The following is a 115,343-nucleotide window of genomic DNA, read 5'->3' as shown; positions in this document are numbered from 1 at the left end:
AATACCAAATCTCGTCAAAGCCTTAAAGCCTTGCTGGATGATGAGTCCACTTTCTGTTAGTCAATATATCAATCCAGATGTAATTCATTTTGATGTTCTCATCTTTGATGAAGCATCTCAGCTTCGGACTGAGGATGTTGTTCCTTCAATTATCCGTTCTAATCAAGTGATTGTAATTGGGGATAATAAACAGCTTCCTCCCACATCATTCTTTTCAACTGGAGACAGTCAAGAAGATATCGATGACGAGGATGATGCAAGCTATGAAAGCGTTTTGGATGAATGTTCAAAGTTTATGTTTGGACATATGCTGAAATGGCATTACCGCAGTCAAGATGAGCGTTTGATTGCTTTCTCCAACCGTCATTTTTACGAATCTAAATTAGTTACGTTTCCAAACCCAGTTCAAAATCCAGATTTGGGAGTGTCGTTCCGACACGTTCCTGATGGCGTTTACGATCGCGGTAAACGCAGAGATAATCGAATCGAGGCTCAAAAGGTTGCTCAGTTGACGTTGGAGCATTTTCAACGATTTCCCGAACAATCCCTTGGTATTATTGCCTTTAGCGAAGCCCAAGCCGATGCCATTCAGGAGCAAATTGAGATTTTAGGGAAAGATCACCCCACTCTGGAGACATTTTGCAGTGATAACTCACCTCAGTTTTTTCTCAAAGCATTAGAAAACGTTCAGGGTGATGAGCGAGATGCAATCTTACTCAGCGTTGGGTATGCTCGTGATGAGCAAGGTAAACTTTCTCTCAACTTTGGCCCCCTGAATCGGCAAGGTGGAGAACGACGGCTCAACGTCGCTGTGACGCGGGCAAAAAGTAAAATTACACTCGTTTCTTCCATTGTGGCTGGAGACATCGACAAAACACGCGCCCAAAGCAAAGGTGTAAAATTACTGCATGATTATCTGGAGTACGCAGCGAGTGGTGGAGAACGACTACAAAGTAACTCTTACACAGATAAGCTCCATTTTGACTCGCCATTTGAAGAAGATGTTTACCATGCTTTAGTCCAACAGGGATACACTATCCGCACCCAAGTTGGATGTTCAGGATACCGAATTGACCTTGGCGTAGTCAATAGCGATCGCCCTGGTGAGTTTTTACTGGGGATTGAGTGCGATGGTGCATCTTACCATAGTTCACCTACTGCCAGAGATCGCGATCGCCTCAGACAAGAAGTGCTTGAAAGGCTAGGTTGGAAAATTCACCGCATTTGGTCAACAGATTGGTTTCGTAACAAACCTGTTCAAGTTCGTCTGTTGATAGAAAAAATCAAACAACTACAACAAATAAATAGCTAAAAGGTCAGTCCGGAAAGCGATCGCTTTCCGATCGTTCTTGCTGTATTGTGCCATTAAACTAAAAATTGAAATTGACTATAAGAAAATAGATAAAAATTTTACATTTTTGGTGTAGTAATACTTGTAAAGGTCTATATTTACACTCACTTCCCATTAAAATATATAGATAAACTCTAATTATGCCGATTCAAATGCATGGAGTCACCGCGATGTCAATTGATGAAGTTAAAAACCAGCAAAATAATGATCTAGCTCAACCTGCTACAGACTTAATAGAAAAACTAGTAAAGGCAAAAGACAAGAAAAAATCTAAAAAATCCAAACGGATTTTTGATGGTAGCACTGAAGTTTTTGCTAAGAAAATTCCCAAAAAGACTTTTGAAACTGAACTACAGCAACTCCAGATTGAGCTAGTCAAAATGCAATACTGGATTAAGCACGTCGGCTATCGGGTGGTCGTCATATTTGAAGGGCGCGATGCAGCCGGCAAAGGAGGAGTAATTAAACGCATTGCCGACCCACTTAATCCTCGTGGCTGTCGTGTAGTTGCCCTGGGAACCCCCTCTGATCGTGAGAAAACTCAGTGGTATTTTCAGCGTTACGTGCAACATCTGCCGACAGCAGGGGAAATTGTCCTTTTTGATCGCAGTTGGTACAACCGAGCCGGAGTTGAACGGGTGATGGGTTTTTGTACCGAAGCAGAATATCAAGAATTCATGCAATCTTGCCCAGAATTTGAACGAATGCTGGTGCGATCGGGCATTGTTTTAATCAAGTACTGGTTCTCGGTCAGCGATGAAGAACAAGAGCAACGCTTTCTCTCTCGCAGTCACGATCCAGCAAGGCGCTGGAAACTCAGCCCAATGGATTTGGAATCACGCGATCGCTGGGTAGAATATTCCAAAGCAAAAGATACCATGTTTGCTTACACGAATATTCCAGAAGCTCCCTGGTTTACAATTGAAGCGGATGATAAAAAACGGGCGCGGCTCAACTGCATTCATCATTTGTTGAGCAAAGTTCCTTACGAAGATATGACACCTCCTCCCTTAGAGCTTCCGTCTAGACCTGTGGCTGATGAGAATTATGTTCGCGCCCCCCGCAATGAGCAGTTCTTTGTCCCTCAAGTGTATTAAGCAACATTACTGTTGTGTTGCAGCTTCTCGCTAATGATTGAATATAGCGATGTGCAAAGGTTAGGACAGTGCATAGCGCAAATGGTGGCGGCAGATTTATTCAATCGTTCATCTGGACAAGCAGAAATACCCGTGTATGGATGTGTGACAACAGGAGAAGTATGGCAGTTTCTTCAACTTTCGCAAAAAGTGGCTTTGATTGATAAGCAAAGATATTACTTGGATAACGTAGGAGCCATTTTAGCAATTGTACAGACAATTGTTCAACAATTCAGTAGTTAATTTGTCTAACACTTATAGCATGATGCTGTGTTACTGTTAGCTCTGTTAAAGCTGTCAAGTTTAAATTATTTAGGATACTAGACTTAATTGGGCGCTTTTCGTCCCAAAAAATTAGAGATGAATAAAAGTCTTTTGCTATTGAAGAAGTCAAAAGCTCAAAAGTTTTATATACAACTTTTTCATCATCAAAGCTAAGAAAGTAAACAGTATCGTCGAAAAGAACAGGCTTTTTTTCTATCTTACCTATTATTCCAATAACCTATGCGATAGGAATCAGAACTTTCAAGGCTGCTGAATACATCACAAAAATAGTTTTGTGATGTATTCAAACTTACAAAACAATAAACAAGCTTCAACACTAGCATTAAAATATTGTTTTGCTTTTAATTCTTCCAAATAATCAGGATTTATTTCAATTCCAAAAATCTTATTTGCTGATTGAAACGAATCTAAAGCCGCTTCAATAAAATTACCTATGCCGCAAGTTGGCTCAATTATAACATCCGGCATTACACCAAGTTCAACTAGCTTTTGACATACTCTCTTAGCTAGTTCTACTGGTGTCTGGAAATCTCCATACTCTATCTTTGCTTTATGTGTACTATGAGTCATGGGTTAATTTTGGAAACAGCAATTACGCCATCTTCTTGACCAGCACGTTCTATTACTCTTCCATACTGGAGTCGCCATTGCAAAGCATTAGAAATAGTCAGAAATCCCTTTACAGGTGGATTTATCAGTATTTCATCAGCAATATTGCTTGCTTCAATTTCATCGACAGGTAGATTGCGCTCAAGCATAAAGGCAATTAAATCATCTTTATTTCCTTCGTTGTTTAAACCTTGATCAAACCATAACTGCTTGGTCATCCATTGCCGAAAACGTTTTTGTTCCTCACACAGAAGAGGAATATGAACGCTTAGTTGAGATCCTCGATTGTTTAATCGATCAAGTTGGTGAAGACGAGATCCATCCACTTGCGTCTCTAATGGAAGTTATCGGTGTTTTAATTGAAAACTACGAAACTGAACACATTTCTGAGTTAGAGGCGATCGCTTAACTTCACCCAGTATAAATATGCAATAGCTGTTTGTCGATTTGGGGCGATCGCACCAACAGTCTACTTCTTATACACAATACCTGTCATGCGTAGGCGAAGCCCGTCGCAGACATCGCAACAACGGTCTACTCATAAGTGCATCTCACAGATAATCTTTAAAGGCGATCGCTCCAAGTCGCTACTTTTTGTGCATATTAGATCGGAAAGTTCTGTATAATATACAAATATTTAGATGAAAAAATTCCAGATAATTATCCCAAATCGGGTAATTAGACCGAAAGTTTCAGTCTAATAAATAATTAGACCTTCTGAGAAGCAAAGTAATTTTTAAAGCCTCTGTTGTTATGGCATTTAGCGATAAAATAAAACTGCTTGCAAAACATAAATCAGCATTTAGATGTTGTTTGTGTCATAAGCCTTTTGTGGAGATACATCACATAATCCCTCAAGCTGAAGGTGGATCAGACAAACTAGATAATGCTGCGCCTTTGTGTTCATCTTGTCATGATCTTTACGGAGGTAATCCAGAAAAGAGAAAGACAATTCGCCAGAGTAGAGATTATTGGTGGGAGAAGATGGAAAAAAGGCATAAAAATCTTACAGAATCACTCGACCTGGAAAAATTTTGTGAAATTCAATGTGATCAAAATTGGGAAGGTATACTCCGCTCAGAGGGAATTTTGCTCTATCATGCGGTGTTTGAAGAGGAAGATTTTGAAGACTGTGTTTATCATATCCACAGACTCGTCAAAAGTACTCAGGATAAATATCCCAACCAAAGAAGGTTTCTTTTTCTTGATATAGATGGTCATAAAAATGAGAATGGTGGGTTTGATGACGATATGTACGAGCTTCAAAGAAATTTTCTGTTGGCTTTTCTAGCACAATTTCTCACTGAAATTCATATACCTCTAGGAGTTATCAAAAATGAGAAAGCACAAAGAAATGATGTTCCAGAGGGAATAGAAATTATTGAAAGGCTAGATCAAGAGTCTATCAATGAAGCAATTGATAAAGGTATATCCAGTATTTGGGTTGCAGATAAAGACAAGTTGATGACGTTTGAGTAATTTAGTCAGAAGAGGTCTAACAATTCAAATGCGGATGATGTTGAAGTACGTTGGCGTTGGCGTAGCCTCTCGTAGAGAAGCCCACCGTACCCTTCGGGAAGCAAGCTACGCGTAGCGTCTCGTAGAGAAAGCATCGCTCCCTCATCTCACTTATAGAGTAACATTACAGTTTTCATATTAATTGTCAGAATTCGATAAAATGAGTATATGAAGTTTGAATGGGATCAGCAAAAGAACGAGGTTAACATTGTAAAACATGAACTGGATTTTGCAGATGCGTATCGGATTTTCAGATTACCACTTCGGATTTCTCTGGATGATCGTCAAGATTATGGAGAAGATCGATTAATTGGGCTAGGAATGCTTGATGGACGTATTGTAGTTGTAGTTTTTACAGAACTAGACGAAGAAACAATCCGAATTATCTCACTTCGTAAAGCTTTACCTTATGAACGAAAACGCTATGAACAATACCTCAAGAACGAACTGGGAGAAAGTTGATTCGCTGACAGAAGAAGAAATTGATACATCCGATATTCCTCCTTTAACTGAGGAGTTTTTTAGCAAGTCTCGATGGTGGAAGCCTGTTGCGTCGTTGAATGTTCTTGTTCAGATAGAACCTGAAACATTGGCTTGGTTCCAGTCTCAGGGTGAAGATTATGAAAAGAGAATGGCCGCAGCACTGCGAATCTATGCAGAAGCTCACCAAATGGGGCAAAAGTAAAAAGTTACTAGATGAACGTGATGTCTACAACGGGCTATGCCTATGCACCATTTAATCTAAAAAATCGTCAATTAAACAAAGCTAAATTTACTGATAAGTAAGTGGGTCAAATTAAATATCAAACCTCACCCTCAATCCCTTGAGGATGAGGTTTGATCTTATGTTTAAAATGGTTTTAAATTAGGTAATATTTCAGGTAATATTTCGCATTTTATTGTAAAACTTGCCATAGCCAGCAAAAGCTGAATATCCTCAATAGTGATAGTGAATCTGGGGTGAAAACCATTTGGCGTGGATTGCGGCGATTACACGATATCGCTGCTACCTGGAAACTTCTTCACTCACATTCCCTATCACCTATCACCTGTTTTCAAACTAAATATCAGATTTTTCCGGTTGAGCCAAAATATAAGTGAATAATTACTTTACATTGAATATGTATAGCTAAAACTCATGGAAATACCCCAACGCGTATCAGTCCGCTACAAAGACGCGTCCTTCAATAGTAATGAAATCCGCTTGAGAACCTTGCGGCTTGGGTTGCAAATATGGGATGAACAAACCAAACCTAGAAAAACAGAGCTTTATCAGTTTATATCGTCTTGCTTGAAACAAGTTGACCGCCAAGATCGTTTTATGTTTTCTCTGCTGTTCATAGAATTAACAGACCTCATACGCAATTCTTCGCTGGAAAGGGGAACGAAAGAGGTTCTGATAAAAACAGCTTTTAGGGAGTTTGCTTGTGCGATAACAGACTTTGAAGACGCTTCCAAATGAGGTTTATTATGGGGGTGCTGGTATTGCGTAGGCGTAGCCCAGCCCAGGTCTTACCCTGAGCCTGCGCCGTTCGCGTAGCGTCTCGTAGAGAAGGGCATCGCCCTGAAGTCAGCTAATCTAATCGAGTCAGATATCTATAGCAAGCAGCTTTCCAATCAGATTAGTTTTTTTGCTGAATGCGCGGATGGGTAGGTGTTGGGGAAGAGGTAAGAACAAAAATGGCTAAATTGCCTTATCTGCAAGAACTTGAGAGCTTTAGCATTTTTCAATCATCCGCGCACCTTATTTGGACTAGTTTTCAGCCATTTCCCTCTAGCCAAATCACAATTCCTCATGTTATGTATGATTTCCGCATTCGCGCAGCCGAACCTTGAAAACCAAATAAGATAAGGCTTTCAGAAGCCAGCGATTGCAATTACCTAAAATCCCTATTAGGGATTGAAACCTAGGTACTTTCTATCCAGGGGAAATTCAAATTATTGCAATTACCTAAAATCCCTATTAGGGATTGAAACCGAAGAAGACTCACGAAAGAGGATTATGGACTCGAATTGCAATTACCTAAAATCCCTATTAGGGATTGAAACTAGATTTTTCTATCAACTCAAATTCTATAGATTCATTGCAATTACCTAAAATCCCTATTAGGGATTGAAACATAATTTTTAAAAACTTAAACCAACACAGTAGAATTAATTGCAATTACCTAAAATCCCTATTAGGGATTGAAACATTAAGGCAAATCCCCCGATAGCGTGAAGCTTTGTAATTGCAATTACCTAAAATCCCTATTAGGGATTGAAACAATTGCTGAGGAAACCCGCCTGACAATTTCGGGAATTGCAATTACCTAAAATCCCTATTAGGGATTGAAACATGGTTCAACTAACTCCCAGTCCTCGGCAATTTCATTGCAATTACCTAAAATCCCTATTAGGGATTGAAACGGTGCTACAGGAGCTAAGGGAGATACAGGAAGCAATTGCAATTACCTAAAATCCCTATTAGGGATTGAAACAGTTTGATGATGTTGATTGGAGTGACCCTTTGGTATTGCAATTACCTAAAATCCCTATTAGGGATTGAAACGAGCGATCGCAGTCATTAAAGCAGAGATACTGCCGAGATTGCAATTACCTAAAATCCCTATTAGGGATTGAAACTCGGATATTCTTAATAGGATTATGACAAAAGTAGATTGCAATTACCTAAAATCCCTATTAGGGATTGAAACTCTATCCCACAACCGCTTGCCGATGGTTTTGAATAATCATCTCTAAATATAAGAATCCGACTTTAGTTTTATTAGGCTGCTCTGAGAGGTTGTTTGAAAAGTGGTTGGCTGTGATTTTAGGCACTTCTAGATCCCCCCTAGCCCCCCTTAAAAAGGGGGGAAAACTTCTTAAAGTCCCTCTTTTTAAGGGGGATTTAGGGGGATCTCAAAGTATTTGCTACCAAGATGAGGACTTTTCAAACATCCTCTGAGAGTATAACCCATCTCAGGTAAGGTTTCGACCATTATTCGATTTCAAAAATCAAATATAAATTTTAGTATTAGTGACAAAAGTAACCATTTAAACATGACTTTTGTCACAGGCGTGTACCTGATTATTCCGATTAGATAGAGAGTATACAAATCAAGTAATGCAAGGCAGATAGAGGATATATGAACCGCTTGAAATCTATTCTTCTTGGAGGCTTATTAGCAGCTGCTTCAATTGCTGCTTTTTCCCAAAATGCTAATGCTGCTGAATTTAAATCTGGGCATGATCATTTAAATCGCAATACTGTAGCTTTTAATAACGGTAGAGTCCAACACGAACGTCAAGTCCGGGAACAACGCGCTCGTGAATTCCGTGAACGTCAAGCTCGTGAACGACATATTCGTGAATTCCGTGAACGTCAAGCCCGTGAACGACATATTCGTGAATTGCGTGAACGTGAAGCTCGCTTTCGTCACTAAGAAAACGTGAATTTGACGGTTCATCTACTGTCCGCCTAATTAGCTAAATCAAAAGACCTCTAAGAGGTTTGACTACGCAAAAGCGTCCCTCTCCGACTCGGAGAGAGACAGACTTTAACTTTAGTTAAAGACAGGGAAAGGTTCGTTGACCTGCTGTTGAGAATGCAAATATTCTTTGCATTTAATTGATTTGAGAATTGGCTCTTAATCCAGTTCGCTACAATTACTATAGTTTTCGGTTTGAAATTTTTGAATAAGTCTAATATTTGAATATGGTAATGCGTCTTCCCATAGTTGCTGCCACCTTTATGGTTGCCAGCGTTAGTATAGGTACACTTTTGGGCATTGCAGCTCCCGCTTCAGCTCAGGAGATAATCACTTGTTCAAGTGAGAATAATCACAGGAATACTTGTTCAATACCTAGTAGAGGCAGAGTGAGGCTTGTTAGACAATTGTCTAGCGCCAGTTGTAGAGGAAATTGGGGCTATAGGAATAATCGTATTTGGGTGAAAAATGGTTGCCGAGCTGAGTTCTCAGTTGGCGATCGCAGAAACGGCAGGTATGACAGAGATGACAGGGACGGCAGATATGACAGATAGGAAATTGGGTATTTGGGGTCGCCCTGTCAAAACCGTCTAACGGGCGATGTGCGTTCGCGGCTGTTGCCCTTGGTGTCAGCCATGCCATATCTACCCCAAAACGCTACAAGATACTAATAGGGTTCAGGCTCGGTCTGCGCCCTTACCTGAACCCTTAGTATTGAAAGCCAAAGCCAGATTAATTATTGGTGATGGCGAATCTCCCAGCGTTCATGACGAATAGCTTGATGTTCACGATGACGCGCTTGAGCGATTTCTCGACGTTCGTGACCAATAGCTTCACGCTCGCGATGACGTGCTTGAGCAATTTCTCGATGGTCATGACGAATAGCTTCACGCTCACGATGACGTGCTTGAGCGATTTCTCGACGTTCGTGACGATTAGGTGGTGTCGCTGCATCAGCTTTTTGAGAAATAGCTAAAGCTGAGGCAGAAATCATCAATCCAGCAAAAACAATGGATGCAAAGCGCTTCATATGCCTACCTTTAAAAGGATACTAGCTTTTCTACAATCAGCAAAAAATAGATTCCAGAAATTAGAGAAAGATTTATGAAACTCAGGAATAATAGGCGCTATCTAAAAAGTAAGAAATACCATTAGTGTCAAAGCGAAAAGTACTTGGACAACTCATGCTCCATTCCGGTTTAGCGATTTGTAATGGTGCCGCGATCGCTGCTCTTCATCGACCCAATTTCCCCAGGTAAGTTCAACATACAGCAGAATTCAGAATTCAGGGGTCATAATTCAGAAGTAAAATAGCTTTTACACACGGGTTTGAGACTTTGCTTGTGTACCTCACCAACTTGAAATGCGCTGTAGGTTTGCATTGCCGCTTTCGTCACCTCATGAATGAAATCAAAGTCAGCTTCTGAGAGATGACGAAGACTAATATGCATTTACTGTCATTCTTGTTAGACTTGTCCGCAAGATAAATTGGTGAGAAAAACAGGTGGTAGCTAAAAATTGTCCAGACTACCACCATGCGAAATAGAATCTTAACCTGTCACTAGCGATCGCTAATAAAGCGATGCCAACACTTTATCTGCTGCTGCCCGGAATGCAGTTGCTGCACCAGCGCTCATATCCCGTGGCGCACAGATCCGATTTCTCACATAGGCGAGTGTGATGGCTCCAACCGCAGACACAGTCGGATCGGCATTGTCTTTGCCACCCACGCGCCCCCACGGTAATGCTGCGCCATTACCATTAATCAGATAGTCAGCCAGCAATCTGAGGTGAAAATCAACCGCTTCTTTAACGGCTGTTGTGTCGCCATTGACCGCCAATGCTTGCACCCCGGAGTTTTTTAGGATGTCTCCTAAAGCAACTTCTCGGTTATCAGTCAACCTCTCAGCCGCTTCTGCCCGAAATTGAATTTCTTGGCTAGCTGCTGGGTCTGGGGGCAAGGGATTGCCGATTGGTGTCACACCCCATCGGCGACGCAGGAGTAAATTGTTGGTCGTATCATCCGATTTGACACGGTGATAGGCGGGACGCTGTTTGAGTGCTTCAAACCAAGCGTTGATGCGAGGATATCGGGGATTTCCCTTGAGGTGATATCCCCGATAAACGGGTAAGTTAGCTGCCAATCGGTCTAAATGGGGGCTATAGGTAATGTCTACGATGCTAAATGTTGATAAAAAGTAGGGGCCAGGATACTTTCCAAGAAGTTGCTCCAGTTCGTCTAATTTCGCTTCAAAAGCTGCCTGTAAGCTTGCTAATTCATTAGGATCTTCAGGGGGTTGTCTCAGAAATTTGTAGGCAATATCTCTCACCCCATTGGTTTCAGCATCCTCAAGCCACTGCCTAGCAACGGCGTTTTCTTCTGGGTCTTCAGGGAGTAAGGTTGTCCCAAATCGTTCTTCTAATGCTAACAGAATGTCTTTGGATTCATAGACTAACTTTCCCTCAATTTTCGCAGCCGGGACAAGGGTTGTAGGAACTAAATCGGTATACCATTTAGGCTTGTTGGTCAAGTCGATAAACTCTGTCGCAAAGGGAATTTCCTTTTCTTCGAGAGCAAACCAAACCCGTTCGCAAAATGGACACCAAGAGTTGGTATCGCGGTAGAGCAGTACTGGCGGTTCTGTATCTGGTGGCAGTTTATGAAGACTGCTAGGGATGGGAGCGGTAGAAGGGGATTGCCCTGGTCTACGCACCCGTCTAGCAGGGGTATTTTTTTGAGCAATTTCTAACAGTTGTTCCCAATTAGTTACTGTGTCTTGAATTGACATATTTCACCTTAATTGAAGTTAACTTTTATCAAACAGAATTCAGGAGTCAGGAGTCAGGAGTCAGAATTCAGAATTCAGAATTCAGAATGAATTCTGTATGACTGGCGGATGAATAACCGGGTTTAATACCCCACCAAATCGTAGATTTGGTGGTGCAACAATTCAGTCGCGGGTCTCAATCCCCGACTGATTGATTCTGACTCCTGAATTCTTCTTCAAAACTTTTAAACAGATAAAAAGCTTAATTATTCAACTCGTTTTATAAACTACGGCAACCTTATTGATTTACCGTAGTTAATCATAATTATCACATGAAAATAGTTTGAAAGCAAGATTTAATATATCTATTTTTTGACTTGTTTAAGTCGGCAAAATCAGAAAAATCTCTAGAAATGCTAAAATCTACAAGATTTGCAATTTTATGGAGTGTAGCCCAAGAGTGAAGCACCCCATCCAATTAAAGCGCTACCAAAGACTAGCCATGCAGCATTGAGGCGGAAGCGAATGGCTAAAATGGCTGAGACGATCGCGATCGCCAAGCCGAGAAAATCTACAAATGGGGCTTGTGGTAATGTTAAAGTTGCTGCCCCCAGTTGCAGAGTAGTAATAACCATTAGGGCTACAGCACTAACATTCACAGCATCCAAAAAGGCTCTAGTCCAAGAAGAAGCCCGTAAGCGTGGGATTAGGGGATTCAAGGCAGCCACGAAAACAAAAGAAGGTAGAAAAATTCCGATTGTGGCAACAATTGCGCCAGGTATACCGGCAATGATATAACCAATAAATGTCGCAGTGGAAAGTACTGGGCCAGGAGTAAATTGACCAATTGCGATCGCATCTAATAACTGTTGTTGTGTCAGCCAGCCGTATTCTTCAACTAATCCTCCTTGGAGAAAAGCCACCAAAACATAGCCACCACCAAACAAGACACTACCGACTTTGAGAAAAAACCAGCCCAACTGCCATAAAGAAACGTTGGCTACAGTAGCTACCGATGCAGCAAATACAGGTGATGCTTTCAAAGTCGCACCTGTGCTGAGACTAGCAATCAAAAAGTTGGCTTTATCTCCTGGTTTGTCGTTTTTCTCACCAGAATGTAACCAAAGCATACCCAGCAATCCCCCAATTAATAGGGCAATTACTTCATTTAATTTGAATAATAATATCAGTAATACCACAGCCAAAGCAATCACTAGTAATTGGCGAGTTTTCACAGCCTTTTTTGCCAAGCCCCAGAGGGCATTGATGATGATTGCTAAAACAGCTGGTTTAATGCCATAAAGTAAGGGAGCGACTTGGGGTAGACTGCCGTAAGCAACATAAACCCAAGCAAAGCCGCCAGTAATTAGAACCGCAGGTAAGATAAAACAAACGCCTGACACAATTAGCCCCAGCCATCCTGCATAGATGTATCCTATATGGATAGCCATTTCTGTGGAATTTGGGCCAGGAATTAGGTTAGTTGCGCCCAGCAAATCTAAAAAATCTTCCCTTGTCAACCACTGACGCTGCTTAACCACTTCATCTTCAATCATGGCAATATGGGCAACCGGGCCACCAAAGCCGATGACACCCAGTTTAAAAAACAGGTTGGCGAGTTCCCCCAAACGACTTGGTGCTGAGTTAGTCACGTCGCTTTACTCCAAATTCAAAATTCAAAATTCACTGCGAACTTTGCTTTAAATATCAATTGCTGCGGCTGAAAAATACAGCAGCTATAACAATTAAAGCTAAAAGTGCTAGAGGAACCCAGAGATTAGGGATATCTGACAAACTCATATTTAATTACGAATTACGAACGCGAGTGCGTGCCGGAGGCTCTATTACGAATTACGAATTATTTTAAGCCGATGCCTTCTTTAGCGAATTCTTCAACAGTTTTTTGTGATAATTCATGAGTAGCGATCGCCTGCAACATTGCCAATGGTAAAGTCAAATGATCCGCCCCGGCTTGCAACGACGCGGCTGCTTCTTCGGGAGATTTGATACTAGCTGCCAAGATTTCCGTATCACTACCTTTGAGTACGCTAGCCATATCGCGCACCAAAGCAATACCGTCACCTAACAACCGCGTAGCACGATTTACATAAGCTATGGCAATTTTAGCACCTGCTTCTCGTGCTACTGCTGCTTGTGCTGCACTGTAAATTGCTGTCACCGAACAGGTGATTTCTGGTGATAGACTCGCCACCACTTCAAAACCTAACGGTGTTGCGGGAATCTTCAAAATTGTTTGTGAACCAATAATTTCAAAAGCTTTTCTACCTTCAGCTAGCATCCCAAGTTTATCAGATGCCACAAGTTGATAGTATAACGGGCCATTTGTCAAGGCAACCAATTTTTTGAGCGTGGTTTCTGGTGGGGTATCGCTTTGAGATAACAGCGTGGGATTTGTGGTAATGCCTTTCACCCATCCCCAAAGCTTAACAACTTCAGCTTCCGATGCGATCGCTGAGTCTAGATAAAGTGCCATAATTCGTCCCCTTAACTTGCTATAACTCTGCATTCATATCTCGTGCGCTGTGAAGCACACGAAGCACTACAACGGTTTCGTCTTGAATGGTAAAAAGAATGCGGTACACTCCCCTTCCCTTTCCATAAAGGAGTTGCCGTATTTCTTCTTCAAAGACATCATCAATAGCAGCCAAGGCACATCTAGCCGGAAACGTATCAAGGGATGCAACAGCGTCACTGATTTCATTTACCCACAGTTTTGCATTCTCTGGTGAGTCGTTCTGACGAATCCACTTTGCTGCTGCGTTGATATCAGCCTTTGCCACTGGAAGAATAATAACTCGGTACTTCATTCCTCATCCAGCGATTTCATTATCTCCTGAAATACCTCATGAGCAGGCTCCCCTTTTCCTGCTTTCATCTCTTCGAGTGCCATCTTAACCGCATCAATGGTTTCAACCCTTTCAACAAGCTCTAGGAGTTTCTGGTATGACTCTACATCCTGCACAACAAGTTCGGCTTTACCGTTAATGGTCAGCACTATCGGCTGTCCAGTCTCCCGTAGCTGCTCCATAAATTCTGTGGTGTTCCGCTTAAAGTTTGAGAGGGAATTAATCCCCTTACTGATATTTAACATGAAACCTCCTATGCACAAAATTTAGTAAACATCACTAAATTTGCATCAAATTTAGTTTACGCTTAATACGAGTGTAGTACAAAGGTTTTTAGCTTACAGCTATTTTCAGGTAAATAGACCACGCAGTAGGGGCACAGCAATGCTCATTGGTGTCAACTTAAGTTAAAATGCTTATCCCACAGGCCTTTTACCCCACACGCCAGATGCTCCACTTGGGGAGACCCCAAGACCGCACTGGCTCCCCTTAATCCCCTCCCCGTGAACGGGGAGGGGAGATTTTGTCGCTAGACAAAAGCGGGGTGGGGTTCCGAGGACTTAATTGGTAATTAAGTAGGCTTGATATAACCTCATTGCGAGGGTTTCACCTTAAGTTGACACGTATGAGCATTGCTGTGCCCCGACGACAGATGTGGTTCAAATAGATGATTTCTGCTGTAAGCAAGAATAAACATTGCACATTGTGTATTAATGCACAACAGCTGAACAGAGATATTTTGACATACCCTTTCAAGGGATAATTCTTGTTATACAGCAGCCTACACGGAGAAATTAATATGACATCTCCAGAAACGGTTATATGGCTACAAGAACGCACCACTTTAGGAATTCTCTCGCCTGAAGTGTTAAATGCGATCGCACAATTAATTGAAGAACAAGTAGTGAGTGCCGAAACTGACTTAGTTAGCGAAGGCACTCCTCCAGAAGCCCTTTATATTCTCGTAGAAGGTCAACTCGAAAGCAATAGCACCAATCAAAGCAACCCAGCCTTAGCTTGTGGATTCCTTCCCGGAGCAGTGATTGAACTCAAAGAATTGCTGTTGGATGAATTAAGTCCATTCACAATTACTACGGTAACAGAATGTCATTTGTGGGTTGTACCTGCTGCTAAATTTCGGGAATTCGCCAGTCAATACCCCGAAATTGCTCAGGCTTTTTCCCGCCAATTGGTTCAAGAATTAGCTCAGGTGACATCTGCACTTGGCTATGAACAAGAACGTTCCGTAGCTTTGCGACCATATTTAGTCACCAAGGCACAACGGGGAATTGTCGGTACAAGTCGCTATGCTGTGCGGCTGCGGGAGCAAATTCGAGAAGCTGCGGCTGACCGCAAATCAGTGGATATTTTTGGAGAACCAGGATTAGAAAAAGACAATATAGCAGCCCTCATCCACTTTGGTTCTCCAAAACGGCGAGAACCAATTATTAAAGTAAATTGTGGTATTCTCCAAACTAGCGGTGCAGATTTATTCGGTCGCGCTGGCGGTAAACCAGGACTTTTGGAATGGTTGGGAGAAGGTACTCTAGTTCTCAACAACATCCAAGAATTGCCCGAAGAATTATTACCACCCGTGACGCAGTTGCTCAAAACTGGCACATATACCCCCATAACTCGTTCTGGAGATGCAGCCGCTCAACCTCGTCCCAGTAAAGCACGCATTCTGATTGTTTCAGAAAAAACTCAGCCGACAATTGAACGCTGTATTGGTCACATTATTAAAGTACCACCGCTACGGGTGCGGAAAGCTGATATTCAGGCACAGGTTGAATATTATACTAGTCTCGACATTCGGGCTAGAGGCGTTCCGAAACCGCATATTACCCCAGAAGCTCTGCGTCGCCTCCAGTCCTATGATTTTCCTGGGAACCTCAAGGAATTGAAAAATCTGGTAGAAAGAGCGATCGTGCAAGCGGAGGGTGCCAATGAATTAACAGAAGAAATTTTCTGGCCAGCCGAAACAAAGAAAAAACGATTTCGGGTGAATCTGTTAAATGCCTATCCTCCTTTGCGGCGGTTTTTACGTAGTCCCTGGTGGCCCGATCGCATTAACTATGGTTTTACTGCAACGGCTTTTGCGATTATTGTTGCAGTGTTATTTATTGGGCCACAAACCCGCGATCGCAATTTCGTATTAAATCTATTTTGGGCTTGGTGGTGGCCTTTCTTCTTATTTCTCTTTCCCTTTTTGGGTCGTGTGTGGTGTTCTGTTTGTCCCTTCATGATTTACGGGGAAATTACCCAAAAGCTCTCTCTCTGGCTATGGCCTCGAAAACTCAAGCGCTGGCCCAGACAGCAAGCTGAGAAATGGGGCGGATGGTTCATGTTTGGTTTGTTCTCCCTAATTTTCTTATGGGAAGAACTCTGGCATTTAGAAAATACTGCCTACCTGAGCGCTTGTTTGCTGCTATTAATTACCGCCGGGGCAATGATTTTCTCGGCTCTTTTTGAGCGGCGGTTCTGGTGTCGCTATCTCTGTCCTATCGGCGGGATGAATGGTTTATTTGCCAAACTCTCAATGACGGAACTCCGGGCACAGCAAGGTATATGTTCTGCCAGTTGCACCACGTATCAGTGTTATAAAGGTGGGCCGCAAAAGGGCGAAGGAATGGAAACCAATGGATGTCCTTTATATTCGCACCCAGCCCAGTTAGAAGATAACAGAGATTGCGTACTTTGCATGACTTGCCTCAAAGCCTGTCCCCATCGTTCCGTTGAGTTTAACTTGCGTCCCCCTGGTATAGAACTGTGGACAACTCATGTACCCCGCACCTATGAAGTAGCATTATTGTTTTTGCTGTTGGGTGGTATATATCTGCATCGCTTGCCAGAGTTGCTATCTTGGTTGGGGTTACAACTGGATTTAACTCAGTTTTGGCAGCACTTGGGATTATCGCTGCTAGTGTTAATTATCCCAGCGATTTTTACCTTTGCGGCTTATGGCTTGATTCAAGTCTTCAACTTTAACCGTAAGTCTCGATCGTTTGTAGAACTTGCTTATGGCTACCTACCATTGGTGTTGGGGGGAAACTTGGCTCACTATTTGCGTTTGGGCTTAGGCGAAGGTGGGCGGATTTTACCCGTGACTTTTGCGACTCTTGGTCTGAGTGGTGAACAATTGCCAATATTGGTTGCTCACCCGGCTGTGATTGCCTTTTTGCAAGGTGCAACGATAATTTTCTCAGTGTTGCTGACTATATTATTAACGCAAAAGATTGCAAAGCAACCAGTAAAATTGCTCATGCCGCAACATTTAGCAGCGATCGCTTTGGGAGTTAGTATGTGGGCGATTATCGTCTTTTGAGCTGATATATTTAGGACTTACGCAAAGGTAACGTATTTTCGTCAGATGTGGGATTTTATATTCATCCAACCCTAATCAATACAGTTCATTAACGTGTTTATTGAGCGGAGATCCCCCCAACCCCCCTTAAAAAGGGGGGCTAATTAATATCTCTTTTACCCCCTTTTTAAGGGGGTCGCCACAGGCGGGGGGATCTTATCCGAACGGTATTGCAACCCTACCTAATAGATGACAGGCTTTGTTCTGCTAATGGAAATTTTGGTTTTATATATGGGCAATCTAGATTTAAGAAACTTAGTAGAGAGTCATTCTTATGTCTACAGCCCGAATTAGTGCAACACTGACACAAACAGAGAGAGATGCTGTGTTGGAAGCAATTAGCACGATTAAAGAAAAGCTATCATTTTTGGTTGATTTGAGTTCCGACGATCGCAAGACTTTACCCAAGATGGGAGATAAGAGTCGGGCGTTTGTAAGCAAAGCGTTAGAGGTAGCGACGCAGAACCCAGAGTTTTTACCGCGATCGTTTGACTTGGAACAGATGCGGAAAGACGTGCAATTATTTGAAGCGTTGTATCCGGTGTTGTTATCGCTGACTCAGTTACAAGAGTTGGTAGATGATACAACTTTGGCGGTGGGTAGTGAAGCTTATGCAGCCGCGTTACAGGTATATAACTACGCTAAAGCTAGTGGACAGGGGGCGGGTTTGGATGCAATGGTTGTGGAAATGGGGCAACGGTTTGCTCGTAAAGCTGCAAAGGCCAAGTCTGAAAAGGCAGCGTTGTAGAAAATAGCTCGGCGTTCCGAGTTCAAAGGCTCAACGTCCGAGCTAAAAGCTCGGCGTTCCGAGTTCAAAGGCTCAACGTCCGAGTTAAAAGCTCGGCGTTCCGAGTTTAAAGGCTCAACGTCCGAGTTAAAAGCTCGGAGTTCCGAGTTCAGAGGCTCAACGTCCGAGTTAAAAGCTCGGCGTTCCGAGTTCAGAGGCTCAACATCCGAGTTAAAAGCTCGGAGTTCCGAGTTCAGACAATAGGGTTTGGTTAAGGTGCATAATCTCTAAAGATCCCCCTTAGTCCCCCTTAAAAAGGGGGAAATAGAGCAAGCAATTCTTAGCCCCCCAATTTATCGGGGGGTTGGGGGGATCAAGTCTTATCCGAACTATATTGCAAGTTCAGAAGCTCAACGTTTGAGTAAAAGGTCGAAGTTTGAGGTTCAGCGTCTGAAATTTGAGCTAAAGTCGTAATATTTCAGCAGTCGAAGCTAAGGAATTTAGTAGACGCTTGATATTTCAAGGTTTATTTACAGCAGATTGTGTATAAATACTGTGAAAGGGGCATCCTGAGAATTAGCCTCTAATTATAGAGCTTCCAGTATGGCAAGCAAAGAAATACACTGATGAATCCCTTAGAAACCTACCTCCAAGAACTGCGTGATATTCGGTCTACAGGTGCTGCCGTTAAAGAAAGCCCATTTGATATACGCTGGATTTATTGGGAACCTGAAACAAAACTTCTAGATGAAAAAAGAACAACTTATTTTTCACAAACTTTTGATACTAATTTGTGGATTTTATCTCAGCAAAAACCTAGACGTGAATGGTCGAAACCGCAAATAATCTGTAGTCTCGGATGTACAGATTTGATGGATCGAGGTGCAAGCTGCATACCATTATTTCTCAAACCTGATCCAAAAAAACTTGATTTGTTTTTTAATGATGAACGCAGATTAGAGACTGGTGTTAATTTAAACATCTCTGATGCTGCACTTGAGTATTTGAAAAGCATTGGTTCTGTTGCGGATGCAGAGCATCTTTTTTATCAGGTTTTCTCAATTCTCCATGCACCGAACTATCAAATTGAAAATGATGGGGCATTGCGACAAGACTGGGCAAGGATTCCACTACCTGAGAATCGAGAAACCCTAATTGCTTCAGCAGAACTAGGTCGTCGAGTAGCTGCTTTGCTAGATCCCGAAAATTCAGTTACAGGTGTCACTTCGGGAAAGATTCGTCCTGAACTACAACCAATAGCGACTCATATTCTGGAGGGCTATGGTTTAAAGGTTATCAGGTTTACAAATAGCCAAGTTTTAAATCAGTTTGATGGTGTGTGTGAGCAGATACAGGGTTTGATCCCCCCTAACCCCCCTTAAAAAGGGGGGGAAATTAAATCAGAACTCGAACATTTGGCTTCAGAGGTTAAAAAGTTGAGTTACAAGAAATATAGATTACTGGCACAAGGGTTAGACAATGAGTGAAATTCAAACCCAGTTACCGACAGATATATGGATTTGTGCTTCTTGGCAGAAGTATGAGCATGCGATCGCTAATTTGCTCAACGAGAAGGCAAAGAGTTACTACTATAAGGCAATACGCTTGGGTTAGTGATATTTATTGTTTGGAGATCCCCCCAACCCCCCTTAAAAAGGAAGGCTAAGAATGGCTCTATTTCCCCCTTTTTAAGGGGGATTAAGGGGGATCTTTAAGGACTATGCACCTTAACCAAACTGTATTAGGTTAGATCCAGAGCATTACAAGCCTTTATATCTACAAATTTCTTTAAACCCTCAAGTTTTACACTCAGAACTCGACAGTTGCATTTCAAAACCCGAAACTTCGACCTCAGAACTCCAACATCCGAGCAAAAAGCTCGGCGTTCCGAGTTCAAAGGCTCAACCTTCGAGTAAAAAGCTCGGACTTCCGAGTTCAAAGGCTCAACGTCCGAGTAAAAAGCTCGGCGTTCCGAGTTCAAAGGCTCAACGAACCACATTGGGTTGGGAGTTAGTATGTGGGCGATTATCGTCTTTTAAGCTTCACGTCTTCCACCAGGCGGTTTCTAATCGCCTGGCCCAGGTGCAAAATGTGAGTTAAGAACATTCTTCCCTACGAACGTGATACAAAATACTCATATGATTTATGATTTTTGACTCATAGTGTAAGGATTACAGATAATGCACGTTCTAAAAAGATCCATCAAACCAGCAACCTATATATCGTTTCTCCACATCTACCAAACTACTTGGGGGACTGCTGGCGATATTTGTTTAATCCGTGAATCTGTAGCTAATGATAGTACAGCGAAGTTTGTCGGTCATAAAATCGAGCTAGCAATTCCAAAAGGGTTAGAGCGCGATCGCATCGCCAACTGTCCGATAATTAAAGTTGCAGGTAATGTCGGCGACGGACATCCTAAAGAGCATCCGTTGGAATGGGAGGCTTATGAAGGTGTAGATCCAGAAATAGCTCTAGCGGCTCTCAAACCTTGGGGCTTCCAGTTAATTGAACTTTAATATGGGGATTTGACAAGCTAGGGCTCGCCTTCGTTCTTCTGAAACTATTTTTCCCCTAGCGCCATCAGACATTGGCTCAAATGGAAAAATTCATCTAATAGACATAGGAGTGAAATTAATTATGCGTTGCCCAAAATCCTTGGTAGGCATAATTCATAAATTGTACTACGTCATTTTCACTCCTACGTCTAATCTACTAAACCAGGTTTCTAAATCCGCGATCGCCTGAAAATCCAACAATGCTTCACCGAGATTCTCTAATTGTTCTAAAGAGAGAGTTTCAATACGGTCTAGGACTTCTTGGGGTAATTCTCCCACCCGTCGAGTCAGTTGACGGAGAATCAGCAATTGCCCTTCTGCCTTTCGTCCTTCTTCCCGTCCTCGCTGTTCTCCTAGTTGTTCCCCTTCTCTTAGAATTTCTTGATAAATCACTGACTCGCGCATCATACCCTCCCGAAATAATTGTCGAATCAAATCTTGATTGTATTTTAACCCCGCTAAGATTTGGGTGTAAGCGGAAATTTCTGGTCGTTGTCTTGGCTCAAGTTGATTAACTTTTCCCACAATTCGTTGCAACAAGGCTTGAGGTTGCGTGGTTGCGGTCAGTGGTGCTAAGGGTAACAAAGCTGGATCATTGAGGAATAGTTCGGGATTTTCTTCCCATAAGCGAATCACGCGATATTCGTGATGAGTAGTTTCGACACAGAAAACAGTTTCAATTACTGTTTCTGCTGCGGGGGGAAGTAATAATACGACAACTTGCGTTATCGGTAGACGATACAAACTGAATAATATTGTTGTAATTCTGGATAGCATCTATTACGCAGGTCAATCAGAATTTGCACAGTGGCGATTTTTGACATATTTTCTGGGTGGCGGCACTAATGAAGTCAAAACACTGCTCACATGGCTGGGTTTTCCTGACACTAAAACAATTCCTATTTCATTAAGCCACGATCGCGGTGATAAAACTCTCAAAATATTTGCCCAAGTCTGGGAACCAAGTCAAGATTTTGCACGATTGCGGGAAGACTTAGCAAAGCAAATTGCTGTAGTTGCGAGAAAAGTCTCTTGGCAACCGCAAGATATTGGTATTCTAGAAACTCACTACAACAACCTCAAAAAAGCCGGCTACACCGAAGCTGATTCGCTGGAATCAGTAATAGTTAACCTCAAGGGTTGGCAATGGTTTTTCAACGCCAGAACTATTATTTTGATTCATGCTGCCTTTTGGCTTGCCCTCATCTTTGCTTATCCCAAATTTCCCCAAGTTCAAGCCATCTTCTTCTGGAATCCTTGGGTTAGGCGCATCTTAGGCGTGGGCTACGTCGCCTTTCTCCTCGCCTGGATTCCCTTTTTCCGCCGCAAGTTATTTGAACCCTTCAAGCCTTCCCTACTAGCAGATGCTGGGTTAGATAATTTTAACCCCCAAACATACTTTCCAGAATCTAAGGTGAAAGTTCCCAGTGCCGAAGAACCCCAAGCAATTACCCAGGTGCTACCCAGCATCGCAGGGCAAATTGTTCTAGAAGGTGATTCTGGTTTGGGTAAGTCGATGTTTCTCCGCCATTTGGTGAAAACCTCACCGCGCATTGTGGTTTATTTACCCGCCCACAAGTGTGACAAAGGGGTAATTGAAGCAATTCAAGCCAATTCTCCAGAGGCACGGGTACGGATATTCAAGGTGTTGGTTTCCACTTCTTTCGCTCCCACCACTGCCATCACGGGTATTTTTTCTTTCTCTGCATTCCGAATCTGTTTACCCAAGCGATCGCAGGTCTTTTAAAATTTAAGTTGAATTTCTAAGCAACAGCAAATCCCGTATATTTTCTCACGTTAGGTTCGTGAAATCCTAAAACAATATCTTCTTTAGGGATACCGGCTTGAACGAGTTCATTCGCAATCCCATTTTCGGTATTATCAGACTGAATCCAAACTTTACTGTCAATTATTTCCACATGAATTAAACAGCTATGCAGGTGTTGTTTATCGTCCCAGCCCTCAGAAATAATTAGATATTGATCGTTTTCTGAGTCAAATGCCGCTCGATTACGGATATTAGCATTTGCATAGTAAATATTGAGATATACTCCAAGTGTCTTACGGATTACATTCCGGTAAAGCTCTAGTTTATCCATTTGGTAATCACCTCTTCTTGTGAGTCGAATACAATCAATTTTAGAGTATTGTCTTCTAATAAAATTTTGCCAATTTCTTCTGTAAAAATTTTGATAAATACTGTGTCACTAATTGCTAAATAAAGAATTAGTTTTGATTCAATTCTTAGGAGAATTTTTTCGTACAATATGTACTGACCAAGGGCATTTTTGAGGTCTTCTACTTCCGATATGCCGATAAAACTTTTTACTTCTACAGCAATCTTCTTTCCCGCTTTTTCTGCGGCTAACAGTTTCTCGGCTGCTAAATCAATAAATATATCCTTCTTACCAATTTTGAGGCTAAGGGGGTCATCCGTAATCTTCCATCCATCTTTGATGAGTGCATTTTTCACACAATCATGATAAATGTCTTTAGCTGGCATTAATTCTGATTTTTCAGTTAATTTTTGAGGCTGGGCATTACCCAGCCTACTGTTTGCTATTTGAAGTTAATCTGCGCTGGTGACATCGATCTGAAGGTTATCGAAGTTAGCGATCGCATCCTTCATCTTATCCACCACCTCATCTACGGGTATAACTCCCAATTCTCCAGAGGCACGGGTACGGATATTCAAGGTGTTAGTTTCCACTTCCTTAGCTCCCACCACAGCCATCACGGGTATTTTTTCTTTCTCTGCATTGCGAATCTGTTTACCCAAGCGATCGCCACTGGTATCAACTTCTGCACGGATGCCCAACGTTCTCATCTTCGCCACCACATCTTTAGCAAAATCTAGCTGTGTGTCACCCACTGGCAGTAATCTAGCTTGTACTGGCGCTAACCACAAAGGAAAATCGCCCGCATATTCTTCAATTAAGATCCCAATTAGCCGTTCCAGTGAACCAAAAGGCGCACGGTGAATCATCACCGGGCGTTTGCGAACCCCATCTTCGGCGACGTACTCCAAATCAAAGCGTTCAGGCAAATTGTAATCTACCTGCACAGTTCCTAATTGCCACTCCCGATCTAGGGCATCACTAAAGATAAAGTCAAGTTTTGGCCCATAAAAAGCCGCTTCTCCAATACCTTCAAAGTGTTCCATCCCCAAGGTTTCAACTGCGCGGCGAATCGCACCTTCGGCTTTGTCCCAAACTTCATCAGAACCGATGTACTTATCACTAGCAGGATCGCGGAAACTCAGCCTAGCTTTAAAGTTTTTCAGTTGCAGACTATTGAACACCGACAAAATCAAATCCACCACACTGAGGAATTCACTATCTAGCTGTTCTGGGGTAACGAACAAGTGAGAATCATCCACAGTAAAACCACGCACCCGCGTTAAACCGCCCAATTCTCCTGATTGTTCGTAGCGGTAAACAGTACCAAATTCCGCCAATCGCATCGGTAGTTCCCGATAAGAGCGTAACTCACTCTTATATATTTGGATATGAAAGGGGCAATTCATCGGCTTCAGAACAAAGCCCTGTTCCTGTGCAGCAGCTTCCTGATCGTCCGCCATTAAGGGGAACATATCTTCTTTATATTTCTGCCAATGTCCAGAGGTTTTAAATAAATCTACTCTGGCAATATGAGGTGTGACTACAGATAAATAACCCCGTTTTAATTGTTCTTGCTTGAGGAAGTCTTCTAAAGTACTTCGCAACAGAGTACCCTTTGGTGTCCACAAAGGTAAACCCGGCCCGACTAAATCAGAAAATATAAATAATCCCAGTTCCTTACCCAGTTTCCGATGATCTCGCCGCAACGCTTCTTCTTTGCGTCGCTTATATTCAGTGAGTTGTTCTGGGCTTTCCCAGGCGGTGGCGTAAATGCGTTGTAATTGGGCTTTAGTTTCATCCCCACGCCAATAAGCACCAGCGACGCTTTCTAGTTCAATTGCTTTGGGATTTAATTCACTGGTATTTTCCACATGAGGCCCCCCGCACAAATCCCACCATTCATTCCCCAGGTGGTAAATCGTGATTGGTTCCTCTTTGATATCTGCCAGAATTTCTAGCTTGTAAGGTTCATTAATTTGCTGAATCCGACGTTCGGCTTCTTCGCGGCTGACTTCTTCCCGACTTACTACCAGCTTGCGATTGATAATCTTCACCATCTCTTTCTTGATGGCTTTGAGATCATTTTCGCTAAATGCTTCTGGGCTGTCGAAGTCATAATAAAAACCATTTTCAATCCAAGGTCCGATTGTAACTTGTGCCTTGGGAAACAGCTTTTGTACTGCCATTGCCATTACATGGGAAGCAGTGTGGCGAATCTTTTTTAAGTTCTCCGATTCGCTGGTACGCGGTAAATAGATTTTTTCAACTTGTTCTGGCTGTTCTGACTGATTGGATGATTTTAGCGACATTGGCTGCTGAACCATTGGCGAAGTGATTACAAAAGGTGATTTATCTGAATCTGTAGGCTTATTTAACTATAACGGAATGGCACGCTTGTAAAGCCCAAAGGCTTGTGTCGCCTCGTTAAGAGCCTCTAGGCTGGGAATGTATTCTCATAGGCTCTGCCTCTGGTCAAGCTCCTGGAGGCGGCAGCCCTCCCAGAATCGGTTAAGAGCCTGGAGGCTCTTAACCGATTCTGGGCAAGGGCTATATCTTTTCTTAGTGCCATTCAACTATAACGACTTTGATTTTTGCCAGTTCGGGTTTATGTTCCCATTACTGAGATTAATTTTTAATCGGGGATAAAGATAAATTTTTGATTGCTTACCTGAGTGTCAAATTTAGGATTCGGTGCAATCGCTAAATTATCTTATGAATTGCAACTCGCTGTCATTTATACCTATAGACACCTCTCCAAAGGAACTATACAAACCTGATATCAAGACTATATAATAAATTGTGTGTTCTTTGTTACATTTTTTTACAATCTTGGGAATTATGAGAAAAATAAGAAAAATGTTAAGAAACATAAATAACGTTAATATTAGTAAGCAAGTTGGAAATATGCTTCTCATTTATGTCAGACTCAAACTTACCAGGGACTGAATTGCTGAAAACGGTTTTAGAACCCCTGCTTGAAGATTTTCAGCATTGGTTTAGGCGATCGCGCCATTTACTCGAAACTGAGCAACTATCATTTATGAGTGACCAAGAGCAATCTGCCCTGCTCTTGCGAGTTAAGCAAGCTCAGGATGAACTAAGCGTGGTGAAGATGCTGTTTGCTGCTACTAATAAACAAGTCGGGATTGAGATGGCAACATTAATGCCTTGGCATGAATTAGTAACAGAATGTTGGAATGTTGCAATGCGCTTTCGTCAAGGGCGTGAAGTCTAAGCAGCTGGAGCATCTGCTAAATTTCGGTAGACTACTTAGCGGTGTCTAATCACAAGCCGAGGAAGCATCTACGCAAGACGCTATATCAGTCGTTAAAGAGATAGTAGAAAATTCTTAACAATTTCTTAACATTATTTGGATTAACAAAATAATGTATCCTATGCTACCGTAAGTGGGATAACGGTTGACAAATAGCTTCATATAAAGGTAAGCGCCTTCATAGTGCGTCAAATGCTCGTCTTAACTGTGAATCATAGTATCGGCGAAGCAAAGCGTTACAAAATAAAGTTTTAAAAATTGCTGCCCTGGAGGAAAATCCAATGTTACACCTGCTTTACATTCTTGCTTTTACAATCCTTGCATTTATAGCTGTTGGCAACTTAATTCGTAACCTGATCATGTTCAGTTTTGATCGGGAGCGAACTTACCCGGCGAATTCCTCGCCAATGAATAATCAAGGTAACTATGGTTATTATTCATCAAAGAAACAGTTTGTACCCCATCCAGAGTTATTAGATAGCGCGGGAAACTTAATTAAAGAGCCACTTTTGGTAATGCGTTCGATTAACGTTGAAGATGCGCGTCAACATCTCGATGCACTTTACGAAGCATCTCCAGGACATAAAAGAGACAATTCAGAGGAAGCATAATGTAGAGACGCGATTAATCGCGTCTGTTAGCAGTTTGGGTGTAAATTATTGTTATTTTTACATCCTTAACCTTTTTTAGCAGAAATTTATTACGATCCTGAAATTTGAGGCGATCGCGTCGGTAGGTTGGTAAGTTAACATTGTGTTGTCCAGTTGACACATATTTAAGTATTTAGAACCCATCATTAGATACATCGCTCAGGACAATCCTGAAGCAGCCAGGAAAATTGGTCAGGTGTTATTAGAGAAAACGAAAGAACTCAGCCAATTTCCATTTAAGGGGCAAAAGGTTTCTGAATTTGATGAAGCCTAAATTCGCCAGTTAATCCTAAAGCCGTATCGCATTATTTATCGGGTTGAGGAAGACAAAAACAGGTGAGCATTGCAAGGTTCTGGCACGCATCAAGATTCAGCCCGGAATTGTAATTGTAAACTTTTACAACAAAACGTATTGACAACGTAAATACATCTTGCCTAGACTATGAGGTATGGATGTGTTTTTCGTGCTTAATGGTGTCACCTTCGTTTGAAACGAGGAGAAAGCTGGGATTAATCCCAGCAATCATGACGGCGTAACATTTCAGCAAGCCGTAGAAGCTTTCTTCGATCCGTTTCTAGTGGTAGTTGATGCCAGGCGCAATGATCAGGAGCGGGATGCTGTGATTGGCTTGGACAGACGCTGGAATCTTTTGTACGTCGTCTAGATTGAGCGTGAAAACGACATGATTCGGATCATCTCGGCTCGGAAAGCGACGCGCAAGGAACGTGAATACTATGAAAGCTGAAGTCTTAAAAAAGCGACTCGATAAAAATCGTCCAATGACGACAATCACAATTCGCATTCCCGAAGATGTGATTGAGGATTTGAAGCGAGTAGCACCATTGTTAGGGTTTTCTGGTTATCAGCCATTAGTTCGTGCTTACATCGGCCAAGGACTGCGAGATGATCTTGAGCGACTTGAGGGTGATACTGTTTCGACATTGATTGCGAGTCTGAAACGGCATGGTGTGAGTGATGAGATAATTCGTGAAGCACTCAGCGAAACTACTGGGGGGTAGTTTTCAATCCTCTGGTCGCAGTTAGGAGTTCAACAAGGCAAGGTTCTGGCACGCATCAAGATTCAGCCTTGAATTGTAACTGTAGGTTTTTACTAAGTCGGTCATCAATAGGGCTATGACATCAGTGTTAGCGTATATTCATTAAATTTACTAGTCAGTGCAAGATGCTTATGCTACCTTTGGAATTTTGTTTTCAAGTAGAAAAGGTACTGAAGTCAGTGATTGATGACTGTTATCCCTATGAATGGGATGAAGACCATATAACGCGAGACATACTCAAAGGCTTAAGAAAATCATTCAGAGATGTAACATTATTTGGCTATAGATATCAATTAAATATTAATTGGGAGGTTTACAAGTACACAGGAACACCAGAGCATCTATATGGGGATGTAGCAGTTTTAGTTAAAATCAGATTCCGTAACGGAGATTTATCGGAGGGAGTAGGCTTTCTTGAGGCTAAAAAGCGTTCAATTGATTCAAATAGATTTGATTCTCTTAAAAATACTCAGTTAGAAGATATTCTGTCTATTGCCCCTCAAGCATTTTTGCTTCTCTATGATTATGAAAATATTACTACATTTATAAATTCCATATCTTACTTAAATGATTTTGATGATTATGGCGAGAAATATCTTCAAGGGCTTGACAAACATGGGCACTTTCCACGTTTTTTATCTGAGACTTACTGCGTTGTAGCACCAGCAAATTTAATAACTAGCACTTCCCCTAAAACGACCTCTTTGTATAACCGCTCACTTCCATTGTCTTATCAGCTTTGTTATCGTTACTTATTTGGTTTTGATCTTGAATATGACTCTACAGCTATTGACATAGCCAAAGGCTATCCTCCGCAGAGGCGTTATCCGAGATATGTAATGGTTATCCGTGTAGGTCAGAATGTACCACCACCTGAACTAGACGAGCCATTAAACTCAGAGGTTCTGCAAATTTTAGAGGAGTAGCTCTTAATAGTTAGCGGCATGACAACCCTAGTGTGCAGACGGCTAACTAAAGCTGCTGGCGTTGTTGTAAAGATTAGTGACAACCGCTCAACTTTCTTATTACAGGGTAGGACGATCGCACTAAGCATAAAATAGGGAGTGCTAAACTCCCTACTCCCTACTCCCTACTCCCTACTCCCTACTCCCTACTCCCTTCCTAAGCTTCAATAACTACCCGCAAATTACCCCGTTTTTTCGCAACGCGACAAGCAGTGGTACTACCAGAACGCTCGAATTCCAAATCGAGGATGGTGGGGCCGACTCGCAAATTATGAAAAGACAGGCGATTAATCGATTCTGGCAAAGCGGGGTCGATTATTCGCAAGCAGTTATTTTGAGCGTCAGGCACCAAGTTCACCATCATTTGCAGTAATTGGAAAATACTACCAGTAGCCCAAGCTTGGGGAGTGCAGGCAACTGGATACTGCACCGGGGCATTATCACCGTTCCGTTCGTAGCCGCAGAAAAGTTCTGGAGGACGTTGATAGGGTTGCTGGTCAGTCATGTCGAATAAACCTTGGAATATTTCCAGGGCTTGATCGATTAGCCCCAGCGATCGCAATCCCATTGCAATCAGAGCGTTATCATGGGGCCAAACCGAACCAGTGTGATAGCCCATTGGATTGTAAGCGGGTGACAAACTACTCAGAGTCCGAACGCCCCAACCATTAAACATATCTGGTGCCCGCAAGCGTTCTGCCACACTATAGGCTCTTTCGGGTGTGAATAGACCCAAATTCAGACAATGACCGGGATTTGAGGTAATACTGTCTACTGGCTTGCCATCTCCATCCAAAGCTAAAGCGCAGAAATCCTGGTCTTCTACCCAAAAATCTCGATTAAAACGAACCTTAAGACTTCTGGCCTCTTCTTGCCAACGATCTGCCAAATCAAGCCGCTTCTTCATCCTAGCTATTTCTGCTAGGCGCGTTTTTGCAGAATAGACGTAAGCTTGCACCTCACACAGGGCAATTGGGCCGTTGGCTAATTCTCCCTTGTGATCTACGATACAGTCGCCAGAATCTTTCCAACCTTGGTTAACCAGACCGCGTTTCGATTTACGGAAATAACTGAGGTAGCTGGTTTGTTGGCTATTGCGATCGATCCACTCCATTGCTGCTAAAGCATTCGGCCAAAGTTGCTCTAGGAGTTCTTGATCGTGAGTCCAAGCATAATGTTCGGCATAGAGCATCAGCCACAGGGGAGTCGCATCAACAGTACCGTAGTAAGGTGTATGGGGAATTTCTTGACAACGAGCCATTTCTCCCAAACGTAACTCGTGCAAAATCTTACCCGGTTCTTCTTCGCGCCATTCGTCGTCGATTTTACCTTGGTATGTCGCCAGTAATAGCAGGGTTTCTTTGGCGATTTGCGAATTTAACATCAGGGTTTGAGAAGCTGTAACCAGCGAATCTCGCCCAAATAGTGTCGAAAACCACGGCACTCCGGCGGAAACAGTCTTATACTTCCCAAAAGATTGGCGCAACAAATACATATCTTGTTCAGCCCGCTCAATCACTCGATTGAAGGTATTCTTATCTGAGCTAATGCGTGTAATTTGTTGTACCCAGTTTTGCTCCTCCATCAACTCAGCAGCTTTCGCCTGTCCTAAAGTGAAAGCGGCGCTCACAGTTGAACTGGATTGGTTGTTTCTCAACATATTCACTCGGTAGCCCAGCTTTTGAGTTTCGTGAGAAGCCAACTCTAGCTGCCAAACCGCAGTGTAACCCTTGAAAGAGTCTGGTTGCCGATGTTGAAATAGAATCCGGGATTCCATCACCGAGCCATCCAGACCTTGATAGGCGAGTGTTAAGGATTCTTCCCTAGATGCGGATGGCTCTTTAGGTACAGCCGTAACGCCATCGACGAGAGAAAATGTTCCTTCCTCAGCCGTCAGTTCTACTAGGCGTAAAAGCCGACCTCGCTTTTCTCTGTCATAGCCCCGGACTTCAAATAAATCAACAAAATCTGCATCAAAGCTGATGCTTAGTTCAAAACTGACGGTTGTTGTGCTGTAGTTAGATACTTCTATTTCTTCAAATAATGCCCCATTCAGCACGATTTCCCGGCGAATTCCGATAGTGTCGGCTTTCAGGCGTTCGTCAATTCTGGGGTTGGTACACAAAGCTGAGAGTGAAAACCCTTTTTGGGCAGTACTACTGAGGAGTACAGGCGATCGCCCTTCAATTTGCAACTCCAAGCGATTCAGAAATCTCGTATCACAACAAAACAGTCCCATGCTGGGATTGCCATCGTTGAGGGAACAGCCAGAAATGTTCCCGATAGTATCTGTCACGAAAAATAAATCATCATCTTTAACCGTCAGTGTCGGTTGTGGTCTTTCACTCACAACACAAGGCCACTCCGGGATCGGTAATTGTTCGGCAGGAATAAAAGTTTTTCCATCCAGGAAAATTTTTTCCGGGGTCATTAGCGTATCCGGTGTCATTAGCCAAAGTTCCGTGTACAGGTCTATATTTTTGTTGCTGACAAAATAGCAGCGCTCAAATCCATATAAGCAAATATTGATAAATATAAATTTATATTTTATAAGTCTAAAGTCAAGACTGAAAACTAAGTATTTTGAGATAATTTATTAGTCATAGAACTTTCAGAGAGACACAGTATACTCAGCAAAAATGCGAAATTCACAATTTTTGTTGGGCATAGAGAGCATTTGTTCTCTACTATTATACGGTTTTGTTTTAAATATCTTTGGTATTTGATTAGACAAATTTATGAGAATTAATTAATTAATTGATTAAATTTAATCACTAATTATGGATTAAATAATGTAATAATAATTATTTTTGGGTAATAAAATTTATTTAGTGAGCATAAATCAACGTCGGCAAAGTAGGCGATGTCTACGATGGTCACTGAGCGCGGCCGTTGTGCGGGCTACGCCAACGCGTGGACTATCAATTAACAATCAGTGTTGATTAGGGAAATAGAATTTAAAATTATACAAAAGTTCCTGTCTGAGTACTTATCTCGGAAAGATTTTATCAATGCAAGCAAAAGCATAAGTTGGTCGAGATGTATATTGGGCGTAGTTTGAAATGCACGTAGTAGACCCTCATGGCTAAAATAGTGCATTAGACGTAGACGTAGGTTGGGTGGAGCGGAGCGCAACCCAACATATTATTATATATATCCCAACATATATCACGATGTTGGGTTACGCAAAGGCTCCACCCAACAAAGCAATTTTTTTGCAACATTTTAGCGTAGACAGTCCACTACAACACTACCGAGATTTTTTCAGAAATCAAATATGATTCCTATAGTTGGTAACAAAGTGTTGCGCCTGTTTTGGCGAAAAGCGCTTTTTAGCATTCTTTACATATTGCAACTGTCTATTTAACTTGAGAGTCCCTTGGAATTTGTACAATGCAGCTGTGACGTGGATCTTTTCGAGGTTGAGCGTTTAACAATAATTCATGAGCATTTCGACTTTTGTGCTGAGTGATCTGCTAAAGTCCCTACCCTACTTGCGGCCCCAGCTATATTTTAAGGCTTCACTAACGGCGCTCTCCCACGCGATGGAAGATCAAGTTTTGGCTGCGACTTTAGCCCAACCCCTTGTAATTGCTAGTTTTCAGCGAGAGCGATTCTACCGCCAAGAAGCTCATCGCTACCAGCGACTTGCCTTGCGAAGTAATCAAGTATACGTATTATCTGCTCCAGAAACGGATTTCACTAACAGTTCGGAACACTACGAAAAGGTGGCTTTTGAGCCAAAGGATGGCTTGAGTCAAGAGTGGCATTTGGTAGTGATTGCTGATAATTATGCGACTTGTCTGGTTTGCCGGGAAAACCTTAGTTCTATTGCCAAAAACAAGCAACTACCGGAAATAAGCCATAATCTGGATATCGACACAGCACGAAGATTTGAGGGAATTTGGACATCGGAAAGGGGAGTTAGCCTGAAAGCCGCCGAATTGCTGTTAGACAGGATTTTGGTTTACAGACCAGAACTGGCAAGTAAAATTGAGGAGGCACGTCAGAGGTTTGGCATCGGGCAGCCGAGAAGCTCCTCTGGAGCCGAACAGGTTAACGAATATGCTTGTGACATCGATACAGATCCCTTTGTGCAGCGCTTAGTAACTTATTTGCAAGCTAGCCAGTACAAATTGCACAAAGCCTATCGTTCAATTGCTGCCCAAGCACGAAAAGAACGATTAGTCAACTCTATTAGCACTGCCATTCGGCGATCGCTCGATCCTCACGAAGTTCTCCAGGTGGCGGCGCAAGAATTAGGACAACACCTAGAAGCTTGTCGCTGTTTAATTTACCGCGCTCAAGCCTCAGATAGCCAAGCCATAATTGAACACGAGTTTTTGACTCCCGGTATTTTATCTGTTTGGGGGCAAACCTGGGAGTTAGAGAAAAATTCCCTATTTCGGGACATAGTGGAAGAAGGCGAAGGGGTTTGTGTAAGCGATACGCTCAGTGACCCTCGCGTTACCAATTCGCCAGGACTTTCCTTAATTGCCAAAAAGTTTGCCATTCGTTCTTGGCTGATGGAACCAGTGTTCTATCAGGGGCGATTATTGGGCATTGTCGAGTTGCACTATTGCCGGATGCCACCGCACGAGTGCCAAGTTGGGGAATTGGATTTGGTAAAAGCGATCGCAACCCAAGTGGGAGCAGCTCTCATCCAGGCGGAAGCTTACGCCAACCTAGAAGAACTTAACCAGCAACTAGAAGCCCTAGACCGCACCCGCAGCAACCTCATAGCCATTACCGGACATGAACTGCGTACCCCCCTATCTACAATTCAAGTGTGCCTAGAAAGTCTCGCTAGTGAGCCGGATATGCCCTTAGAGTTGCAGCAGATCATGCTCAACACTGCTCTTTCCGACTCAGAGCGGATGCGAAAATTAGTACAAGATTTCCTGACGCTTTCTAATTTGGAAAGCGGTCGGGTGCAATGGCATCCAGAATCCCTCACTTTCCAAGAGTGTGTGGATTTAGCACTCAGCCGAAATCGCCCGCGCTCCTCAACGGAAAAGCCGCCCCAAATCAAAACTCAAATTGCCCAAAACCTACCTCTGGTAAGAGCTGACGGTGATTGGCTAGTAGAGGTACTGGCAAAACTCATGGACAATGCTTATAAATTTACGCCACCCGAAGGAGAAATCACCATTAAAGCGATTCAGAACAGCCGTCAAATGGTCGAGGTGACTGTGGCTGACACTGGACGCGGCATTGAACCGAATCGTTTAGAAGTAGTTTTTGACCGATTCTATCAAGAAGAGGGAGCGCTACGCCGCACCACTGGCGGGACTGGACTTGGTTTAGCAATTTGCCGTCAAATTGTTAATGGCTGGGGTGGGGAAATTTGGGCAGAGTCAACTGGTAAAGACCAGGGTAGTCAGTTTCACTTCACCATCCCGATTGTTCAGAGTAGCTACGAGGAAAAGCGGACAAAAGTCAAGAGTAAATAGGCATTGGGCACTTGTACTGAGCGAAGCCGAAGTATTGAGCATTGGGCATGGGGCATGGGGTATTAGTTTTTAACAAATGACAAAGGATAAAGGACAAATGACTAAAAACTGTTACAGTCTATGACGCGATCGCAATATAATCCTGGTTGCGGTGTTAGGATTCCCTAAAAACGTTGAGAGAAAATCACTTATGGCAGAAACACTCTCTGGACAAACCCCGCTATTTGCTGGCAGCACTGGTGGCTTGCTAAACAAAGCAGAAGTGGAAGAAAAGTACGCTATCACTTGGACTAGCCCGAAAGAGCAAGTATTTGAATTGCCTACAGGTGGTGCTGCTACTATGCGGAAAGGTGAAAACCTGCTGTATATAGCTCGTAAAGAATATGGCATCGCTTTGGGCGGTCAACAACTCCGGAAACTCAAAATTACAGATTACAAAGTTTACCGGATTTTACCCAACGGAGAAACTACTTTACTTCACCCAGCTGATGGTGTCTTCCCTGAGAAGGTGAATGAAGGTCGTGGAAAAGTCGGTTATGTCCCACGCGGCATTGGGCAAAACCCCAATCCATCACAACTCAAGTTCAGTGGTAAAGCTACCAACGAGCCATAGGGACTAGGGGCTGGGGACTGGGGAGTAAGAATTTTAGATTTTAGATTTTGAATTTTAGATTGAAGTTTAATCCAAAATCGTCAATCCAAAATCCAAAATTCAATTGCCCCATGCCCCATGCCCAATGCCCCATGCCCCATGCCCAATCCCTAAGCAATTTATGGTATTCCCCAATTTCTCAGAATTTTCTCAGCTAGCTCTACAAGGTAACTTTGTCCCGGTATATCAAGAATGGGTAGCGGACTTAGATACGCCCGTATCTGCTTGGTATAAAGTTTGTGCAGGTCAGCCCTATAGCTTTTTGTTGGAATCGATAGAAGGTGGGGAAAAGCTGGGACGCTATAGTTTAGTGGGGTGCGATCCGGTGTGGGTTTTGGAAGCAAGGGGCGATCGCACCACCCAGTTAAACCGTGATGGATCGCAAGTCGTTTTCGCAGGCGACCCTTTTACAGCTTTAGCCGAATGTTTAGCACCTTATCACCCAGTCAAGTTACCACAGCTACCACCAGGAATTGGCGGTTTGTTTGGGTTTTGGGGCTATGAATTGATTCGCTGGATTGAGCCGCGTGTGCCAATTTATCCACAAGATGAGCGTAATATACCTGATGGATTGTGGATGCAGGTAGACCATCTATTGATTTTTGACCAGGTAAAGCGGAAAATTTGGGCGATCGCTTATGCTGATTTACGTGAAGAGAAAGTAGATTTGAAAGCAGCATATCAACAAGCGTGCGATCGCGTCACCCAAATGCTCGAAAAGCTATCTCTACCGCTATCTCCAGAAAAAACCAGATTGGAATGGAAACCGCCTGGAAGTCGCGTATCTGGAGAAACAGAGGAATACACCAGTAACTTCACCCGCCCTGATTTTTGTGCTAGCGTCCAAAAAGCAAAAGCTCACATCAAAGCAGGCGATATTTTTCAAGTAGTAATTTCCCAGCGACTATCAACAACATACACAGGCGACCCCTTTGCACTTTACCGCTCCCTACGTCAGATAAACCCTTCGCCTTACATGGCTTACTTTAACTTCCAAGATTGGCAAATCATTGGTTCCAGTCCCGAAGTGATGGTGAAAGCCGAAACAGATCCAAATGGTGGAGTGATAGCAACGGTACGCCCAATTGCTGGGACACGTCCACGGGGTAAAACTAGCCAGGAAGATGCAGCCTTCGCTCAAGATTTACTCCAAGACCCCAAAGAAATTGCCGAACACATCATGCTTGTCGATTTAGGGCGGAATGATTTAGGGCGTGTTTGTGAAAATGGTAGCGTCAAAGTTGATGAATTAATGGTAGTTGAGCGCTATTCCCATGTGATGCACATTGTCAGCAATGTTGTGGGTAAATTAGCAGTTGGTAAAACAGCATGGGATTTATTGAAAGCTTGCTTCCCAGCCGGTACCGTAAGCGGCGCACCCAAGATTAGGGCGATGGAAATTATCCACGAGTTAGAGTCTAGTCGTCGGGGAGTTTATTCCGGTGTGTATGGATATTACGATTTTGAAGGACAATTAAATACTGCGATCGCAATTCGCACAATGGTAGTGCATGATCAGACGGTCAGCGTACAAGCCGGTGCCGGTTTGGTGGCTGATTCTGAGCCAGAGAAAGAATACGAAGAGACGCTGAATAAAGCTAGAGGTCTATTAGAAGCGATTCGTTGTTTGCGTTGAACAAAAATTCAAAATTAATCCCTAACTTTTAACTCAGCACTTATAGCGTTTCCTAATCATATCAGGTAAATCATACTCCCCTCCTCGCTTGCGGGGAGGGGTTGGGGGTGGGGTTCAGTAGCTAATCAACTGAGAACTGCTATATCAATCTTTAAAGGCAAGTCTAATATCGTTATCAATGGCTGTTGTATAGTTACTTTAGCCCATAATTAATTGCACACTGGTTTTTGTTGGTTAATTCTAAAATCGGGCTTGATATAAGCATAGTAACAGTTCGATTTGCTGTATGAGAATCCAGACCAGACTTTAAAAGTTGATGTACTAATAACCTTCTATTTTGAACTACATAGGTTTTACTTTGAACAGCAAGATGTTTATAAACAATTTGTGCTACTTCTAAGCCCACATATCCACAATACCGTGACAAATTGGGAAGCTTTATCCAATCAACATCAAACTTTTTCCAAAGCTAAACAGAGTTTTTTAGACAAGAGTGAAAACTGAAAAAAAGTCCTGGTATCCAAATCCAAGACCTCCATTGAAGTTACTACACACTAGAAATGAACAAACTTGTTCATCCCAATTGGCTGAAGTAAATCGCCCAAAGAATTCCAGTTACTCCAATAGCAATTAAAAGGTTATTGAAAAATCTGCCAAATTCAATTTCTTGTCCCAGTCCCTTGTCGTCTTGACCGGCTGTGAAAAACAATGACCAGGCTTGATTTGCATTGATAATCTCAAAGTTGTTGAAATCAGGTCTAAAAACAACAGTCCCAATTAAGTCTTTTTTGGGGTAATCAAAATCAGTTTTCATAGTTTCTCTCTAAATTGTTTTATTGTCAAGTCAGGAAAATTCGTAAATCTGAAGTGTCTTCTCTAAAGACTGGTTAGCCATCCAATCAAACCGTGTCCGGTGATAACTTCCAAAGCGATGAGTGAGACAAAACCAATCATTGCCAAACGGCCATTGAGTTTTTCGGCATATTCGGTAAAGCCTGTCCGTGAGGTTTCATCAACATAAACTTTGGGTTCGATCGCAAATCTGTTGAGTTGACCGCGTTCGTTAATGGTAAAGCCTCTATTTGTCATCTTTTATTCCTTATTTTTGTTATCTGTAAATCAATATAAACTATTGTAAATATTTTTAACAAGTGCTTGACATAAAGATAAAGGTAGTGAAATCCGTACTAAACAAGTAGGGTATTTTGGATTTGTGCGAGGAAGTAGGCATTGCAATATAGCGATTCTTACCTAAATCCTGGCTTCAGACTTCCAATAAGCGGGCGTATTGCACCAACTGAGAACCGCCATATAGCGGTTCTCGGTTCTCAATTGCATGGAATACAGACCACTCGTAGGGGCACAGCAATGCTGTGCCCCTACCATGTGTTGCATCCGAACGAGAACCGCTATTGGTTCAATTAAGGATTGTTTAGGGAAATTTGATGCGTGTAGAGATGCGCGATGTTTACGCTCTTAAATGCATCAATTGCGTTTAATGTGACTTCAGGAAAACTTATAACTCCTATAAACAGAAATTATCAGTGTATAACTGAGAGGGTATTGCTTATTTGTAACGAACTTGTTATGTTTCTTTACATAAAGAGATAAAGCAAGATAAATGCGTTAAACCACTGTTGATTAAGGCTTTCTAAATAACTATGCAGTTAAGCCTGCAATCTGCTTTGCCGAGTATCCAAACTCAACGGCAATAAATCGCTATGCCCTTTGGTAAAGCAATCGTAAAAACTGCTGAGTGCCTTTGTTAACAGCGAAACGCATTTCCCCTCCGTCTTTGCACATTTGATTTTTCACATTCGATAGAACTGTAATTTTCTTTTGGGAATTTCTGCTATGTCTTTTACCATCCAGTCGGCTCAAAGTATTTTTCCCGGCACCCTAATTGCTGACGTTGTTCCAACTGTTGTCGAATCATTCTCTCAGCTCAATGCTGAAGATCAACTAGCATTGCTCTGGTTTGCCTATACCGAGATGGGTAGAAGTATTACGGTTGCTGCTCCTGGGGCAGCCAACATGATCCTGGCACAAGGCTTACTCGAACAAATTAAGCAGATGCCTTTTGAAGCTCAAACGCAAGTCATGTACGATTTGGCTAACCGTGCTGACACTCCCCTCTGTCGTTCCTATGCATCCTTCACTGTCAACATCAAATTGGGCTTCTGGTATCAGTTAGGAGAATGGATGGCTCAGGGAATCGTTGCTCCGATTCCAGAAGGTTACAAGCTTTCTGCGAAAGCTGCCGATGTGTTGCAAGCCATCCGCAATGCAGATTCCGGTCAACAAATTACCATCCTACGCAATACCGTAATTAGCATGGGATTTGACCCGAACGCTCCCGGTAGTTACAAAAAAGTCTCAGAGCCGGTGTCTCCTCCCACTGCACAAGCATTTCGGACTAAAGTCACCATCGAGGGCATCAACAATCCTACGGTGCTGGGCTATATCAACAACATGAATGCCAATGACTTTGATGCAGCTGTTACTTTGTTTACCTCTGAAGCTGCTTTGCAACCTCCCTTTGAAAGACCAATTGTTGGTCAAGAGGCAATCCGCGCTTATATGCGTGAAGAATGCCAGGGATTGAAGATGATCCCAGAGCGCGGTATATCTGAGCCAGTGGAAGATGGGTATACACAAGTTAAAGTCACAGGTAAAGTTCAAAGCCCTTGGTTCGGTGCCAGCGTGGGGATGAATATTGCATGGCGGTTTTTGCTCGATCCTCAAGGCAAAATCTTCTTTGTAGCGATTGACTTGCTGGCTTCTCCGAAAGAACTGCTCAACCTAGCACGTAAATAGAGAGCTAGATTAGTCGCCGCTTAAGCGTGGATGAGTGAACGAGCCGCAGCTACGCCCGTCGTAGACATCGCCACTCTACCACGCTTCTTTTGTATCTTCGTTGTGCGATCGCTAAAAGGTAGTTGAAAAATCTAGCTAAAAGCCTTGAAAAGCATATCTGTCATTTACAGCAGATTTCAAGTTGATGAAGTACACAACGATTCGTCTCAAAGCCAGGTATAAAACCTGTTTTACTTCTGAATTCTGGATTCTGAATTCTGGATTCTGAATTCTGAATTCTGAATTCTGCTGTAAGCTTTTCTGTCAATGCATAAGTCTTATTTACTTGTTAATATTTAAATAACAATATCTCTTTAGATAGAGTAACAATTTTTTTCATCTACCTATAGTAATATATCTCAATGATTTTTTTCAATTCTTCTGAGCCGCTCCTTCGTGAAAAACAGCCAGAGCTAGATTTTCAAGATATTCAAGGTCTAGTGTGTCTAAACTACCAAATTGGAAATTTCACCCTCTTTTCAAAGTTTTATACTCAGGTAGATCAAGCATTTATTCTCTGGGGACTAATTTCATCTGGGATTTTCGTAACCGCCCAGTTTCTACCCATTAGCTGGAGTGACCAAGCGATTTTGTGGTCAGTGCTTACCTTATTCGGTGCAGTCGGGATGGTAAGTTTAACTTGGTTTTGGGCAACTGTAGAACAGTTACGCTGGGTTGTTTGTAGCTGGACGATTTTAATCCTAGGGGGTTTAATCCTGACTGATCTGAGCATTTTTTTGGGATGGGGAGAGGTCTTGATGCGTCTGTGTCCACTGTGGTTAGGATTAAGTGCCATTGGCTACCTTTGCACCGGAGTAGGAATGCGTTCACGCACATTTCTTCTGATGGGATTTATTCATTTGCTAGGAATCTTAGTTTTACCGTACTGCGGTGTCATGCAGTTTCTCTCAACGGGACTAATTATGACTGTTAGTTTACTGTTACTAGCGGAATTACAGTGGGATATGCAATCTTCAAGTGATTACAACCAATTAACACCAGAACAAAAGCAGTTTAACCAAGCACAGTCCCAACGGCGTCAAATGAGCAGCTAACATTAGTCATTAGTCATTAGTCATTAGTCATTTGTCATTAGTCATTTGTCTGAGCAGTTCGGCAAAGCTCACTGTAAGACTTGTCCAAGTACTGAAACTCATTCTGAATTCTGAATTCTGAACGCCAGTTGCTGCACTTGGGGAAACCCCAAGACCGCACTGGCTCCTCCTGAATTCTGTTTGTTAAAATCTTACTTTAGATAGGCTTGTATAACGAATATAGCTCTCTCCCTTGGCTACTTAGTATTACTACGTTAGAGTGAGGGTTTTTCACCCAACTGTTAGCTATTCTTGTAAATGAAAACAGACAATACTGTATGGGTGTTATGCCGCTGTGACCCATTATCAGACATCGAAGGGGAGCGATCGCAGATGTTTGAACAGTGTTGATCAATCAAAGGCATTGACGGTGTGGAGTTTTTATCGCTTCCTCCACTTTATTATCACCAAGGGAAGGTTAAACCCTTTATCAGAGCGGTCTCCGGTGGTAAACGTGTTGTGTCTTTTACATTACAACTTAGTTTTGATACTCCAATCTCCTTAATTCATTTTGAACTAAGGAGATTTGACTATCACGGCTAGTGCAACTATCTGTTAGCTGGGGTTTGTGTGTCAAAATATTCACGCCAACGACTAATTTGACCATCCCTGAAATCTACGACAATTACATCATCAGCTTTATTACGACGACCTGTCGCCTTTTCCGTATCTTCGTAGTACCATTCTACTGCTGCCTGATTTGCTCCAACGATAATCCGCAGGATGTCAATTTTGACATCTGAATACTGTTGTTTAAAATGGCTAACTTCTTCTCGAATTCTTTCTTGCCCTCGCCAGCATTGACCAGGTACGATTAGTTCCCCATCAACCGTAAACAACTGTGCAAGAGCATCGACATCTTGAGTAACCCACGCATCTTTAGCTTTTTCTATTAATATCTGGATATCTTTTTGGTTCATAGACTCACTGGCAAAGAAAGGTGTGCTAAAAGTTAAGCTAACAAATATAGTTCCTAATACTAGCAATCGAGACAACCAAAACATCTAGATTTTTCTACCCTCTGTTGATCAATGCTGACATTAATCGGTCATTAAACATCCTAAGAAAGGCAATCCCTGAAGCTTTTGCCAAAGGAATAGAGCGGATTGTAGTTTCTCCAGTGAAGGTTAAACTTCTAAACTAATAGTGTTGAACATTTGTCTATATTAGGGACTGACAAATAAAAAAACATCCCAAATTATCTTGTGGGATGGGTGTCCTCACCCGTCCTATATTCAGGGCGGGCTTTCCTGCTCACCCCACAAGAGGGATAATTTATTTCTTGGAAGTCCCTTATTAGCAACTATATAGGAATCATATTTGATTTCTGAAAAAATCTCGGTACTCTTGTAGTGGACCCTCTTGGCTAAAATATTGCAAAAAAATTGTCGGTTGGGTGGAGGCTTTGCGTAACCCAACATCCTGATATATGTTGGGTTGCGCTCCGCTCCACCCAACCTACGTCTAATGCGCTATTTTAGCCTAGAGGGTCCACTACGTGCATTTCAAAAATCAGTACACCCCAAAAAGGCTTCTTCCCCACTCCCATTCGGCTACGCTCACGGCAAGCCTACTCCCTGTCTACGCAAATAATTATGGCTACGCCACGCTGTGCGAACAGAAATCAAAGCAGACTGCTATATAAGTATATACAGCAGAATTCAGAATTAAGGAGTCAGAATTCAGAAGTAAAACAGGCTTTATACCTGGGTTTGAGACTTAAGTTGATGTGCAGCTAAATTGTATAACACGAAAACCCAAAAATATTGTAGTGCGGGCAACATGAGCGCGTCCAATATACAAATTAAATACGCAACAGCTTAGCTTGTGTACAACACCCAACTTGAAATCTGCTGTATCAGTCGATAACCCGCAACTTAGATTATTAACTTTCTAGATTTGGGCGTACTTTTGCTCGAATAACTATAGCAGTAATGTTGTCGTGACCATTGTGTTGATTCCCCAAATCAATTAAGTCTGTAACACCTCGTTCTAAGTTAACGGCAGAACTAAGTAGGGGTTCTAAGTGAGTCTGCCAATAGGTTTCTAGTAAATCATTATCTGATAGACCGTCCGATGCCAACAGCAGAAGAGTATCTTCATTGATCTCGAAAAAGCCGACATCAGGATTAATCGAGTTTTCGTCACGAGGCCCCAAGGCTTGAGTGAGTTGGTAGGCATCCGGGCGGGCATAAGCTATGCTTGCTTCCACTCCGCGCGTAATTTCCCGTTGCCCAACTTCGTGATCTACTGTGACTTGTTCTAGCCCCCGCTTGCGCGTCAAGCGATAGAGACGGCTATCTCCCACATGAGCAACTGCTACTTGAGTATCTTGAATTAAGAGCATTACCAAAGTTGTACCCATGCGCCCCACTCCAGAACGGGCTTCTTGTTGATTGAGCTTGTAAATCGCGTCATTAGCTAAATACACTGCCTCACGAATGCTATCTTCTGTTGGTAGTTGGTTGGCAATCCAGTGTTCTTGAAAGTATTGCCGTAGGGTGTTGACTGCTAACTCACTGGCTATCTCGCCGCCAGCGTGTCCACCCATACCATCACAGAGAATATATAAACCATGCCCTTGCAGAACTTGACTTTTAGGCAACTCCAGTTTATTTATTTTGGTTTCAATACCAAAGTAGTCTTCGTTATGATGACGTTGACGCCCCACATCTGTGCGTCCTGCATCTTCCAAGCTACTTAACTGCATCGCCAGCACAACAGTTGGCATATCATCAATTTTGCTAATGATATCTTCTGGCTCATCTGATTGCGGGATAGTGGGCACAGCAGTATTTTTCTCCTTTATTGGGGGTAAAGTTGCGCTTGGTAGTGCTTCCAGTTCAATAGAGATTTCCTCCAAACGCGATCGCAACTGTGCGATCGTCTGAATCTTACCTACATCTAAATCCCCCAACAGCTGGACTACAGAGCCAAATTGAGTGCGTTGAGACTGCTTAAATAGCGCTTGCCAAACCCGCCCCAAAGCTTGGATAGTTAACGGTTGCTCTAGAATAGCAGATGTTTGGGCTTGGGCATCTTCTGACGACTCGGTGGTGGGCTGAGAATTCGATGATTCCACATACAACCTTTGCAGCGCCAGTGTTTGGTCTTCATCCAATCGCAAATTCGACAAATCTAAAAGGCTTTGACGACAATTTACTGGTTCCAATATTGCCCAAAGTTGGGTCATTTGATAACACCAGTGTAAAATTTCTAACGAACTTGTTGTTTCTTCTTGCCAGAGGTCGAGTAAAAGCTGCCAATGCGATCGGTCTTCGATTATTACTATCTGTATATCCCCCTGCTGCCATGCATCGTGAATCGGCGGTATCCCTGGCTGATCTTCGGATTGTAAGGCAATATAAAGTTTAGCAAGGCGAGGAATTTCACTGGCTTCCACTGATGGCGTTACTAAATCTGATTGCTGACTTGCTAGTATTGCCCCAATGGGTGATATTTGATACGGCTGGCAGTCTAGAACTCTCACACCTACATCAGTAATGGTGGCAGTTTCCGTTTGGGCAGGTAGCGGATCTAACAATTGATAGCGCTCTTGGGAGTCTAAATAAGAGCCTAATGCCATCTGAGAACTAGGGGATAGAGGAGATGAGGAAGATATTGCTCCCTCATCTCCCTCATCCCCCTCATCTCCCTTATCCCCCTTATCCCCCTCTACTCCCAAAACTTCCCCAGTCGTTTCCTTAGCAATAATTGCCCAAAACACTGTTCCACATTCCGTGCCACAGTTATGACAACGTAGTGCATTCACAGGTACATCATCGGTGCTGCATTCAGGACAGACCTTGTGAGTCAGAGACGTGCCACAGTTTTGACAGAATTTGTTGCTACTGGGGTTTTCAAATTTACACTGAGGGCAAATCAGCATAGTGGAAGTTCCTTAATTCCCGTTCCAAGGTGCTTCTAGCCACTAAGATCCAAGGTGCCACAATTGGCTGCCCTTGACTACAGTAGACCTACAAGAGATTGTAGTTTATCAATGAATTTTGGTGGCAGTATTAATTGTGACGCATATTAGATAAATATTTAATATATTGGCAGCCAATTCCTTATAAATCGGGGAGATGAGGGAGATGAGGGAGATGAGGGAGATGAGGGGGATGAGGGGGACAAGGAGAATAACCAATGCCCAATGCCCTATGCCCTATGCCCTATGGCCAAGAGTCTGGCAATTGCGGAGGTTCAGCGTTAAACCATTTTTGATAAATTTGCTTGTAAGTGCCATTGGATAATAAAGTCGCTATACCTTTGTTAATTGCATCCAGATAGGGGGAGTCTTTAGGTGTAGCAATCCCGTAGTATTCTTGGGTGAGCAGATCGGCAACAACTTTGATGCCTTTGAGTTTGCCATTTTTAATCGCATACAAAGTAGCGAAAGCATCGCTAACCACAGCATCAACGTTGCCATTGAGCAAGTCTTGGAAAAATTCTGGCCCAGAATTAAAAGTACTAATTTTGGCGTTGGGGATAGTTTTGGCAAAATCTGCCCCAGTTGAACCAATTTGTACAGCAATTTTTTTCCCCTGGAGACTTTTGAAGTCTTTAATATTTTGGTTGTCTTCGCGTACAGCGATCGCTAGTCCGGCTTTAAAATAAGGTCGTGAAAAAGCAATTGTTTTCAGGCGTTCGGCGGTAATTGTAATCCCACTGATTGCGGCATCGACTCTTTTCGCTTGCAAAGTCGAGATCATGCCATCAAAGGGCAGACTTTCAAACTGGACTGCAAAACCTGCTACTTTAGCGATGCCCTTCGACAGGCTCAGGGTAAGACCTGCGGCAGGCTGCGCCAACGCATTCATCAAATCAATATCAAAACCTTCCAAGTTCCCGCTAGCCGTTTGGATTTCAAAAGGGACAAAGGTGGGGTCTGTCGCCACCTTGAGAGGTTTAACATCTGAGTTAGTAGTGGGATAGAAACTTTTACAGGCAATCATTAGTAACAGACAGCCTAAGCCTAGAATTAGCTGCTGCCACTTGAAGTTAATTAATTTCACTTTAGTAATTCCGTTCTATCAGTCAATATTCACGATACTTGTCATGATGTTATAAGAAAGAATACATTCGTCAGGAGCCAGAATCCACCATGAATTCTGAGTGACTAACGAAAGTTTAAGACCCCCACTCTCTTGAAAAGTGACGCTCGTTCCTCTCTCCGAGACGCGCAAGGGACGCGATCGCTAACAGATCAGAGGCTTCCTTCGCTCTGACTTTTAGCTAATTGCCTTCTTGTGTGTTCTGTATTCTGACTCCCAATTTTGAATTACTTATGGCTCCCACTACTTCTGCTTACCGAATTACTGATTTATTCGCCAAAAGAGCTAGAAATCTGACACCACCAACCTATGGTACAGAGTTAACCAAAATTATAAATGTTAGCTTTGCCTATGGTCTAGCTGACCCAATTCTCTTTCCCCACGCTGACTTGGCTGCTGCAAGTGCGGCTGTGCTGGCAGAAGAAGCTCCGATCGCCCTCAATTACGGGCCAACTTCATCTCAACTATATGAGCAAATTATCCTCCGCTTGCAGGCTAAAGGAATTGTTGCCGATCGCGATCGTCTGATCATTGGCTACGGTTCTAGTCAGATTCTCGGCTTGCTACCAGATGTGTTTGTCGAACCTGGTGACGTGGTAATTGTGGAAGGACCAACCTTCATGGGAGTAGTTAGTAGATTTGTCCACGCTGGCGCACGCCTGATTACTATTCCTGTGGATGAGTTGGGGATGGATGTCGATGCATTAGAAGTAACATTGAGCGATTTGAAGAAACAGGGCATTCGACCCCGGTTTATTTACACCATCCCCACCTTTCATAATCCCACAGGCGCGACTATGCCGTTATTTCGCCGCCAAAAACTGGTAGCGTTAGCGGCTGAGTATGGCGTGCTGGTAATAGAAGACGATGCTTACAGCGATTTGCGCTTCCAATGGGAAGCTGTGCCCCCCTTGGCAACCCTCGACAAGGAGGGGTGGGTATTATATGTGAGTACCTTCTCGAAAATTATTGCGCCTGGTATCCGGCTAGGCTTTGCTTGTGGCGATCCAGCAATTATTCAGCGGCTGGCAATGTTCAAAAGTGAGGGACCTGTGGGGCCATTTGTCAGCCATGTGGTCGCTCGCTACTGTGCTACAGGCAAACTAGATCATCACATTCAGGAGCTAATCGCCTGCTATAAGCATAAGTGTAATTTGTTGTTAGAAGCGATCGCTCACGAGTTTCCCAGTGATATAGTTGCTTTGCGACCAGGCGGGGGCTTCTTCGTTTGGTGTAAATTGCCACCAGACATCAGCGCCAAAGCACTCTTAACTGCTGCCAATGAACACGGCATCAGCTTTCTGCCAGGGACTCGCTGCTACGCCAATGGACAGGGGGATGATGCCATCAGGTTAGCTTTTAGCTTTCAACCAACACAGAAGATTGTTGAGGGAATCGCTACATTAGGAGCAGTGTTGCGCGGATGGCGTCACTAATTTTGGATTTTGGTGAGGTAGCCCCCGTCTTGGCGGTTCCCGTCGATGGGGGACTGCCGAACCCGAAGGGATTTTGGATTTTGGATTGTTAAAGTGGTTATTGCTTGGATGCAATAGACGGTAGGGGCACAGCATGCTGTGCCCCTACAAGTGGTTTGTAATAATCTTTAAAAAATTTGTTCTAAACGTTGGAAATCGCGCTGCACTTCATACCAGAGACTTTTATTATGGGGGTCTGTCTTCAGAGCTTTTTTGAGATAAATTCTGGCTTTGAGCAGTTGGTTTTCGGTAATTAGTGCCCGTCCCCAAATTTGATAAGCGATCGCTAGCCATTGACGGACTTCTGCATCTGTTGATAAACGATCTGCTAAAGCTTCCGCCAGGGCGATCGCTTGAGGAAATCGTCTTTCTTGCAAAAATCGCTGCAATTGCTCATAAGTCTTCCACTTCAGCCGTTCTTCTATTTCCAACAGATTAGGCGGCTTTAGTTTCCCTGGTTGTTCGCTTGTCACCGTTGTTACTGGTGTTTTCTGCCACTGCGTTGCCTTGGCATGATCGCGCCCAGTTGACACCTGACTTGAATGTGCAGCTGTTTCCTCTGGCAGTACTACCGTCAGCAGGAGTTTATAAGCCTCTGTCAAGGCAATAAACTTATCTTTGGCTTTGTTGTCATCTGGGTTGATATCGGGATGATATTGCTGCGCCAGTCGTCGATAAGACGCTTTGATGTCAGCAAAAGAAGCTCCCGACCTTAAACCCAATAAACGGTAGCAATCTCCAAGATCCATCTTGAGCTATGAGCTATCGAATATCCAGCTTGGGGCTATCAGCTATCTGCTTCAAGCCTGAACTATTAATAATAAGGGCTAATTTGCGATTTTAAAGTTTGATGTTGACAGTTTGTTTGGGGAAGGGAGTGGGGAGTGGGGAGTGGGGAGTTAGAAGACGCGATTAATCGCGTCTGTACTAGAGTTAGGAGTTAGGAGTTATTTCTCCCTCATCCCCCTCATCCCCCTCATCTCCCTCATCTCCCTCATCTCCCTCATCCCCCCTACTCCCTACTCCCTACTCCCTACTCCCCTAATACTACGGAAGTTCTTTCTTCAATCACACGGTCTATTAAACCGTATTCTTTTGCTTCTTCGGCAGACATGAAAAAGTCGCGATCCATATCTTTTTCAATCTTTGCTATGGTTTGACCTGTTTTCTCAGCATAAATCCCATTGAGCTGGTGACGAATCCGCAGAATCTCTCTAGCTTCAATTTCGATATCGCTTGCTTGTCCACGGGTGCCACCTGAAGGCTGGTGAATCATAATCCGTGAGTGAGGCAATGCTAGCCGTTTACCTTTGGTACCAGCTGCCAGCAGAAAAGACCCCATTGAAGCCGCTAAACCTACGCAAATAGTCACTACATCTGATTTGATATGTTGCATGGTGTCAAAAATAGCCATGCCAGATGTAACCATCCCACCAGGGGAATTGATGTATATATAAATATCTTTACCTGGATCATCTGAATCCAGATACAGCATTACAGCGATGATTTGATTGGCAATTTCATCATCAATATCTCGCCCCAAGAATATAATCCGTTCCCGGTAAAGGCGATCGTAGATGCTAATCCAATCTGTATATTGTCCTCCGGGCATCCGGTAAGGAACTTTAGGAACGCCTATAGGCATTTTCGTTACTCCGTTTTTAATTAGTCATTAGTCATTGGTCATTGGTCACTTGTACTGAGCCTTGTCGAGGTATTGGTCATTGATTATTAATAATTTTTGCTTATTAACAAAGGACGAATGACAAAGGACAAAGGACAAAGAACAAAGGACAAATTAAAGGACACTGGCAGGGAGTGGGGGATTGGCGAGTTCTTCTTTCTCAAAAACTCGGTCAATCAGCCCGTATTCTTTTGCTTGGTAGGGTGTCAGATATAACAGCCGATCCATATCTTTAATTATTTTTTCTGGAGGCTGTCCGGTGGTACGATGCAAGATATCAACTAACGCCCCTTTATTTACCAAAACTTCCCTGGCGCGAATTTGAATATCCGTTGCTTGACCTTGGGCGTAGCTCTTGGGCTGATGCAGGATAATCGAGGAGTGAGGCAAACTAGCGCGGCAACCTTTTGTCCCAGCACTGAGAAGCATCGCTGCCATACCCATCGCGGAACCGACGCAGATGGTGTGGATCGGAGGCTTGATATATTTCATGGTGTCAAAGATGGCGAAGGCTTCGGTTTCAAAGCCAATGGGTTCGCCACTGTAACCGGAAGTGCCGGTGGAGTTGATATAGATTTTAATCGGCTTTTCGGGGTCGTCGGACTGCAAAAACAGTAATTCAGCCACGATTAATTCGGTGACAGCAGGCACCAGTGGCATCCCAATATAGACAATTCGCTCCTTTAACAAGAGGGAAGGTAAATCTGGCGGCGGTGTCCGGTAGAAGTTATCGCCGTAATATGGGGCTTGAACAGCCTTGATTGGGGAAGTGTCCATAACAACTGATCGCCTGAAACTATGCCGTTAACTGTAATACATCCTAGCGCGATACTACCTTTTCTCAAGGTGCGGATTTCTCCCTAATGCTTAAGCTGGCTTCGCATCTGCGAATGCGTGGCTTCTAAGATATTCTGATTTTGACACTCTCACGCCTTAGTAACGCTTTATTTTTCTCCACAGATCAAGTAGCTTATGTAAAGCGTGATAACATAACTATTGTGGTGAATAAAGGTCGAGCCATGATAGTTTACGAGTTTAAGGTAAAAGGAAAAGAGAGGCAGTATCGCGCTATTGACGAGGCTATTCGTACCAGCCAATTTGTCCAAAATAAGTGCTTACGCTATTGGATGGACAACAAAAGTATAGGTAGATATGACCTCAACAAATACTGTGCGGTATTGGCCCAAGAGTTTCTTTTTGCCGATGAACTTAATTCAATGGCTAGACAATCTGCTGCTGAACGTGCATGGTCGGCGATAGCGCGGTTTTACAATAACTGCAAGAAGAAAGTTAAAGGCAAAAAGGGGTTCCCTAAATTTAAAAAACATTGTCGCTCAGTTGAGTACAAGACAACTGGCTACAAACTTTCGACTAATCGTAAAGCAATTACTTTCTCAGATAAAAAAGGCATCGGAACTCTGAAACTAAAGGGAACCTATGATCTAAACTACTACGATATTAAGCAAATAAAAAGAGTCCGTTTAGTACGTCGCGCTGATGGGTATTATGCTCAGTTTGCGATTGATGTTGATGTTAGGGTTGAATCCAAACCAACTTTTCAAGTAGTTGGTATTGATTTAGGGTTAAAGTATTTCATTGCTGATAGTAAAGGGAATGTGGAACCCGCCCCTAACTTTTACCGCAAGGCGGAGATTGCTTTAAACCGTGCTAATCGTAAAAAGTCCAAGAAGTTCAGCACGATAAAGAAGAAAGCCAGAGCTAGACAATCTAACAATTACCACAAAGCTAGAAATAGGTATGGCCGTAAACATTTAAGAGTAAGTAGGCAACGAAAAGAGTATTGCATCTTATTAGCGTACTCCGTCATCCAATCTAACGATTTGGTAGCCTATGAAGATTTGAATGTAATGGCTCTGGTACGTAACCGACATCTAGCTAAATCTATCAGTGACGCTGGTTGGTACACTTTCCGCTTGTGGTTAGAATATTTTGGACATAAATATGGGAAAGTAACCATTGCTATTCCTCCCTATAATACAAGCCAAAATTGTTCTAACTGTGGCGAGAAAGTGAAAAAATCTCTGTCTACGAGAACCCATGTTTGCCCGAAAGTGACCGGGGGGAGTATCCCCCCGGCGCATTTCGCTCATTGTGACTATGTGGCGGATAGAGCTTTGAATGCTAGCATCAACATTTTAAGATTAGGATTGAGTACGGTAGGGCATACCGGAATTTACGCTACAGGAGATTTGACATCAAAGAGCGGTTGGCGCAAGCCTGCCGTCTAACGGCGAGTCCGTGAATGTAGAATCCCCTCTCTAGCGAGACGCAAGTGCGAACGGCAATAGCTGCGGGGAGTGTCAATTTTTAATATGCATATCCTGAATAGGGACTTTAAGTTATGAAGGTTAGTTTGCAGCCTGCCTTGAATGATGGTAATTTGGACGCGAATCAACTGAATAGTCAACGTCAGTTGGGAATTTCGATTTCAGCGATCGCAGAGTCTCTAGACCGGAATGTGCCACTGAATTTATGTTTAATTCTCGATCATAGTGGTTCGATGAATGGGCGATCGCTAGAAACGGTCAAAAAAGCAGCGATTCGTCTGGTAGATAGACTCAAGAGTGGCGATCGCCTCAGTGTTGTAGTTTTCGATCACCGTGCCAAAGTCTTAGTTCCCAGTCAAAGTCTCGAAAATCCAGAGAAAATCAAACAGCAAATTAATCGCCTAGCTGCCGATGGTGGAACTGCAATTGATGAAGGACTGCGCTTGGGGATTGAGGAGTTGGCAAAGGGCAAAAAAGATACTGTTTCCCAAGCCTTCCTATTAACAGATGGCGAAAATGAACACGGTGATAACAATCGCTGTTTGAAATTCGCCGAATTAGCTGCTAGCTATAATTTGACTTTGAACACTTTGGGATTTGGTGACAATTGGAACCAAGATGTTTTAGAAAAAATTGCTGATGCTGGTTTGGGTAGTTTATCTTACATTGAAAAACCCGAAGATGCAGTGGATGAGTTTAATCGCCTGTTCAGCCGCATTCAAACAGTGGGATTGACTAATGCTTATCTGTTATTGTCTCTAATGCCCAATGTCCGGCTAGCGGAACTCAAACCCATTGCCCAAGTTTCCCCAGACACTATTGAGTTACCACTGCAACAAGAAGCTGATGGACGTTTCGCTGTGCGGTTGGGAGATTTAATGAAAGATGCAGAACGGGTGATTTTAGCTAATATTTATTTGGGACAATTGCCAGCAGGTGAACAAGCGATCGCTAATGTACAAGTCCGCTACGATGATCCAGCCGCCAACCAGGTAGGTTTATTTACACCAAATATCCCAGTTTATGCCCATGTAGTCAAAAATTATCAAGCAGACCCGAATCCACAGGTGCAACACTCTATTTTGGCATTAGCTAAATATCGCCAAACCCAGCTAGCCGAGACGAAATTGCAACAGGGCGATCGCAGTGGTGCAGCGACAATGTTACAAACGGCTGCTAAAACTGCCCTACAAATGGGAGATAAAAGTGCGGCAACGGTGTTACAAACTTCTGCTACTCAGTTGCAAGCTGGACAAGACTTATCTGAAAGCGATCGCAAGAAAACCAGGATGGTCTCCAAAACAGTTTTGCAAGATACCCCTCCTACATGAAAGTTAAATTGCTATCGGCGTTAAATGACAATAATGTTGATGTGGCTCAAACAAGTAGCCAACGTCAACTAGCAATGACGATTTTTGCAATCCCTGGTGAGTTTGACCAAAATCTGCCCCTTAATCTCTGCTTGATTCTCGATAAAAGCGGTTCCATGCATGGACAACCAATTAAAACCGTGATCCAGGCAGTGGAAAGATTAATCGATCGGTTGAAAGTAGGCGATCGCATCTCAGTTGTAGCTTTTTCCGGTTCTGCGTCAGTCATTATCCCCAATCAAGCGATCGAAGACCCCGAAAGCATCAAATCTCAAATTAAAAGCAAACTCAGTGCTAGCGGCGGTACTGTCATCGCTGAGGGTTTGGAATTGGGAATTACAGAACTGATGAAGGGTACAAGAGGCGCTGTTTCTCAGGCGTTTCTGCTGACAGATGGGCATGGTGATAGCGGTTTGCGGATTTGGAAGTGGGATATTGGGCGAGATGACAACAAGCGCTGTCTTCAACTGGCGCAAAAGGCTGCCAAGCTGAACCTAACTATCAACACTTTCGGATTTGGCAATAGCTGGAATCAGGATTTGCTAGAAAAAATTGCTGATGTCGGTGGTGGGACTTTAGCCCATATTGAACGTCCTGAACAAGCTGTGGATCAATTTAGCCGACTGTTTGGGCGGATTCAGTCCATTGGGTTAACTAATGCCTACTTGCTGTTATCTCTAATGCCTAATGTCCGATTAGCAGAACTTAAACCCATTGCCCAAGTTGCCCCAGACACAATCGAGTTACCAATAGAACCAGAAGCTGATGGTAGCTTTGCTGTACGTTTGGGAGATTTGATGCAGGATGTAGAACGGGTAGTTTTGGCTAACATTTATTTGGGACAGTTGCCAGAAGGAAAACAAGCGATCGCACATCTGCAAATCCGTTATGATGACCCGTTGGTTAATGAACAAGGTTTACTTTCGCCCCTCGTGCCAGTGTATGCAGATGTGGTGCCGGCGTATCAACCAGCGTTAAATCCCCAGGTGCAACAATCTATTTTAGCATTAGCGAAGTATCGCCAAACTCAGTTAGCTGAGGCGAAATTGCAACAAGGCGATCGCACTGGTGCAGCCACGATGCTACAAACGGCTGCTAAAACCGCTTTACAAATCGGAGATAAAGGTGCAGCGACAGTGTTGCAAACCTCAGCTACTCGCCTGCAAGCTGGAGAAGAACTTTCGGAAGCAGACCTTAAGAAAACTAGGATTGTATCAAAAACCGTTTTACAGGAATAGTAAAAATTGATTTTGTTTGGAGGTGTAGAATGTCAACAATAAACTCTGTTATTGATAAGATTGCAATCCTTGCAGAACAGAGTGGTTATATAGGCTGTCTTGAATACTGGAGTATTTGCGGCGGTTATAATCCAGATTATAATCCAGATTATCCTCCAAGGTTAAGTGTTGAGCAGACCCAGGAACTTACTCAAAATTATCCGTTTCATTTACCATTAGAACTTTGTGAACTATACCAAAGGGGTAATAGTTGTTTGCCTATTGGTGTCAACCCTAACAAAAATTGGGATTCCTTCGACAGTTATTTTCAATTTGAATTTCCCTTGGAAGATGACGTTTTTTTTCCGTTAGGAGAAGCAATTAATACATATCGCTCTATAGCCTCTTGGTTAAAGAAGGACGAAGACAAATTACAGATATCAAGAAAAACAAATAATAGCCAGCAAAAAGTTCTAGCTTCTCTTCTGAATAGCAATAATTTTTCTTCACGCTTGTTTCCCATTTCTAGCACGGAGAATGGCTTATACGTTGTAGTCGGTAATGAAAAACAACAGGAAACATCACTAATACTCTTTTTATCGGAAGATTTAGTAATTTCTATGAAATTGTCAAGTCTTACTTGCATGATGCTAGGAATGGCAGAAGTCATGGAAAGACAAATGCAGTCACCAAAGCCTAATGGGTATGAAATCGAAGCTATTTGGCACAAGTATGCTGCCGCAGAGAGTGGTAATCCCTAATCAAGCAACAGTTTCATAGCGGTTAGGTAGTTCAATGATGCGATCGCTCAAGTAGTACTATGCAAAAATTAAGGCTTGCTAAATATCTTCATCTGGAGTCCCCATGAAAGCAATTAAAGTTATGGCAACCATTGATGAGCATGGGCAACTTACTTTAGATCATCCCTTAATGACTGACAAGAACAGTCGTGTTGAAGTAATTGTCCTGATCGCAGAAGCAACAGAAATTGATGAACATGAGCCATCTAAAGAAGTGATTGTAGAAGATTTTCGTCAAGCTTGGCATGAAGCTATGACGGGACAAACTATTCCCGTGGCTCAACTTTGGGAAGGACTGGAAGATGTCTGAGCAATCGTTTATTCAAGTTGAAACCGCGCCAACGTTCAACCGAAATCTACGCACCCTCGCCAAAAAATATCGGAGTATTCGTAATGATATACAACCCGTGATTGAACAACTTGAACGGGGGGAGTTACCTGGAGATCAAATATCTGGGATTGGTTATGCAGTTTTTAAGCTGCGAGTCCGAAATAGCGATGTTCAAAAAGGTAAAAGTGGTGGCTACCGTCTGATTTATTACATTAAAACAGCAATGGGGATCATTCTGCTCACTATTTATAGTAAATCCGAACAAGCTGATATGGCAGCAGATGACATTAGGAGCATTATTACTGAGTATGAACAAAGTGCAGTTGAAGACCAATCAATTTTATAAGCAAATTTCTAATTAAGATTATTTAGGAATTATAGCGGTTCCCCAATGGGTAAGATACACAAAGAATTAATTAACTACAAATAAACGATACACCAAAATAGATGCGTGAATTACTTAAATAAACAAGCCAATTTAGTAAGTCAAACCTCTGATGAAACTTAACAGCACTGCTTTTGGTTGCCCTTCTTGGACTAAGGCGATCGCTTCTCGCTTAGAGGATGTTTGAAAAGTCATCCAACGTATGTTTGACTACTCTAGCTATCGAGAAGTTGAACGAGAGAATGAGGGTTGTGGAACTTGCGATCGCTTCTCTGAGTTGCATTTAAGGCTCAAGCTGACACTTTTCAAACAACCTCTTAGAGTTGGCTTGTTGGATTAGCTGAGAAAGCTCTTGGTTGTCGCGTATATTTGCTCCTAGCATATAATTTGCCATTTTGAAGTCAGTTATAATTCTATGTTACGCGATCGCCTATTTCCTTGTTCTTAAGTTATCAGCAAAACCTCTAGCAGTTACATAATTGAAGCGATCGCCTATCACGACTCACAGGAATAGCGATCTCAATACATTACTCCCCTGCGATCGCCGATCTTGTAGGGTTTGTTAATACAATGTAACGCACCCAAACGTTACTTAATGCTAATTGTTTGTGCGTTACTCTCCGCTAGGACACTCTACAAGGTTGCATTTTGCCAGATAACACTCCATTCAGGGATGTTAATCTGCAAAAATCTTGTTATTACACTTATTAGTGGCTTTATCTGACAATTTCTGTAATATTTATCTTGTATAAGTATTTATCCTGTAATTTGCAAGATAATACATAGTTAGAAAACATAAACTACCAAAAATATAAATGGCATTTGATAAAAAAACCGCTCAGATAATAGCTTATAGAGCAGCTTACATATGCAGTAATCCCGAATGCAATACCCTGACAATAGGTCCGGCAATTACCGACCCTCAACTAAAAAATAAAAAGGGTGAGGCTGCTCATATTCTTGGTGAAAAGGCAGGTGCAGCTAGGCATGATCCGAACTCCTCTATCAATGTAGCAAGTGTCGAAAATGGATTATGGTTATGTGCTAACTGTCATACTTTAATAGATAAAAATAAAGGCGCTGATTATTCTTCAGATGATCTCTTCGGATGGAAGAAAGATCATGAAGAAACTATATCAATGCTGCTTAGAACCCATAAAAGTCCACTCCCGCTCATTTCAAGACAGTCAACAAACCGAAAAATCGCACAAGATATTGTTGATTATATATCGAACCAAGGTGTCTATTTTCAATGTCATTCAATTGAAAATCCTGATTATGTTATTAAATCTATCGATGAAGTAAGAAAAAGAATTCAGCGTGAAGTTAGAGCTATTGACTCTGATAAAGGCCTAAAAGATATATGTAGATATATTCAGGATGCAAACCGAGAGTGCATGAATGAATTGTCACGAGATAACAGTTTATTGCCTGATTATTTAACTATTCTACGAAAGAGGGTTGGGATACAGTTAAAAAGATTAAGAGACGAAATAGGATGTCATATCTCAGGTCAGATTACATCGATCATACCCTAATGTTCTAACAAAGCGCTGTTTTTGAATAAATTTTCCATAAAGTGCGGCTTAGACTCCTCCATTGGTTTCAAGCAAAAATGGTCAGTTTCGTTGTTGGGTACTGAGAAGTTATTGGCAATTCCTTTCAGAATTTGTCCCGCCGCAAAGACCAATAATTATTAAGCGATCGCCTAAAAATTACGACTCACAGGAATAGCGATCGCCTAACTCCTCAAATCGCCAATATAAGCCCCAATTTGTTTAAGTCCCTGCAAAACTTGGATACGTTCTGATGTATTTTCAAGTAACCGATAAGTATGGGATCTAGTATATTGAGGGACATTTTGGTGGCGATCGCATTTCAAAAACAATACTTCTCTTCCGTTTGTAACCATTGCATAACAACTTGACTGTAAGTTGGGAGCGCTCAATAAATAAGTAAGTGCTTGGGGAATTCCCGCCGTAACGTCTAGTCTTGCAGGTTTTGACTCGATTACCAAAATCCAAAAACTATCTTGAATCACCAAAATATCAATCCTGCCTTGAACTGCAATAGCATTAGCTTCGTCTGCAACTTCGATATTGGTACTTACTTCTGCTTTTACCAAAAAAGGAAATTGATAGAAACCTGCTAAATCTAGCAATGGTGATATAACTACAAGCTTAACAATTTCTTCGAGAGGTGGTTCTTCTTGACTGAGATAGGTATAGTTTCGAGTGAGGCGATCTAGTCCTTGTAGTTCCGCTTCGGTTAGAGTCGGCGCATTATTTAACCATTCATCAAAAAAGCGATCGCTAGAGTCTAGTCTCAAGCCAAAAGTTTGACGGAGAGCGCCAAGGGTAAGGCTACTAGCATTTGTAATCACGGTTAAATTCTTGTAGTAATTACATGAAGTTTAAAAGTCTAGACATTTGATCTAGGCTCCAATACCTAATATACGATATATTAAGAGCAAAAGAGCGATCGCCTAGAAATCACGACTCACAGGAATAGCGATCGCCTTTAAAAGATAGATTGTTGAGGCGATCGCCTAGAAATCAAGACTTACAATACTAGCGATCGCCTTGAGGAGAAAGATTGTTAATGCGATCGCATACCGCAAAGCCTTTAGCAGATAGATAATTGAGGCGATCGCCTATCACGACTCACAGGAATAGCGATCGCTCAAGTAGGACGATGCAAAAATTAAGGCTTGCTGAATATCTTCATCTTCTAATTCGGGAAACTCCTGAAGCAGTTCTTCACGATTAGGGTAAGTAGCTAATAACTCAATCACTCGACGAACGGTAAGCCGAAGATTACGAATAGAGGGTTGTCCATTCATGCGATTGGGATTGCTGATAATGCGATCTAATTTCATGGAAGTAACCCTAGCTCCTGATGAAAATTATCATCAATGTATATTGCTTTATGGCAAGTTAAAGAGAAACGATTGTACTCCAAGCAAAATTTTATAGCAAGGAACAGTAAATAAGGCTTCTGCCACTAAAATAGAAAAATCATTCACGAGCGTTGTACTTATGGGTAATGAAGTTGAACTACTTGAACACTGGCGAGAACTCACACCCCAAAAGCAACAAAAAGTTTTGGAGTTTGTTGAACTACTTAAATCTGAGTCAGAAACAATTCCCCCCGAATCTGATTTTGTGCCACAAACACCCTTAGCCAAAAAATTATGGTCAATACGACAACGAGCGATCGCTGCTGGATTGCAACTTCGTAAACGTTGACGAAATTGAACTTGAACTTGCTGCACGTCGCGGTGGATTCAGTGAGTCGTAAGAAGACGTACATAGACTCTGGTGTACTGATCAGCGCTTTCTGTGGCATTCAGTCAGTCAGCATCAGAGCAAATCAAATTCTTAACGATGAAAATCTGGAGTTTGCCTCAAGTCGCTTCGTTCAGTTAGAAGTCTTGCCTAAAGCGACTTTTAACAAGCAACAAGACGAAGCAGAATTTTACGAAACATTTTTTAGTGCTGTCATCCACTGGCCAACTGACTTAGAGCAAATTATGCAGAATGCTGATCAAATTGCCTGTACTTACGGTTTAGCTGCGATGGATGCACTTCATGTGGCGGCTGCTTTGCAAATTAAAGCTGATCAATTGATCACCACTGAAAAGCCAACCAAACCAATGCACCGAGTAAGGGAAATCCAGATTGTTTCAATATAAAGCGATCGCTCACAACCAAAAGCCGCGCCACAGCAAGCATTTAGGCATTATAGCGGTTCCAAAGGGAGAAAAAAGATTTCATTCCTCAATAGAGCAACTCCATAAATAAATTGACCTTTGTTGAAGCCAGATGGCAGAGGTTGTTTTTCTGCGACTGATGGATGATTACCCATCAGCCACAACTACCTAACAACGTTACCTAGTTGTAAATTAATGCAAACGTAGACTACCACAAATGCGTCTTAGAGTTGAGCAAAGCTTCTTCAAAGGTGCATCTGTCGCTTGCTTGACAGGTAGTAGATTACTTCGATACCTATGGCTACTCCTACCATGAATATTAAAACCCAGACGGTTTGTGGATCTGTTTGCAAAGCAAACCAAATTAACATTCCTAGTGCTACCAAACATATTCCAGCACCTAGAAGTGAAATCCACTGCTTGCTTTTCGTATAACGATGCATACGAGCATTAGCTAAATTAACCGCAGCAAATATCAGGAGAAACCCGGCACTACCCATCGTTGATATCCGATTTATGTCAAAGATATTGGCAATTATTAGAGTAATACCACTAGTAATAAATAAGCCAATTGAAGATTGGTTATAGCCATTTATTTGGCTGTCAGAGTCAAACCCCCTAGTTTTAGCAATAACAGAGCTAAAACGAGCTGAACCGTAGAGTGTTGCGTTACTAGCCGAGATAGTTGATAACAGAGCAGCGATCGTAATCAAAACAGATCCCAATTGCCCGATAATTGGTTTGGCAACTTCAGCTAAAGCATAATCTTTTACTGCCAAAATCTGTTCTATTGGTTCTGCTCCCAATGTGACGAGTGCTATTAAAACGTAAAGCAAAATAACGAACCCAATTACAGAGTAATAAACCCGTGGCAAAGTGTACTTGGGATTGACAAGATCCTCGGCTGTATTGGCGATTAGTTCAAAGCCTTCATAAGACAAGAAGATCACCATTGCTCCTGCGAAAATTGACTGTAGCGACGACACTGACACTGGTTCTAGACGGGAAATGTCGATATGACTGATCCCCATAGTAATGAACAGGATCAAAATTCCCAGTTTGAAGCTGACAATCCAGATTTGAGATTTCCCAATATAATTGGCAGTTAGTAGATTTAGTCCAGTCGTCCCTAAAATTGCCAAGCTAATCAGTAAGTGCTTCCAAATAGGTTGAGTAGGCTCTGTAAACAGGCTAACTCCATAACTACCAAAAGCCTGCAAGTAAAACGAAAGCATGACTATATAGCTAAACCATAGTAGAAGATTCAGTGTCCCACTAAACAGCCCTAGACCAAAAGCCTGGTTTAAGAAGGTTACTGTCCCGCCTCGACATGGATGAGCTACCGAAAGTTTGGCATAAGCATAAGTAGTTATCAAAGCTATTGACCCTGCTATAACAAATGCTAGTGGTGCGCCTGCACCAGCTATTTGGATTGCAACTCCCAGCGCTGGAAAAAGTCCACCGACAATGCCTCCTACACCCAATGCCCACACAGACCAAAAACCTATTTTTTTGCTTGACACCTGTAACCTCTTTAGGAATAGATAGTCTTATAGTCGTTGACCAGCACGCAGATAATCAAGCTTGCAAAAGAAAACTGCTGTATATCTGGGGATTTTAGCTAAGGGAAATCCAGATTATTTCAATATAAAGCGATCGCTCATAACCAAAAGCCCCGCCACAGCAAGCATTTAGGCATTATAAAATTTAGTTTCAGGCTTTGATTAATTATCCTTTGATTGTAAATAGACCATATTGTAGGGGAAAAGCCATGCTAAACCCTTACGGAAGATGTGGCTTTTCACGTTATACATATTTACTCTTTATTGTCAATGCGTAAGTCCTAAATTAAAGTAAAATAGGAATTCTTTGAGTATTTAGGAGCAGCCATGTACGTGCTAATTGGTGGAGCAGGCTTAGTGGGACTGACTTTGGCTCAAAAATTGGTAGAACTAGGGCATACGGTTGCCGTCATTGATATTGATCCTACCGCTTGCCGATATGCCCGTGAACAAGTCGGCGCGATGGCTTTTGAAGGCAGTGCTGTGAGTACAGAAGTATTATTAGAAGCTGGGATTCGTAAAGCCAACGCTCTAGCAGCTGTCCTCAGAAGTGATGCCCTCAACTTAGCAATGGTAACTCTCGCTAAACACTACGGTGTTAGCCATACTCTGAGTCGAATGCGCCACCCCGATTTTGCCGAGCCACTGCGTATAGCAGGAGCCAACCATATTATTAGTACCGTTGAACTTGCAGTTTCCACAATGGTGAATGCCATTGAGTATCCGCAAGTAGAATCAATCATGCATTTTGAGCAGGGACAGATTGAGGTTTTGAAAATTTCTATTCCCAACAGTTGCTATGTAGCCAATCGTAGCGTTGCCGAAATTGCTCAAGATTCTCGGTTTCCCAGTGGTTCTCTGATTATCGGCTATCAACCTCACCCTCACGAGGATTTAATGATTCCTAATGGCAGTACAGTCATAAAACCGGATTCGACTCTACTGATTGTGACCAAACCAGGGTCTTTACATCAAGTTATTGATTTTATTGAAGGTTGTAAATAGTTTTGATGAAGCTGTATCCACATCTTTATTTAGTAATTGCAGTTATTCTGCTTGCATCTTGTAAACCAATTCAAAATTCACCAAAGTCACAACCAGTTACTAGTCAGGCAACCCCATCTAACAAGATAGTGACTTTAGATAGTAACTTCAAGATAGCAATGGGTCAAACGATTTATGTACCTGTCTATTCTCATATTTATCATTACAATCGACAGCAGATTTTTAATTTAGCGGTTACGCTTAGTATTCGGAATACAGATTTGGTCAATCCGATCATTATTACTTCTGTGCGCTACTATGACTCGGCTGGAAAGTTAGTTAAGCAGTATTTAGAGCATCCTATTCAACTTGATGCGCTAGCTTCCACAGATTTTTTTATTAATACGAATGACACCAGTGGTGGCTTAGGCGCAAACTTTATTGTAGAGTGGGTATCTCAAACAGAAATAACTGAACCGATAGTAGAGGCAATCATGATTGGTACTGACTTTCAGCAAGGAATTTCTTTTACCAGTCCTGGTAAGGTGATTAAAAGTCAAAACAACAAACGTTCATTGCCGAAACAAGGATCTTGAAAAGCTATTAAAATAATTCGTAATTCGTAATTCGTAATTAAGTTTTGCAACGGTGATTTAGCAAAAAAATTGTAGGTTGGGTGGAGGCTTTGCGTAACCCAACATCCTGATAATTAGTCCCGCTAGGCTAAAATGTTGCAAAAAAATTGCTTTGTTGGGGAGCCACTGCGTTGCGCGGGTTAAGAGCGTTGTAGCAAGTGGCGTTGGAGGCAAAGCGTAACCCAACATTCTGATAATCAGTTGGGTTGCGCTCCGCTCCACCCAACCTACGTCTACGTCTAACGCACTTACTTCCGACTTCCGACTTCGTTTAATCATCATCAAGTTGGAGCAACTGTTCATCAATAATTTGTATCCGCCCTCGCGCAATATCTTCCGAGAGAATTCGTTTACGCATTGCTTCGTTGAGCGCTCCTTTTTCGGCTGATAGTAAACGACGGCGAATAGCGTCAAGTTTAATGCGCCCACCACTTTTAGCTTCAAACTCATCGGGACGGCGATTATAAAATTCTCGTAGCGCCTTTTCTGCTCCTGCTATTCGTACCTGATAAGTTGAGCGCATTTCTTCATAGATGGCTCTTGGTAATACCCCTGACTTCAACAAGCTATCTAATTCATCCTGTGCTGCTTTACCTGTCATCAGTTGAGCTTGCAATTCTTCAACCTGCTGCTGAGTCTCTGAAAATTGAGATAATTTTAAGCGTTTTACCAACCAAGGCAAGCTTAAACCTTGTCCGACTAATGATACCAGCACACTGCCGAAGACTAAAGTAATCAGGAATTCTCGCCCTGGCAATGTGGTGGGTAAACTCAAAGCCAGAGCCATCGAGAGTGAACCCTTGATGTTACCTAAAAAAAGTAAATGTTGCCAGCGTAGCGGAATTGGGCGGTCAAACCAACGAAGCACTGCCAGCAGAGGATAGACTGTAAGAACTCGCCCGACTTGATACGCCAAAACTGCAAGTAGAATTGCAGGTAAAGTTTTCCAGAGTGTCACTGGGTTTATTTCTACACCAATCAACAGAAAAATAAAGGTGTTGACAGTAAAACTGGCATATTCCCAGAAACTCAACAAGGTGATGCGACTAGAAGCAGAAGTATTGCGAGACAGCCCAAGATTCCCAAAAATTAATCCAGCTACAACTACAGCCACCGCACCAGAGACACTTAGAAATTGCCCTACCTGAAAAGTTCCTAATGCAACCGCGACCGTCAGTAAGAGACTGCTAAGGGGATCATCTAAACGGGCGAATACAGGTATGCTCAAGTAACCCAAGACTAACCCGACGACGCAGCCTCCGAGAGCTATCAATAGCAGTTGTTGAATTCCATCTAGTAAAGTCAGCGATCCTGTCGAATATACTTGCAAAATCAGGTTGAATGCAACTAGGGCAGCGCCATCGTTGAATAGGGTTTCTCCTTCAACGATGGTAGAAAGCCGGGAAGGTACTGGTATTTCCTTAAATATGGCAATCATTGAAACTGTATCAGTATTTGCCAGCATTACTCCTATAAATAAAGCAGGTATCCAAGTCAGCCCCAGCAAAAATTTCAACAGAACGGCAATAATAGCAGTAGAAAGCACAGCTCCAGGGCCAGCCAAGAGAGCAATTGGTTTAAACGTGCTGCGTAGGCGGCTGACATCTGTATTGATGCCAGCTTCAAAGATTAGAATTGGCAGGAAAAGATTCAAAACCAGGGATGGGTCTAAACCAATGCGACGAGACAATAACTCTGTGATTGGCAGACCAGCCAACACTAAACCCGTGACATAAGGGACGCGTAACCGACGGGACAGCAACGCTACACCAGTGGCAACGAGCAGGAGAATAATTGAAATCTTGATTAATTCGGTAACATTCACTTAAGATACTGAAATTTATTTTAGTTTCATTAATAAACGTTGCCAAAAAGGTAATACAAATGTCAAGGTTAATTTTAGTTTAAAGGTGAGCGAAGCTAGGCAAATTTACGCCCCAGTGTAGTAGTAAAATTCTGCTAAAAGTGCTAGAGGTAAATAGTTGGTAGCTTGAGAAGTAGACATGAAAACCACTGGTATTCATCATGTAGCTATTATTTGTTCTGACTACGATCGCTCCAAAAGATTTTATGTAGAAGTTTTAGGCTTTTCAATTATTCAAGAGACTTTTCGCGCCGAGAGAAATTCTTATAAATTAGATTTACGAGTTGGAGAAAATGCTCAAATAGAGTTATTCTCTTTCCCCAATCCTCCAGAACGAGCTAGTAAACCAGAGGCTTGTGGTTTAAGGCATCTTGCTTTTCAAGTTGATGATGTTGAGCAAACTGTTTTTTATTTAAAATCAAAAGGGTTAGAAGTAGAGAATATCAGAGTTGATGAAATTACAGGTAAGAAATTTTCTTTTTTTAAAGATCCAGATAATTTGCCGTTAGAGATTTATGAACATTAGGCTTTAATATGATCATTAGAGAATATAGACTATCTGATACTAAGATAATAATGAAACTTTTTTACGATACAGTTCATGAAATCAATATTTGCGATTATACTCAGGAACAAATCAATGCTTGGGCACCAGAAAGTATGGATTATGAAGTTTGGCAGAAAAGATTACAAGCCAAGCTTCCCTACATCGCAGAAGATAATGATGAGATAGTTGGGTTTGGAGAATTAGAACCCGATGGTCACATTGATTGTTTTTATTGTCATAGCAAATACCAAAGAAAGGGTATTGGCTCAAAACTATTAACTCATATAGAAAATACTGCCAAATTCCGAGGAATTAAACGGCTATATACAGAAGCGAGTATTACTGCAAAGCCATTTTTTCAAAACAAGGGATTTAGCATAGTCAGGGAACAGCAAGTAGAACGGCGGGGAGTTTGGTTTGAAAACTATGTAATGGAAAAATACCTGTGAATTTTGACAATATCTGCAAATTCTTAGCTGAAAACTTCTCCAGTGACTTCGCCACTTGGTTATTAGGTGAACCCATCACTTTAACCGAATTAAGTCCAAAAGAATTATCTCTAGAACCGATTCGTGCCGATGCCCTAATTCTGCTACAGTCGGAGCAAAGCATATTACATTTGGAATTTCAAACCCAACCTGATGCTGAAATTCCTTTTCGGATGATTGACTATCGGTTGCGAGTATATCGCCGCTTTCCACACAAAGCAATGCATCAAGTTGTGATTTACCTCAAGCAGACAAATTCCGATTTGGTGCAACAAAATACATTTACGATTTCTGGGACACGCCATGAATTTGCAGTTATCAGACTTTGGGAAGAACCAACTGAAGTATTTCTGAGAACGCCTGGACTGTTACCGTTTGCGGTTTTAAGTAGTACAATTGATCGAGAAGCCGTGCTTAACCAAGTGGCACGGGAAATTAACAGAATGACAGAACCAAGAACTCAAAGTAATATTGCTGCTTCCACAGCGATTTTAGCTGGTTTAGTATTAGACAAAGAGGTTATCAGACGAGTTTTGAGGTCAGATATTATGCGCGAGTCAGTGATTTATCAAGATATTCTAGAAGAAGGCAAAGCTGAAGGCAAAGCTGAAGGCAAAGCTGAAGGCAAAGCTGAAGGTAAAGCTGAAGCTTTACTTGAAGTGGCAAGAAATCTAGTTAATACTGGTATGCCATTAGAACAGGTAGCAAGAGTTACAGGGTTATCAATTGAGCAGTTACAGCATTTACAGGCATAAGTAGAAGAAGACGCACATCAATAAGGTCTGATTAGATACATGATTAACAGAGTTGCGTCAGTCCAATAAATAATCGGTGCAGTCAACCTGCACCGATTACTAACTGTGACTCGAATTAAACATCCCATTGTTTCACGCCAATGCTGAAGCTTGGGGTTTGGCAAAAATCATTCTTCCTGCTGTAGTTTGCAAAGCACTGGTAACTACTACTCGCAGTTCACCACCCACATAACTACTACCTTCTTCAACGACTACCATTGTGCCGTCATCTAGATAGCCAATACCTTGACTGGGTTCTTTACCTTCCTTGAGAATTTTCAAATCAAGGTTGTCACCAGGCAAATAACTGGGACGGACGGCATTCACTAAATCATTCACATTCAAAACAGGTACTTTCTGAACACTGGCAACTTTAGATAAGTTGTAGTCGTTGGTTAGTAGTGTGCCGCTAATTTCTTGGACGAAGCGCACTAACTTGGCATCCACTGTGGCAATATCTTCGTAATCAAGTGCATTAATCACGATGCGATCGGGGTAAGTTTCTTTAATGCGGTTGAGAATTTCTAGTCCTCGCCTTCCCCGCACCCGCTTTTGGTCTTTGCTAGCATCGGCTACTTGTTGCAGTTCTTGCAAAACAAACTGCGGCACGATAATTTGACCTTCCAGAAACCCTGTTTCTAGTAAGGCTTCAATACGACCATCAATAATACAGCTAGTATCTAAAACTTTGGTATTGGCTGGTTTTAGCGTTCCTTCCGCTACCATTGATTCGACGGTGTTGGGATTAATGAACCGCAATAAGCCTCGCCCGTGGGTGTCTGCCAAATTCATACCAGTGACGGAGAGGATAATACTGCCGACAACTGCCACCAGTGGTTTAATAAATCCAAAATCTGCCGGTATAGGTAGCAAAAATAGTGGGGCTAGCATCAGGTTAGCTAGCAATAGCCCAATCACTAAGCCAATGGCACGAGTTAAGATCACTTCCAGAGGCATTTCTTTGATTTGTGATTCTAGACGGCGATATGTCGTCTGGAAACTCAGCCCGATCGCACCACCAATAATAGCGCCAAAGACGGCAACAACTAAGCGTAAAGCTTCAAGATTTGTTACCTGATCTAGCGCCCCATTGGGTAGTAGTTCAATGCTGTAGAACCCTATTCCCGACACTGCAAGGATAAATGAGAAAATAATAATGGCGTCAAGCATGGTTGTCTTGTTTTCCTGCAACTGTGTTAACCGATAAAGTTAAGTATTTTTTATTTCATCGGTAAGATAAACTAATCAATATTGACCCTTCGGCTTCTCTACGAGACGCTACGCGAACGCTCAGGGTCAACAGTGAGCGAAGCCGAACTGTTGACTTACACTAAGGGTTTAGTAGGGCAATATCTGCAATTATTATAACGAAAGGCTTTATATCTTAATATTTTTCATTGTTTCCTTGTAAAACGACAAAAACTTGTGAAGAAACTACTCATTTTGTCAGAATCCAGAATCCAGAAGTCAGAATCCAGAAGTCAGAATTAAGAAGTCAGAATTAAGAAGTCAGAATTAAGAAGACTTTGATACCCAAACTTAATAATTTTAATAAAATCAAGAAGTTATAGCACGCTTGATTTTTCAATTATTCTGGATTCTGGCTCCTGACTCCTGAATTCTTATTCATTGTCTCTAATTCGCAGTTGGGTTAACTTAAAACTTTTCTCAAAATGAGTCAAAAATTTAGTATTTCTGGAATTGCGAGTTCTGCTTATGTGCATATACCCTTTTGCAGACGGCGGTGTTTTTATTGTGATTTCCCGGTGTCTGTTGTGGGCGATCGCTTACGGGGCGAAACATCTGGTACTATCTCCCAATATGTTGAGGTGCTATGCCAAGAAATTGCCATGACACCAGCATTTGGTCAACCCCTGAAGACAATTTTCTTCGGTGGTGGTACCCCTTCGCTGCTATCAATAGAGCAGTTACAACGTATAGTGGGAGAGCTAGAGAAGCATTTTGGTATTGCTTCTAGGGCAGAAATTTCTATGGAAGTAGACCCAGGCACCTTTGATTTAGCACATATAGCAGGCTATCGCAATGCAGGCGTGAACCGGGTAAGTTTGGGTGTACAAGCCTTTCAATCAGAATTATTGCAAACGGCGGGGCGATCGCACTCAGTTGAAGATATCTTTGCAGCTGTGGAACTAATCCACCAAGTTGAGATTCCCGAATTTAGTTTAGACTTAATTTCCGGGTTGCCGCATCAGTCTTTGGATCAATGGCAGGATTCCTTAGAAAAAGCGGTGGTGCTTGTACCTACTCACATTTCCATCTATGATCTTACCATTGAACCAGGTACAGCCTTTGGTCGTTACTACAAACCTGGTGATACTCCTTTGCCCACGGATGAAGCCACAGTCAAAATGTACCAGATGGCGCAACAAGTTTTAACTAGTGCAGGTTATGAGCATTATGAAATATCCAATTATGCCCAACCTGGCCATCAGTGTCGGCATAATCGGGTTTATTGGGAAAACCGCCCTTATTATGGCTTTGGTATGGGTGCGGCGAGTTATGTTGAGGGGAAGCGCTTCACTCGTCCGCGTAAAACGAAGGAATATTACCAGTGGGTGCAAGCTGGCGGTGTGATTGATTGTGATGTTACCCCCCCAAAGGAAGTATTGTTAGAAACGTTAATGTTGGGGTTGCGTTTGGCGGAGGGTGTGAGTTTGGCGGCGTTGGCGCTGACATTTGGGGAAGAAAAGGTAGAGGAAATTTGCAGATGTTTGCAAGTGTATTTTGAAAAAGGTTGGGTGGAAGTTGCAGAAGGAAGGTTGCGTTTGATTGATCCCCAAGGGTTTTTGTTTTCTAATGTGGTGTTGGCAGAGTTGTTTGAGAAGTTGGGGTGACGAACTGCTTATGCAAAAAAATCAAGTTAGAAAAGCTGTGATTCCGGTAGCTGGTTTTGGGACTCGGTTATTTCCAGCTACTAAAGTTGTGAAAAAAGAACTTTTCCCGATTATTGATCGAGATGGTAGGGCAAAACCTGTGATTCTGGCAATTATTGAAGAGGCAATTAGTGCTGGAATTACAGAAGTAGCGATCGTGGCGCAGCCAGATGATCAAGAAATATTTGAAAATTTATTAAAAAATCCACCCAAAAAAGAACTTTTAGATAAACTTTCACTGCAAAATCAAGAATATAGCCGATATTTGCAAGATTTAGGTAACAGAATTACCATCTTATTGCAAGAGGAGCAATTAGGCTATGGCCATGCGGTATTTTGTGCCAAGGATTGGGTGCAAGATGAGCCGTTTTTGCTATTGTTGGGCGACCACATTTATACATCTGACATTGAAAAATCTTGTGCTAGTCAAGTTTTAGATGTTTACGAACAAGTTAATCAAAGCGTTATTGGCTTAACTACAATGTCAGTAGAGATTATTCATAAAGCTGGGTGTGTAACAGGAATTTGGCAAGATTTAAACTCGATTTTGTCAGTTACACAACTCTATGAAAAACCTACCATTGAGTATGCACAACAGCATTTGCGTGTAGAGGGAATGGCAGAAAATGAGTTTTTAGGTATATTTGGCTTGTATTTACTTACGCCGAAAATTTTTGACTTTCTCGAAGAACATATCAATGAAAATTTCCGAGAAGGAGGTGAATTTCAGTTAACATCCTGTCTTGAGAGATTGCATCAGCAAGAGGGAATGACAGGATATGTTGTTAAAGGCAAGTGTTTTGATACAGGATTGCCAGATGCTTATCGTCAGACAATGATTGATTTTAGAAAATTTTGAAGAAGAATTCAGAATTCAGAAGTCAGAATTCAGAATCAAGACGCTGGCGGACTCGCTACCGAAACACTTACACCAGTCGTACAAAATTCATTCTGAATTCTGATATGATGTCCGCCAAATTACCCATACCCACCCCCAACCCCTCCCCGCCTGCGGGGAGGGGAGACGAAGCGTAGCTTTGGCGGGGTGGGGTTCTTCGAGTTTAATAAGTAATCAAGCGGACATGATATGACTCCTGACTCCTGAATTCTGTTTCGATAAGTAAGTCGGCGAGAAAAATTCAATGTATATGAAGAAATAGAAATTTCAATGTAGGGTGCGTTATGCCGTAGACTAACGCATCCTACATTGAAATTTTTTAACATAGCTTAAAATCTTAACGCCGACTTACTTTAGATTAATTTCAGTTCGTTTGTCTGGGAGCATCTCACTTTTTAAGGTGGCTCAAGCAGACAGTAATCCATTCAGGTAAGCAGAGGGATGAGCTTTGTGTGAAGTTGAAAATAAAACTAAATCAATCACAAAACTACCTCAAAACTAGCGGTAGTTAGAGCGGAAAAGAAGGTAACACCCAATTGTGCAAATTTACCCCCCGAATTAATATCAGTATCAGCAAAACCATCCGCCGTACCATTGGGGTTATAAAAGAGACTACCATTTTCGCTATTATAAACAATGAACGCACTACTACCTGCTGCGAAACTATCGTTTGTCACTGTGGCAAAGTCTGCGGAATTTAATCTAGTTGGGAAGACCGAGTTAGTCAGAGCGGTAAAGGTAGATTTCGATAGTTGGATATTGTCTTGATCAGGAGTGAAGTCATTAATAATATCAACTCCGAGTTCCCTAATATCAAACTTTGATCCGGTTGCAAATGCAAACTTATCTGAACCTGCACCTCCTGTTAAGATGTCGTCCCCGCTATCTCCTTGTAGGTAATCGTTGCCGTTACCGCCGGTCAAAATATCTTTTCCACTACTACCAAAAAGAGTATCATCACCGTTGCCCCCCACAAGGGTGTCGTCATCACTACCCCCATCTATTCTATCCGCACCAGATCCACCAACAAGGATGTCATCACCGCTCCCACCATCGATGTAATGGTTGCCAGCAACACCAGAAAGCGAAATACTGTCATCACCGCCCCCAGCAAAAATAACCTGATCACCAGGCGAAAAATCCCGCCGACTAAAGGTATCGTCTCCATTTGTCGTAGTAACATCAGTACTTATCACATTTCTGAATTGAGCAATTGCCTCTTTTATGACATCACCAAGATTCTCACTTTGAGAATCAAGAGTCACTACACTACCTCGACCAAGCTGGGTAACTAGTCCCTGGTAATCGACTGCAACATCACTCGTAGTTAGAAAAATTGGAATAATGTTATTTGCTTCGAGCGCAGTTTTTACTTGTCCAATCTCTGGATAATCTTCATTAGGATCAATTACACTATCTCCATTATTAGGAATAGTATCACTTGGACTAACTGCTGCACGATCTCCGGCAACGTGATAAATACTATCGGTGGCTAGGAAAACAATGCGAAATGAACCTACTCTATAACCGAGACTGCCACCGCTATCTAAAGCTGTATATAAGAGTGCGTCTAATTGTGATTCTGGCTCATCATTGCCACCAAAAGCTTCAAAGCCAAAGATTTTGTCTTTAACTGTTGTGACATCATTTGTCAAAGGGACTTCTGCTTGATATACATAGTCATCGTAACCTCCAAAAGGCGGAATTGGCTTATCTTTAAAAGAGGCAATCCCAAATTTCAGGTCATCACCAAAGATACTCGCTAAAATCGGATTGGTTAACCGATTTACGGTTGCAGGAAGTACGGCTTTTAGCTCGACCAATTCGTTATTATTTGACGCTGTTAAATCTTGTAGCAGAATAATATCAGATACTGGAGCCATAGTTTATCCCTCAGAGTATTTTAGTTAATGGGTTGCATTGCCAAGTGCAGTAACATATTTCAGCTTGATACTAGCAGGATTAATTTATTTAAGATAGTACTTGAACTGATGAAATATAATCTCTTTCAAAAAATATTTGCTGTGTCCTGACTCAGCCTTGATTCCGTTAGTCTGGGGCAAGTTATGCTGAGTTACTTAATTTCGTTGTACCCTACTAAGGTCATGGTCGCAGACTTAACGACAGAGAATGTCACAAGATATGAGTTAAGCTATTTTCAGGTAAATAGACCACACGGTAGGGGCACAGCATTGCTGTGCCCCTACGACAGATGTGGTTCAAATACATGATTTCTGCTGTAAGCTAAAGTGCGTGAATGGGTCAGCAGTGAAGACAATGCTTTGGATTAGAGGATGAATCAGTATTTTGCAACGGTTGCTCGCGGATTAGAAACCCTCGCGGCTCAGGAGTTAGAGCAACTGGGTGCCCATTCCGTGGAGCCAGGGTTTTGCGGTGTAGCCTTTGAGGGCGATCGCACCCTACTTTATCGCGTCAACCTCTGGGCTAGGCTGCCGTTCCGAATCTTGGTGAATATCCATGAGTTTCCATGCCTTGATGCTAAGGATCTCTATCGCGGCATCCAGACCATCGATTGGGTAAACTATTTGACGCCAGACATGACGCTGGCGGTGAATACCACAGGCAAAAACGATCGCCTCAATCACACCCACTTCACATCTCTCCAGATCAAAAATGCGATCGTTGACCAGCAGCAGGAAAATCTGGGCGAACGTTCAAATGTAGAGCTTCATGACCCAGACGTGCGGATTAATGTTCATATTGAACGCGACTTTTGTACCGTCAAACTCGACAGTTCTGGAAATAGTCTACACCGCCGAGGCTACCGCCCTGCGGTTGGAGCAGCCCCTCTAAAAGAATCTCTGGCTGCTGCCCTTATTCAACTTTCGGGCTGGCAGCCAGACCAGATGTTCTATGACCCTCTCTGTGGATCTGGCACTTTACCCCTGGAAGCTAGCTTAAAGGCACTGAATATAGCACCAGGATTGTTTCGTGAATCCTTTGGATTTGAAAATTGGCTCGATTTTGACCTGTCCCTTTTAGAAAAGCTGCTGCAAGAAGCTAAGGACAGCCAACTGGATACCCTGACCGCACCTATTTGGGGAAGCGATCGCGATGAAAATATAATTGAGCAAGCGATTAACAATGCTGAAAATTGCGGCGTTGATAACCATGTCTGGTTTTCTCAAATGGAGCTTGCTGATGTTGTCGCCCCCGCAGATAGTGGAGTTTTATTCTGCAATCCACCCTATGGCGAACGGCTGGGGCGAGATAGCGACTTGGGGGCGTTCTATAAACTTTTGGGTGATGTGCTGAAACAACGCTTCAAAGGCTGGACTGCATTTGTCCTGAGTGGCAACAAGGAACTGTCTCAATCGATTGGGCTAAAATCATCCCGGCGGATTGCGGTGTATAACGGAGCGCTGCCTTGTCAGTTAATGAAATATGAACTGTACTAATATTTGCAATTTAGATGAAGGCGATCGCTCACTTGCAAAAATACTCATACTGCCTTTTTACGAGCTAACCAGTTCTCTAATTGCAAATTAGGTATATTTTCAAAATCTTTGATATTGTTCGTAACCAAAATATCATTACGAGAACGGACAACGGCAGCAATTAGTGCATCTACTTCTCCTGTTGGTCTACCAATTTGCCTCAATTCACTTTGGATTTTCCCAAATTCTCTGGCAGCATCTATGTCAAATGGCTCAATGGGTAATAGTTCAGTTAGTTGTGCTAGTGTTTCTAAATTTTTTTCAACTTGTTTGGAACAGTAAACACCTTTGTAAAGTTCTGAAACTATTATTGTAGATAGATAGCATTGGCTAAAGTAGCGATTAAATATAAGTAGGTGGGTGGGAAAATTTATAAGTATGTCATTGCGAGTGAAACGGAGTGTAACGAAGCAATCACAAGGACTTTGGCGGTTTTACATTTTGTTACATAGTTAGGTTAATTTGTGCCTACCTACTTAGGTACTACTTTAGGATTGGCTTTAAGCAGTGCAATACAAATATTAGTATCTAAGAGATACATTAGTCTTTTTTATATTTATCTATTGAGTTTATCACCCTTCCTCGGTAAGTATGACGCTGCTGGTCAATTTCAGCAAAGATATCCATTAACTCTGGTTGGTCTTGCCAAACTCCAAATAATTGATTCAATTTTGCTAGTCTTTCTTCCTCTGTTAAGTCTAGTTGTGCTGCCACAGGTTCAGCAGCAGGAAGTTCTAGATTCATGATTATTTCTGTTCCATCAGGAATACTGTGAATTTGCTCTAATAATTCAATAGTTTGACCGCGTTTGATTCCTCTAATCTTCATTGTATGGTTACTCCTGTAATCATTAGATTCTAACTATTTTAGCCGATCGCTCTTAACCCAAAATCGCATTCAATTCTTCAAAATACTTAAAGCCACTGCCTCCGCCACTTTGATACCATCGATACCAGCCGAGAGGATTCCCCCTGCGTATCCCGCTCCTTCACCAGCCGGATAAAGACCGACTGTATTCAAACTCTGATAATCCTGATTGCGTTTAATCCGAATCGGTGACGACGTGCGGGTTTCCACCCCAGTTAACACGGCATCGTCCATCGCAAATCCTTTAATTTGTTTGTCAAAAGCGGGCAGTGCTTCACGGATGGCAGCGATCGCATAATCTGGTAAACTATCGCTCAAATCACCCAAATGTACCCCAGGTGTATAAGACGGTTTAACAGTGCCCAATGCTGTAGAGGCGCGATCGTTGAGAAAGTCTCCCACCAACTGCCCTGGAGCTTCATAAGTTCCACCGCCCAACTCAAAAGCCTGTTCTTCCAAACGCCGTTGCAAGTCAATTCCCGCCAAGGCATTTCCCGGATAATCTTCGGGGGTGATGCCCACAACGATCGCACTATTAGCATTACGCTCATTACGAGAGTATTGGCTCATCCCATTGGTGACAAGTCGCCCCGGTTCTGATGCGGCTGCAACCACCAAGCCCCCCGGACACATACAAAAACTATAGACGGAGCGACCATTTTGGCAGTGGTGAACTAGTTTGTAATCAGCAGCACCTAAAAGCTTATGACCAGCCTGAGCGCCAAAACGACATTGATCGATGAGAGACTGGGGATGTTCGACCCGAAAGCCGATAGAAAATGGTTTAGCCTCGATGTAAACCCCGCGATCAAATAGCATTTGGAAGGTATCGCGGGCGCTGTGACCTACCGCCAGAACCACATGATCGCTGGCAATATATTCGCCACTGGCGAGGGTAACTCCCCGCACCTGTCCATTTTCGATATTGATATCTTCCACCCGACTTTCAAAGCGAATTTCACCGCCGAGGGATTCGATTTTGGCACGCATACTTTGGACGATTCCGACCAGTTTGAATGTGCCGATGTGCGGTTTGTTGATATAGAGAATTTCCGGTGAGGCTCCCGCATTCACTAATTCAGTCAGTACTTTGCGCCCATAATGCTGAGGATCTTTCACCTGACTGTAGAGTTTGCCATCGGAAAATGTACCCGCCCCACCTTCGCCAAACTGGGCATTAGATTCTGGGTTGAAGTCTGATTTTTTCTTCCAAAAGCCAAAAGTATCAACGGTGCGATCGCGAACTTTTTTCCCACGTTCTAAAATGATTGGACAAAAGCCCATTTGCGCGAGCATCAAACCCGCAAACAAGCCACAAGGCCCTGTACCAATAATAATGGGGCGAATCGCCAAATTGCTGGGTGCTTGTGCCACTGGGCGATAACTCATGTCTGGCGTGGCAATCACATGGGGATCTTTTTTCAGGCGCTTGAGTAGATGAGTCTCCTGAGTCGTTTCTACATCCAGAATATAAACAAGGGTGATTTCTCCTTTCTTACGCGCATCGTAGCTACGCTTGAAGATGGAATAGCTGATCAATTCTTCGTCTGTGATTTGCAGCTTTTTGAGAATGGCAGTCTTGATCTCATCTTCTGGATGATCAAGCGGGAGCTTTACTTCTGTTAGTCGTAACATAGCGAGGAGAAATTCATACTATCTTTTAATGCATCCACAGCCTAAGTCCCACGTTTTGAAACGTGGGTTCCTGAACCTGCAACCCTATCTTCTACACCCTCTGAATTATTTTAAGCCAGATCGATGTTAAGTTTATTGACTTGCTTGTTCATTACTCAAACATTTTGATGAAGAATAATATTATAAAGTAAGCTTTTTCAAATATTTTATGTTTTTATTTCCTAATAATTACCGCTAGCGATCGCTACATTGATATTGATAATGTTGTACCGAAAGCCAATAAACAAGTTACAAAAATTCATCCAAAAACAAAGTTATTTCCATATAGGGGTTTTCCTGGGAACTCTGTTGAGCATCATATTGTTCAGTTGGGTAGCACTCTCGCAGCAACCAGTTACCCTCAATCTGTTAATGACTGCCCCTGATGCCCAACCTTGGAGGCAGGGTTTGATTAGAGACTTCGAGGCTGAGAACCCAGGTATTCGCATTAACCTGGTTGAAGGGCCGAATGCCACAAATTTGCTTGAAGACCTGTATACCTCATCTTTTATCTTGGGTGAATCCCCTTATGACCTAATCAATATGGATGTCATCTGGACATCCAAGTTTGCTGCTGCTGGATGGTTGCTACCCTTAGGCGATCGCATTTCTAAAGAGCAGTTGGGAGCATTTTCATCCCAGGATGTAGAAGGCGGACGTTACCAAGACAAACTGTACCGCATTCCAGTGCGTTCTGACGTGGGAATGCTTTACTACCGAGAAGATTTAATCAAACAAGCAGGATTGAAACCGCCAGAAACCTTTGATGATTTGATCCGAATTTCCCAAGTATTGCAGAAGAAAAACGAGGTGAAGTGGGGCTATGTTTGGCAGGGTCGCCAATATGAAGGACTTGTGGCGATGTTTGCGGAAGTTCTCAATGGCTTTGGTGGCTTCTGGGTTAATCCCGACACCCTCGAAGTTGGACTAGATCGACCAGAAACATTACGAGCCATTGAGTTCCTGCGTAGTACGGTTAAAGAAGGCATTTCTCCTCCTGGAGTCACGACCTACCAAGAAGAAGACACCCGGCGCTTGTTTCAAAGTGGTCAAGTAGCATTTTTACGCAGTTGGCCTTATGCGTGGCCTTTAGCCCAGGCAGAAAATTCGCCAATCCGGGGCAAAATTGCGATTAAACCGATGGTTCATGCTCCTGGTAAGACGGGAGCGGCTTGTCTTGGGGGTTGGGGTTTAGGGATTGCTAAATCTTCTCAGCATCCTGAAGAAGCTTGGAAAGCAATTCAATATTTTACCAGTCGGGAAGCACAACGCCGATTCATTTTCAGTGCAGGCTATGTGCCCAGTCGCCGGGATTTGTTTACAGACCCAGAGATTGTTGCTAAATACCCACACTATCCGCAGTTATTGGAGGTTGTGGACAATGCAGTTTTACGTCCGCCGATCGCCCAATATGCTCAGACATCAGATATTTTACAGCGTTATCTCAGCGCCGCATTATCCGGTCGGATGAATTCTGAACGAGCAATGCAAGCTGCTGCTGCTGAAACGCGCCGACTGTTGGGAGCAGCGAGATGAGGGGGATGAGGGGGATGAGGGGGATGAGGGAGATGAGGGGGATGAGGGGGATGAGGGGGAAATAACTAAGATAAATGCCCAATGACAAATGACAAATGACAAATGACAAATGACAAATGACAAATGACAAATGACAAATGACTAATTTACATACACTTAGAAGTCGGGAACAACAGACAGCCTGGATCTTACTAACACCTGCCTTGCTGCTGCTGTTGTTTGTATTTGCCTACCCGATTTTACGAGCCTTTTGGTTAAGCGTATTTACTAGAAATCTGGGAACAGAGCTACAACCCGTATTCTCTGGTTTGGACAATTATGTACGGATGGCGGGGGATGGTCGTTTTTGGCAGAGTTTGTGGGCGACGAGCGTGTTCACAACAGCATCAGTAATCTCAGAACTGCTGCTAGGACTGGGGGTTGCGCTAGTTCTCAATCAGGCGTTTTTTGGGCGGGGTATAGTGCGTACAATCGCGATTATACCTTGGGCTTTGCCTACTTCTCTGATTGGTCTGGCGTGGGCTTGGATTTTTAACGATCAGTTTGGGGTTGTGAACGATATTCTACGGCGGTTGGGGCTGATTGAGACTGGGATTAACTGGTTAGGAGATCCAACGCTGGCGATGATCGCACTGGTTTTTGCTGATGTTTGGAAAACTACGCCGTTTATCAGTATCCTGTTGCTAGCTGGGTTGCAGTCGATATCACAAGACCTCTATGAAGCTTACTCGGTCGATGGGGCAACTGCTTGGCAAAGCTTCCGCAATATTACCCTACCACTGTTGCTGCCGCAAATCTTAATTGCAGTGCTATTTCGGTTTGCTCAAGCTTTCGGAATTTTCGACTTGATTGCTGTGATGACTGGGGGTGGCCCTGGTGGCGCTACGGAAGTGGTGTCATTGTACATTTACTCCACGGTGATGCGCTACTTAGATTTTGGTTATGGAGCAGCTCTTGTAGTAGTGACATTTTTAATATTGATTGCGGCGGTAGCGATCGCTAGTTTCTTGCTGAACAAATACCGTGCCAAAACATCAGGAGCCATTTAACCCATGAGTCTAACTCCACAAGTAGTTCCAACGACTCCAAAACGAACAGGGGGAACCAAGTTTTCTCTCTTAAAAATCTTGCTGCCCATCATAGTTGTATTAGTGGTGATATTCAGCCTAGCGCCAGCCTTATGGCAATTGCTAACCTCCTTTAAAGTGAATGAGGATATTGCCGCCGTTCCGACTGTCTATTTCCCCACACGATTCACTTTCAATCACTACATTGAGTTATTTACCCGTCGTCCATTTTGGCGCTACATCTTCAACAGTGCCTTTGTGTCGATTACTTCTACAGCTGTAGCCTTAGCGATCGGCGCACCTGCGGCTTATGCTCTAGCACGGTTACGCCCTTGGGGTGAACGAGTTATCCTCGCCAGCATTCTAGTCGTTACCTTATTTCCGGGAATTCTGTTGTTCTTAGGACTATTAGAAATTATCCAGGCGCTGAGATTGGGTAACAATTATCTGGCGCTGATTATACCCTATACTGCAATCAATTTGCCGCTAACAATTTTAGTACTTAAAAGCTTTTTCCAACAATTACCAAAAGATTTGGAAGATTCTGCTAGGGTCGATGGTTACAACACATTTCAACTACTATGGCAAATCGTGCTACCCATGACTCTTCCCGCCTTGGTGACTACTGGAATTCTCACCTTTATTTTTGCTTGGAACGAGTTTATTTTCGCTCTCACCTTTATCACCCGTGAAGAGTTGAAGACTATTCCCGTTGCTGCGGCTCAGTTGGGTGGTGCGACAGTATTTGAAATTCCCTATGGTGCGATCGCGGCTGCTACTGTCGTCGGGACGTTACCCCTGATTTTATTAGTTTTGTTTTTCCAGCGCCGGATTGTTCAAGGTCTTACTGCTGGTGCTGTCAAAGGGTGACATTTAAACCTAACTTTCTGATAAAAATCAAAATGGCTAAACTCGAACTCAAAAACTTAAACAAAACCTATAATCCGAAAGTTGTCCCTGTTAAAGACGTTAGCTTAACTGTAGATAACGATGAGTTTCTCACTTTACTTGGCCCTTCTGGCTGTGGCAAATCCACCGTCCTCCGAATGATTGCGGGACTTGAAGAACCTACTCGCGGTCAGATCAAGATTGGAGATGTGGATGTCACCTATAAGCGAGCAGCCGATCGCAACATTGCAATGGTATTTCAAAGCTATGCACTCTATCCTCACATGACGGTGTACGAAAACCTCGCTTCTGGACTCAAGCTGAAAAAAGTACCACCTACAGAAATTAAACAGCGAGTCGCAGAAGTAGCAGAAGTTTTAGGATTAGCAGAGTTAATCAACCGCAAGCCTGGACAAATGTCTGGAGGTCAACGGCAGAGGGTTGCTGTCGGACGTGCTTTGGTGCGTAATGCCGATGTGTACCTGCTGGATGAACCTTTAAGTAACCTGGATGCACTACTGCGAGAACGAGTCCGAGCCGATATCAAGCAAATTTTTGCAGCCCAAAAAGTGCCAGTTGTCTACGTCACCCACGACCAAACAGAAGCAATGACGCTCTCCACAAAAGTTGCATTGCTCAACGATGGTTATGTTCAGCAACTTGACCCACCTGAGCGCATCTATAACCATCCAGCTAATCTATTTGTGGCTGGATTTGTTGGTAGTCCGCAAATGAATTTGCTGACTTTACCTTGTAAGGGAGAATACGCGCTCCTGGGTAACTTCCAAGTGCTTCTCCCAGATATACCAACTGTACCACCCCAGATTGTTCTGGGAATCCGCCCAGAAGATGTCCGCATTGCTCAACCAGGTGATACCCAGACTATCCAAGGGCGAGTGTTTTTAGTGGAAAACTTGGGTATGCACTATTTGGTTAGTGTTAGGATTGAGGGTTCACAAACCGAAGCGATTACGGTACGTGCTTTGTTGCCAACAGACCAAAATTGGAGTGGCGAGGATATTACATTAGCATTGCCCCTTGAGGATATTCACTGGTTTGATGTTCAATCTGGCCATACTCTTGTTAAAAGACAAATGTTAGGTGTCAGGAGCTAGTAGCAATGAAAGTTTTAGGCTTAGTCCTGCCAGTCCTGTTACTGCTAGGTACGCCTGCTGTGGCAGTTGAGTTCAAAGGGCAAAATATTGATGGTCAAAAGCTGCCTGCCAAAGCTTACTATTATGCAACTGGTGGTGTCTACAAAGTTCAAGTGCGCTTTCACAACAGACGAGCCACAATTTACTTTGACGACGGCAACCAAACAACCATACAGTTGAACCAGCAGGTAATTACTGACTCAAAGAATATTGAAGGTTTTGGAAAACTAGGGCAATATCCTGTAAATAGTATATTCAGTGTTGGGTTGGTGTATGACAATAATTGGCTCGGCAGCAGTGATAGTCAATTCCAACAGTCAAATCCGCTAGACGGGTTGTGGAAAATTAGTTTGGAGTGAATACTCACCTTTAAAGTAATATCAGCGATCGCAAAAGATGACTAATCTAAGTGCTATTGCTCAAAGCTTTGTAGAAATCCTCCCGACAGCAACCAACGCTCTCCCCTCTGCCTTTGGCTACGGTGTACACACAAGTCGAAAAAAGCTCGATTTCCCATTGTTCTCTCGTTCCTATGCTCTGCATGGGAATGGCTGATTAGAGGCTCTGCCTCCAGTCAGGCATTGAGCCAGAGACTCAATGAATGCATTCCCATACTCAGTATGGGAACGAGGAAAGCCTTATCAAGTTAGGTTTGGTTTTTAGGACTTGTGTGTACACCGTAGCCTGCCTTTGGGTGAACAACAGTACTACACCCGAAAACCCCGTGCTTTATTCCACGGACTTTCGGCAGTAGCTAATGATAGTGCCGGTGCGCCACCTCTGTTTGTCGTTCAGCCATTGCCTAACTCGACAGTTGATTTTCCGACTCTTAAAAGCTGGTTTGGACACTCAAGGTAATAGTCGAATCGGCAGGCGAAAATTAAATCGCATTACCTAATAAATTGGTGAGTGTTTGAACAATGGCATCAGCCGCCGCCCAAACTTGAGCATTGGTAGAGTGGATCTTAAAGGTAATATTTTGCTGATTGGCGATCGCTTGCACTCCCGCTACTGCTTGTTGAATTAAATCAGCCGCCTTGCAGGTGGTTTTTTCTAAGACAGTTCGATCCGATTCTAAGCGTTCCAAATCAAGAATATCATTGACAAGACGCTAAATGTGGAGTGGTAAAAGAGCCACACATTCTGGTGCAACAGACTCAACAACAATCGTTCCACCCCAACCTGGATAAAATTGGAAGATAGTCACGCGATCGCACTCCAGAAAATCCCGGACTTCATCGACAGTGGTTTGCAAGAAATCTTGTAACTTAAGCGATCGCCGAATGCTGTCTTCTTAAGTATTTTCTATTGTTAGCGTGGTGAAACTTCTGCATTCAACCAATTGACAAAACCTTGATTAACTGCTGTCGGAGAAATTTCTGCCACCAAATTAGTATAAGTAATATACTCTTGAATAACTTTTTCTATTTCTAAAGCATAACCATCTTGAGTTTTGATAATTAAAACAACTTCTGGTTCTTCAGTAATTTCTCCTTGCCAACTATAAGCACAAGTAATCGGGAACCAATTGACACAAACTGCTAACTTACATTCCAGTAATGCCCGACCAATTTTACGTGCTTCATCTGTATTATTTAAAGTTACGTAATAGAGTTTCATAAAAGTTGACGACTTAGAATTCGAGTGAGAAAACACGCCCTAATCCCTCTAGCTTGGCTACTATTGCTTGCTTACGGGGCGACATTATGAGTATCCAGAGCTTCCACAGATGTCCACTTATCTACAAAAGTAAACTTATTTTATCTCGTTATGCCAGTATATTGACTCCGTTCTATCGATTGGAGCAGCAGTCGTGACTATTGCTTTGAAGTTTGGGGCTTATACCGTTTTACTTTAATAATGATACAAATACGTTGGTAGGGGCACAGCAATGTTCCCCTACGAGAAATCTATATGTATCAGGGTTTGTGTGAAATGGTATTACCTACTAAAGTAAGTAATTTTGAGACACCAAGTTTTAAAATGCTTAAATCTTAAAGAAGAGCATAACAAAAAACCGAATTTGGTACTGTTCCCGCCTGATCTGACAAGGGATCAAACCGATGATTTTTCTGTCTCTGCATAAATAGCTAAAAATCAGCAGATAAGACAAGTGTATATCCGAATGGTACGAAGACTCATGTGAAACCTTCTTGCTGGCTATTTGTTGGGGGTAGGGTGTAGTGTTTAAGAAAATTGAATTTTAGTGCATCCTAGAGTTCAACATCTTCTTCCTTCCCACACCCTATACCCTTTCATCCAGTAATCTCAGGGGTTTACGCTTTTCAAGCGTGCCATTCGTATATATCCAAAGAATTTGTAAAAGTTAAACAACGAAAATCAAACACATATATGAATAACTTTCCTCGTTTCATCGTTGTGAGCGGATTGACTTTGACTCTAGTAGTGGAAACTATTACAGCGACTGTATTTGCTCAACCAGCACAAGCACAACAACAGGTTCCGACTGCGGTGGCTCCAAGTTCTGTATATTTATCATGCGGCGCGATTAATACCAGTCTTGGTGGAGTCAATTGTCTGACAAGCTTAGGACTCTTATCAAATATCAAACCTTCAAGAATAGAAGTCCAATCAATTGCTCAAGGTAATCATCAACAGTTGATGGCGAGAGTTGGAACGACTTTCAATAAGCAATTTTATCTGAAGTATGGACAGATAGCTGACCTGAGAACTGAAGGTATTGAAATCAAATTTTCAAAATTTATCGAGGACTCTAGATGCCCAATTCAGGTAACTTGTATTTGGGCAGGGCGAGTGACTATTGGATTAGACATCATCAAAAATGGCAGGAAGTTTTCAACATTAATGCTAACCCTTTCACCAGGAAATGATGCTTCAGCAACTCAATCTTTTGACAAATATACAGTGACATTGAGAGAGGTTTTGCCTTACCCAAAGAGCGGACAGAGAATCTTGAGCGAAGACTACATCGCTAAAATCGTTGTTAGTAAAAACTAAAGGTAAGTAAGTCGGCGCAATTAAAGCTAACTGGTGAAGGCTGTCATTTGTCCTTTGTCATTGGTGAGCCACTGCGTTGGACGGGTTCCCCGGCTTAAAGCAAGTGGCGTCATTAGTAAGGGCTTTAAGCCTATTTACGTTTCGTAACATACTTGGGTTTTTTCGCGCCAACTTACTTATAGCGGAATGGCACTCTTTTGAACCAAGAATCCCCGTTTTATAAACGGGGGAGTGTCAACTAACCTAATCCCTAATACTTAACCTCCAAAACCAGGGATTAAACGCTTGAGGGCGCGACTGGCAACGTCGCCATAACGCAGTTCTCCACATAGAATCTTACCCATGATTTGGGCACCGGAGGGGCGCTTAACACCAACTTTGTAGCCAATGCCAGGAAAGCGATAGAATGCTCCACCTAATTTTTGCGCCCAAGCCATCTCAGTACCCCATTGTTCATTAATGGCTTCACTATATTTTTCTAAAGCGTTAGTGTCACCAGAAAGTGCCTGATTAATGGCTCCTGCTGCAATCAAACCGCTAAAAATTGCAGGACGAATGCCTTCTGCTGTCATGGGATCAACTACACAAGCAGCTTCCCCAGCCAAAACTGCATTTTGAGTATGCAACTTTTGGTTGCCATCCCACAAGCAAAGGGGATAACCATACTGCTTGCTAGTTTTGATATCGACATTAAACGATCGCGCATACTCATCTAAAATCTTCTTAAAATCTTGAGGTTCGCCACCGATAAACGTACCGACACCAATGGAATAACCATCAGCTTTTGGGAAGTTCCAAATGTAGCCATTTTTCACCAAGCCAAACTCGAAATGAATTGTCGATTTCTCCTTGACAGTTGCAACAACTTCTGCTTCCAAAGCTCCTGCTAAACGGCGTTTACGTTCTTTGAAGCCGAGCCATTTTGCCATTAGTCCTTTGGCACCATCAGCCGCGATTAAGTAGCGACCTGTAACTGGCCCATTGGCTGTGTTAACTTGCCAATAGTCGCTTTGAAACTCAATACCAGTAACTTCAGTATTATCTCGTAGTTCAGCCCCTTGCTTCTGTGCTTGCTGCACTAGGAAATGGTCAAAAATATCTCGTCGCACCATCCAGATTGGTTCTTTTGTGGCGATTTTTGCTTCCACGGGGTCGCCCAATTTCCAGGTAAAGCGAACGGAGTCGGCTTTCACCGAAATCACTGGGCTAAAATCAAAGTCAAACCATTGAGCGATCGCTGGAGATACACCACCGCCACAAGGTTTGTATCTTGGCAGGGATTCTTTTTCTAACACTAATACTGAGCGACCTTGCTTGGCTAAATGATATGCAGCTGTTCCACCAGCAGGCCCAGCACCGACGATGATGCAGTCGTACATATGGCTGAATTTTTGCTCCTACCTAAATTAGTTTATTTTCTATTGAGTAGGGGCAATTCATGAACATGCGTGTCAACTTAAGGCAAAATCCTTTTAAAATCTCGTTTCCAGCAAGAAGCTGGAAATGCAATTCCTGGTGGCTCTGCCGCAAGTTACAGAGGCGGAGCCTCAATGAGGGCGTTCCCAGTCGGAGACTCTTAACGAGACAATCTTAAAAGCTGCTTATAGACTGGCTTTCACGTTAAGTTGACACCAATGATTCATGAATTGCCCCTACTCGATCAATTTTTCTTAGATACTTAAGAAATAATAAAGGCTGAAGAATTTATCCATCATCCTTCAGCCTTTATTATTTCAGACTTTAGACTTAAACAGTCGTGATGTCTTTTTCTTTTTCTGCCAGCAATTCGTCTATTCTGGCACTGTATTTGTTTGTCAGTTTTTGCAGTTTGTCTTGCTGATCCCGTGCTTCATCTTCAGGAATTTCGGCGTTTTTTTCCTGTTTGCGAATGGCATCTATGGCATCGCGGCGGATGTTGCGAATAGCAACACGACCTTCTTCAGCATATTTAGATGCCATTTTGACAAATTCTTTACGGCGATCGCTCGTTAGAGGCGGAATATTCAGCCGAATTACGGAACCGTCATTGCTGGGGGTTAAACCGACATCAGATAAAGAAATCGCTTTTTCGACTATATTTAAACTGCTGCGATCGTAGGGTTGAATTAAGATTGTCGTAGCATCTGGCGTACTGATGTTTGCCAGTGATTTCAACGACGTCGGCGAACCATAATAATCTACCGATACCTTATCTAATAGACTCGCATTGGCGCGACCAGTGCGAATTGTGTTAAAAGCTCGTTGAGTCGCCTCAACGGTCTTTTGCATCGTACTCTCAGCTTCAGCTAATTTCACAAGAACCTCCCACAAGGGTACCGATGGATTCTCCCATGACTGCTCGGTGGATGTTACCTCGCACCGTTAGGTCAAATACTAGAATTGGGATATTATTTTCTTTACACAAGGCGATCGCAGTACTATCCATCACCCGCAAATCTTTGGCTAAAACATGTGCGTAGGTAAGGCTATTGTAACGCTTGGCGTCAGGATAAATATGAGGATCAGCATCATATACTCCGTCTACTTTGGTGGCTTTAAAAATCACCTCCGCATCAATTTCTGCGGCTCTTAATGCCGCAGTCGTATCTGTAGTAAAAAAGGGATTTCCAGAACCAGCACCAAAAATTACCACCCGTCCTTTTTCAAGATGGCGGATGGCGCGACGACGGATATACGGTTCTGCTAATTCTTGCATAGCGATCGCAGTTTGCACTCGCGTCTGCACCCCTATACGTTCCAGCGAATCTTGCAGCGTCATGGCATTCATTACCGTGGCAATCATCCCTATGTAGTCAGCGGTTGCCCTGTCCATCCCCGCCGACGCCGCTTTGACGCCACGAAAAATATTGCCGCCGCCAACAACGATGGCGATTTCAGTGCCAGTGGCGATTACCTCTGCTAATTCTTGTGCTATTCCTTTGACCACTTCTGGATCAATGCCATAGCCCATGTTGCCCATTAAGGCTTCACCGCTCAGTTTGAGTAAAACCCGTCGGTAATTCGTTCCCATGAAGTTCTGCTTTATCAAAAAAGTTGCAATTGCCTCCAATTTAAGATAGCAGTTACAGGGACTATCTATGTCTAGTTACGCCAAATCAATGTAGTACCTATTGCTTCTGTTTGTGGTATATCGATTTTTTCACCTTGAAGCAGAGAAGCGATCGCAGTTCTCAAATAATCCTCTCCCCCCGATGATGGGTCTTGGGGATGATCGTCAATTTGACCTTTGTAGCGTACTATACCATTAGTGTCGATGAGAAAGGCCATTGGTGTTTTTGTCGCACCAAAACTGCGGGTAACATCTTGGGTAGAGTCCCACAGGTAAGGGAAATTCAAGTCGTGACCCCGGGCAAAAGCTTTCATATTTTCCAAGGTTGACCTAGTGTCGCGATCGCCATTACTACCATTCACGCCAATTAGTGTAAAGCCTGCTGGGGCAAATTCGGCTTGAATGTTTTTTAACCTCCCTAGATACCAGTCTACATAAGGACAGTGGTTACACATAGAAATGACACCGACTGCTCGGAACTTCTCAAGATAACGCCTGAGATGGTGTACTTGATCATCAATTCCTGGCAATTCAAAATCTGGTGCGTAACTCCCAACAGGAGTATCAATTGTTTCTAATAGATTCATGTTTTCTGGCTCGCAGAACTAGAACAAGAAAAATATTGTGAAATTCAGCGTCAGTTTCCAGTTGCAAACCACCCCTTAGCCGATGCCTCATATTCAACAATCTTATAGACTTGCATTGGCTGTCGTAAATTGTGAAACTACTGAATCTAGCACTAATGCTAATTCACTCACATCTAAAAATAGCAAAAATATTACTCACATTACAGAAGTTATTATTTCTAATACTGACACAATCTAAGTTATGAGTAAATTCCCTCTCTCAACAAGATGAAAACTCTCTATATTGGCTAAAACTAGATCAAAACCTCACCCCCAGCCCCTCTCCTTACTAAGGAGAGGGGAGTTAAAGCACAGCTTTATCGCGGTGAGGTTATAACTGTACCTCAGTAGATTAGGAAAGGCTATATTAAGCCTAGTGTTCTGTCAAATTCATTTTGACGGGTTGGTAGTGTGAGCGTCTCGCTCACGACGCGAGCAAGATGCTCGCACTACCCATCAATTTAAGCTTGACAGACTACTAGAAGCTTTTGTGGTATACATCTAAGCTATCACTAGAGCAAAGGATTTACTTTGAAAATCTGATAAATTTTATTCAAATTCAAAACAATTTTACTTGCGCCTTGCTACTGAAAGGCTTTTACCCTTGTTTTCATCAAATTTACCATGACAACCTCAAGTTCAAAAACAGCACTTAACTCTACAAAAACCTGGATTTGGCAAGATTTCCCGATTTGCTATCAAACCCAAGGAACCACTGGGCCTGCTGTTGTCCTGGTGCATGGATTTGGCGCTTCTTGGTGGCATTGGCAAAAAAATATTCCCGTATTAGGGGAAAGTTGCCGGGTTTATGCGATCGATTTGATTGGTTTTGGCGCTTCCGCAAAACCTCAACCTGGTGAAAAAATTACCTACACACTAGAAACCTGGGGACAGCAAGTGGCAGATTTTTGCCGGGAAGTTGTTGGTGAGCCAGCTTTTTTAGTCGGAAATTCTATTGGCTGTATTGTAGCGATGCAAGCAGCAGTAAGTAACCCAGATATTGCTTTGGGAGTTGCTTTGCTCAACTGTTCTTTACGGCTATTGCACGATCGCAAACGGGTAACTTTACCTTTATCTCGTCGTTACGGAGCGCCTGTACTGCAACGCCTGTTGTCTATTAAACCAGTTGGTGATTTCTTTTTCAATCAACTCGCTAAACCGAAAACGGTGCGGAAAATTCTGCTGCAAGCCTATGCGAATCCTGAGATGGTGACAGATGAGTTGGTAGATATTCTGACTTCACCAGCAAGTGATCCGGGGGCTGGGGCTGTGTTTCTTGCCTTTACTTCTTATTCTACAGGGCCATTACCAGAAGATCTTTTACCACTGTTACCCTGTCCGGCGATTATCTTGTGGGGAACGGCTGATCCGTGGGAACCAATTAAATTAGGTAGAGAATTAGCTAACTTTCCGCAAGTAGAAAAGTTTATTCCTTTAGAGGGAGTGGGGCATTGTCCGCAGGATGAAGCGCCGGAGTTAGTCAATCCGATTTTACTCGATTGGATTTTGGAGCGATCGCGGTAATAGACAAGGGTTCAATTTTCACCTAATGGGTGGTATTGAATATATTCCAAAAGATTTATTTTTTGTTGATTGAGCCTATACGAAAAATTGACTTTGTACCACTTTTTTTGTACAGATATGATTTCTTCGCTAATATTCCTACGAAAATTCAGGAAAAAATTGAAGGAGAATCTATTGAGGGAATTATAGAAAAACTCAATGCTATCAAGCCAGTTATTAAACCTGCTCCTTTACTTACTGATGGGTTTCCACTCTCCAAAGTAAGGCCCATGTTCAATAGTGCCATCGAACATAATAGTATCCCAGATTACATTCATGCCACGACAGATCATGTCGTGGAGGGCAGGGGTAGCACCTCGAAAATCAGCACCAATCAAAATAGCGTGTTCAAAAGGAGTGAGCTGTGCCCCACGAAAAATGGCATCAACAGCATTCATATAAGTCAAGACAGTTCCAGTCAAATCGGCATTGGTCAAATTACACTGATACAAATTGACACATTCCAAGTTAGCATCTCTGATAATCGCATTATCCAACCGAGCTTCTATCAGAGAAGTACTAAAGAGATCGGCTCCAGTCAGATCGGCTCCCCTCAAATCAGCGAAACTAAAATCGGCTCCACGCAAGTTGATATCCCGCAAGACAGCACCTTTGAGGTCAATGTAGTTGCGCCCATATCCTCTTTCTCTAATTACCACAGCCCCAGCGAAGTTTCGCTTACCGGAAGTGTATCTTTTCAATAACTCTTCAGTGGTAATTTCCCAAGCCATAATTTAAGATCCAATTTCTTTTCTAATCTCAAATATAGTGCTACTCCCTCTATAAGAGATTGTTTTAAAAGTCTGAAAGTATACTAAAAAACCCCTCTCCAAACCTCTCCCCGAAACGGAGAGAGGCTTTGAAACACCCCTTCTCTTGCAGGGAAGGGAGGCTAGGAGGGTTAGGTTTCCGGGGAGCATCTCAGTGAAAGCAAATATACCAGATGAGAAACAAGACTCTTGCTCCCTCTCCTTACCAAGGAGAGGGTTGGGGTGAGGTTTTACAAGGCTTTTTACACTCATTGAGATGCTCCCGGTTTCCGAGGCTTAGATATAAAACAAAAATACTTTTCAAACAACCTCTAACACAAGGACTTTCTTATAGTTCGTGAAGTATTAGTCCAAGAACTTTTAACTACTTCTCCCTATCTTCATTTAGTGCTTTTTGGATAGCTTGGCGACAAAACTCAGGAGGGTCGTCTTTAGCCTTTACCTCTTCCTTCATTTCCTTAGAGACTCTAAAACTCAATTGGTCAGTTAATGGCTTATCTCCCTTTGGTTGCGCTGGTTCAAAATTTTGAGGGTTCCCTTTAGGATTAGGCATTGTTGAGAGATGTAAATATAGCTTGATACTAACGAAACCATTCTTCAGCAGTCATTTTCCAAATAATATTACCTCTGATTTACGTCCAAAAAGTTTTAACTACTTCTCCCTATCTTCATCTAGTGCTTTTTGGATAGCTTGACGACAAAACTCAGGAGGGTCGTCTTTAGCCTTTACCTCTTCCTTCATTTCCTTGGTGACTCGGAAGCTCAATTGATCAGTTAATTCCTTGCTTGGTTGGTTTCCAAAATTTTCAGGTTTACCCTTGCGGTCAGGCATTGTTTAGAAAAGTAAATATAGCTTGAAGTCGATGAAACCATCGGGTTACAGTTTAAAATCGGTGAGTACTTGCCTGGAAAACTTGTAACTCACCGATACCACTTTTACAAATGGGTAACTCTATTTTATGTTCACAAGGTCAGAACTCGAAATCAAAACCACTGCTGAGTTGAGAGACTTGTGTAGGCGTTACGGATTGAAGCCTACTGGGAATGGAGGGTATAAGACCAGTTGGATTGTTACCTTGATGGCATTCCCACAAATAGCGATCGCTCAACTAAGGCAAGGAAGAGGGCTAAAGTCCCCAGGCTTTAGCGTTACTCAATTCCTTGAAAGGGTGATAGATGAGATGAACTCACCCACTGATGAGCAAGCGGCGCTGATTAAGTTAACAATGGAGGGCAAGGCTATGAGCTACCCTGACAGATACGACCAAGAGAGCTTGCTTAACTTGCATAGAGCTAAGATACACCTTGAAATGGCGATCGGGCTGCTAAACCAGTAAATTAGTTTACGACCTAAAGCACCTAATCCCCAGCATCCTAAGTCTGGGGATTTTTTTATGTTTATTTTTCTACGTCTAGGCGCTTTCTTCGCCATAACTCAGTCCTAAGTTAAAAGTAAGTTTGTAATTGTATTAATTAACTCTTCTGGTGCTGCTTCTAAGTCAATTGTTTGTAGATGACCAGATGCTGCTAATTCTTTAGCGCGTTCATCAGTAGCATCTCCATGCAAAGCAGAAGCAAGTTTATCTGCTGTTCTCCCACTACCAGCAATCACCATCACTAACCGTTCAGCGATGACGCTATTTAAGGCATCAATAAAGCTAATTTCGCCACCATATTGTTCAAGTTATTTTTACATAAATCCTTAACGGAAAAGTCAGAAAAAGATTCAGGTTTCTGCAATAATTTGATCTATGCAAGCCTTGATTTTTTCGGACACAGACCGTACATGGGGTTCTTTAAAAATGGAATTATGAATCCCAGAAATATCATAGATATCCACTCCCCCTAATGCCAATTTACCCCAACCCATTTTGGGATCAGCCTGCCGTTGTCCAACTACAAGACCATCTTCTGTTCGGAATACGGTTGCCCGACCTGAGTAAACTTGTAGAACATATTTTCTTAACGCTTGTCTGCTGGCCTCTTCAACCATGAATTTCCGGTTGGAGTAAGGTAAGGGGCGCCTGATGGTCAGGTAAAACTGAAAGACAATCCGCCAGAGTATCTCTTTGATCTGATACTTAAGCCGCTGTGTATTTCCTTTTATCGGCTCAATAACATAGTTAGATGCAATTGCTAAAAGACTCTTCCAATGGCGAGAGGCTGGCTTTTGCAATGGCACAGATGCAATATTTCTTGAACCGTAGGTATCAAATAAAACTAGCAAAGCTACTTTCTTACCTTGCATGACCAATTGCCGAGCCATCTCGTAAGCAATTATACCTCCAGATGAGTATCCGCCGATCAAATAAGGCTCATGGGGTTGAATAGTCTGGATTTGTTGAATGTAGTGCGCTGCCATGTCTTCAATCCGGGTATAAGGAAGTTGTTTTCCATCTAACCCTTGTGGTTGTAGTCCATAAAATGGTTGATCTGAACCTAAATGCAATGCCAATTCACGGAAACGCAGAACTTCTCCACCCAAACCATGTACACAGAAGAAAGGAGGCTTAGAACCGTTGGCCTGAATAGCTACCAAAGATGACCAAGGAATTGAAGTTTCAGACTTGACATCATCTGTTGGTGTCGCCGCAACCCCAGGTTTTGAGCATCTTTCCCGCTCAATAATATTAGCTAATTGCTCAATAGTTGGGGCCTGCAAAAGGATAGATAGAGCTAGATTTTTGCCTGCTATCTTTTCAATCTGAGAAAACAGGCGTACTGCCAGCAGTGAGTTTCCACCCAAATCAAAAAAGTTGTCTTGTATTCCAATTGGATGAATACCTAAAACATTTTCCCAGATTTCTGTTAATTGAAGTTGTAATGGATTTTCTGCTGTAGCAAAAGTTTTTTTAATTTCAATATTAGTTGGATTAAGCGCTCTTAAGGCTTTGCGATCAACTTGGCCATTAGCATTCAATGGCAGAGAATCTACTATGACAAAAGCAGAAGGCAACATATACTCAGGTAGCTTCTGCTGGAGAAAACTTAGCAGTTGCTCACTCCCAAAAGTCTCCCCTTCTTTGGGAACAAGATAAGCAACTAAACCTTTATCTCTAGGAACATCTTCTTTGGTAATCACCACAGTTTTTTGCACCCCTGGATATTGAGCCAAAATTGTTTCAATTTCAGCCAACTCAATGCGAAAGCCGCGAATTTTTACCTGATTGTCTAGGCGGCCCAGAAACTCAATATTGCCGTCACTTAAATAGCGTCCTAAGTCGCCACTTTTGTAAAGGTATGCTCCAGATTCGCTGCTAAAGGGATTGGGGATAAATTTCTCAGATGTTAAGTCGGGACGGTTAAAGTAGCCTTGTGCAACACCGATACTACTGATGTAGATTTCGCCAGCAATACCAATTGGCACAGGTTGCGATCGCCGATCGAGAATGTAGATTTGGGTATTGGCGATCGCTCTTCCTATAGGAATTTCTGATCGAGTATTACTAGCTTCGGTGGCAGTTTCCGGATCGTAAACCGTGGCGGTTAAAGTTGTTTCTAGTGATCCATAGGCATTAAGCCAGCGCGATCGCTTGCCAACTTTTTCTACCCAAGTTAAATAAGCATTACGTGAGACTTTTTCACCACCAACCATGACTAAGCGCAAAATGGCTGGCAAGGTTTGTAAAGATACAGATGGCTCTTTAACTAACTCATACCAAAAAGAAGTAGGTATATTAACAATGCTAATCTGTTGTTGAGCAATGAATGGGAAAAATTGCGCCGCCGAGTTTTGTAGCTTTTGAGACTGGAGAATTGCGGTAGCACCAGCAATCCAACAAGGGAACAGTGATTCAATGAAAGTATCGCAACTGATACTAGCTATGAGTAGTAAGCGATCGCTCTGGATCAACTCCCAAGTTTCACTGATTGCCAAGCTGTGGGTGACGAGATTACGGTGGGTAATGGCTATACCGTTGGGTTTTCCATTAGAGCCGGACACATAGATCACACAGGCGAGAGTCTGATCTGTGGTATAATACTCTAGATTTTCAATCGTGTGTAGAGCAATAACTTCCCAATCACTATCCAAACAGATAACTTGTGCCTGATGCTCAGAGAGTTTCTCAACCAATGAGCTTTGGGTTAATACTAAGGATATTTGGGCATCTTCTAAAATGAAAGCCAGACCATCTTGCCCAGATGTCGGAGCGATCGATACGTAAGTTCCCCCCGCTTTCAAAATACCCAACAGCCCCACAATCATCTCTAGGGAAGGCTCTATATAAAGACTGACGAGTACTCCCGATCCTACCCCTAGAGTTTGCAAATAGTGAGCTAGTTGATTTGCACGCTGATTGAGTTCCTGATAGGTTAGTTGCTGATTTTCAAAACTTACTGCAATATTATTTGGAGTTCCCTTAGCTCGATTTTCAAACCAGTGATGGATACAAGTATCCTGGGCATAATCAGCCTGTTTGCTATTCCACTCAATCAATTGATGTTGTTCCGGTGCTGTCAACAGGGGTAATTCAGCAATCAGCTGATCGGGATTAGCAACAATACCTTCGAGTAAAGTTTTGAAGTGTCCCAACATCCGCTCTATAGTACTAGCATCAAATATCTCGGCATTGTAATCAAATACCATGCCCAGACCATTATCCTGTTCCCGCAAGACCAATGTCAGATCGTATTTGGTCTTGCCATGATAGATATAGCCAAATAGAGAAGTGATAGTCAAATCAGGTAGTTGCACTGATGCCATACCACGACCATTCGACCAAGGAGGATTGAGGGAGAATTTTACCTGAAATAAGGGCGAACTATTGCGATTTCGTTGTTCTGGACTAAGTTCTTCAATTAGTTTCTCAAAGGGTAGGTCTTGATGGGTATAAGCCTCTAAGCAATCCTTACGCACTCGGTCTAACAATTCTCGGAAAGTTGGATTTCCTGCAAAGTTACTCCGCAGTACAAGGGTATTAGAAAAAAATCCAATCAGTCCCTCGGTTTCAACTTGTCCTCGACCTGCACTTGCAAAGCTAATTAGTAGGTCTTCTTGTCCAGAATAACGGTAGAGCAATAGCTCGAACGCCGCCAGTAGAGTCATGAAGAGGGTCGCTCCCAATTTTTGACTCAGGTGTGTCAGGGCATGGTTTACCGCCTTTGGTAGCAACAGGGGAGCGCGATCGCCTCGATAGGTTTGCACACCTTGAGGATGGGGATGATCGTAAGGTAACTTAATGATCGGTAAATTGCCTTCTAGTTTTTGCTTCCAGTAGTTTACCTGTGACTCTAAAACCTCTCCCTGGAGCCATTGATATTGCCAATTGGTAAAATCAGCATACTGCACAGGTAAGGGAGTTAAAGGAGAAGCTTTTCCCGCCGAGAATGCTTTATAGATGGTAGTGAAGTCTTGATAGAACAGATCAGAAGAAGCTCCATCACAAACTATGCAGTGCATATTCCAGATTAGCAGATGCTTGCGATCGCTCAATCGCAGCAACAACACGCGCAAAATCGGCCCATTGGCTAGATCAAAGGGTTGATGGGCTTCTTTAGTTGCCAGTAAGTAAGCTTCCGCCTCCCGTTGTTCATCTGGTACTTGCTGCAAGTCAATTATTGGCAACGTCAAGGAAACATCAGTGGCAATTACTTGAGTAGGCTTTCCATTCACTGCTGGAAAAGTTGTCCGCAGAACTTCATGGCGGTGGACTACTTCTCGCAAACTCTCCTCTAAGACAGCAACATTGAGATTCCCCGTAAAACGCACCACAACTGGCATATTATTTGAGGAACTATCAGGTTCAAACTGATGGAGGAACCATAACCGTTGCTGACCAAAGGAAAGCGGCAAGTTGCCATTCCGTTCACAAGGGACAATTGGGGGAATCTGTGAATTGGCGGCTGTGGTAATTTGTCGGAGAAAGTTGATGATTTCGGCTTTTTGAGTTTTCAACTCGGTCAGCAATTCCGGCGTGAGACTATCTTTTGCCGCCCGATAGCGTAAGCGTTCGCCCTCTAGCCAAAGTTTGACATCGCGCTGACGTAGCTCAGATAGTAGTTCATCTAATGTTTTCATAAAAAATCCTGGTAAGTGGGAAACTCAGTGGCACTTAGCCCTGAGAGGTAAACGACTCAAGCGACTTTAGTCGCAGTGGTATTTGTGGTAAAATTAAGAGGTAAGTAAGAATAACTATCTACGTGTTGAAGCATCCTAGTACGGAGAAATCCCGGCTCCCGTGAAACAACGGTCTTTGTTTTAGTCCTAATGGCAGTATTGACTTGAAAGAGCAAGCAATGGCAGGTTGTGGAACGTACCGCGATTTGGCTTAGTGATGGACTCTGAAAGCATTGGAATTACTAAAAGTAAGCACGATTGCAACATCAGTATTGTCGGTAGTTGTTTTGAGTGTGTTTAGGCGGCGTTTGACGGTCATAGCGAGAGTTTTACTCTGTCTGTAGAATCTCAGTGTCTTTAGACCTGAGAGTGTCAAAGCTCACCTTCCTCGTAATCATCAGCTGTTTCACTCTCAGCAGCCTGAATACCTTGGGTTGCCCAACGCAAAGTCTCCACTCGTTCAGCCAAATCTGCTACCGTTGGTAATTGAAATAAATTGGACATCAGGATTTCTACTTGCAAAGCTTGGCGCACTCGAGAAACCACTTGAATTGCTAGTAGAGAATATCCACCCAGTTCAAAAAAGTTGTCGTAAATCCCAACCCGCTTGAGATTCAAAACCTGCCTCCAGATATCTGCAATCTCCTGCTCAATGGGAGTGCGAGGCGCTACATAATTTGCCTCCAGTTCCGGGCGGGAAGCATCTGGCTCTGGCAATGCCTTGCGATCAACTTTGCCATTGGGGGTTAGTGGCATAGCTTCTAGTGCCATAAAGATGGTTGGCACCATAAAGTCAGGAAGCTGTTGTTTCAAGAATCGACGCAACTGCGAAATCACTTGCAAGCTATCTTCACCAGTTTCGGCAACAATATAACCTACTAGACTATTCTCGTTAGGAGTGTCTTCTCGAACAATTACAACGGCTTCTTTTACTCCTGGATGTTGCAGAAGTGCGGTTTCAATTTCACCCAATTCTATGCGGAAACCGCGCAATTTTACCTGATAGTCGATACGACCCAAGTATTCAATATGTCCATCTGGTAAATAGCGAGCCAAGTCTCCAGTTTTGTATAAGCGCGATTTAGGGTTTGGGCTGAAGGGATTAGAAATAAATCTCTCAGCAGTCAGATCCGGACGATTAAGATATCCCCTTGCTACTCCTTCGCCACCAATATATAACTCACCTGAGATACCAATGGGAACGGGTTGTAAATGGGAGTCTAAAATGTATATCTGCGTATTAGCTAGAGGACAACCAATGCCTATTGCTTTATTTCCCGTTGTCACCTTGTAGCCTGTTGACCAAATCGTTGTTTCTGTGGGTCCATAGAGGTTCCACAGACAAGCTCCCTTAGGTAATAATTGATTTGCGAGGTCTCTAGGTAAGGCTTCGCCTGTGGAAATCATCTTGAGTTGAGGACTACCTTGCCATCCGGCTGCCAGTAATAGCCGCCAAGTAACTGGTGTCGGTTGCATAAAGGTTGCACCGGAGGTGGTTAGCGCTTTTAACAGTTGGGTGCTATCAGCCGCAACTTCACGGCTGACCAACACTAACTTTGCACCTACAGACAGGGGTAACAAAATTTCTGAAACGGCAATATCAAAGGATAGGCTAGTAACAGAGAGGAGAGTATCCTCAGCAGTTAAACCGGGTTCTTGAGCGATCGCATTTAGGAGATTAACAGCACTCCGATGTTCAATCTGAACGCCTTTCGGTTGACCTGTGGAGCCAGATGTATAGATGATGTAGGCTAAGTTATTGGAAGTGACGCTATTTATTGGGTTATCCAACCCATAATCTATGGACTGCCAGTTGGTATCAAGGCAAATAATCTCTGCTTGATGCTTGGGTAGCCCCAACTTTAGCTTCTCCTGCGTCAGTAGTACTGACACCTGAGCATCTTGCAACATAAAAGCTAAACGTTCTTGAGGATAAGCATAATCTAACGGTACATAGGCTCCCCCGGCTTTGAGAATGCCTAAAACTCCTACAACCATTTCCAAACTGCGCTCGACACACAGACCAACCAGAACTTCTGACCCGACTCCTAAGCTTTGGAGATAATGAGCTAGCTGATTGGCCCGCAGATTCAGTTCGCGGTAGCTAATTTGTTCATCTTCAAATACTACTGCGATCGCATCTGGTGTTTTCTCGACTTGAGTTTCAAACAGCTGGTGAATGCATAAATCTTCAGGATAAGCTGTTTGAGTATTGTTCCATGCTGCTAACAACTGTTGCTCTGTTGTTGGCAAGATTGGCAATTTGGCAATAATTTGATTGGGATTAGCAACTATACCTGCTAAGAGAGTCTCAAACTCTGCCATCCGGCGACGGATAGTATCAGCGTCAAATAAATTGGTGTTGTACTGACATTCCAGGGTCATTTGACCACGCAATTCTGTAGCATTAATAAATAGTTCAAAATTCTCGAAGGCGCGAGGATTTGAGAAAAACTCTACTTTCAGCCCTGTAAATGGCAAACTGTTTCCGTCCAAGCCCTGATCGATATTAAAGGTGATTGGTACTAAGGGAATACGACTAGAATCCCGTGGAAACACTAATTTTTTAATTAGACTGCCAAAGGTAAATTGTTGGTGGTCGTAGGCATCTAATACAGCCGATCGCCGCGTTTGCAAGTAGTCACTAAAGGATTTTTCTCCATTAATCTGGCTACGTAATGGTAATAAATTAACACAATGGCCTACGAGATTATATTGGCCTAAAGCAGCTTGTCCGGCGGCGGAAATACCAACAACCAAATCGTTCTGTCCTGTCAGGCGGTGCAGCCACACCTCGAATCCTGACAAGATGGTAGTCATAAAGCTACAACCGAGTTTTGTTCCTAGTTGTTTCAGGTTGCCAACTAGTTCGGGATTTAAATGCCAATCTTCACGGGCGGCGTTAAAAGTTCTGAGTGGTGGACGAGGGCGATCGCTCGGAAAATCCAGCACAGGCACAGAGTCAGCGAATTGATCTAACCAGTATTGTTCTGTAGCGATCGCTTCTGGACTCTGGGCCTCTTCTTCCTGCAAGATCGCATATTCACTGAAGTGATCTGGTTCTTCCAATTCAGGAACAATACCCTGTTGTAAGCCCGAATAGAGTTTACCCAAATCTGGCATCAATACTGCCCAAGACCAACCGTCACAAATAATATGATGGACTGTCAAAACAGCTAGATGCTCCTGCGGCTGCAATTTAACAATTTTTGACCGAAATAGGGGGCCGTGTTCTAAATCAAACGGTTGCTCTACCTCTTGTTGCAAGATACTAGCTATTTTTGTCTCTTGCTCCTGTGGCTCCAGTCCAGAAAGATCGATGATGGGGATTTCTATTTTCAGGGAAGCAAGAATGCAGAGTGTATTGCCATCTGTGCTAAAGGTTGTCTGTAGCGCTTCATGACGTTGGACTAACTGTTGCACAGCAGACTGGAGAGCTTCTACATCCAGATTTCCTTTTAGTCGCAGAGATTGGGATTCGTTATAAGCACAATTGGCACTGTCTCCCATTTGCACAGAAGCCCAAATTTCTTTTTGTGATTCTGTGGCAGGGGCAGTTAATAATAACTCTCCACCTGAAAATGGATCGAAATCAACAGCACTTAATCTGGATTGGTAATCTATAGGTGATAAGCTCATAAAAATTTATTATTTTCTCAGTTTATTCAATGTGGATAAATTTCAATCTTTCTTGACAAACTATTGACGTTAAATACATTTTTTACTAAAAATTATAGACTTGAAATAATTACGCATAGGAACTTCTACAAATCTATATGTCAATGATGCAGCCAATAATACAATCATAAGAAATACTCCTAGAGATGTCAATGCTTCATGTTCTGTGAAACTTTTGCCAAAAACATCGTGAAAATTATAAAACCAGAATATTTTTAACAATTCTTGAAAAAAACAATGAGCTATAGAAATTGAATAAAAAAAATGATGCACAACAACAACTAAGGCTGCAATACCGCGCAGAAAAGTGAGCAATTTGATGTATTTATAAATTGATATTTTTGGTTTTAATCATGAGTATAATTCAACTATTTTGCTATTATTTGTATAATGCTTATGCTCCTTTTCTGGATAGACTTTTAACTAGTTACTTATGTTTTGGTCAGTTTGATTTGACCAAAACACAAGATCAAAACCTTAATAGGACTTACGCGCAAGAGATCCCCCAACCCCCTTAAAAAGGGGGCTTTTGAGTTTCCCCCTTTTTAAGGGGGGTTAGGGCAGGGTGGTTTCATACAAGCAGAGAAAAACCAAAACTGGGTTTCAAAGCCTCTCCCCCCGTGGGGGAGAGGAATGGAAGCGGGGTAAAAATCCATGCTACAAAACCAGAAATCAAGACTTATGTATTTTTCTTTTTTCGTATGAAACCACCCTGCTTTTTAAGGGTGGTTAGGGGGGATCGAGGTTTCAAGTTTTTAGTGCGTAAGTCCTGCTTAATGTCGGAAAATTTTTTGCTACTTGATCGAAAAAATTGCTGTTTCAAAACACTTCAGGAAACACTGGCAACTTGTAAATATTTCCCAGGTCGCTCGGTATCGGGAATATACCAGGCAGGGTTCCCTTGAGGATCTCGTCCTAATTTGGCATCAGTTTGCGGAGGGCGATTACGTAGGCTGTTATTGGTAACTTCGCAATTTGTTACTTCTATAGATGGCGCAGACAAGAAGCCAGCAGACTGCATTTCGGCAATAGTCTCCTTAAAGGCTGCCATTGCTAAGTCCAAGTCGGCTTCGGAATGTGCTGTGGTCAAGAAGCAAGGACGGTGATCCCAAATATGCACTCCCTTATCCCGTAGCAAGTAAAACAGTAAATCCCCGTAGGCGAACTCTGGTAAAGACTTCACCATGAACATGGAGCCGAAATTATAAGCTGTGAATGGTGCTTGAACTTGCTGGAAATAGCCCATGAGTTCTGCTACAAACTTATCGGTTCTTGCATTGAGATTTTGCTGCAAGCTCGGACCACAATCGAGCAAATGCTGAAGTACTGCTTTCGCTGCTGCGAGTGCTAGAGGATGGCGGACGAAGGTACCAGCAAAGTAAGTCACGCCTACCTCTGGAACGGAGTCATCCCCAAACTGCCAAAACCCACCATCTAGAGCATCCATATATTGTGATTTGCCAGCAATGACTCCAATTGGTAGCCCTCCGCCCACAATCTTGCCGTAGGTTGCTATGTCTGCCTTTATACCAAAATGCCCTTGAGCGCCACCTGGATGAATTCTAAATCCGGTAACGATTTCATCAAAAATCAGGGCAATACCAGCTTCCTCAGTGAAATCACGCAATTTCTGAAGGAATTCTTTGGGCTGATATTCAGGGCGACGGCTTTGCACAGATTCCACCATCACTGCTGCTAACTCATCAGCCCGATTTCTGAGGATTTCTAGAGACTCAGGCGAATCATAGTCCAGTACCAAAATGTTCTCTACCATTTCGGGTGGGATACCAGGAGCAGCTGGAATTGACCGGAGTTTCTTTGTACCCCGAACAATTACTTCATCCAAAATACCGTGATAAGCTCCAGAAAAGATGGCGATTAAGTTACGCCCTGAGATGGTACGTGCCATCCGCATCGCTCCCAGAACCGCTTCTGAACCTGTGTTGCAAAAGGCTGCTCGGTCAAAGTTGGTCAACTCACACATTAGCCGCGCCACTTCTCCAACTAAGGGAGTCTGGGGACCAATTTCCATGCCGAGTTTCAGTTGTGCTTCAATTGCTTCAGTAATGAAAGGTGGCGACCAACCAAACAAATTCAAGCCAAAACCATTGCTTAAATCAACATATTCATTGCCATCAAGATCCCAGAGTTTAGAACCTGATGAACGAGACACCACAATGGGGTAAACCATCTCTTTCATGATCGGATTAAACCCAGAAACAGTTCTTGGGTCTGCCAAATAAGGGCGATGATATTGAGTATATTCTTTGGATTTTTGAGTCCGTTGTGTATATCTTTGGATAATTTTGTCTAGATGAGTGCGTTGTTGTGCTGTCAGAGTTTTAGTCTGGGTCTTTTCAATTCGAGCAGCCGCACCAAATGCCTTTTTAGCACCATTTGAATCCGTTTCTACCGATGCTTGTGATTCTTTGCTCGTTTGAGTAACTGGGATAAATACAGCCTTTTGTGGCTTGACATGATTATTTTGAGATGTCGCCGCAGCTACAACTGGAATTGTTATAGATTGACTGTTGTTACCCAATAGAGCCAATTGCTGGCTCATGATTTGTAGCTGCTGATTAATCACACTTTCTAGGAAACTAGATGCAGCAGGTTGGGGGGAAATCTGAGGTGCAGATCCATTTGTATGAACTTCATGCACTACTAAAGTGGGTGATGTGGTTGCAGGTGTTGGCAATGGTATTTCTGGAGTTGGTTCTGCGACGGTTTCTATTAATCCTAATGCGGATAAAGTTTCGGGAGACAAGGCTTGATTGATCAAGTCAGCTAGCGTTACTAAATTCGGGGAAATTTCTAGTAAGTGCCTAAGTGTTACCTTGACTTTAAATTTTTTCTTCAAAGCTAACCCGACTTGCGTTAGAGATAAGGAATCTAATCCCATTTCTAAAAACGTTGTCGAGTTGTCAATACTAGCGATTTCCAATCCTGATGTTTCTTCGATAATTTCTTTTAGTAGTGGAATGAGCTTTTGCTGAGGGAATGTTGTCATCGTTTGGGTCTTTTCTAATAACAGCGGATTTGGAAGTTTGGGAGTTGCTGCGCGATTGGGATGAGGTGGAGGATCAATCCAGAACCGTTGCCGTTCAAAAGGATAGGTAGGGAGAGGAATTCGTTGTCGCGTTTCCCTTTTATAGAAGTTGTTCCAGTGAATAGATATTCCTGCTAACCACAGTTGTCCTACTGCCTTGAGTAATGCCGTCCATTCGGCTTCGTTCTCAGCGTTATCACCGAGAGAAGCGATCGCTATCTGTTGTTTAATATCTTTTGCTTGTTGGCGGGCTAAGGTCGTAGTTGTGATTCGCGGCCCAACTTCTAACAGTAAACGTTCTGGCTGCTGCCATAGGGTTTGTATGCTTTCCGCAAATCGCACAGTCTGGCGTAAATGTCTAGCCCAATACATCGGATCGGTTGCTTGCTGGGCTGTAATCCAGTCTGCGGTAACTGTGGAAACAAAGGGAATTTGGGGTGGCGATAATTTAACCTTTCCAACTACCTCAGCAAAGGGGTCAATGATGCTATCCATCATGGGAGAGTGGAAAGCGTGAGAAGTGTGTAAATGGCGACAGATAACTTCTTCAGTTTCTAATTGTTTTTGCAGAGCCGCGATCGCCTCTGTGGGGCCAGAAACTACACACAGGGAAGGGCCATTAATTGCGGCGATCGCTAGTTCTGCACTCAATCGCGGCTCTATCTCTTTCGCTGGTAGGCGCACTGAGAGCATAGCCCCTGACGGTAACTCCCACATTAAGCGACCGCGATTTGCAACCAACATCAGCGCATCTTCTAAGGTAAATACACCCGCTATACACGCGGCGACAAATTCGCCAATGCTATGACCAATCATGGCTTCGGGCTTGACTCCCCAACTTTGCCACAGTTGCGCTAAAGCGTATTCAATGACAAACAATGCTGGTTGGGTAAAGCAGGTTTGTTGCAGAGAGATCGCCGCAGTTTCGCGTAGGCGTAGCCCGCCGTAGGCATCGCTCGGTGCGGGATAGATGATTTGTCGTAAATCCTTGCCCAACAAAGGTTTAAGGATTTCAGCACATTTATCTACTACCTCCTGAAACACAGGTTCGCGGTTGTAGAGATTCAGTCCCATGTTCACATATTGCGAACCTTGTCCGGGGAACATGAAGACAACGGCTGGATTGCGGATTTCTATATGACGGGTATTTACTTGATTTGGATCTAAAGATTGGAGGGCTGCGATCGCATCTGTTATATCGTGACAAACTACACTGCGTCGGTAGTTGAAGGCTTTGCGCCCTCTCTGTAAAGTATAAGCTACATCAGCTAAGTTAATTTCGGCATTGTACTGTAAATGCTGCTGCAAATTCGCTGTTGCAGCCTCTAAAGCTTTACTAGTTTTTGCCGAGAGCAACAATAGCTGCTGTGGACGCGAAGATCCTGAACTTTGGATTTGTGGCGCTTCTTCTAGGACTATATGAGCATTAGTACCACCGACACCAAAAGAACTCACACCGGCTCGTCGCGGAGTTTCACCTTCTAACCATTCTGCTAGTTTGGTATTCACATAAAAGGGGCTATTGGCAAAGTCAATCTTGGGGTTGGGAGCCTCAAAATTTAAACTAGGTGGAATCTTTTTATAGTGCAGGGCGAGAGCAGTTTTAATTAACCCTGCTACCCCAGCCGCCGCAACTAAATGTCCGACATTGCTTTTAAGAGAGCCGATGGCGCAGAATTGTTTGGCAGCTGTATGCACACGAAATGCTTGCGTCAGCGCTTCAATTTCAATCGGGTCGCCTAAAGGTGTAGCTGTACCGTGAGCTTCAATATAAGAGATGGTTTCCGGGTGAAAGTTGGCATCAGCTTGCGCCATTGCAATCGCCTCTGCTTGTCCATCTACGCTGGGAGCCGTAAAGCTCACCTTATCAGAGCCATCATTATTGATACCAGATCCCCGAATTACAGCATAGATGCGATCGCCATCATTGAGTGCATCTTCTAAACGCTTGAGGACAACCACTCCTGCGCCATTGTTGAACATTGTGCCCTGAGCGCTGGCATCAAAAGGACGACAATGCCCATCCCCAGAAAGCATACCGCCTTCTTGAGCCACATAACCGCTGTTTTGGGGTGTAGTCATAGACACACCACCTGCTAAAGCCAAATCGCACTGATAGTTGGTTAAGGCTTGGCAAGCCTGAATGACTGCTACTAAAGAAGTCGAACAGGCTGTATTGACGCTGACGGCTGGGCCTTTGAGGTTGAGCTTGTAAGCCGCACGGGTTGTTAAAAAGTCTTTTTCATTTGCTAACATCGTTTGGAATTCACCGATGCGATCGACAATTTCCATACGTCCAGAAATGTGATTAGCAAAATAAGTATTTTGACCACAACCAGCATATAAACCAATCAAACCCTCAAAACACTCTGATTCATAACCAGCATTTTCTAAGGCTTCATAAACCAACTCTAGGAAAACTCTAGACTGTGGGTCCATAACTACAGCTTCTAGAGGATTAACGCCAAAGAAGGCAGCATCAAAGGTTTCTCCCCCAGGAATGATTCCTCTAGCTTTCACGTAGCTAGGATCATTGCAAAGGTTCGGGTCAATACTAGGGTCTAACTCTTCATCTTGAAAAAAAGTTGTTGATTCTAATCCCTCACACAGATTGCGCCAAAACTCATCGACATTTCTAGCGCCAGGAAATTTTCCTACCATGCCAATAATGGCAACACCATCAATAGGATCTTGGTTATCGGATGCTTGGATATTTAGCATTGTTTAAACACTTTGTTGATGATTACGGCGACGAGTACGAGATGCTTGTTGGCGTTGGGCGCGATTTTGCAGCTTGTCAGAAGACGGTTGGCTGTTCTGGTTTGAATGCAAATACTTTGCTAAAGAGCCAATCGTTGAATACTGAAATAGCTTCACAGCAGGTAGCTGAATACTAAGTTCCTGTTGGACTCGCGCAGTAACTTGCAGAATTGAGATTGAAGTTCCTCCCAAATCAAAGAAATTATCATCAATCCCAACGCGATCGATTTTGAGCAAATCGGACAAAATACCCGCCAGCAGTCGCTCTAAATCGCTTTGGGGAGCAATGTACGCTTGTTCAAGTTGCGGACGCTCTCTACTTGGTGCTGGCAATTTCTGTCTATCTACTTTGCCGTTTACAGTCAAAGGCATTGATTCTAATAACACAAAAGCTGATGGGACCATGTAATCAGGTAGTCGTTGCTTTAAGAAGCTACGCAATTGATTGGACGTGTCACTACTGTTTTGATGAGGAACAACATAAGCAATTAACTGCTTTTCATCTGTTTCTTCTTGGCGAGCTAGAACGACAATTTCGCTAACATCAGGATATCGAGCTATTTCTCTTTCAATTTCCCCTAGCTCAATTCGGAAGCCACGAATCTTCACCTGATGGTCAATGCGACCGAGATATTCTAAGTCTCCATTGGGTAGATATCTCGCTAAATCACCAGTTTTATAAAGCCGCGCCTTCGGATCGTTACTCAAGGGGTTAGCAATAAAAGCTTTCGCAGTCAAATCGGGACGATTGAGATAGCCACGAGCTAAACCTGCACCTCCAACATAAATTTCACCAGTAACACCAACGTTAACTAACTGTCTACGCTCATCCAGCACATACAATTGCAAGTCAGGAATTGGACAACCAATCACACTACATACTCCTAGTCTCAAGTCATCTTCTGTGATTGGACGATAGGTAACATGAACGGTAGTTTCTGTAATACCGTACATATTCACCAATCTTGGAAACTCGTACCCGTGACGAGTAAACCAAGGCTTTAAGCTTTGAATTTCTAATGCTTCCCCACCAAAGATTACCCAACGTAGAGTTAAGTTTCCAGAATCAGCAATTGTCTGTTCTGTGTGGATTAATTGTTGAAAAGCTGAAGGAGTTTGATTGAGAACTGTAACTTTTTCTTTGCAGAGTAATTCATAGAAGGCTTCGGGAGAACGGCTAACTAAATATGGCACTACAACTAACCGTCCGCCATAAATTAATGCACCCCAAATTTCCCACACAGAAAAGTCAAAGGCAAAGGAGTGAAACAACGTCCATACATCATTTTGGTTAAAGTGATACCAATGTTCAGTAGCTTTAAATAAGCGCACAACATTGGAGTGATTAATTAATACACCTTTGGGCTTACCTGTAGACCCAGAAGTATAAATTATGTAAGCTAGGTTTTCAGATGTTACTGAACTGGTGGGGTTTTCTGAACTGTATTGAGATAGGATTTCTCTGTCAGAATCAAGGCATAAAACTTGAGTATGGTTTTGAGGAAAATTATTTAATAAGTGTTCTTGCGTTAGCAACACTGAAACTTGAGCATCTTCTAAGATAAAAGCGAGGCGCTCAACTGGATAATTTGGGTCAAGTGGGGCATAGGCTCCACCCGCCTTGAGAATACCCAATAATCCCACTATCATTTCTAAAGAGCGTTCTACACAGATGCCAACGAGGACATCAGTCCTTACACCTAAATTCTGTAAGTATTGTGCTAGTTGATTGGCTTTGATATTCAACTCACGGTAGGTTAATTGTTGCTCTTCAAACACCACTGCTACAGCCTCAGGCGTAAGCTCTACTTGTGCTTCAAACAACTGATGAATACAGGCTTGTTGAGGATAATCAGTTTGAGTATGATTCCACTCAGTCAGTAGGTGTTTTTCGGATTCTTTCAAGATAGGTAATATTAAATTATTTCGTTTGAAGTTATTTTCTGATAATGAAGCTTGACAATCAGTTGGCAGTAATTCATTTTTCTTTCTAGCCAATGAATCAGTTATTGGTTTCATATTTAATTTTGACAAAAAATATTTTTTTTCTTAGTTCTATTATTCTGACCTATTTCCTCAAAATCGTAGTTATTTTCAATACATCTTCATTGAAAATTAAAACTTTAGAGCTGACATTACGCACTTCAAGATAAAATACATCGATATTCAAGAAAATTTCCTAATCATGCTCAATTATTAAGTATTAATACTGAGAATTATTGGTGATTTGTAATTGCTCTTTAACCACTATTAGCCAGATGCTGGAAATCTTCGTGTATTACACGATGAAGTGCAGAATTACTGGAAAAAGTTGAGGTGATGTGGGTTTATACTGGCACCAAGGGCGCAGCTGATGCCAAGCCTTAAGGGAAACTGCTCAAGCCATGTTTCTTGAGGAATTTGTCGGACAGATTCTCGGATTACTGCGTTCGTCGAAGACGTTGCCGAAGGCATCGCTAATTATCAAGCCAGCAAGGTTCAGAAACTCACCCCTGCTGCCCCCGACGAACAAGCCACAGCCCAAGCCGAACAAAGGTATTATTAGGGATTAATTTTTGGCACTGTCTCTATTTGCTCAATTAGGAATAGTACTCAAGGCAATTACTAACTCAAAACTAACTGACTTAAGAAGAAAGCAAGGGCTGCACTACCCAAAGGAACTGTTAAATTGTCAATACCCAAAAATGAAACAGCTTCTAAAGCAGTAGCAATAACTGCCACTATCAGCGATATCGCCCAAATTTGCCAACTGTTTCCTTGAGTTCCAACTAAAATCAAGCTACTGACGACATAGCTAACGAGCATCATCGTTAGGGAGCCTTCCCAACTTTTTTGCGTCCCAAAAACTTTATACTTGTGTGTACCAAAGCGTTGCCCAATTAAGGCTGCTAATCCATCTCCCCAAGTCATAATCAAAATCCCTAGTGCTGCGTACTGGGGTTGTTGTAAGTACCAGAAGCAGGCAACTAAAATACCGAAACTGACAGAGTAAAAAAATGTCCCTAAACTTTGGCGTCCAACGCTATTAATACCAGGAAGAATGGGCAATCGGTAGGATAATAAGGTGATTGCACTCGCTAAAATAGAAGCTGTAATCCCTACACTGGCGGGAATATCGAGCCACCAAGCGATTAAAATCACATTACCAGTGCCAATATGAACTATCTTCCGCACGATTTCTGGCTCGTCGGCGAAGCGGTTTACTACCAATGCAATCAGGAGGATGAGTAACACCCAGATTGCAGCCAACGCAATTTGCAGCCATAAAACCGGAATTGAGGTGAAGTCAGAAAATGTAGTTAACAAAGATGCAACAAAATGAAAATTTTTACCCCTGTTACTAATTTATAAGATTTGGGTAACTGCAATGAAATTATTATTGATTTGGCTGATTCGGGGCTACCGAATGTTTATCTCGCCGTTGTTTCTCCCGACTTGTCGCTTTCAACCAACTTGTTCGATGTATGCTATTCAAGCGATTGAACGCTTTGGTGTGTTGCGTGGTAGCTGGATGGCAACTCGGCGGATTTTGCGCTGTCATCCGTTTCATCCAGGTGGTTACGATCCAGTGCCAGAGGTGGTAGAAAAGATAAAGGAGCAGTAGTTTATAGGACTGGGGCATTGGGCATTGGGCATTGGGCATTGGGCATTGGGCATTGGGAAGAATAGCTGCCCTATATCTCTATGCTGCAAGTGTGTGGGTGAAGGTTGGTACCACCGCTAGAAGGGGATGTAGGTGGGTATAGTCTTTTGGGGAGATGTCAACGGCTGAGGTTGTCATCTAGTTTGGGAAGGTTGAATAATTTAATTTAGACTTACCATGATTAATCCCACTGCGATTTCTATACCCGAACCACGAATTCCTACTCCTGGCCCGAACCCGCTACCGAGTCCCGAACCTGTACCGGGGCCAGGGATTCCCCAACCCTTACCGGGGCCTGTACCAGAACCAGTACCTGCTCCCATTCCTCAGACGGTTCCAGGGCCGATTCCTCAAACAGTTCCAGAACCAATTCCCCAAACCATACCGGAACCTGTTTGAATTACCTTGGTAATGTAATCCAAAATCCCAAATCTAAAATCCAAAATGCTAAGAGCCGGAATTGTCGGACTTCCCAACGTCGGAAAATCTACTTTATTTAATGCTGTAGTTGCTAATGCCAAGGCAGAAGCAGCTAACTTCCCTTTTTGCACGATTGAACCGAATGTCGGCGTTGTCGCAGTACCGGATGAACGGTTAAATGTTCTTGCTAAGATTGCCAGTTCAGCACAAGTTATCCCGGCGCGGGTTGAATTTGTCGATATTGCTGGTTTAGTTAAAGGTGCAAGTCAAGGTGAGGGACTAGGAAATCAATTCCTGTCCCACATCCGGGAAGTTGATGCGATCGTCCATGTGGTACGTTGTTTTGAGAATGACGATATTATCCACGTTGCTGGTTCTGTTGACCCAGCGCGAGATATTGAAATCATTAATATAGAACTGGGTTTATCAGATTTATCACAAATTGAGCGGCGAATTGACCGCACTCGCAAACAAGCTCGTACGAGCAAGGATGCACAGTTTGAAGTCTCAGTTTTGGAAAAATTAGCTGCGGCTTTAAATGAAGGTAAATCGGTGCGTCAGGTGAGCTTGAATGAAGAAGAAACAGAAATTATTAAAGGACTGGAACTGCTCACTTATAAACCGATTATCTACGCCGCTAATGTATCTGAGGATGAGTTGGCAACTGGTAATGATTTTGTCGAAAAAGTGCGGCAAATTGCAGCCACAGAAAATGCCCAAGTTGTAATCGTTTCAGCCCAAGTTGAAGCGGAATTAGTGGAATTACCAGAATCAGATAAAGCTGATTTCCTCGCTTCTTTAGGTGTGGAAGAAGGCGGTTTGAAATCATTGATTCGTGCAACTTACTTGCTTTTAGGCTTGCGGACATATTTCACCTGCGGCCCCAAAGAAACCCGCGCTTGGACAATTAATGCGGGAATGTCTGCACCTCAAGCTGCTGGTGTAATCCACAGTGATTTTGAGCGGGGATTTATTCGCGCCGAAACTGTCGCTTATAAAGATTTGGTAACAACTGGTTCGATGAATGCTGCGAAGGAGAAAGGGTTGGTTCGCAGTGAAGGGAAAGAGTATGTTGTGCAGGAAGGGGATGTAATGTTGTTCCGATTTAATGTATAAGTGTAATTAATCAGTGACCGTTATCAATCAGATAATGGTCAACCTCACCCAGGGCTATTTCATTCTAGACAGAAACCGCCCAGAACTGAAGTTCTTTGGCTTTTAGCTAAAGTCCGTTAAAACGGACTATAATCTATAACCTTTTCTTAGTCGTCTTTAGACGAATGAGTGCTATTAGACTCAGAATTCATTCTGAGGCGGACTAGATGAGAATCAAATAACCTTCAACCTACACCAAATTGCGATCGCTGATAAAAAGGGAGATGAAAAATTTCCTAAATAAGCTGAATAACTATTTGCAATTAACGTAGGTCAATTTAGGAAAAAACTCCAAAGCGGCACATGACACTAACATCGGATCTTCAATCGGAGGATTGGTATTTGCAACAATGTGAGTAGCAGTAACTTCTTTGAGAGTCCAATTAAAATCTTCTTTTCTATTACGAACAATACTTTTAACATGAGTGTAGAAATATTCGCCACGAGCTAAACGATTAGAGCCTTGCTGTGTATCGCAAGCATAAGAATCATGTTCAGGAGGTAGAACTTTATTATCTTTTGTACCTAAAATTATTGTCATTGGTATGGTAAATGTTTTTTTCAAATCTACAGATGATAGTGGCTCTCCTGTTAGTTTCTTCAGACCGCAGGGATATTCCCTATTTTCATCGGGTATTGTATACGAACCTGCCTCAGCAGCCACAGCCTTTTGAATATGTGCATGGGGCATAAAGATAACCATTCGATGTACGAACTGTGCGCCCGCAGAGTGACCATAAAGATAGTAATTATTAGCCTTTACTTTCGTGGTTATTTTGACAAAAGCAAAGATATTTTCAATTTCAGTAAATGCCCATTGGTTTTGAGGATTTAAAATCTTTAAATCTTCTGTAAACATATTGCCAAGATTATACCCTACAGCTTTTGGAAACCACTTTTGTTCAAACTGGGGAGCAAGTAAAATAAAATTCGTATGCTGATCACTGTTGTATTTATAAATCTTTCTCCAATCATTTCGATAATCTTTAGCATTACGTTTTTCACCGTGCATAGCAAATAAAACTTTAGTATTTTCCTGCAATGTATCAGGTAAATGGTAGTAAATAGGAATAGAAAAATTACCAGATTTCACTTTGTAAAGAAAACACCCTTCTCCCTTGTTCATCAATCGTAAATTACAACTATTATCTGAAGATATTAAGGCGTGATCAGACGCATTAACAACATAAGTTGAACAGAAACATAAAAATGCAATTGTAATAAAAACGAGCCACTTTTTCATAATATAAAAAATCTTAAAAACTGCGATCGCACTAAATAACTTGACAAAATCTTCTATGTGTGCTGGTCAGATGTAGGCGATCGCAAATAAACCAGCAAGAACATACTGTTCAGTTACTTCCACCCACAATGTATACATAAGAACCCAAATTCTCGTCATCTGTACCAACAACCACACCGCCTTCCGCACCGGGAACAAGTTCTATACCTTCAATTTTATGGTAATTAGAGCGGTAGAAGGGAACAAATTGAGGATTTTGTTGCCATGCAATTTTGTTACCATGCAAGCCCAAGTAACCAGCGACATATACAGCTGACTGAAATGGACCATCATCTCCGGCATCACTTGCAGAGGTGATGTACACAATTCCTACGGGGTCTACTTTAATATCTGAAATATGGCGAACATTGCCAGATGGAAACGGTACTTTTAGATTGGCAGAACCTGCAAGAGTAATTTGATATTTAGCCAAGTCAAACATTCCCCAAAAGATAGTTGCTGGTTGTTCTGCTTTACCTCGATGTGCCCAAATAGCAACTAATTTACCGTCTATATTTTGTAATCCAAATGCTTCAAAATTATTTCCTTGAATAATTCCTGGTAGATTGAATTCCTTAAGAACCGAGATGGTTTTCTTGGCAGGCTCTAACCTGATGTAATAAGCTTTTCCAGAACTAGCTAAAGCGATAAAAGAGAATTTTGTTTGTTCTGGAACAGATGTTAAAGCTTCTAAGTCGATGGGCAATTCTATGTTATTTGGCCAGTTCAAGGGGAAATATTCAGGTTGGTTTTTACCCTTAATGCTGATGATTGCTAAACGACCTTGGTTTTTTTGTTTGTTGTCATGGACAATCATAAAATCGAGCGTATTGCTTTGCTGCTCTATCAAAGCCATACCACTGATACCGAAAGGGATACCACCGCGAACCGGACGCCAATCTTGGGCCCAAACTTGCTCGGATATGAGTAATAATGCACCCAAGACTACTATATTGATGATTAACCTGAGAAACCGAGGCATATTGATTTAGCCAAGCTGTGAGTATCGGTAAGAGAAGTGTGTTAGCGAATGCTCAATCATATCAAATCCAGGCAATTCGCACCCGCATCAACAAAGCAGCCTTTTTTACTCACAGCTATCAGGTTACTTACGTATCAAAATTATGATTTTGGATTTTGATTAAATGTATTTTCTTTATACTACTGATTGAAGTGCGGAATGTGGGTTTTAAATAATTTTCATTACAGCTATTTTCAGGTAAATAGACCACGCGGTAGGGGCACAGCATTGCTGTGCCCCTACGACAGATGTGGTTCAAATACATGATTTCTGCTGTAATCAATCAATTTGTATAAAAGATTGGTAATTGAATTCACGATAAAAGCTGATGTTTTTCCACACATCCCACGAGATTTTATGAATATGAAATGAAGAGGGGAAGGCGATTGAGCCTTCCCCAAAGTTAAAAATTCAGGAAACTAATAATAAGATGCTGACGCGGAATTCGCTATTCAAGTTTTAACCATAGTCAACGGCGTATTCAATTAGCTGGGCAAGACGCTGACGTAGGGTTTCTAATCCCAAGCGCTGACTCGCAGAAATAAACACCGCTAAGGGAAATTCTTCCCTAGCTACAGCCAGTGTCTCACTATCGGCTTGATCAATCTTGTTAAAAATAACCAGCGCCGGTCCAGGAGTTATTGGCATTTGCGCCAAGATTTCTCTGACTGAGCGAATATGACGCAACCAAGCGGGGTGAGATAAATCTACTAAATGTAGTAGGGCATCGGCTTCTGTGACTTCCTCCAAGGTGGCGCGGAAGGCATCCATTAACGATGCAGGCAGTTCGTGTATAAACCCTACCGTATCTGTAATCAGAATTTCCTGATGTTCATTTGTTTCGCCATAAGGAATCACTAGGCGGCGGGTGGTAGGATCGAGAGTAGCAAATAACTGGTCGGCTGTATAAACTTCTGCGTTAGTGAGAGCATTCAGCAAAGTGGACTTGCCAGCGTTGGTATATCCAACCAAAGCTACTGAGGGAACTTCTCGATGCTGTCGTCGCTGTCGTAACCGCGAACGATGTGCCTGCAACTGGTTCACTTCTTTTTGCAGTCGGGAAATGCGCTGCCCAATGGCACGGCGTTCAGTTTCCAGTTTGGTTTCACCAGGGCCACGAGTCCCAATACCACCACCCAATCGGGACATTGTGCGACCTCTACCAGCCAGTCGCGGCTGCATGTATTCTAGCTGTGCTAGTTCTACTTGCAACTTACCGGCACGGGACTGAGCGCGTTGGGCAAAGATGTCCAAAATAACTTCGGTACGGTCAACCACCCGGATACCAATTTGCATTTCTAAGTTGCGGACTTGGGAGGGTGAGAGATCGCGGTCGAAGACAACGAGATTGACTCCTAGTGTTTGGGCAGTTAGGGCAATTTCTTGCACCTTACCTTCGCCAACTACGGTTTGGGGATGAACGCGCGATCGCTTTTGTTGTATTGTCTGTAATACGTCTCCCCCGGCAGTATCAACTAAACGTGCCAATTCCACTAGGGTGTCTTGGAATTGTAGGGGAGTTATCTCACTGGTCATCACCCCCACAATCAGCACGCGATCGTGGTCAGCATCGACTTCCTGGGCGATAAATTCGCGCTGGAATTCCGCTTCCAGATTTTCCACCAAGTCTACTAAATCTTGCTCTGCCAGATCATCTAAGCCCAGAGGTGGCGATATATTCCAACTTGGGGATTGGATTTGGCTTTGCTCTACCTTGAGAGCAGCAGGACTAGTAATCAGGGTGCGAGACTCTTGGGGTGTTAGATGAGCTAGATAAGCTTCTTTGACATACCCAGTTGCACCGCCTCCCCGCCGTGTAAATCCCGTTCCGGTAATATTTAGGACAACTAAGGCATCTAAGCGTTGTAGTGCCATAGCCGTGAGCGCCGATTCATTGGGCGGTTCTGGCTTCAGATGGGTGGCAATACAACGAATACCACTGAGTCGTTCTGCACCATAACGGGGTAATTCTAGGGGTGGAATTTGCGTTTGACGCGGCGTGCCTACCCCGACGCGAATCACTTGTCCACGACGGTTGATGTAGGCGCACACAGGCTGATTGACTTCTGTGCTAATTGCTGCCAGACGCTGGGAAAAGTCAGGCGTGGTGATGCGATCGCCTGGTATGCGCTGGTGGTACAGTCGCTGTAGTTGCTTCAGCTGGCTGGACTTCAGACCTTGGAGATTTCCAAAAATAGTTTCTATAGGCGTTTATGACCAGTTAAATGGCCCCCCGAATCCTTATATGTCTATTTTACAACAGGGTTTAGGCTCCTATCTCTCTCCTTTGAGGGATGCGTTGTCAATTAGTTCGCGGTGGGTATTGATTTGAAGCTATCGCGGTTTTTAGTTGTGTGCAATAGAGACCTAACCCCCAACCCCTTCCCTACTAGCGTTGGGGAGTAAGATTCAAAGCCTCTCTCCTTTTAGGAGAGAGGTTTGGAGAGAGGTCAGAGTGTATTGTATGCAAAGTTTCAGGCATTCGCTAAATCAGATATAAGTTCCTCTTCTGTTAAATCAATCATCGCTACACCGTAACGGTGTAAATTAAGTAAAAAAGTTACCCTATCTATACCTGCTAATTGTGCAGCTAAACCAGAAGAAATGCGTTTCATTTCAAATAGTTTAACTGCCATCGCCATTTTTGCTTCTTGTTCAAACTGTTCTCGCGTTTGCTGTAAGGCATCTGGTAAAGTTTCTGGATAGTCAATTTTAAGTTGTGACATGATTTTTATTAGGATGATCGCATTTAATTTTCAGTCGTCATAAGATGGATTAACTTTATATTTAGTAATGTATCGGCATCGCTTTTAACAAAGTTTAGGGGTTTAAGTTTCATAGCATCAATTGCCGAACGTTTTGGGTCTGGGTCTAAATAAGAGTCACAAAACTTACTTCCGACTTCCGACTTTCGACTTCGTTTAACTTTCTTGAGTCCTGGCTGATAAACTTCTCCCTTGAGAGTGTTTACCATAATCATCGGCAAAATTTGGGGGTCGGTAAGTCAGTACTATTAGGCATAGATAAAAAATATAGCAATGATGCTTATAATAATCGAGATTATAGAGAATTGAGGTAGATGAATACAGTTCAAAGACTCGTTAACGGAGTTCAAAGGTGGATTCATCCAGTTCAAAGACTCGTTAACGGAGTTCAAAGGTGGATTCATCCAGTTCAAAGACTCGTTAACGGAGTTCAGAGGTGGATTCATCCAGTTCAAAGACTCGTTAACGGAGTTCAGAGGTGGATTCA

The 115,343-nt window shown here is 42.7% G+C and carries 109 protein-coding genes, 7 pseudogenes and 1 CRISPR repeat array (1 of these 117 running past the window's edge); of the genes and pseudogenes, 60 read left to right on the top strand and 56 right to left on the bottom strand.

What is annotated here, in order from left to right:
* From V7K27_RS01590 to V7K27_RS01580, 3 genes are all read left to right on the top strand, one after another.
* A protein-coding gene (locus tag V7K27_RS01590; RefSeq protein ID WP_334943652.1) for a DUF4011 domain-containing protein crosses the window boundary here: on the top strand, nt 1–1,312 show its 3' end. Its footprint begins 3,632 nt before the window's first position; 1,312 of the gene's 4,944 nt are visible here — the last part of the coding sequence; the start codon falls outside the window, past its left edge; it ends in the stop codon at nt 1,310–1,312.
* 179 nt (nt 1,313–1,491) lie between these two features.
* Nucleotides 1,492–2,448: a polyphosphate kinase 2 gene (gene ppk2 / locus V7K27_RS01585; protein ID WP_334943650.1), complete on the top strand. Its 957-nt coding sequence runs from the start codon at nt 1,492–1,494 to the stop codon at nt 2,446–2,448.
* 33 nt (nt 2,449–2,481) lie between these two features.
* The gene (locus tag V7K27_RS01580) at nt 2,482–2,730 is read left to right on the top strand and encodes a hypothetical protein (RefSeq protein ID WP_334943649.1); all 249 of its coding nucleotides are present in this window, start codon (nt 2,482–2,484) and stop codon (nt 2,728–2,730) included.
* Nucleotides 2,731–3,030: 300 nt separating this feature from the next.
* Here V7K27_RS01580 and V7K27_RS36365 read toward each other — a convergent pair whose 3' ends face one another.
* On the bottom strand, nt 3,031–3,342 hold the full coding sequence (locus V7K27_RS36365) for a hypothetical protein (protein ID WP_442947579.1): 312 nt from the start codon (nt 3,340–3,342) through the stop codon (nt 3,031–3,033).
* Nucleotides 3,339–3,569 (bottom strand): annotated as a pseudogene (locus V7K27_RS01570) (restriction endonuclease); the annotation flags it as partial. The gene V7K27_RS36365 and the pseudogene V7K27_RS01570, both read right to left, overlap by 4 nt.
* Nucleotides 3,570–4,134: 565 nt before the next feature.
* On the opposite strand from V7K27_RS01570, the gene V7K27_RS01565 reads away from it, so the two are divergent.
* The 7 genes and pseudogenes from V7K27_RS01565 to V7K27_RS01540 all read left to right on the top strand — a co-directional run bounded on the left by V7K27_RS01565 (nt 4,135) and on the right by V7K27_RS01540 (nt 8,963).
* Entirely contained in the window at nt 4,135–4,860 is a 726-nt protein-coding gene (locus V7K27_RS01565) for an HNH endonuclease (protein ID WP_334943647.1), read from the top strand.
* 207 nt (nt 4,861–5,067) lie between these two features.
* Nucleotides 5,068–5,361: a BrnT family toxin gene (locus V7K27_RS01560; protein WP_334943645.1), complete on the top strand. Its 294-nt coding sequence runs from the start codon at nt 5,068–5,070 to the stop codon at nt 5,359–5,361.
* The gene (locus tag V7K27_RS01555; protein WP_334943643.1) at nt 5,324–5,584 is read left to right on the top strand and encodes a BrnA antitoxin family protein; all 261 of its coding nucleotides are present in this window, start codon (nt 5,324–5,326) and stop codon (nt 5,582–5,584) included. The genes V7K27_RS01560 and V7K27_RS01555 overlap by 38 nt, the downstream gene beginning before the upstream one ends.
* 453 nt (nt 5,585–6,037) lie before the next feature.
* Nucleotides 6,038–6,361 carry a hypothetical protein gene (locus tag V7K27_RS01550; protein WP_334943641.1) on the top strand — a complete coding sequence of 108 codons (324 nt, stop codon included), beginning with the start codon at nt 6,038–6,040 and terminating at the stop codon, nt 6,359–6,361.
* 408 nt (nt 6,362–6,769) lie between these two features.
* A CRISPR array of direct repeats spans nt 6,770–7,595; the repeat unit is 37 nt; unit sequence ATTGCAATTACCTAAAATCCCTATTAGGGATTGAAAC.
* Between the two features lie 432 nt (nt 7,596–8,027).
* Nucleotides 8,028–8,324, top strand: coding sequence for a hypothetical protein (locus V7K27_RS01545; RefSeq protein WP_334943639.1), 297 nt, complete (start codon nt 8,028–8,030; stop codon nt 8,322–8,324).
* A 272-nt stretch (nt 8,325–8,596) separates the two neighbouring features.
* Nucleotides 8,597–8,812 (top strand): annotated as a pseudogene (locus V7K27_RS36360) (DUF3011 domain-containing protein); the annotation flags it as partial.
* Nucleotides 8,813–8,837: 25 nt separating this feature from the next.
* Nucleotides 8,838–8,963, top strand: coding sequence for a hypothetical protein (locus V7K27_RS01540; RefSeq protein WP_334943637.1), 126 nt, complete (start codon nt 8,838–8,840; stop codon nt 8,961–8,963).
* Nucleotides 8,964–9,105: 142 nt separating this feature from the next.
* Here the strand turns inward: V7K27_RS01540 and V7K27_RS01535 are convergent, their stop codons facing one another.
* The 7 genes from V7K27_RS01535 to V7K27_RS01505 all read right to left on the bottom strand — a co-directional run bounded on the left by V7K27_RS01535 (nt 9,106) and on the right by V7K27_RS01505 (nt 14,249).
* The gene (locus tag V7K27_RS01535) at nt 9,106–9,399 is read right to left on the bottom strand and encodes a hypothetical protein (RefSeq protein WP_334943635.1); all 294 of its coding nucleotides are present in this window, start codon (nt 9,397–9,399) and stop codon (nt 9,106–9,108) included.
* A gap of 262 nt (nt 9,400–9,661) precedes the next feature.
* Nucleotides 9,662–9,820, bottom strand: a complete 159-nt coding sequence (locus tag V7K27_RS01530) for a hypothetical protein (RefSeq protein ID WP_334943633.1) — start codon at nt 9,818–9,820, stop codon at nt 9,662–9,664.
* 120 nt (nt 9,821–9,940) lie between these two features.
* Nucleotides 9,941–11,158 carry a glutathione S-transferase family protein gene (locus tag V7K27_RS01525; protein WP_334943631.1) on the bottom strand — a complete coding sequence of 406 codons (1,218 nt, stop codon included), beginning with the start codon at nt 11,156–11,158 and terminating at the stop codon, nt 9,941–9,943.
* A 419-nt stretch (nt 11,159–11,577) separates the two neighbouring features.
* Nucleotides 11,578–12,789 (bottom strand): chromate efflux transporter, encoded by a 1,212-nt coding sequence (gene chrA, locus V7K27_RS01520; RefSeq protein WP_334943629.1) that lies wholly within the window; start codon nt 12,787–12,789, stop codon nt 11,578–11,580.
* Between the two features lie 206 nt (nt 12,790–12,995).
* Nucleotides 12,996–13,631 (bottom strand): transaldolase family protein, encoded by a 636-nt coding sequence (locus tag V7K27_RS01515; RefSeq protein WP_334943627.1) that lies wholly within the window; start codon nt 13,629–13,631, stop codon nt 12,996–12,998.
* Between the two features lie 19 nt (nt 13,632–13,650).
* A complete protein-coding gene (locus V7K27_RS01510; RefSeq protein ID WP_334943626.1) occupies nt 13,651–13,965 on the bottom strand; it encodes a type II toxin-antitoxin system RelE/ParE family toxin in 315 nt (104 codons plus the stop codon).
* Entirely contained in the window at nt 13,962–14,249 is a 288-nt protein-coding gene (locus V7K27_RS01505) for a type II toxin-antitoxin system Phd/YefM family antitoxin (protein WP_334943624.1), read from the bottom strand. The genes V7K27_RS01510 and V7K27_RS01505 overlap by 4 nt, the downstream gene beginning before the upstream one ends.
* Before the next feature lie 554 nt (nt 14,250–14,803).
* On the opposite strand from V7K27_RS01505, the gene V7K27_RS01500 reads away from it, so the two are divergent.
* From V7K27_RS01500 to V7K27_RS01480, 5 genes are all read left to right on the top strand, one after another.
* The gene (locus tag V7K27_RS01500; RefSeq protein WP_334943622.1) at nt 14,804–17,329 is read left to right on the top strand and encodes a cyclic nucleotide-binding domain-containing protein; all 2,526 of its coding nucleotides are present in this window, start codon (nt 14,804–14,806) and stop codon (nt 17,327–17,329) included.
* Nucleotides 17,330–17,642: 313 nt separating this feature from the next.
* Nucleotides 17,643–18,116 (top strand): hypothetical protein, encoded by a 474-nt coding sequence (locus V7K27_RS01495; protein WP_334943620.1) that lies wholly within the window; start codon nt 17,643–17,645, stop codon nt 18,114–18,116.
* 605 nt (nt 18,117–18,721) lie between these two features.
* Complete coding sequence (locus V7K27_RS01490) at nt 18,722–19,477, top strand: type ISP restriction/modification enzyme (protein ID WP_334943618.1); 756 nt, start codon at nt 18,722–18,724, stop codon at nt 19,475–19,477.
* 97 nt (nt 19,478–19,574) lie between these two features.
* Nucleotides 19,575–19,709 carry a hypothetical protein gene (locus V7K27_RS01485; protein ID WP_334943616.1) on the top strand — a complete coding sequence of 45 codons (135 nt, stop codon included), beginning with the start codon at nt 19,575–19,577 and terminating at the stop codon, nt 19,707–19,709.
* 566 nt (nt 19,710–20,275) lie between these two features.
* Nucleotides 20,276–20,614 carry a hypothetical protein gene (locus V7K27_RS01480; protein ID WP_334781207.1) on the top strand — a complete coding sequence of 113 codons (339 nt, stop codon included), beginning with the start codon at nt 20,276–20,278 and terminating at the stop codon, nt 20,612–20,614.
* 165 nt (nt 20,615–20,779) lie between these two features.
* Here V7K27_RS01480 and V7K27_RS01475 read toward each other — a convergent pair.
* A pseudogene (locus V7K27_RS01475) lies at nt 20,780–21,406 on the bottom strand (Rpn family recombination-promoting nuclease/putative transposase); the annotation flags it as partial.
* Between V7K27_RS01475 and V7K27_RS01470 the strand changes: the two are divergent.
* A pseudogene (locus V7K27_RS01470) lies at nt 21,399–22,262 on the top strand (HEAT repeat domain-containing protein); the annotation flags it as partial. The pseudogenes V7K27_RS01475 and V7K27_RS01470 overlap by 8 nt on opposite strands.
* Before the next feature lie 2 nt (nt 22,263–22,264).
* Here the strand turns inward: V7K27_RS01470 and V7K27_RS36355 are convergent.
* The 4 genes and pseudogenes from V7K27_RS36355 to thrS all read right to left on the bottom strand — a co-directional run.
* Nucleotides 22,265–22,387: pseudogene (locus tag V7K27_RS36355) on the bottom strand (His/Gly/Thr/Pro-type tRNA ligase C-terminal domain-containing protein); the annotation flags it as partial.
* 29 nt (nt 22,388–22,416) lie between these two features.
* On the bottom strand, nt 22,417–22,752 hold the full coding sequence (locus V7K27_RS01460) for a XisI protein (protein ID WP_334943613.1): 336 nt from the start codon (nt 22,750–22,752) through the stop codon (nt 22,417–22,419).
* Nucleotides 22,740–23,156 (bottom strand): XisH family protein, encoded by a 417-nt coding sequence (locus tag V7K27_RS01455; protein WP_334943611.1) that lies wholly within the window; start codon nt 23,154–23,156, stop codon nt 22,740–22,742. The genes V7K27_RS01460 and V7K27_RS01455 overlap by 13 nt, the downstream gene beginning before the upstream one ends.
* Before the next feature lie 66 nt (nt 23,157–23,222).
* Complete coding sequence (gene thrS, locus V7K27_RS01450; RefSeq protein WP_334943609.1) at nt 23,223–25,097, bottom strand: threonine--tRNA ligase; 1,875 nt, start codon at nt 25,095–25,097, stop codon at nt 23,223–23,225.
* 593 nt (nt 25,098–25,690) lie between these two features.
* Between thrS and V7K27_RS01445 the strand changes: the two genes are divergently transcribed.
* Entirely contained in the window at nt 25,691–26,008 is a 318-nt protein-coding gene (locus V7K27_RS01445) for a DUF2605 domain-containing protein (protein ID WP_334943607.1), read from the top strand.
* A 320-nt stretch (nt 26,009–26,328) separates the two neighbouring features.
* The gene (locus tag V7K27_RS01440; protein WP_334943605.1) at nt 26,329–26,658 is read left to right on the top strand and encodes a DUF2973 domain-containing protein; all 330 of its coding nucleotides are present in this window, start codon (nt 26,329–26,331) and stop codon (nt 26,656–26,658) included.
* 13 nt (nt 26,659–26,671) lie between these two features.
* Here V7K27_RS01440 and V7K27_RS01435 read toward each other — a convergent pair whose 3' ends face one another.
* Complete coding sequence (locus V7K27_RS01435; RefSeq protein WP_334943603.1) at nt 26,672–26,818, bottom strand: hypothetical protein; 147 nt, start codon at nt 26,816–26,818, stop codon at nt 26,672–26,674.
* On the opposite strand from V7K27_RS01435, the gene V7K27_RS36350 reads away from it, so the two are divergent.
* The 4 genes and pseudogenes from V7K27_RS36350 (at nt 26,819) to V7K27_RS01420 (ending at nt 28,682) form a co-directional block, all read left to right on the top strand.
* A complete protein-coding gene (locus V7K27_RS36350) occupies nt 26,819–26,971 on the top strand; it encodes a type II toxin-antitoxin system RelE/ParE family toxin (RefSeq protein ID WP_442947581.1) in 153 nt (50 codons plus the stop codon).
* Between the two features lie 229 nt (nt 26,972–27,200).
* Nucleotides 27,201–27,362: pseudogene (locus tag V7K27_RS01430) on the top strand (BrnT family toxin); the annotation flags it as partial.
* A 70-nt stretch (nt 27,363–27,432) separates the two neighbouring features.
* Entirely contained in the window at nt 27,433–27,717 is a 285-nt protein-coding gene (locus V7K27_RS01425; protein WP_334943601.1) for a hypothetical protein, read from the top strand.
* A 164-nt stretch (nt 27,718–27,881) separates the two neighbouring features.
* Nucleotides 27,882–28,682, top strand: a complete 801-nt coding sequence (locus tag V7K27_RS01420; protein WP_334943599.1) for a hypothetical protein — start codon at nt 27,882–27,884, stop codon at nt 28,680–28,682.
* Nucleotides 28,683–28,878: 196 nt separating this feature from the next.
* On the opposite strand, the gene V7K27_RS01415 is transcribed toward V7K27_RS01420, so the two are convergent.
* Complete coding sequence (locus V7K27_RS01415; RefSeq protein ID WP_334943597.1) at nt 28,879–31,170, bottom strand: amylo-alpha-1,6-glucosidase; 2,292 nt, start codon at nt 31,168–31,170, stop codon at nt 28,879–28,881.
* 994 nt (nt 31,171–32,164) lie between these two features.
* On the opposite strand from V7K27_RS01415, the gene V7K27_RS01410 reads away from it, so the two are divergent.
* The 3 genes from V7K27_RS01410 to trpE all read left to right on the top strand — a co-directional run bounded on the left by V7K27_RS01410 (nt 32,165) and on the right by trpE (nt 36,462).
* Nucleotides 32,165–34,174: a DICT sensory domain-containing protein gene (locus V7K27_RS01410; RefSeq protein ID WP_334943595.1), complete on the top strand. Its 2,010-nt coding sequence runs from the start codon at nt 32,165–32,167 to the stop codon at nt 34,172–34,174.
* A gap of 190 nt (nt 34,175–34,364) precedes the next feature.
* A complete protein-coding gene (locus V7K27_RS01405; protein ID WP_334943593.1) occupies nt 34,365–34,787 on the top strand; it encodes a photosystem I reaction center subunit II PsaD in 423 nt (140 codons plus the stop codon).
* A 160-nt stretch (nt 34,788–34,947) separates the two neighbouring features.
* Nucleotides 34,948–36,462 (top strand): anthranilate synthase component I, encoded by a 1,515-nt coding sequence (trpE, locus tag V7K27_RS01400; protein WP_334943676.1) that lies wholly within the window; start codon nt 34,948–34,950, stop codon nt 36,460–36,462.
* Nucleotides 36,463–37,036: 574 nt separating this feature from the next.
* On the opposite strand, the gene V7K27_RS01395 is transcribed toward trpE, so the two are convergent.
* Nucleotides 37,037–37,276, bottom strand: a complete 240-nt coding sequence (locus tag V7K27_RS01395; RefSeq protein ID WP_334943591.1) for a hypothetical protein — start codon at nt 37,274–37,276, stop codon at nt 37,037–37,039.
* Nucleotides 37,277–37,338: 62 nt separating this feature from the next.
* A complete protein-coding gene (locus V7K27_RS01390) occupies nt 37,339–37,551 on the bottom strand; it encodes a high light inducible protein (RefSeq protein ID WP_334943589.1) in 213 nt (70 codons plus the stop codon).
* Between the two features lie 765 nt (nt 37,552–38,316).
* On the opposite strand from V7K27_RS01390, the gene V7K27_RS01385 reads away from it, so the two are divergent.
* Together V7K27_RS01385 and V7K27_RS01380 are read left to right on the top strand one after the other, a co-directional pair.
* Nucleotides 38,317–39,279 carry an orange carotenoid protein N-terminal domain-containing protein gene (locus V7K27_RS01385; protein ID WP_334943588.1) on the top strand — a complete coding sequence of 321 codons (963 nt, stop codon included), beginning with the start codon at nt 38,317–38,319 and terminating at the stop codon, nt 39,277–39,279.
* A 401-nt stretch (nt 39,280–39,680) separates the two neighbouring features.
* Nucleotides 39,681–40,373, top strand: coding sequence for a hypothetical protein (locus tag V7K27_RS01380; protein WP_334943586.1), 693 nt, complete (start codon nt 39,681–39,683; stop codon nt 40,371–40,373).
* 587 nt (nt 40,374–40,960) lie between these two features.
* Here the strand turns inward: V7K27_RS01380 and V7K27_RS01375 are convergent.
* The 3 genes from V7K27_RS01375 to V7K27_RS01365 all read right to left on the bottom strand — a co-directional run bounded on the left by V7K27_RS01375 (nt 40,961) and on the right by V7K27_RS01365 (nt 45,427).
* Entirely contained in the window at nt 40,961–41,416 is a 456-nt protein-coding gene (locus tag V7K27_RS01375; RefSeq protein WP_334943584.1) for a nuclear transport factor 2 family protein, read from the bottom strand.
* 881 nt (nt 41,417–42,297) lie between these two features.
* Nucleotides 42,298–44,301, bottom strand: coding sequence for a serine/threonine phosphatase (locus V7K27_RS01370; protein ID WP_334943582.1), 2,004 nt, complete (start codon nt 44,299–44,301; stop codon nt 42,298–42,300).
* Between the two features lie 283 nt (nt 44,302–44,584).
* The gene (locus V7K27_RS01365; protein WP_334943580.1) at nt 44,585–45,427 is read right to left on the bottom strand and encodes a basic amino acid ABC transporter substrate-binding protein; all 843 of its coding nucleotides are present in this window, start codon (nt 45,425–45,427) and stop codon (nt 44,585–44,587) included.
* Nucleotides 45,428–45,699: 272 nt separating this feature from the next.
* On the opposite strand from V7K27_RS01365, the gene V7K27_RS01360 reads away from it, so the two are divergent.
* Nucleotides 45,700–46,902, top strand: coding sequence for an aminotransferase-like domain-containing protein (locus tag V7K27_RS01360; RefSeq protein ID WP_334943579.1), 1,203 nt, complete (start codon nt 45,700–45,702; stop codon nt 46,900–46,902).
* A gap of 167 nt (nt 46,903–47,069) precedes the next feature.
* On the opposite strand, the gene V7K27_RS01355 is transcribed toward V7K27_RS01360, so the two are convergent.
* The 3 genes from V7K27_RS01355 to V7K27_RS01345 form a co-directional block, all read right to left on the bottom strand.
* Nucleotides 47,070–47,690 carry a J domain-containing protein gene (locus tag V7K27_RS01355; protein ID WP_334943577.1) on the bottom strand — a complete coding sequence of 207 codons (621 nt, stop codon included), beginning with the start codon at nt 47,688–47,690 and terminating at the stop codon, nt 47,070–47,072.
* A 284-nt stretch (nt 47,691–47,974) separates the two neighbouring features.
* Nucleotides 47,975–48,586, bottom strand: a complete 612-nt coding sequence (locus tag V7K27_RS01350; protein WP_334943575.1) for an ATP-dependent Clp protease proteolytic subunit — start codon at nt 48,584–48,586, stop codon at nt 47,975–47,977.
* A 153-nt stretch (nt 48,587–48,739) separates the two neighbouring features.
* On the bottom strand, nt 48,740–49,402 hold the full coding sequence (locus tag V7K27_RS01345) for an ATP-dependent Clp protease proteolytic subunit (protein WP_292798361.1): 663 nt from the start codon (nt 49,400–49,402) through the stop codon (nt 48,740–48,742).
* Nucleotides 49,403–49,644: 242 nt separating this feature from the next.
* On the opposite strand from V7K27_RS01345, the pseudogene V7K27_RS01340 reads away from it, so the two are divergent.
* The 8 genes and pseudogenes from V7K27_RS01340 to V7K27_RS01305 all read left to right on the top strand — a co-directional run bounded on the left by V7K27_RS01340 (nt 49,645) and on the right by V7K27_RS01305 (nt 56,554).
* Nucleotides 49,645–50,908: pseudogene (locus V7K27_RS01340) on the top strand (RNA-guided endonuclease InsQ/TnpB family protein).
* A 79-nt stretch (nt 50,909–50,987) separates the two neighbouring features.
* Entirely contained in the window at nt 50,988–52,244 is a 1,257-nt protein-coding gene (locus tag V7K27_RS01335) for a vWA domain-containing protein (protein ID WP_334943573.1), read from the top strand.
* Nucleotides 52,241–53,521 (top strand): vWA domain-containing protein, encoded by a 1,281-nt coding sequence (locus V7K27_RS01330; RefSeq protein WP_334943571.1) that lies wholly within the window; start codon nt 52,241–52,243, stop codon nt 53,519–53,521. The genes V7K27_RS01335 and V7K27_RS01330 overlap by 4 nt, the downstream gene beginning before the upstream one ends.
* A gap of 29 nt (nt 53,522–53,550) precedes the next feature.
* Nucleotides 53,551–54,261 carry a hypothetical protein gene (locus tag V7K27_RS01325; RefSeq protein WP_334943569.1) on the top strand — a complete coding sequence of 237 codons (711 nt, stop codon included), beginning with the start codon at nt 53,551–53,553 and terminating at the stop codon, nt 54,259–54,261.
* A 103-nt stretch (nt 54,262–54,364) separates the two neighbouring features.
* Nucleotides 54,365–54,610, top strand: coding sequence for a type II toxin-antitoxin system RelN family antitoxin (locus V7K27_RS01320; protein WP_334943567.1), 246 nt, complete (start codon nt 54,365–54,367; stop codon nt 54,608–54,610).
* The gene (locus V7K27_RS01315; protein WP_292798368.1) at nt 54,603–54,977 is read left to right on the top strand and encodes a type II toxin-antitoxin system RelE family toxin; all 375 of its coding nucleotides are present in this window, start codon (nt 54,603–54,605) and stop codon (nt 54,975–54,977) included. Before V7K27_RS01320 ends, V7K27_RS01315 begins: the two co-directional genes overlap by 8 nt.
* A gap of 241 nt (nt 54,978–55,218) precedes the next feature.
* Nucleotides 55,219–55,356: a hypothetical protein gene (locus tag V7K27_RS01310; protein ID WP_334764441.1), complete on the top strand. Its 138-nt coding sequence runs from the start codon at nt 55,219–55,221 to the stop codon at nt 55,354–55,356.
* Between the two features lie 475 nt (nt 55,357–55,831).
* Nucleotides 55,832–56,554 (top strand): HNH endonuclease, encoded by a 723-nt coding sequence (locus V7K27_RS01305; protein ID WP_334943565.1) that lies wholly within the window; start codon nt 55,832–55,834, stop codon nt 56,552–56,554.
* A 203-nt stretch (nt 56,555–56,757) separates the two neighbouring features.
* Here the strand turns inward: V7K27_RS01305 and V7K27_RS01300 are convergent, their stop codons facing one another.
* Both V7K27_RS01300 and V7K27_RS01295 read right to left on the bottom strand, forming a co-directional pair.
* Nucleotides 56,758–57,399 (bottom strand): restriction endonuclease subunit R, encoded by a 642-nt coding sequence (locus V7K27_RS01300; RefSeq protein WP_190963742.1) that lies wholly within the window; start codon nt 57,397–57,399, stop codon nt 56,758–56,760.
* 273 nt (nt 57,400–57,672) lie between these two features.
* Complete coding sequence (locus tag V7K27_RS01295) at nt 57,673–57,894, bottom strand: DUF433 domain-containing protein (protein ID WP_334943563.1); 222 nt, start codon at nt 57,892–57,894, stop codon at nt 57,673–57,675.
* A 160-nt stretch (nt 57,895–58,054) separates the two neighbouring features.
* Here V7K27_RS01295 and V7K27_RS01290 point away from each other — a divergent pair, with 160 nt between their 5' ends.
* The gene (locus V7K27_RS01290) at nt 58,055–58,264 is read left to right on the top strand and encodes a hypothetical protein (protein WP_334943561.1); all 210 of its coding nucleotides are present in this window, start codon (nt 58,055–58,057) and stop codon (nt 58,262–58,264) included.
* Nucleotides 58,261–58,710: a type II toxin-antitoxin system VapC family toxin gene (locus tag V7K27_RS01285; protein WP_334943559.1), complete on the top strand. Its 450-nt coding sequence runs from the start codon at nt 58,261–58,263 to the stop codon at nt 58,708–58,710. Before V7K27_RS01290 ends, V7K27_RS01285 begins: the two co-directional genes overlap by 4 nt.
* Nucleotides 58,711–58,973: 263 nt before the next feature.
* Here the strand turns inward: V7K27_RS01285 and V7K27_RS01280 are convergent, their stop codons facing one another.
* Nucleotides 58,974–60,251, bottom strand: a complete 1,278-nt coding sequence (locus V7K27_RS01280; protein WP_334943557.1) for an APC family permease — start codon at nt 60,249–60,251, stop codon at nt 58,974–58,976.
* Between the two features lie 366 nt (nt 60,252–60,617).
* Between V7K27_RS01280 and V7K27_RS01275 the strand changes: the two genes are divergently transcribed.
* Both V7K27_RS01275 and V7K27_RS01270 read left to right on the top strand, forming a co-directional pair.
* A complete protein-coding gene (locus V7K27_RS01275; protein WP_334943555.1) occupies nt 60,618–61,295 on the top strand; it encodes a potassium channel family protein in 678 nt (225 codons plus the stop codon).
* A gap of 5 nt (nt 61,296–61,300) precedes the next feature.
* Nucleotides 61,301–61,870: a DUF3124 domain-containing protein gene (locus tag V7K27_RS01270; RefSeq protein WP_334943553.1), complete on the top strand. Its 570-nt coding sequence runs from the start codon at nt 61,301–61,303 to the stop codon at nt 61,868–61,870.
* Between the two features lie 310 nt (nt 61,871–62,180).
* Here the strand turns inward: V7K27_RS01270 and V7K27_RS01265 are convergent, their stop codons facing one another.
* Complete coding sequence (locus V7K27_RS01265) at nt 62,181–63,734, bottom strand: cation:proton antiporter (protein WP_334943552.1); 1,554 nt, start codon at nt 63,732–63,734, stop codon at nt 62,181–62,183.
* Between the two features lie 178 nt (nt 63,735–63,912).
* Here V7K27_RS01265 and gloA2 point away from each other — a divergent pair, with 178 nt between their 5' ends.
* From gloA2 to V7K27_RS01250, 3 genes are read left to right on the top strand one after another with little or no spacing between them, the layout of a single operon-like run.
* Nucleotides 63,913–64,299, top strand: a complete 387-nt coding sequence (gene gloA2, locus V7K27_RS01260; protein WP_334943550.1) for an SMU1112c/YaeR family gloxylase I-like metalloprotein — start codon at nt 63,913–63,915, stop codon at nt 64,297–64,299.
* An 8-nt stretch (nt 64,300–64,307) separates the two neighbouring features.
* Entirely contained in the window at nt 64,308–64,769 is a 462-nt protein-coding gene (locus tag V7K27_RS01255) for a GNAT family N-acetyltransferase (protein WP_442947578.1), read from the top strand.
* Nucleotides 64,766–65,563: an Rpn family recombination-promoting nuclease/putative transposase gene (locus V7K27_RS01250; RefSeq protein ID WP_334943546.1), complete on the top strand. Its 798-nt coding sequence runs from the start codon at nt 64,766–64,768 to the stop codon at nt 65,561–65,563. Before V7K27_RS01255 ends, V7K27_RS01250 begins: the two co-directional genes overlap by 4 nt.
* 132 nt (nt 65,564–65,695) lie before the next feature.
* Here V7K27_RS01250 and V7K27_RS01245 read toward each other — a convergent pair whose 3' ends face one another.
* The gene (locus V7K27_RS01245; protein ID WP_334943544.1) at nt 65,696–66,772 is read right to left on the bottom strand and encodes a PIN/TRAM domain-containing protein; all 1,077 of its coding nucleotides are present in this window, start codon (nt 66,770–66,772) and stop codon (nt 65,696–65,698) included.
* 503 nt (nt 66,773–67,275) lie between these two features.
* Between V7K27_RS01245 and hemW the strand changes: the two genes are divergently transcribed.
* Both hemW and V7K27_RS01235 read left to right on the top strand, forming a co-directional pair.
* Nucleotides 67,276–68,457 (top strand): radical SAM family heme chaperone HemW, encoded by a 1,182-nt coding sequence (gene hemW, locus V7K27_RS01240; protein ID WP_334943542.1) that lies wholly within the window; start codon nt 67,276–67,278, stop codon nt 68,455–68,457.
* Nucleotides 68,458–68,467: 10 nt separating this feature from the next.
* Nucleotides 68,468–69,355, top strand: coding sequence for a UTP--glucose-1-phosphate uridylyltransferase (locus tag V7K27_RS01235; protein ID WP_334943540.1), 888 nt, complete (start codon nt 68,468–68,470; stop codon nt 69,353–69,355).
* 518 nt (nt 69,356–69,873) lie between these two features.
* On the opposite strand, the gene V7K27_RS01230 is transcribed toward V7K27_RS01235, so the two are convergent.
* Entirely contained in the window at nt 69,874–71,277 is a 1,404-nt protein-coding gene (locus tag V7K27_RS01230) for a hypothetical protein (RefSeq protein WP_334943538.1), read from the bottom strand.
* Nucleotides 71,278–71,688: 411 nt separating this feature from the next.
* Here V7K27_RS01230 and V7K27_RS01225 point away from each other — a divergent pair, with 411 nt between their 5' ends.
* Nucleotides 71,689–72,813, top strand: a complete 1,125-nt coding sequence (locus V7K27_RS01225) for a THUMP domain-containing class I SAM-dependent RNA methyltransferase (RefSeq protein WP_334943536.1) — start codon at nt 71,689–71,691, stop codon at nt 72,811–72,813.
* Between the two features lie 44 nt (nt 72,814–72,857).
* Here the strand turns inward: V7K27_RS01225 and V7K27_RS01220 are convergent, their stop codons facing one another.
* From V7K27_RS01220 to V7K27_RS01210, 3 genes are all read right to left on the bottom strand, one after another.
* Nucleotides 72,858–73,232 carry a type II toxin-antitoxin system VapC family toxin gene (locus V7K27_RS01220; RefSeq protein ID WP_442947580.1) on the bottom strand — a complete coding sequence of 125 codons (375 nt, stop codon included), beginning with the start codon at nt 73,230–73,232 and terminating at the stop codon, nt 72,858–72,860.
* 160 nt (nt 73,233–73,392) lie between these two features.
* Nucleotides 73,393–73,680, bottom strand: coding sequence for a hypothetical protein (locus V7K27_RS01215; RefSeq protein ID WP_334943534.1), 288 nt, complete (start codon nt 73,678–73,680; stop codon nt 73,393–73,395).
* A gap of 69 nt (nt 73,681–73,749) precedes the next feature.
* On the bottom strand, nt 73,750–75,354 hold the full coding sequence (locus V7K27_RS01210) for an NAD(P)/FAD-dependent oxidoreductase (protein ID WP_334943532.1): 1,605 nt from the start codon (nt 75,352–75,354) through the stop codon (nt 73,750–73,752).
* 261 nt (nt 75,355–75,615) lie between these two features.
* Here V7K27_RS01210 and V7K27_RS01205 point away from each other — a divergent pair, with 261 nt between their 5' ends.
* Nucleotides 75,616–76,929 carry an ABC transporter substrate-binding protein gene (locus V7K27_RS01205; RefSeq protein ID WP_334943530.1) on the top strand — a complete coding sequence of 438 codons (1,314 nt, stop codon included), beginning with the start codon at nt 75,616–75,618 and terminating at the stop codon, nt 76,927–76,929.
* Here V7K27_RS01205 and V7K27_RS01200 read toward each other — a convergent pair.
* Nucleotides 76,849–77,052 (bottom strand): hypothetical protein, encoded by a 204-nt coding sequence (locus V7K27_RS01200; RefSeq protein WP_334943528.1) that lies wholly within the window; start codon nt 77,050–77,052, stop codon nt 76,849–76,851. The two genes, V7K27_RS01205 and V7K27_RS01200, sit on opposite strands and share 81 nt — an antisense overlap.
* A gap of 14 nt (nt 77,053–77,066) precedes the next feature.
* Between V7K27_RS01200 and V7K27_RS01195 the strand changes: the two genes are divergently transcribed.
* The 6 genes from V7K27_RS01195 (at nt 77,067) to V7K27_RS01170 (ending at nt 80,896) form a co-directional block, all read left to right on the top strand.
* On the top strand, nt 77,067–77,978 hold the full coding sequence (locus V7K27_RS01195; RefSeq protein ID WP_334943526.1) for a carbohydrate ABC transporter permease: 912 nt from the start codon (nt 77,067–77,069) through the stop codon (nt 77,976–77,978).
* Nucleotides 77,979–77,981: 3 nt separating this feature from the next.
* Nucleotides 77,982–78,866: a carbohydrate ABC transporter permease gene (locus V7K27_RS01190; RefSeq protein ID WP_334943524.1), complete on the top strand. Its 885-nt coding sequence runs from the start codon at nt 77,982–77,984 to the stop codon at nt 78,864–78,866.
* 32 nt (nt 78,867–78,898) lie between these two features.
* The gene (locus V7K27_RS01185; RefSeq protein WP_334943522.1) at nt 78,899–79,999 is read left to right on the top strand and encodes an ABC transporter ATP-binding protein; all 1,101 of its coding nucleotides are present in this window, start codon (nt 78,899–78,901) and stop codon (nt 79,997–79,999) included.
* 5 nt (nt 80,000–80,004) lie between these two features.
* On the top strand, nt 80,005–80,397 hold the full coding sequence (locus tag V7K27_RS01180; protein WP_334943520.1) for a hypothetical protein: 393 nt from the start codon (nt 80,005–80,007) through the stop codon (nt 80,395–80,397).
* 37 nt (nt 80,398–80,434) lie between these two features.
* Nucleotides 80,435–80,593, top strand: coding sequence for a hypothetical protein (locus tag V7K27_RS01175; protein WP_334943518.1), 159 nt, complete (start codon nt 80,435–80,437; stop codon nt 80,591–80,593).
* 111 nt (nt 80,594–80,704) lie between these two features.
* Nucleotides 80,705–80,896 (top strand): hypothetical protein, encoded by a 192-nt coding sequence (locus V7K27_RS01170; RefSeq protein WP_334943516.1) that lies wholly within the window; start codon nt 80,705–80,707, stop codon nt 80,894–80,896.
* A 22-nt stretch (nt 80,897–80,918) separates the two neighbouring features.
* Here V7K27_RS01170 and V7K27_RS01165 read toward each other — a convergent pair whose 3' ends face one another.
* The 3 genes from V7K27_RS01165 to cutA are packed head-to-tail and all read right to left on the bottom strand — an operon-like array spanning nt 80,919 to nt 81,658.
* Nucleotides 80,919–81,125: a hypothetical protein gene (locus tag V7K27_RS01165; RefSeq protein WP_334943514.1), complete on the bottom strand. Its 207-nt coding sequence runs from the start codon at nt 81,123–81,125 to the stop codon at nt 80,919–80,921.
* Nucleotides 81,126–81,149: 24 nt separating this feature from the next.
* Nucleotides 81,150–81,293, bottom strand: coding sequence for a hypothetical protein (locus tag V7K27_RS01160; protein ID WP_334943512.1), 144 nt, complete (start codon nt 81,291–81,293; stop codon nt 81,150–81,152).
* A 56-nt stretch (nt 81,294–81,349) separates the two neighbouring features.
* Entirely contained in the window at nt 81,350–81,658 is a 309-nt protein-coding gene (gene cutA / locus V7K27_RS01155; RefSeq protein ID WP_334943510.1) for a divalent-cation tolerance protein CutA, read from the bottom strand.
* Between the two features lie 732 nt (nt 81,659–82,390).
* Between cutA and V7K27_RS01150 the strand changes: the two genes are divergently transcribed.
* A complete protein-coding gene (locus tag V7K27_RS01150) occupies nt 82,391–83,017 on the top strand; it encodes a hypothetical protein (RefSeq protein WP_334943508.1) in 627 nt (208 codons plus the stop codon).
* 257 nt (nt 83,018–83,274) lie between these two features.
* Here V7K27_RS01150 and V7K27_RS01145 read toward each other — a convergent pair whose 3' ends face one another.
* The 4 genes from V7K27_RS01145 to V7K27_RS01130 form a co-directional block, all read right to left on the bottom strand.
* On the bottom strand, nt 83,275–84,396 hold the full coding sequence (locus tag V7K27_RS01145; RefSeq protein WP_334943506.1) for a geranylgeranyl reductase family protein: 1,122 nt from the start codon (nt 84,394–84,396) through the stop codon (nt 83,275–83,277).
* A 367-nt stretch (nt 84,397–84,763) separates the two neighbouring features.
* On the bottom strand, nt 84,764–85,312 hold the full coding sequence (gene frr, locus V7K27_RS01140; protein WP_292803038.1) for a ribosome recycling factor: 549 nt from the start codon (nt 85,310–85,312) through the stop codon (nt 84,764–84,766).
* Entirely contained in the window at nt 85,299–86,027 is a 729-nt protein-coding gene (pyrH, locus tag V7K27_RS01135) for a UMP kinase (protein ID WP_334943504.1), read from the bottom strand. Before pyrH ends, frr begins: the two co-directional genes overlap by 14 nt.
* Nucleotides 86,028–86,098: 71 nt before the next feature.
* Complete coding sequence (locus V7K27_RS01130) at nt 86,099–86,653, bottom strand: thioredoxin family protein (RefSeq protein ID WP_334943502.1); 555 nt, start codon at nt 86,651–86,653, stop codon at nt 86,099–86,101.
* 663 nt (nt 86,654–87,316) lie between these two features.
* Between V7K27_RS01130 and V7K27_RS01125 the strand changes: the two genes are divergently transcribed.
* Complete coding sequence (locus V7K27_RS01125; RefSeq protein WP_334943500.1) at nt 87,317–88,216, top strand: alpha/beta fold hydrolase; 900 nt, start codon at nt 87,317–87,319, stop codon at nt 88,214–88,216.
* 230 nt (nt 88,217–88,446) lie between these two features.
* Here the strand turns inward: V7K27_RS01125 and V7K27_RS01120 are convergent, their stop codons facing one another.
* From V7K27_RS01120 to V7K27_RS01105, 4 genes are all read right to left on the bottom strand, one after another.
* A complete protein-coding gene (locus tag V7K27_RS01120) occupies nt 88,447–88,986 on the bottom strand; it encodes a pentapeptide repeat-containing protein (protein WP_334943498.1) in 540 nt (179 codons plus the stop codon).
* Between the two features lie 3 nt (nt 88,987–88,989).
* Nucleotides 88,990–89,277 carry a hypothetical protein gene (locus tag V7K27_RS01115; protein ID WP_334943496.1) on the bottom strand — a complete coding sequence of 96 codons (288 nt, stop codon included), beginning with the start codon at nt 89,275–89,277 and terminating at the stop codon, nt 88,990–88,992.
* Nucleotides 89,278–89,389: 112 nt separating this feature from the next.
* On the bottom strand, nt 89,390–89,578 hold the full coding sequence (locus V7K27_RS01110) for a hypothetical protein (protein ID WP_334943495.1): 189 nt from the start codon (nt 89,576–89,578) through the stop codon (nt 89,390–89,392).
* A gap of 99 nt (nt 89,579–89,677) precedes the next feature.
* Entirely contained in the window at nt 89,678–89,857 is a 180-nt protein-coding gene (locus V7K27_RS01105) for a hypothetical protein (RefSeq protein ID WP_109007304.1), read from the bottom strand.
* Nucleotides 89,858–89,984: 127 nt separating this feature from the next.
* Here V7K27_RS01105 and V7K27_RS01100 point away from each other — a divergent pair, with 127 nt between their 5' ends.
* Complete coding sequence (locus tag V7K27_RS01100) at nt 89,985–90,362, top strand: hypothetical protein (RefSeq protein ID WP_334943493.1); 378 nt, start codon at nt 89,985–89,987, stop codon at nt 90,360–90,362.
* A gap of 104 nt (nt 90,363–90,466) precedes the next feature.
* Here V7K27_RS01100 and V7K27_RS01095 read toward each other — a convergent pair whose 3' ends face one another.
* From V7K27_RS01095 to V7K27_RS01070, 6 genes are all read right to left on the bottom strand, one after another.
* On the bottom strand, nt 90,467–90,688 hold the full coding sequence (locus V7K27_RS01095; protein ID WP_334943674.1) for a hypothetical protein: 222 nt from the start codon (nt 90,686–90,688) through the stop codon (nt 90,467–90,469).
* A gap of 63 nt (nt 90,689–90,751) precedes the next feature.
* On the bottom strand, nt 90,752–95,044 hold the full coding sequence (locus tag V7K27_RS01090) for a non-ribosomal peptide synthetase (protein WP_334943491.1): 4,293 nt from the start codon (nt 95,042–95,044) through the stop codon (nt 90,752–90,754).
* 411 nt (nt 95,045–95,455) lie between these two features.
* Nucleotides 95,456–98,722 carry a non-ribosomal peptide synthetase gene (locus V7K27_RS01085; protein ID WP_334943489.1) on the bottom strand — a complete coding sequence of 1,089 codons (3,267 nt, stop codon included), beginning with the start codon at nt 98,720–98,722 and terminating at the stop codon, nt 95,456–95,458.
* Between the two features lie 868 nt (nt 98,723–99,590).
* Nucleotides 99,591–104,531, bottom strand: a complete 4,941-nt coding sequence (locus tag V7K27_RS01080; RefSeq protein ID WP_334943487.1) for an aminotransferase class III-fold pyridoxal phosphate-dependent enzyme — start codon at nt 104,529–104,531, stop codon at nt 99,591–99,593.
* A 3-nt stretch (nt 104,532–104,534) separates the two neighbouring features.
* A complete protein-coding gene (locus tag V7K27_RS01075) occupies nt 104,535–106,589 on the bottom strand; it encodes a non-ribosomal peptide synthetase (protein ID WP_334943485.1) in 2,055 nt (684 codons plus the stop codon).
* Nucleotides 106,590–107,174: 585 nt separating this feature from the next.
* Nucleotides 107,175–107,876 carry a diacylglycerol/polyprenol kinase family protein gene (locus V7K27_RS01070; protein WP_334943484.1) on the bottom strand — a complete coding sequence of 234 codons (702 nt, stop codon included), beginning with the start codon at nt 107,874–107,876 and terminating at the stop codon, nt 107,175–107,177.
* A 61-nt stretch (nt 107,877–107,937) separates the two neighbouring features.
* On the opposite strand from V7K27_RS01070, the gene yidD reads away from it, so the two are divergent.
* From yidD to ychF, 3 genes are all read left to right on the top strand, one after another.
* A complete protein-coding gene (yidD, locus tag V7K27_RS01065) occupies nt 107,938–108,174 on the top strand; it encodes a membrane protein insertion efficiency factor YidD (protein ID WP_334943482.1) in 237 nt (78 codons plus the stop codon).
* A gap of 216 nt (nt 108,175–108,390) precedes the next feature.
* Nucleotides 108,391–108,612 (top strand): hypothetical protein, encoded by a 222-nt coding sequence (locus V7K27_RS01060; RefSeq protein ID WP_334943480.1) that lies wholly within the window; start codon nt 108,391–108,393, stop codon nt 108,610–108,612.
* A gap of 45 nt (nt 108,613–108,657) precedes the next feature.
* Nucleotides 108,658–109,749 carry a redox-regulated ATPase YchF gene (gene ychF / locus V7K27_RS01055; protein WP_334943478.1) on the top strand — a complete coding sequence of 364 codons (1,092 nt, stop codon included), beginning with the start codon at nt 108,658–108,660 and terminating at the stop codon, nt 109,747–109,749.
* A gap of 292 nt (nt 109,750–110,041) precedes the next feature.
* Here ychF and V7K27_RS01050 read toward each other — a convergent pair whose 3' ends face one another.
* The 3 genes from V7K27_RS01050 to hflX form a co-directional block, all read right to left on the bottom strand.
* On the bottom strand, nt 110,042–111,031 hold the full coding sequence (locus V7K27_RS01050) for a hypothetical protein (protein ID WP_334943476.1): 990 nt from the start codon (nt 111,029–111,031) through the stop codon (nt 110,042–110,044).
* Nucleotides 111,032–111,140: 109 nt separating this feature from the next.
* On the bottom strand, nt 111,141–112,052 hold the full coding sequence (locus tag V7K27_RS01045; protein WP_334943474.1) for a hypothetical protein: 912 nt from the start codon (nt 112,050–112,052) through the stop codon (nt 111,141–111,143).
* Between the two features lie 498 nt (nt 112,053–112,550).
* Nucleotides 112,551–114,266, bottom strand: a complete 1,716-nt coding sequence (hflX, locus tag V7K27_RS01040; protein WP_334943672.1) for a GTPase HflX — start codon at nt 114,264–114,266, stop codon at nt 112,551–112,553.
* Between hflX and V7K27_RS01035 the strand changes: the two genes are divergently transcribed.
* Entirely contained in the window at nt 114,151–114,423 is a 273-nt protein-coding gene (locus tag V7K27_RS01035) for a hypothetical protein (RefSeq protein ID WP_334943472.1), read from the top strand. The two genes, hflX and V7K27_RS01035, sit on opposite strands and share 116 nt — an antisense overlap.
* Before the next feature lie 142 nt (nt 114,424–114,565).
* Here V7K27_RS01035 and V7K27_RS01030 read toward each other — a convergent pair whose 3' ends face one another.
* Together V7K27_RS01030 and V7K27_RS01025 are read right to left on the bottom strand one after the other, a co-directional pair.
* Nucleotides 114,566–114,820, bottom strand: a complete 255-nt coding sequence (locus V7K27_RS01030; RefSeq protein WP_229452616.1) for a UPF0175 family protein — start codon at nt 114,818–114,820, stop codon at nt 114,566–114,568.
* A gap of 20 nt (nt 114,821–114,840) precedes the next feature.
* Nucleotides 114,841–115,065 carry a hypothetical protein gene (locus V7K27_RS01025; RefSeq protein ID WP_334943470.1) on the bottom strand — a complete coding sequence of 75 codons (225 nt, stop codon included), beginning with the start codon at nt 115,063–115,065 and terminating at the stop codon, nt 114,841–114,843.
* Between the last annotated feature and the right edge of the window lie 278 nt (nt 115,066–115,343).

The organism is Nostoc sp. (assembly GCF_036919575.1).
Lineage (GTDB): Bacteria > Cyanobacteriota > Cyanobacteriia > Cyanobacteriales > Nostocaceae > Nostoc.
This window is presented reverse-complemented; position numbering and strand designations above follow the sequence as displayed.

Bases quoted from the DNA above. Each gene is read 5' to 3' on its own strand.
- ppk2 (WP_334943650.1), top strand. From the start codon at position 1,492: ATGCCGATTCAAATGCATGGAGTCACCGCGATGTCAATTGATGAAGTT.
- V7K27_RS01580 (WP_334943649.1), top strand. From the start codon at position 2,482: ATGATTGAATATAGCGATGTGCAAAGGTTAGGACAGTGCATAGCGCAA.
- V7K27_RS36365 (WP_442947579.1), bottom strand. From the start codon at position 3,342: ATGACTCATAGTACACATAAAGCAAAGATAGAGTATGGAGATTTCCAG.
- V7K27_RS01565 (WP_334943647.1), top strand. From the start codon at position 4,135: ATGGCATTTAGCGATAAAATAAAACTGCTTGCAAAACATAAATCAGCA.
- V7K27_RS01560 (WP_334943645.1), top strand. From the start codon at position 5,068: ATGAAGTTTGAATGGGATCAGCAAAAGAACGAGGTTAACATTGTAAAA.
- V7K27_RS01555 (WP_334943643.1), top strand. From the start codon at position 5,324: ATGAACAATACCTCAAGAACGAACTGGGAGAAAGTTGATTCGCTGACA.
- V7K27_RS01550 (WP_334943641.1), top strand. From the start codon at position 6,038: ATGGAAATACCCCAACGCGTATCAGTCCGCTACAAAGACGCGTCCTTC.
- V7K27_RS01545 (WP_334943639.1), top strand. From the start codon at position 8,028: ATGAACCGCTTGAAATCTATTCTTCTTGGAGGCTTATTAGCAGCTGCT.
- V7K27_RS01540 (WP_334943637.1), top strand. From the start codon at position 8,838: ATGGTTGCCGAGCTGAGTTCTCAGTTGGCGATCGCAGAAACGGCAGGT.
- V7K27_RS01535 (WP_334943635.1), bottom strand. From the start codon at position 9,399: ATGAAGCGCTTTGCATCCATTGTTTTTGCTGGATTGATGATTTCTGCC.
- V7K27_RS01530 (WP_334943633.1), bottom strand. From the start codon at position 9,820: ATGCATATTAGTCTTCGTCATCTCTCAGAAGCTGACTTTGATTTCATT.
- V7K27_RS01525 (WP_334943631.1), bottom strand. From the start codon at position 11,158: ATGTCAATTCAAGACACAGTAACTAATTGGGAACAACTGTTAGAAATT.
- V7K27_RS01515 (WP_334943627.1), bottom strand. From the start codon at position 13,631: ATGGCACTTTATCTAGACTCAGCGATCGCATCGGAAGCTGAAGTTGTT.
- V7K27_RS01510 (WP_334943626.1), bottom strand. From the start codon at position 13,965: ATGAAGTACCGAGTTATTATTCTTCCAGTGGCAAAGGCTGATATCAAC.
- V7K27_RS01505 (WP_334943624.1), bottom strand. From the start codon at position 14,249: ATGTTAAATATCAGTAAGGGGATTAATTCCCTCTCAAACTTTAAGCGG.
- V7K27_RS01500 (WP_334943622.1), top strand. From the start codon at position 14,804: ATGACATCTCCAGAAACGGTTATATGGCTACAAGAACGCACCACTTTA.
- V7K27_RS01495 (WP_334943620.1), top strand. From the start codon at position 17,643: ATGTCTACAGCCCGAATTAGTGCAACACTGACACAAACAGAGAGAGAT.
- V7K27_RS01490 (WP_334943618.1), top strand. From the start codon at position 18,722: ATGAATCCCTTAGAAACCTACCTCCAAGAACTGCGTGATATTCGGTCT.
- V7K27_RS01485 (WP_334943616.1), top strand. From the start codon at position 19,575: ATGAGTGAAATTCAAACCCAGTTACCGACAGATATATGGATTTGTGCT.
- V7K27_RS01480 (WP_334781207.1), top strand. From the start codon at position 20,276: ATGCACGTTCTAAAAAGATCCATCAAACCAGCAACCTATATATCGTTT.
- V7K27_RS01460 (WP_334943613.1), bottom strand. From the start codon at position 22,752: ATGGATAAACTAGAGCTTTACCGGAATGTAATCCGTAAGACACTTGGA.
- V7K27_RS01455 (WP_334943611.1), bottom strand. From the start codon at position 23,156: ATGCCAGCTAAAGACATTTATCATGATTGTGTGAAAAATGCACTCATC.
- thrS (WP_334943609.1), bottom strand. From the start codon at position 25,097: ATGGTTCAGCAGCCAATGTCGCTAAAATCATCCAATCAGTCAGAACAG.
- V7K27_RS01445 (WP_334943607.1), top strand. From the start codon at position 25,691: ATGTCAGACTCAAACTTACCAGGGACTGAATTGCTGAAAACGGTTTTA.
- V7K27_RS01440 (WP_334943605.1), top strand. From the start codon at position 26,329: ATGTTACACCTGCTTTACATTCTTGCTTTTACAATCCTTGCATTTATA.
- V7K27_RS01425 (WP_334943601.1), top strand. From the start codon at position 27,433: ATGAAAGCTGAAGTCTTAAAAAAGCGACTCGATAAAAATCGTCCAATG.
- V7K27_RS01420 (WP_334943599.1), top strand. From the start codon at position 27,882: ATGCTTATGCTACCTTTGGAATTTTGTTTTCAAGTAGAAAAGGTACTG.
- V7K27_RS01415 (WP_334943597.1), bottom strand. From the start codon at position 31,170: ATGACACCGGATACGCTAATGACCCCGGAAAAAATTTTCCTGGATGGA.
- V7K27_RS01410 (WP_334943595.1), top strand. From the start codon at position 32,165: ATGAGCATTTCGACTTTTGTGCTGAGTGATCTGCTAAAGTCCCTACCC.
- V7K27_RS01405 (WP_334943593.1), top strand. From the start codon at position 34,365: ATGGCAGAAACACTCTCTGGACAAACCCCGCTATTTGCTGGCAGCACT.
- trpE (WP_334943676.1), top strand. From the start codon at position 34,948: ATGGTATTCCCCAATTTCTCAGAATTTTCTCAGCTAGCTCTACAAGGT.
- V7K27_RS01395 (WP_334943591.1), bottom strand. From the start codon at position 37,276: ATGAAAACTGATTTTGATTACCCCAAAAAAGACTTAATTGGGACTGTT.
- V7K27_RS01390 (WP_334943589.1), bottom strand. From the start codon at position 37,551: ATGACAAATAGAGGCTTTACCATTAACGAACGCGGTCAACTCAACAGA.
- V7K27_RS01385 (WP_334943588.1), top strand. From the start codon at position 38,317: ATGTCTTTTACCATCCAGTCGGCTCAAAGTATTTTTCCCGGCACCCTA.
- V7K27_RS01380 (WP_334943586.1), top strand. From the start codon at position 39,681: ATGATTTTTTTCAATTCTTCTGAGCCGCTCCTTCGTGAAAAACAGCCA.
- V7K27_RS01375 (WP_334943584.1), bottom strand. From the start codon at position 41,416: ATGTTTTGGTTGTCTCGATTGCTAGTATTAGGAACTATATTTGTTAGC.
- V7K27_RS01370 (WP_334943582.1), bottom strand. From the start codon at position 44,301: ATGCTGATTTGCCCTCAGTGTAAATTTGAAAACCCCAGTAGCAACAAA.
- V7K27_RS01360 (WP_334943579.1), top strand. From the start codon at position 45,700: ATGGCTCCCACTACTTCTGCTTACCGAATTACTGATTTATTCGCCAAA.
- V7K27_RS01355 (WP_334943577.1), bottom strand. From the start codon at position 47,690: ATGGATCTTGGAGATTGCTACCGTTTATTGGGTTTAAGGTCGGGAGCT.
- V7K27_RS01350 (WP_334943575.1), bottom strand. From the start codon at position 48,586: ATGCCTATAGGCGTTCCTAAAGTTCCTTACCGGATGCCCGGAGGACAA.
- V7K27_RS01345 (WP_292798361.1), bottom strand. From the start codon at position 49,402: ATGGACACTTCCCCAATCAAGGCTGTTCAAGCCCCATATTACGGCGAT.
- V7K27_RS01335 (WP_334943573.1), top strand. From the start codon at position 50,988: ATGAAGGTTAGTTTGCAGCCTGCCTTGAATGATGGTAATTTGGACGCG.
- V7K27_RS01330 (WP_334943571.1), top strand. From the start codon at position 52,241: ATGAAAGTTAAATTGCTATCGGCGTTAAATGACAATAATGTTGATGTG.
- V7K27_RS01325 (WP_334943569.1), top strand. From the start codon at position 53,551: ATGTCAACAATAAACTCTGTTATTGATAAGATTGCAATCCTTGCAGAA.
- V7K27_RS01320 (WP_334943567.1), top strand. From the start codon at position 54,365: ATGAAAGCAATTAAAGTTATGGCAACCATTGATGAGCATGGGCAACTT.
- V7K27_RS01315 (WP_292798368.1), top strand. From the start codon at position 54,603: ATGTCTGAGCAATCGTTTATTCAAGTTGAAACCGCGCCAACGTTCAAC.
- V7K27_RS01310 (WP_334764441.1), top strand. From the start codon at position 55,219: ATGTTTGACTACTCTAGCTATCGAGAAGTTGAACGAGAGAATGAGGGT.
- V7K27_RS01305 (WP_334943565.1), top strand. From the start codon at position 55,832: ATGGCATTTGATAAAAAAACCGCTCAGATAATAGCTTATAGAGCAGCT.
- V7K27_RS01295 (WP_334943563.1), bottom strand. From the start codon at position 57,894: ATGAAATTAGATCGCATTATCAGCAATCCCAATCGCATGAATGGACAA.
- V7K27_RS01290 (WP_334943561.1), top strand. From the start codon at position 58,055: ATGGGTAATGAAGTTGAACTACTTGAACACTGGCGAGAACTCACACCC.
- V7K27_RS01275 (WP_334943555.1), top strand. From the start codon at position 60,618: ATGTACGTGCTAATTGGTGGAGCAGGCTTAGTGGGACTGACTTTGGCT.
- V7K27_RS01270 (WP_334943553.1), top strand. From the start codon at position 61,301: ATGAAGCTGTATCCACATCTTTATTTAGTAATTGCAGTTATTCTGCTT.
- gloA2 (WP_334943550.1), top strand. From the start codon at position 63,913: ATGAAAACCACTGGTATTCATCATGTAGCTATTATTTGTTCTGACTAC.
- V7K27_RS01255 (WP_442947578.1), top strand. From the start codon at position 64,308: ATGATCATTAGAGAATATAGACTATCTGATACTAAGATAATAATGAAA.
- V7K27_RS01245 (WP_334943544.1), bottom strand. From the start codon at position 66,772: ATGCTTGACGCCATTATTATTTTCTCATTTATCCTTGCAGTGTCGGGA.
- hemW (WP_334943542.1), top strand. From the start codon at position 67,276: ATGAGTCAAAAATTTAGTATTTCTGGAATTGCGAGTTCTGCTTATGTG.
- V7K27_RS01235 (WP_334943540.1), top strand. From the start codon at position 68,468: ATGCAAAAAAATCAAGTTAGAAAAGCTGTGATTCCGGTAGCTGGTTTT.
- V7K27_RS01230 (WP_334943538.1), bottom strand. From the start codon at position 71,277: ATGGCTCCAGTATCTGATATTATTCTGCTACAAGATTTAACAGCGTCA.
- V7K27_RS01225 (WP_334943536.1), top strand. From the start codon at position 71,689: ATGAATCAGTATTTTGCAACGGTTGCTCGCGGATTAGAAACCCTCGCG.
- V7K27_RS01215 (WP_334943534.1), bottom strand. From the start codon at position 73,680: ATGAAGATTAGAGGAATCAAACGCGGTCAAACTATTGAATTATTAGAG.
- V7K27_RS01210 (WP_334943532.1), bottom strand. From the start codon at position 75,354: ATGTTACGACTAACAGAAGTAAAGCTCCCGCTTGATCATCCAGAAGAT.
- V7K27_RS01205 (WP_334943530.1), top strand. From the start codon at position 75,616: ATGTTGTACCGAAAGCCAATAAACAAGTTACAAAAATTCATCCAAAAA.
- V7K27_RS01195 (WP_334943526.1), top strand. From the start codon at position 77,067: ATGACTAATTTACATACACTTAGAAGTCGGGAACAACAGACAGCCTGG.
- V7K27_RS01190 (WP_334943524.1), top strand. From the start codon at position 77,982: ATGAGTCTAACTCCACAAGTAGTTCCAACGACTCCAAAACGAACAGGG.
- V7K27_RS01185 (WP_334943522.1), top strand. From the start codon at position 78,899: ATGGCTAAACTCGAACTCAAAAACTTAAACAAAACCTATAATCCGAAA.
- V7K27_RS01180 (WP_334943520.1), top strand. From the start codon at position 80,005: ATGAAAGTTTTAGGCTTAGTCCTGCCAGTCCTGTTACTGCTAGGTACG.
- V7K27_RS01175 (WP_334943518.1), top strand. From the start codon at position 80,435: ATGACTAATCTAAGTGCTATTGCTCAAAGCTTTGTAGAAATCCTCCCG.
- cutA (WP_334943510.1), bottom strand. From the start codon at position 81,658: ATGAAACTCTATTACGTAACTTTAAATAATACAGATGAAGCACGTAAA.
- V7K27_RS01150 (WP_334943508.1), top strand. From the start codon at position 82,391: ATGAATAACTTTCCTCGTTTCATCGTTGTGAGCGGATTGACTTTGACT.
- V7K27_RS01145 (WP_334943506.1), bottom strand. From the start codon at position 84,396: ATGTACGACTGCATCATCGTCGGTGCTGGGCCTGCTGGTGGAACAGCT.
- pyrH (WP_334943504.1), bottom strand. From the start codon at position 86,027: ATGGGAACGAATTACCGACGGGTTTTACTCAAACTGAGCGGTGAAGCC.
- V7K27_RS01130 (WP_334943502.1), bottom strand. From the start codon at position 86,653: ATGAATCTATTAGAAACAATTGATACTCCTGTTGGGAGTTACGCACCA.
- V7K27_RS01125 (WP_334943500.1), top strand. From the start codon at position 87,317: ATGACAACCTCAAGTTCAAAAACAGCACTTAACTCTACAAAAACCTGG.
- V7K27_RS01120 (WP_334943498.1), bottom strand. From the start codon at position 88,986: ATGGCTTGGGAAATTACCACTGAAGAGTTATTGAAAAGATACACTTCC.
- V7K27_RS01115 (WP_334943496.1), bottom strand. From the start codon at position 89,277: ATGAGTGTAAAAAGCCTTGTAAAACCTCACCCCAACCCTCTCCTTGGT.
- V7K27_RS01110 (WP_334943495.1), bottom strand. From the start codon at position 89,578: ATGCCTAATCCTAAAGGGAACCCTCAAAATTTTGAACCAGCGCAACCA.
- V7K27_RS01105 (WP_109007304.1), bottom strand. From the start codon at position 89,857: ATGCCTGACCGCAAGGGTAAACCTGAAAATTTTGGAAACCAACCAAGC.
- V7K27_RS01100 (WP_334943493.1), top strand. From the start codon at position 89,985: ATGTTCACAAGGTCAGAACTCGAAATCAAAACCACTGCTGAGTTGAGA.
- V7K27_RS01090 (WP_334943491.1), bottom strand. From the start codon at position 95,044: ATGAAAACATTAGATGAACTACTATCTGAGCTACGTCAGCGCGATGTC.
- V7K27_RS01085 (WP_334943489.1), bottom strand. From the start codon at position 98,722: ATGAGCTTATCACCTATAGATTACCAATCCAGATTAAGTGCTGTTGAT.
- V7K27_RS01080 (WP_334943487.1), bottom strand. From the start codon at position 104,531: ATGCTAAATATCCAAGCATCCGATAACCAAGATCCTATTGATGGTGTT.
- V7K27_RS01075 (WP_334943485.1), bottom strand. From the start codon at position 106,589: ATGAAACCAATAACTGATTCATTGGCTAGAAAGAAAAATGAATTACTG.
- yidD (WP_334943482.1), top strand. From the start codon at position 107,938: ATGAAATTATTATTGATTTGGCTGATTCGGGGCTACCGAATGTTTATC.
- V7K27_RS01060 (WP_334943480.1), top strand. From the start codon at position 108,391: ATGATTAATCCCACTGCGATTTCTATACCCGAACCACGAATTCCTACT.
- ychF (WP_334943478.1), top strand. From the start codon at position 108,658: ATGCTAAGAGCCGGAATTGTCGGACTTCCCAACGTCGGAAAATCTACT.
- V7K27_RS01050 (WP_334943476.1), bottom strand. From the start codon at position 111,031: ATGAAAAAGTGGCTCGTTTTTATTACAATTGCATTTTTATGTTTCTGT.
- V7K27_RS01045 (WP_334943474.1), bottom strand. From the start codon at position 112,052: ATGCCTCGGTTTCTCAGGTTAATCATCAATATAGTAGTCTTGGGTGCA.
- V7K27_RS01025 (WP_334943470.1), bottom strand. From the start codon at position 115,065: ATGGTAAACACTCTCAAGGGAGAAGTTTATCAGCCAGGACTCAAGAAA.